This is a genomic window from Aquimarina besae (assembly GCF_042434905.1).
Classification (GTDB): Bacteria; Bacteroidota; Bacteroidia; order Flavobacteriales; family Flavobacteriaceae; genus Aquimarina.
This window is the reverse complement of the sequence record NZ_CP170199.1, coordinates 925,243-1,040,585: the sequence shown is the minus strand read 5'-3', so window position 1 is coordinate 1,040,585 and position 115,343 is coordinate 925,243. Positions and strand designations below refer to the sequence as shown.

Below are 115,343 nucleotides of genomic sequence, written 5' to 3'. Positions count from 1 at the left end.
CTTAACTTAAAAAATTCAATATAACTATCGGGGTTTTCTACTACTCCTCGATCCGATATTAAATGAATATTGATGCTTTTATTTTTAGCTTTTTCTGAAAAATCTTGTAAAATCTCTATAATATCATTATCCAAATATCTAGTGTTTCTAACATCTAAGGTTAGATCTGTATTCTCCGGTAACCTATCTAATTCTTTTAGAATTGCACCTTTGTTGAAAAAAGTAACCTCTTCTGCCAAGGTCATTTTAATTTTATGAGTTCCATTGCTTTTATCTTCTATATGTAAGAAGTGTGAATTTTGATAACTCTTATATAATATAATTACAATTCCTACGGCTAATCCCATTCCTATACCGATTAGTAGATCAGTAAATACTATACCTAATATTGTTACTATAAAGGGTACAAACTGTTTCCATCCTGCTGACCACATTGCTTTAAATGTTGAAGGCTTAGCTAATTTATATCCTACTATAAATAATATCGCAGCCAACACTGACAATGGTATCATATTTAATAATCCTGGAATCAGAATAACCGATGTAAGTAGAAAAAATCCGTGAACAATGGCAGACATCTTACTCTTTCCTCCTGATTGGATATTGGCAGAACTACGCACAATCACTTGTGTTATAGGTAGACCTCCAATTAATCCAGATATCATATTACCTGTTCCTTGCGCCAATAATTCTCGATTCGTTGGTGTTACTCTTTTTTCCGGATCGAGTTTATCTGTTGCCTCAACACACAATAATGTTTCTAAAGAGGCGACCAAGGCGATGGTAAATCCAGTAACCCAAATATCTGAACGCGTGATTACAGCAAAATTTGGAAAAGCAAACTGACTTAAAAAGCTTTCAAAATTATCAGGCACCGGTACAGAAACTAAATGCTCAGACGTTATACCCATAGAGCTGTCTTTGGTAAATACATAAAAAAGTATTCCTACTACTACTGCTACTAATGGGCCTTGAACTAATTGAAAAAATTTCCCTTTTTTAGATAAAACATTACTCCATAAAATTAAGATCCCCAAACCAATAAGTGCAACTATTGCAGCACCAATATTGAAGCTCCCGCTGAGCAGTGCATTTACAGTTTTTAGCAATTCTGTAAATGTATTTTCGCCATCAATTTGAAGAAAAGCAAAATCCCCTTCAGGATTTTCGTCTATACCAAAAAAGTAAGGTATTTGTTTTAGGATTATGATGATTCCGATTCCTGTAAGCATCCCTTTTATAACCGAAGAAGGAAAGTAATATCCTATAATACCTAGTTTTAAAACCCCAAAAATCAATTGGATCAGACCGCCTAACACAACCGCTACTAAGAAGTTTTCATAACTACCTAAAGAAGAAATCGCTGCCAAAACAATAGCAGCCAAACCTGCAGCAGGGCCACTAACACCAATTTGCGATCCACTTAAGGCACCAACAACAATCCCCCCTACAATTCCTGCGATAAGACCAGCGAAAAGCGGAGCTCCACTTGCAAGTGCTATACCCAAACAGAGTGGTAGTGCAACAAAAAACACTACAATACTTGCAGGGAGATCACTTTTTAAATTTTTAAACATATTCATAATTTAAATGATTAAAATACTGCCTAAAAAAAGGCAATTATGGTTAATAAAGATATAGAATCAAAAAATCCTTACCCTCGTGTAGAAATGAAGGCTGGAAAGGTTTATAAAAAATTACAAATATTCCGGAGGAGGTGTATTATAGTCCAGATAGACAGATGAATTTCCATAATTTAATTCTGGAAAGTCCCTTAAAGTCAAAATAGCAATTTTTGTGCTCTTTTCATCTGCATATTGCGAGATCTTATCTTTTTCCTTTAGGTCTTCTTTTTCAGAACTATCTTTTTCTTTAGATTCAGATTTTTCCTCTGTATCATCTATAATATGAACGATAGAATCAATATCACCATTATAAAAATTAAATAATTCCATAGCATAATTCCCTAGATGGAAAAGAAAACCAGAGATAATCAAAATTCTCGCTATATTAATTTTTATAACTGACATAAATTTTTTTTATGGATTGTAAAAATAAACCAAATACTCCTAAAATCTGTTAAATCCACTGTAAAATTAAAACTAAAGATTTCATCTAATAATTGCTTCTATAAATGTGTTGGCTTAAGAGATTATGACATTTTAACTATTAGTCTTTGCTTATACAGTTTCAAAAAATTATTTTTAAAGATCTTGAATAATCAAGCTTCTCATAGGATCCATATTATCGACGCTTTGCGGGGATTTGCACTGGCTGGCGTTTGCTTGGTTCATATGAATGAACAATATATTGCCTCTGCTCCATCGGAAAGTTTGATGGAAGTTACAAATGGAATAATTGACCAAATACTAGGCGGAATTATCGGATTTTTTATCATAGGTAAGTTTTTTGCCTTGTTTTCTATTCTTTTTGGTTTAAGTTTTTTCATACAGATGAATGGCGCTGCAAAAAGGAATGAAGACTTTGGTGTACGGTTTCTCTGGAGAGCTTTTTTACTTTTTATCATTGGTTATATACATCAATTATTTTATAAGGGCGATATTCTTACGATATACGCATTGTTAGCTCCCTTCCTTATTCCTTTTTATCGTATATCGAATAAATGGGTGCTTTTAGTTTCAGGATTATTTCTAATCAGTATTCCAAGATTCATTTCTTATACGATTTTAGGTAATGAAAGTGCTTTTGGGCTTCCACCAGTAATGGACGGAAATAGTATCACCAGTATAAACTATATAACTACTTTAAAAGAAGGGAGCCTTACAGAGGTATTTTCTTTAAACGGCAGCCAGGGAATGCTCCAAAAGATGGACTTTCAAATTGGGTTATTTGGCCGGTTTTATTTAACATTTGGCTATTTTCTGATCGGTTTATGGCTCGGAAAAATTGGTTTATTTCAAAATTTTAAAGAAAAAACTCCTTTAGCCAAAAAGTGGTTAAAACGAGGTATCTTAGGCTTTGTAGTTTCCTTGATATTAACAGCAGGAATATTTGCAATATCGCCAAAACCAATTGACTTTAACAGTTGGTTACACGTTTTGGGAATCAATGCTTACGATTGGCCAAACATAGCTCTAACCACAATTATTCTCTCAGGCTTTGTGCTGTTATATCAAAAAAAACGAGGGTATCGATTCTTTTCTTTTTTTGAATCATATGGTCGAATGGCATTGACCAATTACGTTTTGCAATCAGTTATTGGTACATTTCTATTGTTTGGCTGGGGTTTAGGTTTTTTAGGAAAATTGCAGACCCGGTATCTTATCATCATCGCATTTACAATAATAACATTACAAGCTCTGCTAAGTAAGATATGGTTACAAAAATTCAGATATGGCCCATTGGAATGGCTATGGCGAAGCGCTACAAAAGGTAAAATTCAAACCTTCAGAAAATAATCTATAATTCCTGAAGATCCGTAGCAGGAATCCATCCTATTTTTCCATCTGCTAATTTGATTTTTTTCCAGTCATTTACTGTTTCAGTAACTTTAACTTTGGTTCCTTCGTGTAACTCAAATACCTCTTCACTACGCAAATTAGGTTCGCTTTTTACTGTGGTCTCTTGCGCAAAAATAATAGCATATTGATTGTTTTCTATAAAATTAAATTGCTTAAACGCAAAGAAAACTGCAAATAGACCTAAAATAAAAGATATCCAGGCGCCCAGAAAAAACAAACGTTTCTTGGACGATATGCTTGCAGCATAGTACAGCATAAATAACACCACAAAAAGTATCACAAAGAGTATAGAAATCCACGCCCATACGTCAAAACTAAACATATTAGTAAAACCATTGATAGTTCTGGATATCAGTCCTTCTGGAATTACGTCGATTACGTCGATGGTCGCATTATTAGCAAAAGCAAGATTATTCTTGATATCCTCATCGTTGGGAGCTAATTCTAAAGCCTTCTCGTAATAATAAATGCTTGGCCCTATATTACTAAGCTTATAATTGGCATTACCCAGATTATAATATAATTCTGCAGATTCTTGACCTTGTGCCAAAATAGATTTGTACGCGTCAATCGCCTTTTGGTACTCTTCTTGATTATATAACTCATTAGCTTGATCAAACACCTGATCGTTTTGAGCCAGACTCGCCATGCTCATCAGAAAAAAAACAATTATCGCTAAATTCTTCACCTTTCTCAAAATTTTATAATTGTTTATCAATAGCTGCTATTACCCTTGATGCTTTATCGTAATCCTGCTGCATAGCAGTGGTTGATGATGGAGTATATCTTGCAAATTCGCAGCTTTCTAACAATGCAATAAATTCAATAGACGTAGTATCTTGCACTTCTCTTTCTTTTAGTAAACGTTGAATACGATCTTTACTCATCTCACTAGTCTGTATATGCAATTTTGCTTTTAGATAGTTGTGTAACGCTCGTTCCATGGCAATATAAAACTCTTTCTGGTTTCCTAAATTCTTTTTTGCATCAGACAAATATTTCCTTGCTAATTTATCTGCTTTACGAACTCTATTACCACTCACATCACTTAATCGTTCATCTCTCTTTTTACCAAAAAATAAAAACAAAGGTATTGCCAACAAAGGAGCTGTAAGAGCTACCCAATAGCCAGTAGATTTAAAAAAATGTGTTTTTTCTACAGATTGTAAGTTCGCATCAAGTTTTAAAAATCTAAACTGACTTCCTGTTTGTGTCACTATTTTTTTGGTAGTTCCTGTTGATTCTGAGTTCACAACAATACTACCACTATCCGGACCATTCTTTACGTCAATCACAATCTCATCCGATGTAATTGTTTTATATGATTCTGTTTTAAGATCAAAATACGAAAAAGAAATTGGAGGAATCGGATAGGTGCCTTTATACTGAGGTACCAAGGTGTACGAATCTGAGATGTTACCAGCCATACCGGTAAGATTAGTCCTTACTTTTTCATTATGCTCTGGTTCGTATTGCTCTAACCCATTAGGAACACTTAGTTTTGGCAGGTCAAAAAGCTTAAGATTTCCATTACCCGAAACCAAGACTTTTGCTTCTAAAGATTCTGTTGCATCGAGTGTAGTTCTGCTAGGAGTGACTTTAAAGTCAAAAGATCCGACTGCTCCTGTGAAATCCACAGGTTTTCCCTGCTCCGGAAGCGGTTTTACGTCAATAGTCCTAGTACCCGCTGCAACCGTTTTATTTACTGTGGAATATAATCTTCCACCAAATATATCCCTACGGTTTGTAGGAACATCTACTGCAATGGATAAGGTTAGTGGTTCTATCTCTAGCTTACCTGTTTTCTGCGGATACAAAACGGTCTTACCACAAACCACATAGTTATAAGGTTCTCCTTTATACTCTCCTCTTTCTACCTTAAGCTGACCTATTTTAATAGACTGGCTCCAAAAATCACTGTACTTTGGGTTATCTATTTCTCTTAAGTTACTAATTTGTATACTTGGGCTTACATACAGCTTATAAACTACCGTGATTGCTTCATTAAGGTATGGATTTGTTTTAGATACTTCTGCAATTAGATGAAGGTTTTCACTAGCAACATAATCCGCATTATTACCATCCTTTGGTTTATCTACAGCTGCTGTAACCTCTACTTTTACTGGTAATGTCTTATAGATCTGCCCATCTATTTCTATAGTTGCCTGGCCAATGGTGAAATTTCCTCTCTTAGTTGGAGAAAGGAAATAACTAAACGTTTTAGCATACGATCTTTTACCATTAATCCAAGAATTACTAATGGATTGATTAGGGCCTCCTACTACCGTAAATCCTTTAAAACTTGGTTGTGTAAAGTTATCTCCGTCTTTATTCATCTCGAAATCGACACGTAACCGTTCATTTACACCTAGCTTTTTCTTGCTTACTTTAGCTTCAAATTTGACCTGGGCAAAACCTAGCTGTATTATCGCTAAAAAAAGTGTAAGAAAAATTAATTTAATCTTCATTTGTCTACCAATCTTTTTCAGTTTTTGTTTTAGCTCCCTGAGCTTTTTTAGCATTTATCTTATCCTGAACTTTCTTTTCTTCGTTATTCATTGCCTCTAACAAACTTTTTACTTGCTGAGGAGATAACTGTCCCTGAACCTGTTGCGGCTGTTTTTTTCTTCTTCAGGTTTTCCGTCACCTTCTTTCTTATCTTCCTTTTTATCGTCTCCATCATTTTTTGGATCTCGTTCTTCATCTTTCTTATCTTTCCCTTCTTCATCCTTTTTCTCGTCTCCTTCGTTTCCTTTTTTCTCTTTGTTGTCTTCTCCTTCTTTCTTGTCCTCTTTATTCTCGCCTTCTTTATTATCCTTATTCTCCTGATCTTTATTTTCGTCTTTGTTCTGGTCTTTATTATCCTTATCGCCTCCTTTATCTTCGTTTTGTTGCTTTTCTAATAATTGCTTGGCTAAGGCGAGATTATATCTGGTTTCATCATCTTTAGGATTGTTTCGCAATGCATTTTTATAAGCTTCTACTGCTTCCTTATATTTTTTTTGTTCCATAAAGGTATTTCCTTGATTATGAAATGCCTTGTGTTTTTCTGCTTTTGAAGAAGCTGTTTTCACTGCTTCACTATAGCGCTGGTTTGCTTCATCATACTTTTGGGTATTGTAATAAGCATTGGCCAAATTATATTTAGCCGTAGCATCTACGGGATTTTTAGAGATCGCTTTTCTGTACTCTCCTTCTGCCTGTGGAAAATTACCATCAGTTACCAATACCTCATTTCCTGTTGCTATATATTGATTAGCCTCAGCAATAATTTCTGCTCTATCTTCCTCTTCCTGAGAAAACATAGTCCCAAATTGGAAACAAAACAATACGATTAATAACTTGTTCATAATATCTTTCATTTTTGAACTATTAAGGCATTTCAATGAGCTTAGCGTGACAGCCGTTTGTGGCTATATCCTATTCCTCGTTGAAAAGATTTAATTTTTTAACCCAAGATGTTTTTCTTTCTAAAAGAAAAATATCTAAAAACAGTAATAATAATCCAGCTCCCAAAAACCATTGAAATTGATCTTTGAAATCTGCAAATTGCTTGGCTTCAAACTCTTTTTTATCCATGCCTTGTAATAGTTCGGTAACATTTTCTACTACTGCACTCGTACTTGTACCATCAATGTATGTGCCATTTGCCTGATTGGCAATTTCCTGCAAAATTGTCGTATTTAACTTAGTAATTACGGTCTCGCCCTGACTATTTTTCTTATAACTCTGTACAATACCATTGCGTTTGATAGGGATGGGTGCTCCTTTTGTACTACCCACTCCAATTGTAAAAATTTTAATTCCCTCCTCTGCAGCAGCCTCTGCCATTGATGCTACGTTGCCTTCATGATCCTCTCCATCACTTATAATGATCAAAACCCTATTCGTTTGTTCCTCATCATCGTAATAGGTCTTGGCCAATTCTATTGCTTCATTGATCGCTGTTCCTTGTGAGGAGAGCATATCTGTATTCATTGATTGTAAAAACATTTTAGCCGAGCCATAATCAGTGGTAATGGGCAATTGTGGAAATGCACTCGCTGCATAAGCAATTATACCAACCCGATCACTCGCTAAATTATTAATGATCTGTGTGACTAATTGTTTAGATTTCTCAAGTCTGTTGGGTGCAATATCCTCTGCCAGCATACTTTTAGATACATCGATAGCAAATACAACATCAACCCCTTCTCTTTTTACAGTTTCTAGTTTAGTACCAACTTTAGGATTTACTAGGGCGATAATAAAACAGGCTAAAGCTAAGCTGATCACAATGACCTTTAATACAGACTTAAAAACAGATTGATTGGGACTCAATTTTTTCAACAAATCTTTGTCTGCAAACTTTTTCTGGGTCGTTTTTTTCCATATCAAAACACCTAAAAACAACAGTATTAATATTGGTACTACCAATAACAACCAGAAATATATTTTCTCTTCTAGTAAGTACATTTTTACTACTTTATCTTTCTTACTTCTTAATTTTTAATGCAAAAGCATTTACCATTTCTTTTGCATCTAAGGATAATTTATTGTCGATTACTACTGGTACATGAATATCACCAAGATAATCCATCCCTAAATAAGCTGCACTTCTTGAAAAAGGAAGATGAAACTCTTCTACTCGATTAGCATCATTGCTACAGCTTATCATCGCCATTTCCTTTCCTCTAAGCATTCGACCAACATCCTTCTCTTTATATAAATAATCAGAAAATCGATCTAAAAACACTTTCATTATCCCGCTCATTGTATACCAATATACTGGTGTCGCTAACACTACTGTTTGATAGTTCTGCGCCATATTTTTAAAAATCACCTCAAAATCATCTTCATATTTGAACTCATAATCAAAATAATGAATCTCTCTTTGGTTAAGATCCACAAGATCGAACCCTGTCATCTCCTTTAGATATGAAACTACCGTATTTGTATCCCCATTACTTCTAGAGCTTCCTTGAATTATGATTCCTTTCTTCAATGTTCTCTCCGTTTAACAAAAACAGTCGTTATAATTACACCTATTCCGGCACCAACAGCAATTCCTGATAAAAAATCAGAAAAGTCTGCTTCAAAAGCATACTGCATCAATATTCCTACAGCTACAAGTAAGATTCCTATTGTAATGTTTCTTTTCAAACCTTTATATTTTAATATTACACAAAACTTCTAAAAACCGTGTGCCTTAGAAGGAATTCTATCAACAGTAATAATCCAGCTAATAAGACCAGAGGTCTAAACTTTTCTTCATAGTTATAAAACTTAAACTCTTCTACATCCGTTTTTTCTAGTTTATCTATTTCTTCGTATATCTGTTCTAACTTTTTATTGTCGGTCGCTCTAAAGTATTTTCCTTTGGTAACTTTTGCTATTTCTTTTAATAATTCCTCATCGATTTCGACTCTAACATTTCCATATTGAAATGTACCGTTAGGTCTTATGGCAACGGGAGATAAAGCCATTCCGTTCGTTCCTATACCAATCGTATAGGTTTTAATACCATATTCTACCGCTAATTCTGATGCAATTTTAGGATCTATAAAACCTGCATTATTAGAACCATCGGTAAGTAAAATAATCACCTTACTTTTTGCTTTGCTATCCTTCAGTCTATTCACTGATGTGGCAAGTCCCATTCCAATAGCCGTTCCGTTTTCCAGCAAATTATCATAAACTGTTTCTTTTAAAGCACTAAGAACAATAGCTTTATCGCTTGTTATAGGTGTTTTCGTAAAACTCTCTCCCGCATACATTACCAAACCAATTCTGTCATTAGGTCTTCCCTGGATAAACTCTGCCGCTACTTCTTTTAAGGCTTCTAAACGATTAGGTCGTAAATCTCTGGCTAACATACTGGCAGAGACATCAATCGCCATTACAATATCGATTCCTCTTGTTGTTTTAGTTTTTGTCGACACATCTACCGTTCTGGGTCGCGCCATAGCAGTAATAATTAATGCTAATGCCAGCAGTCTTAATAAAAAAATTATAGGTCTAAGCTTGGCCAACCAACTACCAGATAGTTTAAAGCCTTTAATACTAGAAATCTTAAGTTCTGCCTGTTGCTTATTTCGTTTCCATATATACCAGGCAATCGCGACTGGCAATATTAAAAACAACCAAAAAAACTGTGGATTCTCAAATGTGAAATTTTCAAACATAGCTATTTGGCATTTTTAAGTTCAACCGAGTTAATAATGCGCTGGGCAACATCCTTAGCATACCTGTCTTCTTGATTGTACACTACCATAATCTGCTGAAATCCTCCATTTTCTGCGAAATTCAGCATCAAATAATCACTTTTTTGGTCTTTTTTACTCACAGGATTTGTTACTTCAAGACTTCCAAAGACTTTTACCCCTTTTGCTCCTCCTAAAGTTTCATATTCTTCATCTTTGACAGTAATATTTTTAGCACCTTGTAATTCAAAATTACCAACAACACCTTCCACAATTTTGTTAAGGTCTACTTCAGTTTGTTGGTTATATTGTATCGTAGAAACGGTGATATAAAAGTTTCCTACTAAGCTTCCGTAAACAAAGGTTTCATTACCTTTAAGTATTTGCTTTTGCTCTTCTGTCAGCTGAAAATTGTTCCTGATTAACACTTTTGGTGTCGAAACAGTTACTGGTGGAGAACCATAGGTACTACTGATCCATTCTGTTTCTGCTAATTCTTTTGTTGGATGTCCTAAGAGCGAATCTTTCACAACATCGTATCCTTTTATGAGAATAAATATGGTAAGTGTTAAAGTGATTGCGGCAACACCTGCAATACTTCCGAAAATTATTTTTCTTCTTAGCTTTTTCTCGGCTGCAGCTTTTCTATATTCTTCATCTGCCAACAGCTCTTCTTCTGTTGGTTCCGGAATCGCATTTTTGGTTTCATTAATGACACGTTCAATCACATTTCTATCTGCTTTTGCCGTGAGAATATCAGGTTTGGATTTTGCAAACTTAGCCATATCTGCTGTTTTTAATACGGCTTTAAGCTCTTCAATAGTTTGCTTATCAAGATTAAGTGCACCTGTTTTTATCTCTTCATCGAGACGCGCGATCAATTCATCGGTTGTACTCTCCATCGCGTGATCATATACCTCTTCGTCGATATACTTACGTGCGGTATCACTTAATTGCGAATAATACTCTTTGTGAGAATCCTGTTCTAACAAATGTGAAGCATCAATTCTTTGCAACGCTAAAATTGCTCTTTCATAAGGCGGTAACTCTTTTTCTTTCGCTTCTTTTCTTTTCTTTCTTCTAAAAAGTAAAAAAATAATTAACCCAATAATAGCAAGTGGAATTAAAACCCACCAAACATATTTTTTCCAATTAGAAAAAGATGCATCAACATCTACCAAAGGTTTAATTTCAAACATCTTCTGCTTAGTAGTGTCTACAAGTACATCACGAATTTCAACTTTTAACGAATCTGTAAAAAACACTTGATCACCGATCATCACTTTTTGCCTCGGAATGGTATAGTATCCCGAATCAAATTGTGTAAGCGCATATTCTTTTATTAGATTAAATCGACTACCGTTCTTAGTGGTATCGGTCTTATAAGATTCGATTACCTCTAGTGGTGAAAAGGTTTGCCCTTCAGGAAAAACAACAATTTGAGTAGAATCTGCTTCTACCAGCATTTTGTATCTGATTTCTTCCCCTATCTGAACGGAAGTTGAATCAATATTTGCTGAGACCTGGGCAGATATATTACCAGATAAAATCAGTATAAAGGACATTATTAACATCCTCCTAACCCTCTTCAAAGAGGGTGCAACGTATCTTTTGTTTATAATTGGTAATTTATAATTCTTCATTCCTAATTCTTACCTATCCTCTTCGTTTAAAGTATCCTAATAATTTTTTTACGTAACTTTCATCCACACGACTACTCAGAGATCCTGCTCCGCTTCGGGTAAAGCTATCTCTAAAGTAATCTACTCTTTCTTGATAGTATTTGGCATAATTATTTCTCATCCTTTTTGACCCCGTATTTACCATCAACAGTTCTCCTGTTTCTTCATCTTCCATCTGCACCATTCCCAAATTCGGAATTTCTTCTTCTCGTTGATCATAAACCCTAATACCAGTAACATCGTGCTTTCCGCCTACAATCTTCAGTGTTTGCTGATAATCATCGGTTATAAAGTCAGAAAGTATAAACACGATTGCTTTTTTCTTCATCACATTAGACAAAAATTTAAGAGCCTCTGTAATATTGGTTTTTTTACTCTTAGGTTCATGTTCTAACAGTTCTCTGATAATTCTAAGCACGTGAGATCTTCCTTTTTTTGGAGGAATAAATAATTCAATCTCATCGGTAAACAAGATCAATCCAATTTTATCATTATTCTGAGTTGCCGAAAAAGCTAAGGTTGCGGCAATCTCTGTGATAATTTCTTTTTTAAATTGCTGTTTAGTTCCAAACAACTGTGATCCTGAAACGTCTACCATCAACATCATAGTCAATTCACGTTCTTCTTCAAAAACTTTGATATATGGTTCGTTATAACGAGCGGTTACATTCCAATCAATATTACGTACATCATCTCCAAACTGATATTGACGTACCTCGCTAAAGGTCATACCACGTCCTTTAAAAGTTGAGTGGTATTCTCCACCAAATATGTGGTCACTCAAGCGCCTGGTCTTGATCTCAATTTTTCGAACTTTTTTTAGTAACTCTTTGGTATCCATTATACTGATTTACGATTGACGATTTAATAATTGACGATTAAGAATTACAGAAATCCAAAATCGTAATTCGAAAATCCAAAATCTCTATGGTACTTCAATCTCGTTTACAATCTTATTTATGATATCTTCTGAAGTTACATTTTCAGCTTCGGCTTCATAAGTAATTCCGATACGATGACGTAATACATCATGTACTACAGCACGAACATCTTCTGGAATCACATATCCTCTCCTTTTTATAAACGCAAAACATTTAGCGGCGGTAGCCATGTTAATACTTCCCCTTGGAGAAGCACCAAAACTGATTAACGGTTTTAACTCTTCCAGTCCATATTTTTCAGGGAAACGAGTCGCAAAAATGATGTCTAGAATATATTTTTCAATCTTTTCGTCCATATACACTTCTCTTACCGCTTTCTGAGCAGTAAGAATCTGTTCTACAGAAACAACAGGATTTACTTTTTCGAAAGAACCTTTTAGATTTGCACGAACGATTAGTTGTTCTTCTTCCAATTTTGGATAATCAATTACCGTTTTTAGCATAAAACGGTCTACCTGTGCTTCTGGTAAAGGATATGTTCCTTCTTGTTCTACAGGATTCTGTGTTGCCATTACTAAAAACGGTTTGTCTAGAACAAAAGTTTCATCGCCAATCGTTACCTGCTTTTCCTGCATGGCTTCTAACAGGGCACTCTGAACCTTTGCGGGCGCTCGGTTGATCTCATCCGCCAGTACGAAATTGGCGAAAATAGGCCCTTTTTTGATCGAGAAATCATTCTCTTTCATATTAAAGATCAACGTCCCTACAACATCTGCAGGTAATAAATCCGGCGTAAACTGAATACGACTAAAACTTCCGTGTACAGCTTTTGCTAGGGTGTTTATCGCCAACGTTTTTGCCAATCCAGGTACACCTTCCAGTAAAATATGCCCTTGTCCAAGCAATCCAATTAATAATCGTTCTACCATATGTTTCTGGCCTACGATTACTTTATTCATTTCTAAAGTAAGTAAATCCACAAATGCAGATTCTTTCTGTATCTTCTCATTGATTGAAGCAATATCAATAGAACTATTTTCTTCCATCTATTTTCTTTTTTAATGCCGTGAATTTAACATTCATGTTTCAGCATTGCAAATTGTTAAAATATTTTTCTTTTTGTTGTTAATTATAGGTTAAATGTATCCTCTAAAAATACGCTTACGCCCAAATTTTACAGTATATTTAGATCTTTTTACTGATAAAAACGGACGTAACGATTTTCATCGGCTTTTGCGATGATGTTCATAAAAGACGAAAGTCTTTTCATTATGTTGCAAAAACGTTAGTCTGAAAGAAAAAAATCTAAAATTTCTAGATAATGAAAACAGCTTTAATTACCGGGGCAACAAGTGGAATTGGAAAATCGACTGCTTATGAATTTGCTAAACAAGGTATAAACCTTATCCTTTGTGGAAGAAGACAAGATCGTCTAAGCAAATTACAAAATGAACTCAATAAAACTGTCAAAGTTCATACACTATGTTATGACGTTCGGGATAAAGAAAGTGTTTTTAAAAATATAGATAGCCTTCCGCAAGAATTTAGTGCTATTGACATATTGGTTAATAATGCCGGTAACGCACACGGTCTTGATCCCATTCAGACAGGAAGTCTAGAGGATTGGGACGCTATGTTGGACATTAATGTAAAAGGATTGTTATATGTGTCAAAAGCAGTAATTCCTAAAATGATTTCTCAAAAATCGGGTCATATCATCAATATCGGCTCTATTGCCGGAAAAGAAGTATACCCTAACGGAAATGTGTATTGTGCCAGTAAACATGCTGTTGATGCTATCAATAAAGCAATGCAGATAGATCTCAATCAATATGGAATACGCGTTGGCGCAATCCATCCCGGATTAGTCGAAACCGAGTTTAGCAATGTGCGATTTAAAGGCGATGAAAAAAGAGCTGATAGTGTTTACCAGGGTTTTGATCCATTACGACCAGAAGATATTGCAGACATCATCACTTTTGTAGTAACGCGACCTTACCCCGTAAATATTGCTGATCTTGTAGTATTTCCTACTGCTCAGGCCAACAGTACTATTGTAAACAAAAGTTTATAATTTCTTTATTCTTAACACATTGCATACCCAATAAATTTACCTAAGTTTATATGGGAAAAGAATGCATTGCTATTTGTAAAAGGAATGATTAATAAACGGCTTTTAATAAAAAATCTTTTAGCACATAATGACGAGAACAGTTTTTATGACAAAAAGCGTAAGCTTAATATTGGCGAAAAAGAAGGAAAAGCAAAGTTTCTAAAGCATATCTGCGCACTGTCTAATTCTAACCCAAAAAATAATTCATACATCGTTATTGGAGTCGAAGATGAAGATAATGAGATTATAGGCGTTGATTTTTTTGATGACAGCAAAATCCAAAATTTGGTAAATGCCTATCTTTCTAATCCGCCCATAGTATCCTATGAGAATATTCCTTTTCCTCATTTACCTAGTGATAAAGTAGTAGGATTGGTTTCCATACGGTCTCAGGAAGGAAAATTATGTTCTCTTCGTAAGAATATATGGAAATATTACGGTGGTACCGTTTTTTTTAGAGATGGTAGTATTAGTATGCCAAAAGTGTTTGATATTGAAATCAAAGATGTAAATTCTGAAATTGTAGAATCTATAGAAAGTCATGCCCAAAACAATATTGAATTGACTTTAGATGGAGTTTTTGATTTTATGAATTCCAGAAAAGACTATAATCCGAATTACAAAGTTTTTAAAGAGTATTTTGTGGTCTGTTGGTCAGCAAAAGAGAAAAAAGTAAAAGATAAAAAATTTTACTCCAGAGTAGATATCGCGTTGATCAATGAACAGGTAAAACTATTCTATTCTCAATTTGATGAAGTTAGTATTTCTATTACTGAGGAAGAATTTAAAATTATAGAATATGTGCAATTAGGTTTACAGGACACCTATGATTATTACCCTTTAGAAGAAGTCACTATTAAGTTTAAGAACAATGTAAGTTACGATATTGAAAATAAGCTGCTATTTGAACCTCCACAATTTGACCGAAAAACTTTGTATCATTTATATAATAGTAATAATGCATTGATAGAAAAACTAAAGAAAAAAATGTCGCTTACAAAAAACGATCAAAAAGATCTGTTAAATCTACCTATAACATATCTTTTATGTTATTTCAATGATTTTAGCGAAGCAAAAGATAAGTTAGAAGAAGCTAAACCCTACTTGCAAAGTTATCCGGATGATAAAGTATATTCACTATACAAAGAAAGTATACGTATTCTGAGAAAAATAAGATACAGCTAAATGATCAACCAAACATTATTAACAGACAGCTATTAAATGAGTATGAAGAGAACTCTTGTTATTGGAGATATGCACGGAGCCTTAAAAGCTCTGAAACAATTAATTAAGAAAGCACAAATAACTACAAAGGACACGATCATTTTTTTGGGTGATTATGTCGATGGCTGGAGTGATAGCGCTGCACTGGTGTCTTTTCTGATCGAATTAAAAGAAACTCATCACTGTATCTTCATCCGTGGTAATCATGATGAACTCTGTTATACCTGGTTAACCGAAAAAAAACACAATCCAGAATGGATAATACACGGAGGACAGGCAACCATTGATTCTTATAATAAATTATCAAAAGAAGAGATTAAAGATCATCTTACCTTTTATGAGAATCTTACCAATTACTACATCGATGATCATAACCGTTTATTCTTACACGCCGGTTTTACCAATCTCCATGGACCTCATCGAGAGTATTTCAGTAAACTATTTTATTGGGATCGAACCTTATGGGAAACTGCGCTTTCTATAAACCCTGAACTCAAGAAAACAGATCTTACCTACCCCAAACGATTGTTACTTTTTGACGAAATCTATATTGGTCATACACCGGTTACCAGAATTCATAAAACAATCCCGGTGAATGCCACTTGTATTTGGAATATTGATACCGGAGCAGCCTTTAAAGGACCTCTGACAGCTCTGGATATAGCCACTAAAGAATTTTGGCAAAGTGATCCGGTTTACGAGTTATATCCCGACGAAAATGGAAGAAATTAATAGTTAAAAATCGCCCTGTTGGGCGATTTTTTTTGAGATATGTTTACCTGATCTTAAAATTATTCACTAATGATAAATCATAAAACTTAACAAAATGAAAACCTCAAGAATTTTATTAATGTTTCTACTTGTGATGAATATTGCTTGTGATACCGATGATGATATAATAAAAGATGATACTTCAGAAATCTCTCTATCCTTTGATCTAAAAACTTCTGAAGATCAAATGGGAGAATTTGCAGAAAACACAATGGTTGTGTTTAACGGAAAAGTATGGTCTGTGGGAGGTGATAACTCTTATACCCCTGACAATGCCTATGGAAATGATGTTTGGTCTAGTGATAATGGTATTAACTGGCAGTCTGTAACTAGTAATATTTTCGAATCGAGATATAGTCATACGCTCACGGTATTTCAAAATGAAATGTGGCTTATTGGAGGAAGAAATAACTCCGATGTTCCCCTATCAGATATATGGAGATCTGATGATGGTACTACTTGGACTAACGTAACAATGACTGCTCCCTTTGGAAATATGTTTTCACATACTACAACGGTCTTTAATAACAAAATGTACGTAATAGGTCCATCCATGACGAGATCCAGTATGATAGTATGGTCTACAACAGATGGAATTACTTGGGTAGAAGAAAATGCGAATGCTTTTCCGGTGAGAGGTAATCACGAAACAGTCGTTTTTAACGATGCTCTCTATGTTGTTGGAGGTAGAGATGAAACAAACCGGTTCAATGAAATTTGGACAAGTACGGATGGAATCAACTGGTCCTTAATCAACACTTCTTCACCTATTTTTAGTGCGAGAGATTTATATACTGCCACTGTTTTTAATAATAAAGTATGGATCATAAACGGTAAATCTGATACCTCTAGAGTATTACAAGATATCTGGTGTTCTTCTGATATGATTAATTGGACCAAATATAACAGTACTATTCCTTTTCAAAGTTCACATTCTCATTCCAGCCTGGTATACAGAGATCAAATTTGGCTATTTGGAGGTTATGTATCAGCAGGCACCTCTGGAGAAATTTGGACAATCGATGAAGATTAAATCCTAATAAAAATATAAATATGAATAAGCTCATTTTAATTATCGCAGTTTTTGTAATTGGTTCTGTTAATGCCCAAAACAATTGTAGTCCTTATTATCCTTCAAAAGAGGGAACGACAATGACGATGCATCACTTCAATCATAAAAACAAACTAACCTCTAAAACAAGCTATGAGGTTTTAGATGTCAATTCTTCGGGATCAGAATCCAAGATTACGATGAACATGTATCTTAGCGATGCTAAAAAACAAAAAGCCATTACAGAGGCAACTTTTACGATTACATGTGATGGAGGAACAACTTCACTTGACCCAGAGTCTATCATATCGCCAAAGTTATTTAATCAATATAAGGATATGGAATACAGTATTGAAGGAAAAGGTATAGATATTCCTAATTCTCTGTCAGTAGGTCAACAATTACAAGATGGCCAAGTATCTATGTCTGTTGATGCTGGTGTAATGAGTATAGATATGACTGTAGATCTTAAAGATCGCAAAGTAATTTCAAAAGAAACTATAACTACTCCAGCAGGGTCGTTTGACTGTTACCTAATTACTTACACCAATGAAACCAGTATGAGCATGGGGATGAAGCAAACCTTTTATGTAAAACAATGGATTACGAAAGGTATTGGTCTAGTGCAACAAGAAACTACAAAAACGAATGGAAAATTAATGAGTAAATCTATTTTAGCTAGATTGCAATAAAAGCCTTTGTAAACTTTTTATTAAAGAGAATTCATTTTAAATGGTTCTCTTTAATAAATCTAGCTATTTTGTTTTTACACGGACACTACTTCGTCCTCATCCAAGAGTTCTTCTTGTCGTAGTCTTAACAAAATTTGAGCGACAGCAACGGTATCTTTTTCGCAGTAAATGACAATACGATCTATGTCTTTTTCTTCATAATATACTTGTCGTACCTGACTCCCATCGATATCATCTTTTGGAGAAGGGATTCCTAATATATTGGTAAGCAATTTTAATGATGTATAGTGTTTATAGTCTCCGAATTTCCATAAATCCAAGGTGTCTAAATGTGGGACCTCCCACGGTTTTTTACCGAAAAGATTAAGTTTAAATGGCAGACTGATATTGTGGATAATCATTCTCCTGGCTATATAAGGAAAATCAAATTCTTTACCGTTATGAGCGCATAATAAATGATGTGGTTGGTTAAAATGAGTTTCTAACAGGTTTTTAAAATCTATCAACAGTTGTTTCTCTTCCCCAAAAAAAGAAGTAGTTCTAAAAGATCTTGTTTCTCCTTTAAACGTGAAATATCCCACAGATATACACACAATTTTTCCAAATTCTGCCCAGATACCAGCTCGATCATAAAACTCCTCCGGAGAAAATTCTTCTTTGCGCTGATATTTCGTTTTATCAGCCCATAGATATTTCATTTCATCCGTGAGGTTATCAAAATTCTCCTGCTCCGGGACTGTTTCTATATCCAAAAACAGGATATGTTCTAAATTAATTTTATGAAGCATTCTCTAACATTTTATAAGCTTCTTCGATATACACAAAGAAATCTTCACTAAACGAACCTTGTGGCCCTCCTCTATGATGTCCTAAACGTACAATAATCACATCATCCTCTGGAATACTAATTACGTATTGCCCTAAAATACCTCTCATTACAAAAATCTTTTTATCCAAATGATCGGATAACCAAAACCCATATCCGTACATGTCATCATTCTCAAAACGTTTTTGGGTAGCAAGTTTCGTAAATTCTTCTGGTAATATCTGCTTTCCGGCAAATTTTCCACCGTTTTTAAATAGTACTCCAAAACGAGCGAAGTCTCTTGCGTTACTAGCGATACAACAATAAGACTTTTCCATCCCATTTTCGTCACTATCTACCTGCCATAAAGCATCTTGCTCCATTCCCATTGGTTTCCAGAAACTCTCACTAAGATATTTTGACAATGTTTTACCGGTTGCTTTTTCAATTACCATTCCTAATAATTGTGTGTTTCCACTTAAATATCTAAACTCTTTTCCGGGTTGATCCACAAAATCTAATCCCTTCATTACTTCTCTCAGATCAGGATCATAATAGGCTCTTGCTGTAATTGAAAACGGACTGGTGTAGTGTTCTGTCCAGTTTAATCCCGATGCCATAGATGAGAGATCCCCAACTGTTACTTTAGCAGCTAACCCAGTAGAAAAGGTAGGTAAAAAATCTCCAATAGGTTGGTCAAGACTTTTAATATATCCATCCATAATAGCTTTCCCTAATAAAGCCGTAGTGATACTTTTTGCCATAGAAAAAGAATTCGTTTTGGATTCAGTTCCATAACCCTCAGCATAGTTTTCGTACCAAATACTATCATTCTTGATAATCAAAAATGCCACGGTTCCCATAGCTTCGTTAACAGTATTTAGTCTTTCTGTTGGAGCGGCTGTGTTATAATCTTCGTGTAAATTCCATGGAATCGGATTATTCCCTTTTTCTATTGTATGATTATCAAAATATGTATAGTCATCGATGTATGCAGTCGTGTGTCCAGTCATATAAACAACACGCACACCCTTTAGGATATAATCGTAATCAAAAATGTATAATAGAATCACACAAAGTAAAATGAGAACAACAAGGCCTTTCAGAATTTTTTTGATAATTTTCATATACTCTTTTAGAAATTTACCGCTCTAAGGTATGAAAATAAATTTTCGTGAATATCTATCTCCTAAAACAAAGATTGTTGTTTAGAAGGACTTTCGTGATCAAGCAACCATTTTTTACGCCATAACCCTCCGGCATATCCTGTAAGAGAACCATCGCTGCCGATAACGCGATGACAAGGAACTACTATCCACAATGGATTTTTTCCGTTAGCTGACGCCGCAGCACGTATACATTTTGGGTCTCCTAATTGCTTAGCAATATCGAGATAGGTTACTGTTTTGCCGAATGGGATTTTAGAAAGTTCATTCCATACTTTTTTCTGAAAATCTGTACCGGATGGATTTAGCTTAATACTGAAATCAGTACGATCGCCTTTAAAATAGTCTTGTAACTGAATTACTGCTTCTTTTAGCGTATCTGGCATCTCATTTGAAGGTGCTTTTTCAGAATCTTCCGTGATGGAAATTGTTGTAATACCGTTTTCATCTCCAGTAATTGATGCTATGCCCAATGGAGTTTGTATGAAAACAGTTGCTATCATTCTTCAGATTTATCATTAAGAATACCCAGGCGTCTCGCTCTGGCTTCCCAATTTTTTCTAGCTAGGATTTGCATATCAGTTTCGGTATCGCTTTCGTCAACAATTTCTAAACCTAATAGAGTTTCTATCACATCTTCCATGGTAACCAATCCGCTTACAGATCCATATTCGTCTACCACCAAAGCAATATGGTTTTTGGTTTGAATTAATTCATTGAATAAATCTGGAATAGGAAGATTTCTCGTAGTAAAAATAATCGGTCTTTTTATTTCACCCAGCAGCTTATGACCATTTTGATTAGCCATTTCTTTAAATATCTCATCTTTTAATACCTGACCGGTAATATTATCTGCTTTATCTTTATACACAGGTATTCTTGAAAAACGAAGGTTTTGGTTTTCATTAAAAAATTCCTCTACCGTTGTATCTTCGGATGCTAGCTTTAAAACCGTCCTTGGTGTCATTACATCTTTGGTAAATATCTCTTTAAACGTAAGCAAGTTTCTGATTACTTTGGATTCTGATTCTTCAAAAACACCTTCTTCTTCTGCAATATCAGCCATAGCTGTAAAGTCTTCTCTGCTCAAGACAGATCCATGATGACCTTTACCTCCAATTAGTTTTGTGGTCAATTGCAACAGCCATAATATTCCAGTCCATTTTAGTGGCCAGATCAAAACATTTAATGCTTTTGACGTAAAATTAGCTAGCTGTTTCCAGTAAGTTGCTCCAATAGTTTTAGGTATGATTTCTGAAGCTACCAATATTAAAATAGTCATTACAGAAGATACCACACCTACCATTAAATCCTCGGTCATTTCCATTCCGAAGATTTTGCGGGTTTCTGATCCGTACATTTCTGCATAAGCAACTTTTGCCTGTACACCAACCAAAATTGCTCCAACCGTATGCGCTATCGTATTAAGAGTAAGAATTGCTATTAAAGGGCGATCCACATCTTTCTTTAGTTTTTCGATTACATCAGCATATGCCTTTCCTTCCTTTTTCTTTACATTGATGAATGTAGGAGTGATACTAAGCAGTACTGCTTCAAGAATTGAACATAAAAACGAAAAGAAAATAGATACGACTCCGTATACAATTAGTAGTGCCATGGTAGATTATTGAAATGCTAAAATAAAAATTCTTTTTCTACACCATACCATAATTAGTAAAATAGATGTAAATATCAATACCCAAAATTACACTATAAAATAACAGTAATGGACTAATATTTAATATCATTTTGAAAAATTTCGAGTCATTATATTTTAAAAATCCCTGAATTAAAATCTTGAACCCCAACCCTAGACCAATATAAAAGAATACTCTTGAACTGAAATGAAGATGCGGAAATAATAGGTATTTACCAAAGAATAAAACTATTAAACTTATAGTAATCGGAACTGTAGCGTGTGAAAGAATAGCAAATACATCGGAATAAGTTGCTGTGCCTCTTAGCCAACCATTAATCTTGTGTAAAATCAAACTAAATATAGTAGCAATAAAAAGAACAAAACAAATTACAAATAACATATGCAAAAATGGATGAACTATTTTATTATCTAAACTGAAGTTCTTGAAATAGATGATTTGTCCATAAAACAAGAAAAGGAATATACTTTTAATATTGAGTTCTAATGATGTCTGATTATCTAAATATTCTAATACGCTTCTAGTTTGGAATAATATCCTAAAAACTGACTTCATAAATCCAATATTATCACCAACCCACGTACTTGGGTGGTTTGATCTCATTAAGATTTAGATAAACAATAAGCTGTCCTCGATGGTGTGTTACATGATCCTGAAGCAGGTTTAAAATCTGAAGTTTTGATTTTGGCCCTGCAAAAAAATCTACTTCAACAGTTAATGACTCTTCTGGTGTATTCTTTACACAATCATATACTTCTTCGAAAGATTTTTCGAGTAATTTAATCACTTCAATTTTAGAATCAGGAGCCTCTTCTGCAAGCTTCTTTCTGTCAAATTCTTCATCAGAAAAGTATGTAGTACTCAACCATAGCATGTTTCCGCAGATATGGAGCAATTGACTCCTAAAGTCCATCTTTTTTTCTGTCGGAGTATAGGTGTATTTATTTGCAGGCATTGACCTAGCGATTTCTAACAGATACTCTTTAGAGTTATTCCATTTTTCTAAAAATGCTGATTTAGGAGTGCTTTGTTGAGCCATTAATATGCTTGAAAATAGAATGAAAAAGATGAAAATTGGTTTCATTACTTAGCCGTCACTTCATTCATATATAAGGCAATAGCCTCTAATTCTTTGTCTGTAAATTTCTTTAGACGAGCAAAATTTGTTTTCATCACTGCATAATTTTCCGGATCAACAATGGGGTCTTTTTTTTGCCTTAGAAAACCAACGACATCACCATTTTGCTCTTTATAGATTTTCATAATTTCTGTGACACTTGGACCTACTGATTTTTTATCTATTCTATGACATGAATAGCAATTCCCCTTCCCTTTAAACAACTCTTTTCCTAGTTCATATTCTGGTGAGTTTGTTTTTTTCTTTGATCCAATAACAATTTTTTCTTTTTCGGGCTTTTTTTCAGAATTACAGCTTGATATTATAAAAGTAGTACTAATTAATAGTAAGAGTATTTTTTTCATTTGTGTGAATTTATGCGTTAAATAAATTATCAATATCTTTTTTAAATCTTTCTAACAAGTCTTTAGAAAAGCTACTAATTACCTTTTCTTCTTTAGCCCCAATACCATCGGTTGCTTCGGCTATTTTTGTCAAAGCATAGATCATAAAATCATATTCTTCATCCGGTCCGTTATCAGAAAAGACTTCGATAACTCTTTTATATAAAGTTTCGATATCATTGTCATTCTCATTTTCATAATCAAAAGACCATTTTATTTCTTGTCCTTTAGGATGTGCTTTCAGGATTTCTTCGAGCGTATTTACTTCTTCTTTTTGTATGACACCGTCACTCATAGCGATCACATATAATAATTCTCCAAAAGTCTGATACAATCGATCCCTGCTTACCATGTCATTTTCAATTTAAAATTATCCTAAAAGTTTCACTACATCCTTTGCAAAATAACTTGCTATGATATGTGCTCCTGCTCGTTTAAAAGCCATCAACTGTTCCATCATAATTGCATTGTGATCGAGCCAGCCTTTTTCTGCCGCTGCTTTTAGCATTGCATATTCACCACTTACCTGATATACTGCCACTGGTACATCTACTGCATCACGCACGTCACGAACAATATCCAAATATGCCAATCCCGGTTTTACCATTACAATATCTGCTCCTTCTTCTATATCCATCAAGGTTTCTTTGACCGCCTCATCACGGTTGGCAAAATCCATCTGATAAGTCTTTTTATCTCCAAAACCAGGTGCAGAATCCAGTGCATCCCTAAAAGGTCCATAAAATGCAGATGCATACTTAGCACTATAACTCATAATGCCTGTGTTTTTAAAATTTTCTTCTTCTAATAGCTCTCTGATGGCTAAAATTCTACCGTCCATCATATCACTTGGTGCTACAAAATCTGCTCCTGCCTGGGCGTGTGATAACGACATTTTTGCCAATACCTCACAAGTAGAATCATTAACTATATAGCCATCCTGTACAATACCATCGTGACCGTAAGAAGAATAAGGGTCTAGTGCTACATCCGTCATCACCAACATTTCTGGCGCTACTTCTTTTACTGTTTTAATGGCACGTTGCATCAATCCATCCGGATTGAGAGCCTCTGTTCCTTTATTGTCCTTCAGGTTATTGGGTACTTTCACAAAAAGCAATACCGCTTTAAGTCCCATTACCCATAATTCTTTTACTTCATTTTTTAGTAAATCAAGGCTATACCTATAATATCCAGGCATAGAAGCTATCTCCTGCTTTACATTATTACCTTCTACCACAAAAAGCGGCACTAAAAAATCATTAGGGGTGATTGTATGTTCTCTAACTAAAGATCGGATCGACTCTGTGGTTCGTAACCTTCTATTTCTGCGAAGTTGATGCATTAATTTGCTAGTAATTTTATAAGAATCGTAAATATACCAACTTATAACGTAATTTGTATAGGATCAATTTCACAAAATGAAGTCTCGCTTAAGAATATGAGCTTATCATCATATTTATTCTGTTTGATTGTTACAAAATTTAATAGCTTCACCATCAACTATCATTACTCCCAACTTTTCCACATCTTTATTGTAACAATTCTTTTCCCTTGCCGTCTTCTTCATATAGAAATTTAATAAGGCAGGCAACTATTATAGCTCTATGAACGTCTATATAATAGAAGACTAACATTTAAAACAGGACCTATCGGGATCATTCATCAACCTTTCCTCTTCGGGAAGATCAAAAACAAAATCATCACACATGGATTTCAAAAAACTTACACTTACTACTTTCGCTTTCTTATCAGGTCTTTTACTATCTGCGCAAACCATAACTTCTACCGTTGTAGATAAAAAAACAAACGAACCTATTCCATACGCTACTATTCAATATGCAGAAAATGGAGGGGTTATTACAAATGAAGAAGGAAAGTTCAGTTTTATTCTACCTAAAAGCATAACGCCAACAGATTCTATTTATATTTCTTCTTTGGGATATGAGAAATTGGGTGTTCCCTTAAGCATCGTAATGGACAGTATTTTATACATTACGCCTAAGACGGTAGAGCTAAGTAGTGTATTTATATCTAATAAAAATCTTACCATTGATGAAATCATGGATCAAGTAAAAGAAAATATCACTAAAAACTACAGTACCGCCTTATCCCATAAAAAACTATTCATCAGGGAATCTGATTTTAGTAACATTAGCAAGATCAACGTAAAACTAAAGAAATCAACGATTGAAGAGTTTGACAAGGAGTTCATCGATAGTGTGATTTCTATTATACCCCGAAAATCATCATATTACACAGAAACACTTTGTGATCTGTATGGAAATTTTGATAAACAGAAACTGGACATCATTAAAGGTGCAGAACTATATGACAAAAGTAACGATGGTTCTATGAATTCTTTATCAGAACGATTAGAAAACATCCTGAAAAAAAATGTAAAACAGAACTCATACCTTAAGATTAAGTCGGGTTGGATTCCTGGGTTCAAAATACAGGTTGATTCTATTATACAAAACAATCCTGAGGCAGCAGAGGTCAAAAAAGAAATGGAAGATCAAGATAAAAACAAAGAAAACTACTTTTATAAGTACCGTAAATATGCCTTACAAGACTTATTATCTAGTATGTTCTTTCAGGAAGATTCTAAACTCAATTTTATTGATAAATCAGGTCGGTATGAATTTGAGCTTTCAGATTATACTACTATGGACGACAGTAGTGTCTACATCATTAATTTTAAACCAAAAAGAAGAGCCGATTTTAAAGGTACTATATATGTTAACACTCAGGATTTTGCCATAATGAGAGTTGATTATGAAAATGTGAAGAATCTTCAAAATTTCGGTTTACTGGGTATTAGTTTTCACGACACAATGTATAAAGGCAAAACCATCTTTACCAAAGGTAGTGATGGTAAATACAGTGTGCGTTATATAGAAAAAACAAGAGGAAATGTTTTTGGAATAGATCGCCCACTAAAAATCATCGAAAAAAATAAGTTTGTAAAAGGAAGACGCAAGCAAAATGAGCTCTCTTTAGGCCTTGATATAGGAGCTGGAGAAATCAGCAAATATGAAGTAATAGTTTTTGATTCTCAACCGATCACAGAAAGTGAGTATGAGAACAGTAAAGAAAATAAAGCTATCGAACCACAATATTTATCCAAATACGATCCAGAATTCTGGAAAGGATATAACATTATAGAACCTAATACAGCGATAAGACAATTTACTGCTGTTGAAGGGGAGTCTTAGGTATTGTATCCACTTAAGTTTATATATAAATCTCTAGAAATATATTAACTAGTTTCCTCTCCCCATAGGAGAGGATTAAGGTGGTGGTTTTTAATTGTAAAAACACCTAGTCATATAAAGTTATTCATACTTTTCGCCAATCTTTTAGATTCCGGTCTACGCCAAAATGACAATATATTACGTTTTTGATGCTGTCATTCCAGTGTAGACTGGAATCCATTTCAAATGTTAATTTTCTCAACTTTTATTGTGACCATCAAAAGAATTCAAAATAGACACTGTTATAAATCGGTGATTCGCTCGTTTCATTTTTAAGAATATATTACCATAATTGTATCTTTTTTCGTTGTAACTATGTAATAGGTATACAAAAGCTATTTTTTTATCTGTAATTTTACGATCTATTGATTCCTAAAACAATGAATAAAATTATATTACTGACCCTTAGTATATGGGTGATTTCTTTTTCTCTAAGTGCTCAAAAAATTAGTTCCAGAGTGGTTGACAAAAAAACGAATCAACCTATACCTTATGCAACCATACAAATAGGAGAAAATCAAGGTGTTGTAACCAATGAAGAAGGAAGTTTTAGTATCACGCTAGACGAGATACAAACCAAAATAGATTCGATATATATTTCTTCTATGGGCTATGAGAAAGTAGGAGTATCGGTACAAAATATTACTGATAGTATTATCTATATTCAACCAAAGGCTATAGAACTGAAAAGCGTTTTTATCTCCAATAAAAATCTAGATATTGATGATATTATAGATAATGTAGATGATAAAATGGAAGACAATTATAGATCAGATCTTACTAAAAGTAGATTGTTCTTCAGAGAAACCAATCGAAATTATATCAGGAAGATGGACATTGAGTTTAAGAAATCTACTATCGAAGAGATTGATGAAAAATTGATAGATAGTATCTCTAAGGTTATTCCGAAGAATTCAGTCTTTTATGCAGAAGCACTATGTGATTTTTATGGAAATACAGAAAAACAAAAACTAAATATTATAAAAGGTGCTAGATTATATGACAAAAATAATAATGGTTCTATAGAAGGAGTCTTCAAAAAAATGAGTAAAATCTTCAAGGATAATGTAAAGCCTAATTCATATTTAAAAATAAGATCTGGTCTGTTTAGTCAAAAGGTACAAGTTGATTCTATTCTCAGATCTAATCAAGATGCTCAAGATATTGCAGATGGTATCGAAAATCCAAAAGAAAATTTCTTTTTTAAGTCTCGAAAAATGAATCTGAAGAACCTTTTTAACGAAATTCTATACCAATCGGATACCAAACTTAATGTGATCAAAAATTCAGGCAGATATGATTTTGAACGTATAGATTATACCATACTGGATGATGTTGGAGTATATGTGATCAAATTTATACCCAAAAGAAGAGGAGATTTTAAAGGTACATTGTATGTAAACACCGAAGACTTTGCGATAATACGTATAGATTATCAAAATGTAAAACGTTTGCGCAGTTTCAACCTGCTGGGGGTTAGTTTTGAAGAAAACGGATATAGTGGTACTACCATTTTTGAAAAGGGTACAGATGGTAAATATGGGGTGAAGTTTATCGAAAAAGTTACCGAAAACAAATTCGGTGTAGACAGGCCTTTAAGTATCATAGAGAAAAATAAATATGTTGAGGGCAGAAATAAACAAAACCAGTTGTCACTTAAACTGGATGTGATAAGCTCTGCCAAAAACAAATACGAAGTCATTGTTTTTGATACTAAAAACATCACCGAGGCAGAATATAATAGCAGCGTAGAAAATAAAAATGTACAATCCACTTATTTATCCAAATACAATCCTGATTTCTGGAAGGGTTATAATATTATAGAACCAAATACCGCAATCAAACAATTTAAGGCCATTGAGGAGGATCTAGACGAAGAGTAAGTTGTTTTCTCTACAACCTTCGTTAATGATGATAACTCTTAGAAAAGCCATAAAACAAGATGCCTTAAGACTCTCTATTCTTTATCAACAGGTATATATAAAAACATATGCCACAGAAGGAATTACTCACGAATTTGCCAATTTTGTCTATAATAAATTTTCTGTAGAAGCTATTGAAAAAACCATAGAAGAGCACGACGCTGTTATCGTGGCCTGCTACAAAGATAATCCCGTGGGAGTGGCGGAAATTGTATACAATAGCCAATGCCCCATACGAAATGTTACGGCCCCTGAACTTGGTAAATTGTATGTGTTGGATTGGTTTTTTGGAAAAGGAATCGGCTATGGATTGCTTAATGAGGTGGAGAAAGAGTTAATAGATAAAGGATATAAAGAACTATGGCTTTGGGTATATATTAAAAATAAAAGAGCCATTTCTTTTTGTGAGAAACAAAAATTTGAGTGTATTGGCAATGCTTTTTTTCAAATGGAGGTGAACAGCTATGAAAACCATGTGATGCTAAAAACATTATAAATACACCTATAACAGATGATCATTCTATCAGTTTCAAGGTTTTTAGCAAGACTTCAAAATAAAAATCTTCCTGCTCCGGGACAATAGTCGTTTTATAAGCCGTATTCTTAATGACATAATAAGAAGAGGATGTTTTATCCAGATCCTTTTGATGCACAAAAACGATCTTTCGAATAAAATTGTTAATGAGCACCACCTCGTCATAGGTAATCGTACGTCTTATTGTGGGTTGATCACTTTTATATACCAGATAATCTTCTCTAAAACTGATTGATTTTGTTGTTGTTCCCACCTGATGAAACTCAAAAGTAAAATCCTTTGAAGCAAATATTTTATTAATGTTCTCTATAGTAGGTTCTACAGTGCGGGTACAGCTCGCTACACCAATACAAACTAAAAATATTAAAATCCTCTTCATTACTTTACTGTATAAACTTAATATAATAATCTGAATGCGATTAACAGCAGGTCATAGCATAAAAGTTTCAACTCGAGTGTTTTTCACTCTAAAATGTTGAAAATCATATCGAAAATGTTTTTTTGGTATTGAAATACTTGTTTTCGAAACAAAATTCTTAATAGAATTTTGCTCAAACTAACATGTTTAAATTAACCGAACTCTGTTTTTAGGAATACAAAAAAGGTACTGGTTATAAACCAATACCTTTTACATTTTTATAAGAAAACCCAATTAACCTAATTGGTATTATTATATTATTTAGCAGCTAATCTCTTAATAGAATTTTCGAAATCTACATTCTCAAGATTACTGATAAGCAGTCCAATACCACCCGTTCTAGAAGCTACAATATACTCTGCCTGATATTTTTTCTCCATTTTATATCCTTTCAGATATTTTAACTTCACAATTTTAGAAGTTGGAGTAAAGAAAAATCTTCCGTGTATTCTTTTATAGCGAACCTCTTGGCTTAGTGCTTCGTCTTTAAGCTGTCTGCTTAACGCTTCCACTACTGTCGCTGCTCTGTGCTCATCTAATTGATAATAATCGGTTGCATATATAAAGACATAGTTTTCTACGTTTCTTTCATCAACAAACAACTGAAAATCAACATTTTTATCTTCAATTTTCTTCAATTCTTCTAACGCAATCTTTTTAAACTTCGGACTGTCTGTTAGCGAATCTAATCTTACTTTAAATTCTTCAGGGCTTGTCTTTTCATATCCTTTCGTAAGCATAATTGTATTTTTACGAAATTCGATAGTATTCTTTGAAAAGCTGGAGAATTTAGATTTCTGTTTTCCTTCTGTGGTGAAATATTGACATCCACTCAAAAGGATTACAGTTAACAATAGTAGAATTTTTTTCATAGGGTTCTGGGTGTTAATTGGTTAAAAATTTTCTCAATAAGCCCCATAAGTGTGCGCAAGGTAGTAAAAAAAAACATACAACCAACACTTTATCCTAATTTTTGCGCTTTTTAACGATTGTTAATGATCGTTTTACCGTTTTCGAAATACTTTTTGGTAGGATTACACCCACTCAATAGGATCCTTCAATATTTGCAGTAAGCGTGCTTCTTGGGTGCCTGCCTCAGGATGATGATCGTATCGCCATTGTACTTGAGGAGGTAAACTCATCAATATACTCTCAATTCTTCCATTTGTCTTTAATCCAAATAGCGTTCCTTTATCGTGTACCAAATTGAATTCTACATATCTTCCTCGTCGAATTTCTTGCCAATCCTTTTGCACCTTTGTGTAGCTGAGATTTTTTCTTCTTTCTACTATGGGTATATAAGCTTGTAAGAAACTATCGCCCACTTCGGTTACAAAATCATACCAGTTTTGCATAGTCATTGTATCAGATTTCTTACAATAATCAAAAAACAGACCTCCCACTCCACGGCCTTCGCCTCGATGCGCATTATAGAAATATTCATCACACTTTTTCTTATATAAAGGATAAAAACCCTCGTTGTGTTTATCACAAGCTGTTTTACACACCTGATGAAAGTGTTCAGCATCTTCATCGAACAAATAATACGGAGTAAGGTCTTGTCCTCCACCAAACCAGCTATCTACAATAGCACCATAACTGTCATACATCTCAAAATATCTCCAATTTGCGTGAACCGTTGGAACCATTGGATTTTTTGGGTGTAATACCAAAGACAATCCGCAAGCAAAAAAATCTACATCACCAACCTTAAAATAGCTCTGCATTGCTTTGGGTAGTTTTCCATGAACTCCTGAGATATTCACACCGCCTTTTGCAAAAACAGCTCCATTTTCTATCACTCGTGTGCGACCACCCCCGCCTTCGGAACGTTCCCAAATATCTTCTTTGAATTTTGCAAGACCATCAACCGCCTCCAGACCAGACGTAATTGTATCTTGTAAATCTAGTATATATTGGTAAAATTTTTCTTTCATGCTTATATGTTTTCCTTAAAGGTTTCCAAAACCCCATTGGAGTCTTTTACTGCAATTAATCCTTCTTTATTCAATATCTTAACGCTCTCTGTGGATGCGGCTACTACAGAAATTGGCAGTACTATTATAAATCCTATAATAGGAATCAACAGCATTAACATAAATACAATACCGTTGCCTATTGCTGTTCCACGATGTTTCCGAACAAATTGAATACTTTCTTTATACTTAAAATGTCGTTCCATGGTGTAATCCATATTACCGAAACCTATGTAATATGCTTGTATCGCAAAAATCAATATGGTTGCAAAAATTCCTATTACAGGAATTAAACTAAAAATTAGTAAAGGGATAATGAACAATAATTCTCGAAACAGGTTTCTTACATTGATACGAATACCGCGCATCAATTGTTCTCTAAAAGAAGTGTTACGGTGTTGATGCCCACGATGCTGATCTCCCAAAATATATGCCTCTACCTTTTCTGAAACCGGACTCATAAATGGGGCTGACAATGCCATAACAATATGTTTATACAACACTAATCCTAATGCAAGTATTAATAGAATACCAAAACCCTTACTAATAACAGCAAATGTTTCTGATCCCCAATCCCAAACCCAGGCCTTGGCAATAAAACCTCCTAGTGGATCCGATAAAAACCAGGCTGCTGTCATAAAAAGAATTCCAGTTAGAAAACTGATCAGAATTGGGATCGAAAAGTATTTCCACAATCCTAGTTTAGAGATTAAAGCGAAACCCCCAAAATATGCTTTGATACCATTAATGATGTTTTTGATCATAATCTTATGAATTGGTTAACTCCTTATAAGTAGTATTTTTAAGAAATTCGTTTCAAAATTAATATCAATGTACTAAAAATTTTCATCTGAAAGATATACCAAATCGTTGCAAAAACTGTCTATTTCTTCTATATCACTTACCAATTTAGCAATCTTTGTTTTTTCTTTTAGAAAAGAAATAGTCTCTTCTTCAGAAGCTGCTTTTAATTTTTTGAAATATTCTCTTCCCAACCTATTATTGTGTAAATCCATGGCTTCTTCTATAGCTTTATTAGGGGCTAATTTTTCGTGTAAATCAGTAATTTTTTGAGCCCAAACAATAGATTTATCTTCATCTTTAGATTGTAACAAGGTCTTTTGGCAAATCAATATGTTCCATAACGCATGCCTAAACGCATTCGCTTTTCCGTGATGATGATGTAAATTTCCATACAAAGCATCACAAATAATCATCGTTTTTTTGGTAGCTCTTAACGTAGGAATAATAAAAAATGGTTTTTGGATAGCTACTCCTGATATTTTAAAAAGCTGCCAGAAATCAAACCTTCTTATCAGGTCTCGGATTTTCATCGTTACACCTTATATTCCTTTACGGCATCCACAAAGGCTCTGGCATTTTCTACAGGAATGTTAGGTAAAATTCCGTGTCCCAAATTAGCGATATACCGATCTTTACCGAACTCATCAATCATTTGTTTTACCATCTTTTTGATATCCGATGGAGGCGACAGCAGTCTAGACGGATCAAAATTACCTTGTAATGTAATATTTCCTCCCGTAAGATATCTGGCGTTTCTAGCAGAACAAGTCCAATCTACTCCTAAAGCTGCTGCACCAGAATTTGCCATTTCATTAAGTGCAAACCAACATCCCTTACCAAAAACAATTACTTCTGTCTCGTCTTTTAGTGCGTCTACAATCTGTTGGATATACTTCCACGAAAACTCTTGATAATCTACTGGAGAAAGCATACCGCCCCAACTATCAAATACCTGAACCGCATTGACTCCTGTAGCTACTTTTTTCTTTAGATAAGCAATTGTGGTATCCGTAATTTTTTGCAATAACTGATGAGCGGCTTCTGGCTGTGTAAAACAAAAACCTTTTGCTTTATCAAAATTCTTAGACCCTTGTCCTTGAACAGCATAGCACAATATCGTCCACGGTGATCCGGCAAAACCAATAAGCGGAACTCTGTTATCTAGTTTTTCCTTTGTCATCTTAATTGCATCCATCACATATCCTAATTCTTCATCGATATCCGGAACAATAACCTGATCTATATCTGCTTGTGATCGAATTGGGTTTGGTAACCAGGGACCAATACCATCCTTCATTTGCACTTCTATATTCATCGCTTGTGGAATTACCAAAATGTCGCTGAATAATATAGCTGCATCCGGACCAATAATATCGATGGGCTGAACGGTAATTTCTGAAGCTAATTCTGGTGTTCTGCATCGAGTAAAGAAATCATACTTTTTCTTTAACGCCATAAATTCTGGCAAATATCTCCCAGCCTGACGCATCATCCATACTGGTGGACGATCAACCGTTTCTCCTTTTAATGCTCTTAGAAATAAATCGTTTTGTATCATATTTGTTTATCAAAGTATTTTACCGCTTGAACAATTACATTCTCTACGGTTGGTTTATTAGCAACAATGATATTGTTGGTATGTTTTTTAGCTTCAGAAGCCGTAGTATTCCCTATACAAAAGGCTATACTTTCTCCTATTATATTATCAGATATATAGCTCTGAACCCCAGATGGACTGAAAAAGAATATTCCGTTAAAGGTACGATCAAATTTCTTAGGCTTCTGATGTGTTTTATACACTACAACCTCTTTGAATTGAACATTATTTTCTTTTAAAATTGAAGGTAATTCATCTCTTCTGATGTTTCCACAAAAAAAGAAAAATTGTTCATTCTTATAGTTTTTTAAGATGATTTTACCTAAATCTGAAGCATTTTGAGCAGTTTCTATGACTTTTAGCCCATTTTCTTCTAAAAGCTTTTTTGTATTCTCGCCGACACAAAAGGAATTCTGAATTCTGAATTCTGAATTCTGAATCGCCTTTGCAGCATTCTTACTGGTAAAAATTGCATTCTCTATGTTTTGACCAAAATGGATAGGAAGTAATTCGATATCAATTGCATTATAATCTACAAATCCAATTCCTGAATGTAGTAGCAGCTCTTTTTGTGTTGTAGAGAGTTTTTTGGTGGATAATATGCTAACATTAGAGTTCAATTATTTCAAATCTGCTTTAATCTTCTTCATTAATTCTTTACCTCCATTATTTAATATCTCTTGCGCACAGCGTATACCAAAATTCTTCTTATCGTCTAGTTTAATGGTTTTGAATACCTCGATTTTATCTTTCCCATCTAAACTGAATAGAACTCCTTTAAAATGAATTTGATCTTTTATAATTTCTGCCAACGCTCCTATTGGTGCTGTACAACCTCCTTCTAATTCTCTAAGAAATTCTCTTTCTATGTGTACACATACTTCGGATGCTTCGTGATTAAGATGCGAAAGTGCTTCAATGCAAAACTCGTCTTTTTCTTTAGCAACTACGAGCATAGCTCCTTGTGCAGGAGCCGGAACCATCCAATCAAGATCCAAATATTCTTTGGGTTTTAGGTTGATACGTTCTAATCCTGCTGCTGCAAAAATAGCTCCATTCCAGTCGCTATCTTTTAGCTTTTGCATTCGGGTGTTTACATTTCCTCTTAGGTCAACTACCCGGTGGTTAGGATATTTATGTAGCCATTGTGCTTGTCTTCTTAGACTTCCTGTCGCTATGGTTCCTTTTTTGTCCAAAAAATCCACTCCTTTATGTAAGAGTATATCTTTTGTGTTAGCTCGTTCTAAAATTGCTGCTTCAACAATACCTTTCGGCAATGCCGTAGGAACATCTTTCATAGAATGAACAGCAATATCAATGTCGTTATTGATCATTGCAATGTCTAAAGTCTTCGTGAAAATCCCAGTGATTCCTAATTCATATAGTGGTTTGTCCAGCACAATATCTCCGGTAGATTTTACAGGAACCAAAGTTGTTTTGTATCCAAGTATTTCTAACTTATTCTGTACGGTATGAGCCTGCCAAAGTGCTAATTGACTATCCCGGGTACCAATGCGAATGGTTTTGCTTTCCACTATTTATCTTCGATTTGGAATACTTTCTGAATCAATTCAATACTTTCCTCAGATACTGTATTTTCATCCTTTAAATGATTCGCGAAGTGGTTTGTGATTTTTTGAATAATACGATCACTGATAATTGTGGCTTGTTCCTCATTAAAATCAGTTATTTTTTTTCGCTGTAGATTAATTTCAGCATCCTTTAAAGAAATCAGCTTATTTTTTAAAGCTTTAATGGTCGGTGCAAATTTCCTGGTCTCCATCCAGCTATCAAACTCTGATCGCACCTCATCAATTATGGCTTCTGCTTTAGGTATATGCACTCTGCGGCGCTGCAAGGTGTTATCTGTTATTTTAGATAAATCATCCATATGTACCAAAGTTACATTTGGTAATTCTGTAACATTCGTATCTACATTTTTTGGAATAGATAAATCTAAAATGAGTAGAGGCTTATCGCAATTAATGATTTCTTTAGTGATTGTCGGTTTTTGAGCACCGGTAGCTACTATTAGTACGTCAGAATGATTTACTTCATCCTGTAGCTCATCAAAACCTTTAACTACAAGGTTAAATTTTCCAGCTACCTTTTCTGCTTTGTCCCTTGTTCTGTTGATTAAGACAATGTGATCATTCTTCGTGTGCTTTACAAGATTCTCACAAGTATTTCTACCGATTTTTCCTGTTCCAAACAGAAGTATATTTTTATCTGACACATAAGGAACTCTAGCTAATATGTATTGTACCGCTGCAAAACTAACTGATGTAGCACCGCTGGAAATATCTGTTTCGTTTTTAATTCTTTTACTTGCCTGGATTACAGCGTTAGTTAATCTTTCTAGAAACGGATTGATCATTCGTACCTTCTTAGATGCCCTAAACCCAGCTTTTATTTGTCCAATGATTTCAAAATCCCCTAAAATTTGACTATCCAATCCTGTACCCACTTTGAACAAATGGGCAACTGCTTTACTATTTTTGTGTACATATGCTACTTTTTCAAATTCTTCGACAGTACCATGAGTATGCTCACATAATAGTTTAATAAGTTGAAAAGGATGTTGTGCAAAACCATAGAGTTCTGTACGGTTACAGGTTGACATAACCAAAAGTCCTTCTATCCCTTCTTTTTTAGCTTGTTTAAGGATTGCCATTTTCGCCTCTTCATTTATACTAAAATGACCACGTATTTCGGCGTCAGCCTTTTTATAGCTGAGACCAATTGTGTAAAAATTTGTTCCTTTCTTACGTAGGTGAGGCTCCATTGGGTTATTTTCAATTTTTCCGTAGCAAAAATATCCTACAACAGCTTTAAAAAATAACGCTAGGAGTTTTTAAAGTATCGAAAAGCGTTATTTATACCTTGAATTATGCAAAAACGGGTAAAAACACCTATTTTTGTATGTGTCCCAAAGATTACGATTTTATTAATTTAGATTTATTCTAAATAAATGCATTTAGAAACATGGAAATACAACTGAAAAATAACGCTCCAGGAATTTTAGAAGAAACTATTATAGAAGATGGTTTTTATATTCTGAAGTTCCAGAACGGAACTAATGATAATCAGCGAATTATAAGAGATATTAATAGTAGTTATATTCAATTTCATTTTTGTGTAAAAGGAAACTTGAAATTTAACTTCAATAATGGAAGTTACGCAATACCATTACCAGAAAAAAAATCTCTCTTACTGTACAATCCACAAAGAGATCTTCCTATGAACCTGGAAATGGAAAAAGATTCGTGGTTAGTTTCTCTTTTAATCTCAATAAAAAAATTTCACTCTCTGTTTTCTAAAGAAGCAGACTACATTCCTTTTCTTGGAGAAGGCAATCGAGATAAAAAATATTACACCGATGCAGACATCTCTCCATCAATGACTGTAGTTCTCAACCAAATTTTGAGTTATAATCTTCATAAATCGATTAAGCTATTATATTTTAGGGCAAAAGCTTATGAATTGCTAAGTCTATATTTCAACAAACCAGAGGATGCAGATATAGACCAATGTCCATTTTTGGTGGATGAAGAAAATGTACTTAAAATCAAAAGAGCCAAGGAGATTATCATCTCCAGGATGTCAGAACCTCCTACACTTCAAGAATTATCAAAAGAAATTGGATTACCTCTTAGCAAACTAAAAGATGGTTTTAAACAAATTTACGGAGAGCCTGTATATGCCTTTTTGTTTGATTATAAAATGGAAGTTGCCCGTCAATTACTTGCTGCCGGAAGTCATAATGTTAATGAGGTTGGTTTAAAAGTAGGATATAGTACAGCTAGCCATTTTATAGCTGCTTTCAAAAAGAAATTTGGTACAACGCCAAAAAAATACGTGATGAATCTAAGTTAATTACAACTAATCAAGAGTTTCCTTTACAGGAATTCCTTCTCCTTTTTGTAAAGAAACAATAGAGTCATACATCCCTCTATTATCTTCATCAGCATCTGCCAAGACAGATACAAACTCAAAATGCTCTAATAATTCTAAAATAAAAGGCAACTTGTCATTTTGGACATCTACAATAATACGTTTCATTTTCATGCTTTTTTGATTACCTAAAAATAAAAAAATAATGATTGTAAATCCCTAGTTTATCATATTTTAACTCGAATCACTTGTATGTTACCATTACTTGTTAACAAAACACTACTCGCTTGTTCTATCTCAAACTCGATTACTATACTCAATTCTATAATCTAGAAGTCTTATTATAATTTTATGATCTATCCATGGAATTGTTTGTATTTTTACTTTTCGAAATAGACAAAATATGAGTAAGGGTGCGCTTCTTGTTAACTTAGGATCTCCTGATAGTACAGATCCTAAAGACGTAAAGAAATATCTTGGAGAATTTTTAATGGATCCTCGAGTAATCGATGTTCCATTATGGGCCAGAACACTTTTGGTCAAAGGAATCATCTTAAATACAAGACCAAAGAAATCCGCTGCAGCATATAAAAAAATATGGTGGGATGAAGGTTCTCCACTCATTGTCCTATCCGAAAGATTACAGAAAAAAGTTTCAGAACGAACCTCTGTTCCGGTTGGTTTAGCAATGCGTTATGGATCTATGAGTATTAAGAAAGGACTGCAGGAATTAGATGAAAAAGGAGTAAATGAGGTACTTATAATTCCGCTGTACCCACAATTTGCTATGGCCACCACAGAAACTATTTTAGTACTTGCCGAAGAATTACGAAAAGAACATTTTCCTCATATGCAATTTACAGATATTCCTGCTTTTTACGATAAACAGGAATATATAGAAGTATTATCTAAAAGCATTCACGAAAAAATTAAGGATTTAGACTATGAGCATCTGCTATTCAGTTATCACGGAGTACCTGAGCGACACATAAGAAAGAGTGACATTAGTAATGGAAACTGTAAAATGGACGGAAAATGTTGCTTTAAAAAAGGTTCTATACAGCATGAATTCTGTTATCGTCATCAATGTGAAATGACAACGCTACAAGTAGCTAAAAAATTGGGGCTCAAAAATGGAACCTATTCTACCTCATTTCAATCCAGATTAGGATTTGATCCCTGGCTTCAACCCTATACTGATAGGACTATTGAAAGAATGGGGAAAGAAGGAATCAAAAAAATGGCTATAGTTACTCCTGCATTTGTTTCTGATTGTCTGGAAACACTCGAAGAAATTGCAATGGAAGGAGAAGAAATTTTTCACGAAGTTGGAGGAAAAGAATTTACCACAATTCCTTGTCTTAATGATCGGGATGATTGGGCAAATGTATTAGGAAACTGGGTAAATGAGTGGGTAGAAGCTAAAACTCCTGTTGAATCTGAATAATATTCCGTGAGCTTGATTAAAGAGAAAAATAAATTATAGCTCAAATTAAAACATCACTAACCCTAGAACCAAATTCAATCATGAAAAGAATTCACGTATCATCAATTCTTGGTATATTTCTTTTATGTTCTTTCTTTTATTCGTGTGAAAATGAAGAAGTCGTAGATCTAAATACAGATGCATCTATACATTCAAAAAACGTATTAAACGCTTCTATTGGTATAATAGGTGATGTTACCAATATATCCACTAATACCTCAGGAGGGACTTTATTAATGGGTGGTAGTACCGATGTGGATGCCGCGATGCTTTGGATGCTTCAAAAATCCGGAGGAGGTGATATCGTTGTTCTTAGGTCAACAGGAACCGATGCTTACAATCAATATCTATTTGATCTTTACGCAGTTAATTCTGTAGAAACATTGCTTATAGACTCCAAGGAAAAAGCTAATTCACCATTAACCGAAGCTACCATACGAAACGCAGAAGCAGTTTTTATCGCAGGAGGAGATCAATATAATTATGTGAGCTTTTGGAAAGATACTAAAGTTGAAAATGCCTTAAATTATCTTAGAAATATCAAAAAAGTGGTCATCGGTGGAACCAGTGCAGGATGCGCTATACAGGGTGGTATCTATTTTGATGCTGAAAATGGGACCATTCGATCAGAAGATGCTTTACGAAATCCCTACCATAGAAATTTGACCCTGCAAAAACATAATTTTATTGATAACCCCTACTTAAAAAATGTAATCACCGACACCCATTATGATGATCCAGATAGAAGAGGTCGTCATATTACTTTTTTAGCACGGATTCATCAGGATTGGGGAATACGCGGAAAAGGAATAGGAGTCGATGAACGCACAGCTGTCTGTATTGATGAAACTGGAAAAGCTAGAGTTTTTGGAGAAGGGTATGCTTTTTTTCTGAATCAGTATTTTTATGGACCTGAACGATGTTTACCCAGACGATCGTTGGATTGGTATAGAGATCAACGCGCAGTTGAAGTATATAAAGCAAGTGGTACCAGCAATGGTAGTCACTATTTTATGTTGGATCGATGGACCACAGGTTCTGGCGGTTCTTGGCAATATTACTACATAGATCGAGGAAGATTACGAATTTCGTATTAACAAACAAAAAGGTAAATGGCAAAAGTTAGTTCTGACGATTTGGGCACACAACCCATTGGAAAACTTCTTATTCAGCAAGCAGTTCCTGCCTCGATAGGAATATTGGTCATGTCTTTGAACATGATTGTTGATACGATTTTTTTAGGTCGTTGGATAGGACCCCTAGCTATCTCTGCCATTACTGTAGTGATCCCTGTCACCTTTTTTATCGGAGCTATAGGTTTGGCTGTTGGTATAGGAGGAAGCTCTGTATTATCCAGAGCTTTAGGATCTGGCGATCGTGATAAAGCGTTAAGGGTTTTTGGTAATCAGACAACGTTAACTTTTCTAACCTCTGGATTTTTAGCCTTGATGGGTTTGGTTTTCCAGGACTACCTTATTGGCTTTTTTGGTGCTGATGATTCTTTCAAAGAGTATGCTTTAACATATTACCGCATTGTTCTCTATGGTATTGTGATGTTATCCATGTGTATGATGGGTAATAATGTAATACGTGCAGAAGGAAAACCAACTTTTGCAATGGTCGCAATGATACTGCCCGCAATCGGCAATATCTTCATGGATTATTTATTGATAAATGTTTTAGGCTATGGTATGGAAGGAGCCGCTTGGGCTACTTTTATTAGTTATGCTATTTGTTTTGGATTTATCGTTTGGTTTTTCTTTGTTAAAAGTGAATTACGTTTAAATCTTGAATGTTTTAGACTCAAAGCTAAAATAGTCAAAGAAATTAGTGAATTAAGTTTTGTTACTTTGGCTAGACAAGGCACTATTGCCGTTCTTACAGTTCTACTAAATAATGTTCTAATCAGACATGGGGACGCTTTGGATGTGGCAGCCTATGGTATTATAAGTAGAATGCTCATGTTTGCACTTTTTCCTGTAATCGGAATAAATCAAGGATTTATGCCGATCGCTGGATATAACTACGGCGCAGAAAAATACCAAAGAGTAAGAGAAGCTATTAATACTTCTATTAAATACGGAGGGTTACTTGCAATTATGATTTTTTCAATAATTATGATTTTCCCAGAAAGTTTTGTTTCTCTTTTTGTAAGTAGTAAAGAATCTCTAGATCAAGAAACTTTGGCTAATAACGCAGAAATATTAAAAAGAACTCCCGATGCACTTAGACTGGTATTTCTAGCAACTCCTGTCATAATTGTGCAACTTATCGGATCGGCGTATTTTCAATCTATAGGAAAAGCAGTGCCTGCATTGTTATTAAGCCTGACCAAGCAAGGGTTTTTCTTGATACCTCTCATTCTTATTTTACCTCCATTTCTTGGAGTTTTAGGTGTTTGGATCGCATTTCCTATTGCAGATGTACTCTCTACAATCCTTACGGGATACTATCTTAATAGAGAAGTGAGAAAAACGCTTGTTATACCAAAAACCGGATAATTACAAATTATCCAAAGACAACTTGATACAACTACTAAAACCAACTTGGTTAAATTTACGTGAAAATCTTTTTCAATAGATATTTATTCCAGATTTTAGTACACCGTCATATGGACACCTAACATTTTTTAATGTTAAGTCGTAAAAAATAAACTCAATTAGATGTACTCGAAAATTATTAAACTCACACTTGTTGCCCTTCTTATGGTCGGCAATTTCTCATCAGCGCATGCGCAAACTTATAACGAAGAACTTTACGATGCACTCGAATATCGCCTAATTGGTCCTTTTAGAGGTGGTCGCAGTGCCGCCGTGACAGGAGTACCAGGAAAACCTAATCTATTTTATTTTGGAGCTACAGGTGGCGGTGTTTGGAAAACTACCGATGGAGGTCGTACTTGGGAAAACATATCAGATGGATTCTTTGGTGGATCCGTTGGTTCTATTTCAGTTTCTAAAAGTGATCCCAATGTAATTTATGTAGGTGGTGGAGAAAAAACGTTACGTGGTAATGTCTCTTCGGGATATGGAGTTTGGAAAAGTGTAGATGCTGGAAAAACCTGGATACAATCCGGTTTGCCAAAAAGCAGGCATATTCCCAGAATTGCGATTGACCCTACCAATCCGGATATTGTGTATGCCGGGGTTTTAGGAAACATTTATAAACCAACTCAGAATAGAGGTGTCTATAAAAGTAAAGATGGAGGAAAAACTTGGAATATGGTATTATTTGCCAATCAAAATGCAGGTGCAGTTGATCTTACTTTGGATCCGAACAACCCAAGAATCCTATATGCTTCTACCTGGAATGCCAGAAGAACACCTTACAGTTTAAGTTCTGGGGGAGATGGTTCTGCTCTATGGAAAAGTACTGACAGTGGGAAAACCTGGAAAGAAATCTCAAAAAATAAAGGTTTCGCTAAAGATACTTTAGGAATCATAGGAGTAACTGTTTCTCCTGTAAACAGTGAAAGAGTATGGGCAATTGTAGAAAATAAAGAAAATGGTGGTGTTTATAGAAGTGATGATGGCGGTGAAACCTGGAATCTTTTAAATAGTGATAGAAGTCTGCGTCAACGCGCTTGGTACTATACAAGAATCTATGCCGACCCCAAAGATAAAGATGTGGTGTATGTAGTTAACGTATCCTATCATAAAAGTAAAGATGGAGGAAAAAACTTCAGCAGTTTCAGAGCTCCGCACGGAGACCATCACGATCTCTGGATAGCGCCAGAAAATCCAAATCGTATGATCATTGGAGATGACGGCGGTGCCCAAATTACGTATGACGGTGGCGAAACCTGGAGTACCTATCACAATCAACCAACTTCTCAGTTCTACCGTGTTACTACTGATAACAGTTTCCCTTACAGAATTTATGCAGCTCAACAGGACAATTCGACAATAAGAATCAATCACCGCAGTACAGGGTGGTCTATTTCTGAGGATGATTGGGAATCTACTGCCGGGGGAGAATCAGCGCATATAGCTATTGATCCTAAAGATAATGACATTGTATACGGAGGTAGTTATGATGGTTTCCTTACCAGAATCAATCATAAAACGGAAACGGTAAGATCTATTAGTGTTTGGCCAGATAATCCAATGGGACATGGTGCCGAGGATATGAAATATCGTTTTCAATGGAATTTCCCGATTATGTTCTCTAAACATAATCCAAATAGACTTTATACGTTCTCAAATCAGGTACATGTTACTGAAAATGAAGGTCAAAGTTGGGAAGTTATAAGTCCGGATCTTACTAGAAATGATCCAAGCAAGCTAAAATCTTCCGGGGGGCCTATTACTCAAGATAATACTTCGGTAGAATACTATTGTACCATTTTTGCCGCTGCTGAAAGTCCTCTTAAGGAAGGGGTGCTGTGGGTTGGAAGTGACGACGGACTCGTTCATATCAGTAAAGATGGTGGGCAAAACTGGAGTAATGTAACCCCAAAAGGGATACCCGAATGGACCATGATCAATAGTATCGAACCTAGCAGTTTTGATGAAGGAACGTGCTACATTGCCGGAACCAGATATAAATCTGGAGATTTTGCTCCATATTTATATAAAACCACTAACTATGGTCAATCGTGGACAAAAATCACAACCGGCATAGATAACGAGCACTTCACGCGTGTGCTCCGAGCAGATCCCAAAAGAAAAGGCTTATTGTATGCGGGTACCGAAACAGGAATGTATATTTCTTTTAATGATGGCGTTAACTGGAAACCTTTTCAGTTAAACCTTCCCATCGTTCCTATTACAGATCTAGCAATAAAAGATAATAATTTGATAGTAGCAACCCAAGGAAGAAGTCTTTGGATTATTGACGATTTGACCGTATTACACCAGCTTAATAACAGTGCAAAAACACAGGAAAACATTTTATTTCAGCCAAAGGACACTTACAGAATGAGAGGTGGGAGCCTAAAAGACTCTAAAACTGAAGGAACCAATCACCCAAGTGGAGTAATGACGTATTTCTATTTAAAAAACTTTGAAAAAGAAAAAGATACGGTGTCTTTAACCTATTTCAATACTAAGGGCGACACCATTAAATCTTTTAGTTCTGCTGCGAAAGAAAAAAAAGACCAACTAGTTGATCTAAAAAAAGGAGCAAATCAATTTAATTGGAATATGCGAGGTGATGGGGCAGAAAAACTAAAAGGAATGATCTTGTGGTGGGCAAATCTTGATGGCCCAAAAGCTGTTCCAGGTACTTATAAAGTAAATCTTAATGTAAATGGAAAAGAAGTATCTCAACAACCATTTAAGATTCTGGCAGATCCAAGAGCAGAAGCAACTATACAACAAATGCAGCAACAATTTGATTTTATAACCAGTGTAAACCAAACAGTAGATAAAGCACATCAATCAATCAAAAAAATTAGAAAAATTAACACGCAGCTCAAATCATTTGCTACACAATATAAAAATGACGAAAAAACAAAAGACTTAGTGGCTAAAGCTAAAGATTTACAAAAGCAGTTTGGTGAAATCGAGAAAGCATTGTACCAAACCAAAAATCGTAGTGGTCAGGATCCTTTAAATTTCCCTATTAAGTTGACCAACAAACTTGGACACCTCAATTCGTTGGTAGGAATGGGAGATTTTGGACCAACAGCACAGGACATTGCAGTAAAAGATGAATTAACAAAACAGATCAATGATCAACTGAAGGCTTTTGATAAATTAATTTCAGAAGAAATAAAAAGCTTTAATACAGAATTCAATACCTTGCAACTTAATTATCTGTTTGTTGAAGAATAAATGCAAGAATACTATAACTATATAAAAGCCCTACATCTCATCTTTGTAATTACTTGGTTTGCAGGGCTCTTTTATATCCCAAGATTATTTATCTATCAAATCGAAGCCTTTCAGAAACCCTCTCCTGATAAAGAAATATTAGGGGATCAATTAAAACTGATGGCTAAACGCCTTTGGTTTATCATCACCTGGCCTTCGGCTGTTCTGGCTACATTATTTGCAGTTTGGTTATTAATCCTAAGACCGGGAATATTGCACAATGGATGGATGCACGTAAAATTGGGGTTTGTTTTATTACTTTTCATCTATCATTTAAAAAGTCACCAAATTTTTAAACAGCTTCAGGTAGGTATTATAAAGTGGACATCTAATCAAATGAGACTGTGGAACGAAGGAGCCACTATCATTCTTTTTGCTGTTATTTTTTTAGTTATCGTAAGAGACGCAGTTAACTGGATTTATGGAGTAATCGGAATTTTATCGCTAGCCATTCTGTTAATGTTTGGTATAAAATTTTACAAAAGAGTTAGGGATAAAAACCCAAATGCCTAGGATTACTAAATTTTTAAAATTTGAGTTTTTTTCCAAAAACATATACCAGTAAGAACAATCGGTCTGTTACAATAAGGCAAGCCCTTTTTGCTGACGCTGATCAATTATTAAACCTTAAACTAGCGTATTTAAAAAACACAGAAAGTCTACCCCTATTTGCTGATGAGTACCCCAATGATGTTTGTCAAGAAAGAGATATGATCGAAAGATATCAATCTGAAAAAAATAGTATAATTCTTGTGGCTATTTCAGAAAATGCTATGATAGGAAACATTGATCTTACAGGTAGTTGGAGAAAAAAAATGCAACATACTGCCGTTATAGGTATGGGTGTCGATCTAAAATGGCAAAATCAAGGTATTGGAACCTTTTTGTTGCAAAGCGCAGTGGACTGGGCTCAAAAAAATAAAATATTAAAAACAATTTGGTTAGAAGTATATGCAAATAATAATCCGGGCATTGAATTATATAAAAAATTGAAATTTAAGCAATCTGGAGTTGTGCCTAATTTTTTTAAAGAAAAAGGAACTTATATTGATAAAATCATGATGTACAGAGAAGTATATTGAGATTGTAAATCAACCATAGGATGGCATTTTGCTGCATTTGTAGGGATCCTTTTGATATTACTAATTCTGCATTCATAATTAGTTCGTATCTTCGTGTAATTTTTTAAACGAGATACCGATATTATCTTATGATCAAATCCATGACAGGTTTTGGGAAATCAATCCTTCAACTTCCTACCAAAAAAATAACTATTGAGGTAAAATCCCTAAATAGTAAAAACTTAGATCTTAACGCCAGAATTCCCTCTCAATACCGCGAAAAAGAGCTGGAAATGAGAAAAACGATTGCCAAAGCGTTAGAAAGAGGTAAAGTTGATTTTAGTTTATATGTAGAAGTTACCGCAGAGGAAAACTCAACTAAAATCAATGAGGATATCGTTAAAGATTATATCAAGCAACTAGAATCTATCTATAACTCTGAAGATAAATTAGAAATGATGAAAATGGCTGTTCGTATGCCTGATGCATTAAAAACTGAACGTGCCGAGGTGGACGAAAAAGAATTTGAAGCCATAAAAGGCGGTTTGAAGGAAGCCCTGGAAGCTATTGAAAGCTATAGATTGGATGAAGGAAAAGCGCTAGAAAAGGATTTCGTTACTCGCATTGAAAACATCGGTGACTTACTAGAAAAAGTTATTGCAATTGATCCAGAGCGTATCGAACTAGTAAGAGAAAGATTGCATAAGGCTGTTTCTGAATTAAAAGAACAAGTGGACGAAAACCGATTTGAACAAGAATTGGTGTATTATCTTGAGAAATTTGATATCACAGAAGAAAAAGTCAGATTAGCCAATCATCTTGAATACTTTACAACCACTCTAAATTCTAAAGACTCTAATGGAAAAAAATTGGGTTTTATAACTCAGGAAATTGGTCGTGAGATCAACACCATAGGGAGTAAATCCAATTATGCTTCTATGCAACAACTGGTAGTACAAATGAAGGATGAATTAGAGAAAATAAAAGAACAATTATTGAATATTCTGTAATACTGATATACGTCTTTACCCAATCTTGGTAAAATTTATATAGATGAAACAAGGAAAACTTATCGTGCTGTCTGCGCCATCAGGAAGTGGAAAAACTACTTTAGTTAAATATTTATTACATAAAGAAGAGTTAAACTTAGATTTCTCTATTTCCGCTGCTTCCAGAGAACCTCGCGGAGGAGAAGTACACGGAAAAGATTATTATTTTCTTTCACTAAGGGAGTTTAAGGACAAAATTAAAGCTGACGAGTTCCTGGAATGGGAAGAAGTATACCGAGATAACTTTTATGGAACATTAAAAACAGAAGTACAACGTATCTGGGATAAAGGAAAACATGTGATTTTTGATATCGATGTAGTTGGTGGTCTAGATATCAAAAGAATTTATCCGGATCGCACATTGGCTATTTTTATAAAACCCCCGAGTATTGAAGAATTGAAAATTCGTTTAAAAAAGCGCAAAACAGAATCAGAAGATAAAATCAATATGCGAGTAGCCAAGGCCTCTACAGAAATGGCTACTGCGCCTCAGTTTGATGCTATTGTAACCAATGACGATTTAGAAAAAGCAAAAATAGAGGTGTATCAATTGGTTAAGAAGTTTCTATTAGGTTAATTACATTTTCATAATAAGATTACCGGTTTTCCGAGAATCGAAAAACAAGTTTTATCCATGAAAAAGATAGGCTTATATTTTGGTACGTTTAATCCTATTCATATAGGTCATTTGGCTATTGCTAATCATATGGCAGAATATTCTGATCTCGATGAAATCTGGATGGTAGTTACGCCGCACAATCCATTTAAAAAGAAAAACTCTTTACTGGATAATAACCATCGATTAGAAATGGTATATCGTGCTACAGAATCATACCCAAAACTAAAGCCCAGCGACATCGAGTTTAAGCTACAGCAACCAAATTATACGGTGAATACCTTAGTTCATCTACAGGAAAAATATCCTGATTATGAGTTTCATCTAATTATGGGCGAGGACAATCTGAAAAGCTTCCATAAATGGAAAAACTACGAAGTAATATTAGAAAACCATCACATCTATGTATATCCCCGTATCTCTGAAGGGAAAACAGATCATCAATTTAAAGATCATCTGAAAATTCATAAAGTTGCTGCACCGATTATGGAAATCTCTTCCACTTTTATCCGAAAAGCTATTCTGATAGGTAAAAATATCAGACCCTTATTGCCGAAAGAAGTATGGGAATATATTGATGAAATGAATTTTTATAGGTAGAAGAAATAGATTTATGATAAGATCTATAATGTCAGTCTGAGCTTGTCGAAGACTATTTTAAAACTTCGACAAGCTCAGTTTGAAAAAGAAATATTTATCTTCCAGGAAAATCAGCCTTTCTTTTTTCTAAAAATGCTGTAGTTCCTTCTTTAAAATCGTCAGTTCCGAAACAATTTCCGAATTCTTTTATTTCAGTTTTAAAACCATTGACACCGTCTTCATAAGCAGCATTTACTGCATTGATAGCTGCTCCAATCGCTACAGAAGAATTTCTCATAATTTTACTCGCAATTTTTTCTGCTAGAGGTAATAACTCTTCTTGTGGAACCACGTGATTTACCAATCCATAATTTAACGCTTGATTGGCATCAATCATTCCAGCCGTCATTATCATTTCCATAGCTCTGCCTTTACCTACTAACTGAGGTAAACGTTGGGTACCACCATATCCTGGGATCACACCCAAGGATACTTCTGGTAATCCCATTTTAGCATTATCACTCGCAATTCTAAAATGTGCTGCCATCGCTAATTCTAATCCTCCACCAAGCGCAAAACCATTTACCGCGGCAATAACCGGCGTAGATAGGTTAGCTACAAAATCAAAAAGCAGTTCCTGCCCTTTTGCTGCCAATTGACCTCCTTGATCAACCGAAAAATTAGCAAATTCGCTTATATCCGCGCCAGCTACAAAAGCTTTTTCTCCGCTTCCGGTAATGATAATAACCTTAGTCTTGATATCCTTGTTAGCAGTATCAAAAGCATCGTGAAGTTCCTGAATTGTTTCTTTGTTAAGTGCGTTTAATTTTGAGGGTCGATTGATGGTAATAGTTGTGATACCATTTTGATGAGATGTGAGAATATTAGTATGCATTATGTCTGTTGTTTGTTTATTATTTTATGTCCCTTTCAAAGTACAAGTAGAAATACATCCCCATCCCAAAATCTTCTACGTCGGTAGACACCAATCTCCATCCATCTTTTGCATAGAGATCCAGTTTTTCCTGAATGTCCTTTGATGAAGATTTTAAAATATGTTCTTTATCAAAAGTAATTTTCGAATAATAAATCAAAGATTCTAATTTATACTCTTTCATATGTTAATGATATTTATTGTTCTTTCGGGAATTTCACCTTAAAAACGGTTCCTTTCCCCTCTTGGGATGTAAAGGTAATACTTCCGTCATAGGTTTCCACAATATTTTTAACCATTCCCAAACCTAATCCCATGCCGCTACTCTTGGTGGTAAATTTTGGCTCAAAAACCTTCTTTTTGTTTTCTTCATTAATTCCTATTCCATTATCAGCAACTGTGATCACCACATTATCCTTTTCTGTAAAAACATTCACCATAATTTTAGGAGTCTGATCTTCTGGGATCGCCTGGATAGCATTTTTTACCAAATTGGTTACTACACGTATTAACTGCGTTCTATCAAATTTTGCTATAATCTCTTCCTTTTCAGATGGAAAAATAATATAATCTTCATTAAAAATATCAAGTGCTAATCTCACAACCTTTACTACGTCTAGGGTTTCCCTTTTCTGCGCCGGCATCTGTGCAAAATTAGAAAATGCCGATGCAATAGAACTCATAGTGTCTATTTGCTGAATTAAGGTGTCACTATATTCCTTTACTTTCTGACCAATATTTGGATCGCTGGGATCAAATTTGCGCTGGAAACTTTGAACCGTTAATCTCATCGGCGTCAATGGATTCTTAATCTCGTGGGCTACCTGTTTTGCCATTTCTCTCCATGCAGCTTCTCGCTCACTTTTTGCAAGCATTGCGGCACTTTCTTCTAACTCATCAATCATACTATTATAAGCGCTGACGAGTGAGTAAATTTCATCACTAGAGTCTCCTATTCGAATTCTTTTATTTCGTTTATCTAAACGGGTTTGATCAATCGTATCTGAAATTGTCTTAAGAGATCGGGTAATATATTTTGAAAGAAAATATGCAAGGACTATTGCAATGAGTAACATCAAAAGGTAAACCTGACCAAGCCTTTTTAAAGACTCCCACAGTTCTCTAGAAAAGAAATTATCATCTTCTAGATAGGGTAAATTAAGTATCGCTAATGGTTTTGACTTATCATCTTTGATGTATGTGTAAGAAGACAAAAAGTGTTCTCCGTTTTTCTCAGACACCCCTAAATACCTTTTTTCGTAACCACTGTCCAAAGTATCTATTATATGCTGATTCAACTGCATATCAGTTGTGTCATTTACAAAGGTTTCTTCTGACTTAATTAATAATTTACCTGATAAGTTATAAATATTGATGGGTAATGAATGTTCGTGAGATATCTGATTAATTCTTTTTTTCTCTCTAAATATCAACGCAACATTTTCTTCGGTTACTGGATAAGTAGTGCTTCTCAACGCATTATTAATTGCTATTTTTATACGCTCTTCCTTTCTTTCCAACCGCTCACGATGATAGTCTTCTGCCTCCTCTTTGTATTGATATACCGTAATGGCTGCAACTAAGACAGAAGCCAACAAAACTAATACGGTCATAGAAATAAAAATCCTTGTTCTAAGAGAGAGTTTAGTAAGCTTCATAGTATTCTTTGAAACGTAAATATAACAAATATCACACCAAAATTGTTTTAAATAGAAACCCTGATCAGCACTCAACGACATTCTTTTTCTTTGAGTGGAATTGCTCAAATTTACTTAGCTTTGAATCTATGGATAACAGCTCATTACTTTCTGTAAAAAACCTCAATGTTTCTTTTATTTCTGAAAAAAAAGAAACAAAAGTATTATACGATATTTCGTTTGATATTTATCCAAACGAAATTATAGGTGTTGTCGGTGAATCAGGAAGCGGTAAATCTGTTACTTCTCTTGCTGTGATGGGTTTACTTCCTGCTAACTCTGCAAGGGTTTCGGGTCAAATTCTATATAAAAACCGTTCTCTACTCAATTTAGAAGATAAAATACTTAGGTCAATTCGCGGCAATGAGATTGCTATGATTTTTCAAGAACCTATGAGTTCTTTAAACCCTTCTATGAAATGCGGAAAGCAAGTAGCAGAGATTCTATTACAACATACCAGCCTGTCTAAACCTGAAGCAAAAGCAGAAGTTTTATCATTATTTGAAAAAGTAAAACTCCCTGATGGAATCAGGGCTTATAATTCTTATCCTCATCAGTTAAGTGGTGGTCAAAAACAACGTATTATGATTGCCATGGCTATAGCTTGCAAACCAAAACTACTGATCGCAGATGAGCCTACAACTGCCTTAGATGTAACCGTACAAAAAGAAATCATTGGGCTTTTAAAAGAACTTCAGAAAGAATACAAAATGAGTATTCTTTTCATTTCTCATGACTTATCGCTAGTGTCTGAAATTGCTGATAAAGTTCTGGTAGTGTATCAAGGTAAAATGATGGAATATGGTACTGCCGAGCAAGTCTTTCACACTCCTCAAAATGACTATACCAAAGCATTGATTCACGCCCGACCTTCCTTAAAGGTAAGATTCAAAACATTACCAACTATTAAGGATTACCTGGGGGATCAGGAAAAAGAAAGACCCATTATTTCTAAAACACAACGTGAACAAAAGCATAAAAAACTGTATAGTAAATCTCCTTTATTGGAAGTTAAAAATGTAGAAAAGATATTTTTTTCTAAAGTAGGGATATTTGGTAAAAAAGAATTTAAGGCAGTAGATGGTGTAAGTTTTAAGCTCTACGAGGGCGAAACTCTAGGACTTGTTGGTGAATCGGGATGTGGTAAATCTACCCTAGGTAATACTATTTTACAGTTAGACAAAGCAAACAGTGGAGAGATCTTATATAAAGGAAAGGATATTACAAGAATCTCTTCTTCAGAAATAAGAAATTTAAGAAAAGAAATTCAACTCATTTTTCAGGATCCTTTTGCGTCTCTTAATCCCCGTTTAACAATTGGTAAGGCTATTATGGAACCTATGAAAGCCCATAAGTTATACATTAATGACGCAGAGCGAAAGGAAAAAACCATTGATCTATTAAAAAGAGTTGGATTAGATCCAGCTTTCTTTAATAGATATCCCCACGAATTCAGCGGTGGACAGCGACAACGCATCGGAATTGCAAGAACAATCGCATTACAGCCTAAATTAATCATCTGTGATGAATCTGTAAGTGCATTGGATATATCAGTACAGGCACAAGTATTAAATTTACTCAATGAACTTAAGGAGAAATTTGGTTTTACCTATATTTTTATCTCTCATGATCTGGCAGTTGTAAAATATATGTCGGATCAATTATTGGTCATGAATCAAGGTAAAATTGAAGAATACGGAGATGCCGATATGATTTACGAAAATCCAAAGAAAGAATACACAAAAAAATTAATCAATGCCATTCCAAAAGGTCTATAATATATAGCATTAAGATAATAGGCCACCTCTTAAAATCATACTGATTTTAAATTGTAAGTGTTTACTTTTCCCCATTCATCAGCACTAAAGTTTTAAAACCATAAAACTTAACGTGATGAAAACAGTAATTGTTACAAAATTTAAAAAAACACTTTTTGCATTGATAGCACTATTTTGCATATCGTGTGAAACTGATATCCCAGAAACAGATACTAATGCTCCTACTTTTACTTTTAATATCTCGGGAGATGGCTTTAATCAAACATTTGACCAAGACGATGATTTTTCCAGTTTTCAACTAAACTTACGCTCAGATACAGAGTATAGCTTTATTTATTCGGGTGGTGACGCTGGTGGCGTTAAAAGAATATCATGGCAATATCCTCACGATTATATAGAATTTTCTACAGATATACCAAGTCCTTGGGAAAGTAGCACCCTAACATTTCTCTCAAGTCTGATTTACTGGAATGGTGATGCAACAAATCCTACAACTGGAAATATTTTGGCGGGTAAACTTATTACCAATGGAGATGGTGTAAGCATTTCTTTTTCTTTTCTCGTTAGAGATTTTGGAGGATTGGATGGAGTATCGAATACTACAGAAAGAACATTGAATATTTATATCAACGAACAAAACACAGAAGTCATCGGTCTCTGATATCATCATTATATGACTTTAAAAAACCTATCTGGATTCTTCAGATAGGTTTTTTTAAACCTAAATGTTTACCTATTCCAAAAAGATAACACTAATCATAAACTTTAAAACTTAAAATGATGAAAACAACAATGAAATTTTTAACGTATGTAATGATGGCTTTTGCCCTAGTATTCACAACTGCTTCTTGTGATGGAGAAGACGGAATGGACGGTGCAGAAGGGCCACAAGGACCCGCTGGACAAGATGGAAATGCCAATGTAATCGTAAGAACTGTAGATAATGTAGTCTGGACAGAGGCAAGTTATCTTGGCAGAACAGCAAATCAATTTGTTATTACGGATAACGATATTACACAAGATGTATTAGATAATTCTTTGATTCTAGTCTATTTTCAATTGTTTGGAGATGATATATGGTATCCAATGACGTACAGTTTTCCGTACGCAAGTGGAGATTCAGAGATGATTACATTTACATATAGTCTTAATACATTATCCATATATGCCTTATCAACATCAGGGCCTCTAAACTCCGCGATATCCCAATTGAAATATGTGATTATCGAAGGAACGCAAACAAGCGCTGCAGATTTTAACAGCTTTGAAGAATTACAATCATATTACAATCTAGACTAATAAAATCAACTTATTTCAAATACAAATCAAACCTATCTTCAGCTTAAAGATAGGTTTTTTCGTATTTGATGTTTACCTAACATATTCAAGCTGCACTAATAGGAAACATTAAAACGTAAAAAATGAAAACGACAATGAAATTTTTAAGCTATTTTTTAATAGCATTTGCTATGGTATTAACTTCTAGTTCTTGTGATGGAGAAGACGGAATGGATGGTGCAGAAGGGCCACAGGGTATCGCTGGTCAAGATGGAGCTGACGGACAGGACGGCGCTGATGGACAAGATGGTCAAGATGGGGAAGATGGAAACGCAGAGGTAATCTACAGTGATTGGATCCCTGCTGATTTTCAAGGATCCTCAACTTCCGTAAAATTTATGGGGATTGATTTTCCTTCTGAGTTACCAAGTGCAGCATCTATAAGAGATACGCACGTCATCCTAGTCTATTATTCAGGATTCGGGGATGGAAACACGTATCAATTACCTGTTTTAAATTTTAGAGGTGCTCAATTTACATTTGGATATGGTAGTGGTAGTGCTGCTGCTTCAGACATAAATATAACCGCACGTGCCTTGAGCGGAGATCTTACTGAATTTCAGATTGATCCTACAAGAGGGGCTAAATTTAGATATGTGATAATACCTCCAAATATTCTCGTGGGGCGTTCTTTTGTAGACTTTTCTGACTATGAAGCTGTGATCGAAGCTTACGGAATTAAAGACTAAACAAGTTCTTCCATCTCATCTAAACCTTCAGGATTATTCCCTGAAGGTTTTTTTGAATCTCTTGTTATTTTTATCTTCAATTTCGTAGCTTTAGAACGCAAATTTTAAATTTACACACCGATGGGAATTTTCGATGAAATAAAGAAAAAGCTTAGTAACGAATTTATTGACATTGTAGAATGGTTAGACAATACACAGGATACCATTGTACATAGATTTGAAAGATATCAAAATGAAATAAAAAATGGTGCTCAACTGATCGTACGAGAAGGACAAACAGCTGTTTTTGTAAACGAAGGACAGTTAGCCGATGTTTTTAAACCGGGTACCTATACCTTAAACACACAGAATTTACCAATTTTAACAACATTAAAAGGCTGGAAATATGGTTTTAATAGCCCGTTTAAAGCTGAAGTGTACTTTGTAAATACCCGTCTGTTTACAGATGAAAAATGGGGAACAAAAAACCCGATTACTCTTAATGATGACCGTTTCGGATTGGTAGAGATCAGAGCTTTTGGAACCTATGCTTTTAAAATTAGTGATCCTGGAAAATTTATTGTTGATATTGTTGGAACAGATGCCAATTTTACCAATTATGAAATTAATGAACATCTAAAAAGTCTAATTTCCACAAGATTTACAGATACCGTAGGAGAAGCTAACTTTCCGATAGAATTATATGCCGCCAATACCACCGAATTGTCTGAAACTTGTAAGGAAGTTATGCAACCAGAATTTAACTCTGTGGGTATTTCTTTAGAAAAATTCTTTATTGAGAATGTTTCTATGCCAGAAGATCTTAAGAAAGAGATTTTTGAATACAGTAGAATTGACAAACTTGACCTTGACAAATTAACAAAGTTTAAAACCGCTAAAGCTATTGAAGCTGCTGCTGCCAATGAAGGTGGAACAGCTGGTGCCGGAATGGGAATGGGAATGGGATTTGTTCTCGCTCAGCAAATGGGGGGAATGATGAACCCGATGGCCTCGCAGCAACAAATGCAACCTCAGCAAACTACTCCGGTTGCTCCTCCTCCAATGCCTATTCAAGTTCAATATTTCTATGCTCTTAACGGACAACAGGCAGGACCTGTATCTTTTGAGCAATTAAAAACGTTGTTTGCCAATCGAACCGTGAACAAAGATTCTTTGGTTTGGAAACAAGGTATGTCCAACTGGACTGCGATTAAAGACGTTGAAGAATTAAAATCTTTCTTAGGAGGTAGTACACCTCCACCATTGCCCGGAGCGTAATAACGTATAATTATACTTTGAAAAATACCATCATCCTAATCTTCTCTCCCAAGAGAGAAGGTGCATTTATTAGTATAAAAAATTAGTAAATTCCTACATGGAAGAAGAAAAAAAAGCATTTTCTGAACAAAAAAAATCATGTGTTAATTGTGGTGCCGAGCTAACTTACAAACCAGGTACTACAGAAATTAAATGTGACTATTGCGGGCACGAAGAAGCTATTATACAAAATGAAGATGGTTTTCAGGAATTAGAACTAAAGCCTTATCTCGAAGAAATGGGTTCCCTTTCTCATTCTGAAGAGATCATGATGCTTCATTGTAAAAACTGTGGCGCAAACCAACACATAGAGGAAAATTATAAATCCCTACATTGTGTATACTGCACCATGCCTTTGATTATAGAAGATGCCTATAAGGAAGATTGGATTTTACCGGGAGCTGTATTGCCATTTCAGTTTGATCAAAAAAAATCCCATCAGATATTTTCGAAATGGGTTAAAGGATTATGGTTTGCTCCAAACAACTTGAAAAAAGCTGCTTTAGACCCTCAACATACCAAAGGTCTATATCTTCCTTACTGGACATTTGACGCACAATTATATGCTACCTATACCGGACAAAGAGGAGATTATTATTATGTAAGTGTTCCCTACACCACAACAGTGAATGGAAAGACTGTACAACGGACAAGACAAGAACGTAGAACACGATGGACTCCGGCAAGTGGTAGTGTTAGTGGTTTTGTGGACGATACACTAATCAAGGCCTCTCATCAACGTAAAAATCCAATACCCACTAAAATTGCGCATTGGAATCTTCAGGATTTGGAACCCTTTAACACTGGCTATCTTGCAGGATTTGTAACCGAAAAATATACAATACCTCTCAAAGATGGTCATTTGTCTTCTACCCAAGAAGCAGAAAGAATTGCACGTTCCTGGGCACGCCACGATATAGGAGGTGACACACAACGAGTACATTCCATAAATATGAGTTTATCTGAAGAAACATTTAAACACATTTTACTTCCTGTCTACATTAGTGCATACCAATATAGTGGTAAGAAATATAATTTCTTCGTTAATGGACAAACGGGTAAAATATCTGGAAAAAGGCCCTATTCTTTCTGGAAAATATTCTTTTTTGTCCTCTTAATTATTGCAGTAATTGCCTTGATTATTTGGGTAGCCGATACATATGGGAACCAGCAATAGCAACTTAATTTAAAGATTTAAAACTGACGATTTCAAATACCGTTTGGCTAAAATCAGTACAAGGTCTTTCTTTTACAACAATAAATATTTCTTTATCTAAATTTGTTTTTAAAGAAGAAAGACTTTTAGAGGTACTTTGTCTTAATACCAGAATAACTTCTTGACCGGTAGAAAGCATATTCACGATTCCAGAACCCGAACCTATAACCTGTTTTACCTTCACATTCACACTTTTGGAACCAGAAATGTTACAAATTGCTTTGTTCTCAGAAACGTCCAGTAAGACAGCATTTAGATGTACTGTATTCGGTGAGATTTGGTTATTGTTAACGACCTTTAGTTTGGTAGGGTCATTATTATTAGAATCTCCGAACTTTGGTTTTTCTATTGGCGTCCTATTGGGATCATTTTGCTCTTTTTCCTGGGCAATACCGTTATTCGATTTGCAGGAAAATAAAATGATCACCAACCCTAGATATATTGCTTTATTCATGGTCTTAAAATAAAAAAAGGAGTTAATTAAATCAACTCCTTTTTTGATAATTCTTAATATTTAAGATTACTTTTTAAGTAATTTAACTACTGTATTTGTGCTTAAACCTGAGATTTTTGCGTAATAAATTCCAGAAGATAAGCGAGAAGCATTCCAAGTGATGTTTGCACTAGAATTAACATCAGAAATTGTATGTACTAAATTTCCGGTACTATTAAATATATCAATTGTTACCTTTTGATTCGATTTAGCCATAGCGTCTCCAAGATTGAAAAAGAATTCATTATTTGATGGATTCGGATATACCGAAACATCTTTAGTTAAATTCAAAGTAGTCAATGGAGCTGCAACTTCAGGACTATCAGGTTCTATATCAGAACTTATAATATCACCAAAAATCTGGAAAGTTTGATCCAATGGCGTTCTTGAAAATACAACTGATGCTGTTGACCAATCTGTTGCTCCCAATCCAAAGATGTTTGCTGCATCTCTAAACTGAGACTCTTCTCCTATAACGTTATCTTGTGAAGCCCAGAACCACTGATTTGTACCAGGATTAAAAGCAAGATTTACATAAATCGATATCCAGTAATTTCCACTTTCAAGAGTTACTATTTCTGGCAGCACGATATTTAGATTAGAATCATTTAGTTCTGAGATTGGAGTAATACTTCCACTGTTATAAATCTCGTCTCCTGGCAACCCAGCATTATCTTCATAAATTGCAATGGTTACATTATCAAAAGATGGCGTTCCTCTGCTACCTCCAAAAGCTAATATTCTATCTATATTCCAGGTATTACCAGCAGGAACAGTAAAATCATCTGCAGACTGAGCCAATCCTCCAAAATCTAAGAAATTTTGAGAAGGCAATGTAGATACTTGGGCATTTATTTGCTCATAGATAGAAGGTTCGGATACGGTTACCGTAAAGCCTTCAGAAACCTGCTCTTCACCAGAAGAAGCAATCAATCCAATGGAAACAACACCAATACTATTTGGAGTATAAGATAATGTTAAAGTGTTCCCGGATAATTCAGCTGTTACCAGTTCTGGATTAGAATTAGTTACCTCAATATCAATTGGAAGTCCTTGAGACTGAACAAATAAACCAGTAATATCGATTACTGTATCATCGCTATTTTCATCTACTTCAAAATCTTCCAATAAGAATGCTGTCGTTAAAGAAGCTTCTGGTACAGGATTTGCATTTATTGGAAAACGTGCACTAAATAGGCCACTTCCGTGAGCCGCTACAGCTATAAATCCATCTTTTCTTGTTACAACCTCATCGGTTACAGCATTACCTATAGCAAAATTCTCTTTTCTCCAAACTGTATTTGTTCCGTTTAATCTTCTTGTAGAATATAAACCGGTACTTGTAGCAGCAAATATTCTTTGTAATCTTGGGCCAGCAACTCCTATACTACCTCCTAAGAAAGCTGTACTTCTTACAGAAGGTCCATTACCAGTTCCATCAAGATTTTCTTCTAAATTACCACTTATATCGGTCCACGTCTCACCTCCATCTTCGGTTAAGAATAAGCTTGGAATCCCATAATTGGAAAAGGTAACGATTACTCTGTCTGCATTAGATGGGTCAATATTGATATCGTTTACAAAACCTGTTGGCAAGCCTTTACCCGAAGTCAACTCCACTGCCGGCTGATTATCAATATTAGCATTATCCATTCTAAAAACTAGCCCTGAATTAGTTCCGTAGTACAACCTGTTTGCAACGGGAAATCTTGAAACTTCTAAAGCAGTAATTGAGGATCCGTCTGGAGTTGATGTAGTTGAAACATTTACCCAGTTTTCTGTTGCATTTGTATTAGTGAATAGTGGCAATCCATCAAGGTCATTATTTCTCCAAATCGAGCTTCCTGCCGGCATATACATGATATTATCATTATTTGGGTCAAGAATGAATGGATTGATAAAAGAAAACCCAGTAGCACCTGCAGGCTCCACAGCAGAAAAAGACACAAAGTTACCCTCTTCATCAAAATTGAATCTAAAAACATTACCTCGTTGAGAAGAAACATATCGAGTTCTTCCGTTATCTGCTATAGCACTATATGCTCCATCTCCTCCAAAATCTTCTTCCCAAATAGCATCAGAATCTGTAGAGTTGGTAAACCAGGTACCGTTATCCTGAAATCCTGCAACCAAGTCATCTGTGTTAGGCTCAGGATCAAAGGCTACGTGATAAGGTTGTGTGGTGATGTAACCATTATTTAAAGAAGTCCAACTTACAGGTTCAACGCCATCATTCGTTGCCGTGATATCTTCTGTTACAAAAACTCCTCCGTCATTACCCGACAATGCCTTATTTGGGTTTGAAGGGAAAAATAATAAAGCGTGCTGATCAGGATGTTGATTTGTATAAAGACTCACGTTATTTAAAGGAGAATATCCAGCAATCCAGCTTTCTTGTCCTGCAGGAGTAGTAAATCCAGTATTAGATCTATAAATGTTTGTTCCTCCTACAAATACCAAGTTACTATCCGTTGGATGAACCTTTACAATCATATTGTACTCACCTTGTAAATTTAAGTTTCCAACGCGACCACCAATTCCAAATGGTAAATTTACGCTTAAATCTGTCCAGGTTCCTGAAGCTGCATCATATCTGTTTAGTAATGCAGGAATTCCTCCACTGTTATTTTGGGTAAGGAAGTACACAGTGTTTTCATTAGAAGGATCAATTCCCATCACTGTTCTTCCATAAACAGGTACAAACCCTTCTGGTGTAATGTTAGTCCAGGTATCTCCATCAGAAGAAGTAAAAAATCCTGCTGTAGGATCTGTATCAGAATCTATAGTTGCATAAATTTGACCTGTTGATGAAATTACTACTTCTGCCTTACTATCAAACCCTCCTGATAATACTTCTGTAAATGAGTTTCCACCATCCTGAGATCTTTGAATACCTGTTATAGTTCCCAAATAAATATCACCGTTTCTAGGATCAATTGCTATCGAATTAATTAAATCAAATGGTTCATTAGTATTGAAAATTCCAACATTTGGGTTTGCAGTAGCCTCCAGTAATCGAAATGTACGTCCACCATCACGTGACTTATACACTCCGCTTCCTTGATAAAAAGCTCCTCCTGCACTTGCAGAGTTACCCCATCGCTCTCCAGACACATAGTACCAAGTTCGACTATGTCTTGGTCTTGGATCTTGCGCAATAGCTGTGATGCTTGGACTTTGAGAAGATCTTGTTACTTTTCTCCAGGTTTCTCCTCCGTTTTCTGTTCTCCATAATCCTCCAGAAACTCCTCCGGCCAAAATTATGTTTTCATTTCCACTATCAATTGCCAATGCACGAGTTCGTCCTCCCACATTGAATGGTCCCCTATTTTTCCAAAAGGAAAATCTTCCTGACTTTGAAGCTATTTGTAGGGATTTTTGTGAATCATCACTAGTACTAATCTTACTTGTGTACTGGAGTTCTGCCTTTCTAATTCCGCTTGGAATTTTTCCTGTGTTAGGGTCTTTTAACCTCATAAGCTCATAAGCGGCTCTTTCTTGAGCATTATCTGCTTGACGCTGCAAAGGAGTCTTGGTATTTGTAGATCCTTTCTTGCTATCAAACATCTTGGTTTGCTTGTAAAGCTGATGACCTTTTACGGGCTGTTGTTGAGCACTTGTATGCAACTGTTGGGTCTGAGCAGTTGCTGTATACGTTGTTAGAATAACTGCGAATGCGCTAACGCCTCGGACGAGGCTTCGTAAAGTTGTATTCATATTGAGTTAATTTTGTGTGAACATCAAAACTAACGTATTGAATGCAAAACATTTGTTAAAATATTATCAAAATATTATACTATTTTACTAATTAGGTTGCAATATGAACTCTCTGCTCTCTGTAATCACATGACAAATATCTTTATCAACCATTATGGGAGTATTTGAAACAAATGTTTCATATCCATCTCCACTTACCGTAATAGTGTAGGAACCCGTTCTTTCGAAAGCGCCGATAAACGTATTTGTATCCACAAAATTCGTTAATGTTTCGGTGTACTGATCATCTGTGGCTACTACGGTTATACCTGTGGTTAAAAACATATCACTATTGATTGCATCTCTAATAGTAATTTCCAATCCAGGTCTTGCTTCTTCGGTGCAAAAAATAGGGTCAGATGTATTCTGTTCCTCCAAATTACAGGCAGAACAAATCACTAGTAATATTAAAACTAATTTCTTCATGCTCTTTTTCATATTTACTATAAAGATGCAGTAACAGTCTTCTGGTTGCGTCTTCTTTTTTTTACGAAGATATATATTCTCAATAAATCTTCATTTTTTAAGTGAACAAATATGACGATCAGTCTTTATGTCATAAAAAATCCTGTAAAGCGAGCTCCACAGGATTACATTAAATCGTGTAAAATCATCAACATATTAAAAGACAATTAGACATAATGAGATTTTGTTATAAATCAAACTTAATACCCTGAGCCAAAGGCAACTCAGTAGTATAGTTAATTGTATTGGTTTGTCTTCGCATATACACTTTCCAAGCGTCAGAACCTGATTCTCTTCCGCCACCAGTTTCTTTTTCTCCTCCAAAGGCTCCCCCTATCTCTGCACCCGAAGTTCCAATATTTACATTAGCGATCCCACAATCAGATCCTGCGTGAGATAAAAACCTCTCTGCTTCGCGAAGATTATTAGTCATTATCGCAGAAGATAATCCTTGCGCAACTCCATTCTGAATTTCGATAGCATTTTCTACATCTCCACTATATTTCAGTAAATACAATACAGGTGCAAAAGTTTCGTGCTGTACAATCTCAAATGAATTATCTGCTTCGGCAATTGCTGGTTTCACATAACAACCACTTTCATATCCTTCTCCAGAAAGCACTCCGCCGTCAACCACGATGTTTCCTCCTTCTTCAACAACTTTTTCCAAAGCGTTTTGATATCCTTTTACGGCATCTTTATCAATTAAAGGACCTACATGATTATTTTCATTTAATGGATTTCCTATTCGCAACTGCTGATAAGCATCCACCACAGCACTTTTTACTTTATCATAAATTGATTCATGAATAATCAATCTTCTGGTAGAAGTACATCGTTGTCCAGCGGTTCCTACCGCTCCAAAAACAGCACCTATTACGGTCATTTTAATATCTGCATCCGGTGTTACAATGATCGCATTATTTCCTCCTAATTCCAATAATGATTTACCAAGACGTTGTCCAACAGTAGCACCAACGATTTTACCCATTCTGGTAGATCCAGTTGCAGAAATTAATGGAATACGCTTGTCGGTAGTCATCATCTCTCCTACTTTATAATCTCCATTAATCAAACAAGAAATCCCTTCTGGCAGGCTATTGTCTTTTAATACTTTTGCTATAATATTTTGACAAGCAACACCACAAAGAGGAGTTTTTTCACTTGGTTTCCATACGCATACATCTCCACAGATCCAGGCCAAAGCTGTATTCCATGCCCAAACGGCCACAGGAAAGTTAAATGCAGAAATAATTCCTACAATACCAAGTGGATGATACTGTTCGTACATTCTATGTCCTGGTCGCTCTGAATGCATGGTCAATCCGTGTAATTGTCTTGATAATCCAACTGCAAAATCACAGATATCAATCATTTCCTGTACCTCTCCTAATCCTTCTTGATAAGACTTACCCATTTCATAAGAAACCAGTTTCCCTAAAGGTTCTTTTAAGGCTCTAAGTTCTTCTCCAAACTGGCGTACAATTTCACCTCGTAGCGGTGCCGGTGTCAATTTCCAAGTTTTAAATGCTGATTGTGCGGTCTTAATTACTTTTTCATAATCATCGGAAGTTGTGGTGGTCACTTTTCCGATTAAGTTGCCATCTACAGGAGAGTATGATGAAATTTCTTCTCCATTCGAAAACCAATCAGAACCTGTAGAAGTTCCTTTATTTAGATCAGAAACACCCAATTGCTTTAATGCTTCTTCTATTCCAAAATCTGTTGCTATTGCTGCCATTCTATTTGAATTATTTTTTAAGATTGTAAAGATACTGCGTTTTGCAGATATATTAAATTTTGATCGTTTATAATATCGATATTAAACAATTTCTCAAAAAAATACTTTTAAAAAAATCAATCTTCTATTAAAATTTGATCAAATGAACTAAATTGACTCTTTATTCTTTGGTAATAAATCGTTCATCTACCGGCATTTTTGTACCGCAATTGCTACAAGTTCTCAAAACTTCGCTTCCATAAAAGTTTTTGAAATGCTTAAGGAAATCCTTCTCAATATCCCGAAGTTTAAAATATACTTCGTGGAGTTTTGCGTTGCAGTTATCACAAAACCATAATAATCCATCTTCTGCTTCTAAATCAACCCGCTTTCTTTCGATCACTAATCCAATAGATCCTTTGTGGCGTACTGGAGAATGAGGAACTTTTCCTGGATGTAAATACATATCGCCAGGACCTAATTTCATTGTCTTTTTTTCACCACCTTCTTGTACGTGAACTTCTATCTCACCTTCTAATTGATAAAATAGCTCTTCTGTTTCGTTATAGTGATAATCTTTTCTCGCATTGGGTCCTGCAACAATCATTACAATGTAATCACCGGATTCTTTGTATAAATTTTTATTTCCTACTGGTGGTTTTAATATATCTCTATTCTCCTCAATCCACTTATTGAGGTTGAAAGGTTTGCTAATCGCCATATTCTATTTTTTTGAAACATAAAATTAATCAAATGTGTAGACATCTTAATTATAACTAAAGGATTCTTACTTAAAAAATAAAAGCGAACCAAAGTTCGCTTTCTGATACTTTAACAACCTGTATCTTCATATTCTAAACTTCCATCGGTCGGACAAGGGTCCGAACAGGACTGAGTAATTATGATTTGATAAGGAAGGTTTCCCGGTCTAAAAACACAAGCACAACAATCACCAAAAAGAGGGAATACTCCGCCGTGAATTGTTTTTTGTTGCTGTTTGCTTAGCATTTTACTTTTGTCAATGTTTAAAATTTTCTTAAGCATACTATTTAAATTGATTTGTTATGGTATTAAAGATAAAAAAAACCATATGATCTTTTGTCATTATTGGTCTAAAACACGACCTTAATTTTATCAATTTAAGGTCTTATTATCAAATATTTATAGTTTTTATAAAAAATACATGAAAGGGAATTTTCTCCAAAATAAAACATTAATAATCTCACAAAAAACTTTTGACATCCCGAAACAAGTTCTGGATTAGTTCGACGTACTTACTTTACTTGGTTTACTCATAAATTAAGAGTCTCACTAAAAAGAAATCGCCCAGACAAGATTTCTCTTGTAGAGCGATTTCCAACTAAATAACCAACCAAAAAAATTTATACCGTCTAGTGCGACTTTTTTATTTTGTAAGCTTCATAAAATCAGCTTTCTTTAATCTTTTCTTTTCATTCTGCAACGGTTTTCCATCTTTAGAATTTTTAAACTGCAAGTATCCTCTACCAACAAATTCATAAATAGTTCCTGATGCAGGATGCAATAATTCTATTGTACTATCATTAATAACGGTCAACTCGAAATATTCATTGCCCAAATAATCGTAATCAAGTGTTAAATTTTTCATATAGAAATTATTAGGTACATCATCTACTGCATAATATCCGGTATAATCGTAGTATATATCATTGATATTGGACACATTAACATCTTCTGAACTTCTGAAGTTATCCCCTGATCCATAATATAAAAACTGCAAATAATTTTCATTATCAAACTCATTGAGAGCTCCAAATTCACTAGTGTATACTTTTTCCCAGGTTATATATTCATGTAAAAAGTAATGAATGTTATCATAGAATACTTTGTCATAATCAAAAGTGTTTCTTTGGTATCCTATCAGATAATAGCTCGTATTAGTTACTCCGTCATATAGTCTTATTTCATTATTACCATATTGAGTTACACCTAAACTATAGGTGCCATCTAGATCATGACTTATATCTACTTCCATATTAAAAGTATTGTAATACCCAACATCTAATCCGAAACCATTACCATTGCTGCCTATTCCTACCAAGTTGTTATTGGCAAAAAAAGTTCCATTTTTGAAGGAAACTGTGAAAGCTTTTTGTAGAAAAGGGATTTCTCCGTTACCCTGAGTACGCTCTATATCCACATACCATATTTCGTAGGTATTTAATAAATCATCCAACCTAATTGAAGGTTCTTCAATAAATACATCTTCTTCTAGAACCACTTCTGCGACACACGAAGTCAAAAGCATTGAACCTAAAATGATAACCGAAAGTAATTTTAAAGTCTTCATAAACTATGTGTTTTCAAATTCAACTAACAAAGACCAAAACACGTGCCAAAAACATATTTAATTGATTACCAGTAGTTTATTTTGAGTCGTATTTTGCTTATTTTTGAACTCACAATCATTTTACATGGATAAAGAATTAAAATTTGCTGTAATCGGTGGTGGTAGCTGGGCGACCGCTATCGTAAAAATGCTTACTGAGAACCTACATGAGGTGGGCTGGTATATGCGAAGTGTTTATGCATTAGAACACCTCAAAAGACAACAACATAATCCTAACTATTTAAGTTCTGTAGAATTTAAATTGGATCAGCTTAAACTCACCAATGATATTAACGAAATTGTTGCGTATGCAGATTATTTGATTTTTGCAATTCCGTCGGCATTTTTACACTCCGAATTAGCAAAACTCACAGAATCCTTAGAAAATAAGGTAATATTTTCTGCCATTAAAGGAATCGTTCCGGAAACGGGATTAATCGTCGGAGAACACTTTCACGATGTGTATAATATTCCTTTTAATAATATTGGAGTAATTACAGGTCCTTGTCACGCAGAAGAAGTTGCACTTGAGCGATTATCTTATTTGACCATTGCTTCAAATGATGAAACCAAGGCTCAAATCATGGCCGACAAACTAAGCAGTGAATACATTAAATGTAAGGTTAGTGATGATATTATAGGAACTGAATACGCGGCAGTATTAAAAAACATCTATTCTGTTGCCGCAGGAATTGCACACGGACTAGGATATGGAGATAATTTTCAGAGTGTTTTGATGAGTAATGCTATTCGTGAAATGAAACGTTTTATTAAAAAAGTACATAAAATGAAACGCAACATTAATGACTCTGCTTATCTTGGGGATTTATTAGTTACCGGATATTCTATTTTTTCTCGTAATCGTATGTTCGGAAATATGATTGGTAAAGGATATACGGTAAAGAGTGCACAGATGGAAATGAATATGGTTGCAGAAGGATATTATGCCGCCAAATCTGCATACGAACTGGATGCAAACAAAAAGACTCGTACACCCATTATTGATGCCGTGTATGATATTTTATATGAAAACAAAAATCCCAAAAAGGTATTTAAGAAACTTGCAGATAAATTGGATTAAGAGAGCTAGCTTTTTTGATTTTAAAAACTAATTGAATTTCAAAAACTATAGAAATGGACAACAAAGAACTCATTGAAAAATTTTATACAGGTCTAAGTGAACAAAACTCGGACAAAATGATTTCTTGTTATCATGAAGATATTGTTTTTGAAGATCCTGCTTTTGGGAAATTAAAGGGTGAAAGAGCTAAGAAAATGTGGCAGATGCTTTGCAAAAATGGTAAAGATTTTAAAGTAGAATTCTCCCAAGTAGCAGCAAATGACAACAAAGGGTCTGCACACTGGGAAGCTTGGTATACATTTAGTCAAACCGGAAGATCTGTTCATAATAGTATTGATGCAGAATTTGAATTCAAAGATGGTAAAATCATTAAACACATCGATGTTTTTGATCTACGTCGATGGGCATCACAAGCAATGGGCTGGAAAGGGAAATTATTAGGAGGCACCAACTTCTTTAAGAAAAAACTGAAACAACAGACCAATAAAATGTTAGATAGATTTTAAGTATAAAATAATTAGAGGAAGATGGGAGAATTGGTTGAAGATTTTTATACCGCTTTAAGTAACCACGATACCACCAAATTGGTTGCTTTATACCATGAGGGAATTATTTTTAAAGATCCTGTATTTGGAGAGTTACAAGGAGACTTAGTAACAAAAATGTGGTATTGGCTCTTAGAAAATGGTCCGGATATGGAAGTGAAATTTTCTGATATAAAAGCCGATGAAAATACGGCATCAGTATACTGGGAAGCTAGATATACGTTTGGAGAGAGAAAGCGTCCTGTATTAAATAAAGTAAAGGCCAAGTTTGAGTTTAAGGATGGTAAAATCTTTAGACACGAAGATGACTTCAGTCTAAAAAGATGGGCTTCTCAAGCAATGGGTTGGAAAGGGAAAATGATTGGTGGCACTACCTACTTTAGAAAAAAAATACAGTTTAGATCCAAAAGATTATTAGAAAAATATACGATCCCGTTGATTCATGATACTAAACAAGATATTTTAGAAACTCCATTGGTTTCTGCGCAATGGCTTTCAAAAAATTTGGATGCACCAGACATTATGGTTTTGGATACTACCATAAAAAAAGCAGTAAATAATGCTCAGTCTGAAGATGAAAGTAAATGTATTAAAAACGCTCGTTTCTTTGATATTAAAGGGATGTTCTCTGATAAAGAAACGAACATTCCAAATATGCTTGCATCTCCCGAAGTCTTTGAAGAAGGTTGTAGAAAATTGGGTATTAGCAATCATCATAGAATCGTTGTGTATGATCGTTTAGGCATATACTCAAGTCCCCGCGTTTGGTGGATGTTTAAAACTATGGGGTACGATAATGTTGCGGTTTTGGATGGAGGATTACCTGCCTGGGAAAAGATGGGCCTTCCTACCGAACCCATTGATATAAAAAAGACCTATCCTTACGGTACCTTTTTCGCTCATTACCGAAAAGAGTTCGTAATTACATCTGAAGATGTTCTGGTAGAGATGAATAATGAAAATACGCTTATACTTGATGCCAGGTCTGATGGAAGATTTAAAGCTGTGGAACCAGAACCCAGAAATGACTTAAAAGGCGGTCATATTCCAAATTCAAAAAGTTTATACTACGCAAGAGTTTTAAAAGATGGAAAAATGCTACCATCAGAAGATTTGAAAGAAATTTTTAACGATTTAAATATTGGTAATAAAAAGCTGATATTTACTTGCGGATCCGGCATTACAGCTTGCATTATTTTACTCGCCGCAGAGCTTGTTGGATATACTAACGGAGCTGTTTATGATGGATCCTGGAGCGAATGGGGACAATTGGATGACGTTCCTATTGAATGCTAATATTTTATAATTAATCACAACCTTTTTTATGCGATACTCACTATTGTTTTTACTTCTTCTAGGGTTCTCTAAAACCTCTTTTAGCCAAACTGAAAAATTTGATTTACAGGATTTTTACAAAGAAAATCCAAGGTTAGACGCAACCGTAGATTCCATCTTTAATTCGCTAACAGAAAAGCAGCGGGTCGCACAGATGATCATTAGTTGTACAGGAGAATTGGGTAAACCAGAAGCTACAGTAAAAAAACTAGCAGAGGAGAATATCATAGGTGGAGTAGTTTTTCTAAAAGGAAGTAAAAAGAAACACAAAATGACTATTGATGAATTAAACACAATCTCATCAAAAAATAAAACCATTCCTCTAATCTTTAGTATGGATGCAGAACCTAGCTTATTTGCAAGTAGAATTAAAGGAGCCAAAAACGTAGGTAAGACTATAGATATTAAAACTGAAGCACAAACTGATTCTGTGGTAGCTATCATTAACAAGGAACTTAAAGAAATTGGTATTCATCATAACTTTGCACCTGTTTTGGACATCAGTCCTAACAACGAAGCCATCAAATCCAGAAGTTATGGAAGCGATAAAGATTCTGTAATTCATCTGGCAAACCAATTTATAAAACACACACAAAAAGGAGGAATTATCGCTACCGCCAAACACTTTCCGGGTAATGGATTGGTAAAAGGAGACACTCATAAACAGAGTGTATATATAGACGGAGCGCTTCAGGAAGTTGATAATTATATTCCGATTATTGAGCAAGGTGTGCTATCGATAATGATCGCTCATATTACGGTATTAAATAATGAAACGTTTGGTACAAATGGTTTGCCATCTAGCTGTTCACGTAGGATCGTCACTGATTTATTAAAAGATGGGATGTGTTTTGATGGTATTGTAGTTTCTGACGCTTTAAATATTATGAAAGCAGTAACTATTTTAGATAATGCTCCTTTGCTAGCCTCAAAAGCAGGCTGTGATATGATCTTAATGCCGCAAGATGAAAAGAAAACTTTGGACTCCATTTTAGCAGAGATGAAAATAAATTCTGCATATCGAGAACAAGTAACAACATCAGTTAAAAAAATTTTACGGTTAAAGGTTTGTGCTGGTGTCATTTAATCGATTTTCAAAATATCAATATTCATATATCAATCAAAATGATCAAATCAATTATCATACTATTTCTTTCTTTATTCTCTAGTATTCTTGTTCAAGGTCAGAATACTTTTTTTACTCTTGATCCTACGCTAACTCCCAATGGAGAAATCATTATATTCAGTTATGATGGTGATTTATGGAAAGTAAGTGCTACAGGAGGCAACGCTACCAGATTAACAGCCATGCAAGGAGAAGAAACCCGCCCCTCGATTTCTCCAGATGGAAAATGGGTTGCATTTAGTGCATCCCAATATGGAAATAAAGATATTTATATAATGCCTCTGTCCGGAGGAAAAGTTACACAACTTACTTTTCACGATTCAGCGGACACGATGGAGAGCTGGTCCTGGGATTCCAAAAAAATATACTTTACCTCTTCCAGAGAAAACAGCATTAGTGCTTACGAAATATCAGTTTTCGGAGGTACACCTAAACGATTATTTAATCATTACTTTAATAGAGTTCATAACGTGGTAGAAGATCCTACCACAAATGAGTTTTATTTTAATGAAAGCTTTGAAAGTTTAGGCTTGGTACATAGAAAAGGCTACAAAGGTGATTACAATCCGGACATTAAATCCTACAATACAATAACTAAAAATTATACGCAACACACTTCGTATCGCGGTATGGATTTATGGCCAATGTTTGATAAAAATGGCACTCTTTATTTTGTTTCTGATCAAATTAATGGAAAATTCAACTTGTATACTTTACAAAAAAATCAAAAATTACATCTTACACAATTTGAAAGTTCTATAAAAAGACCACAAGTCAGCGCGAATGGTAAAAAAATAACATTTACCAAAGACTATGAACTATATCTCTATGATGTAGCATCCGGTAGTGCTATAAAAGTTGACATACAACTCTTTGATAATAATACCTTGGAAAAAACTCAGGATTTTAAGGTTGCTGGGAAGATTACAAATTTTGATGTATCCCCGGATAACAAAAAAATAGCCTTTGTATCCAGAGGTGTTTTATTTGTATCGGATATCAAAGGAAAGTTTATTCAACAAATCTCTGTTAATAATGCTAAAGAACGTGTGGTAGAAGTCAAATGGCTGGATGATAACAAAACATTACTTTTTAATCAAACTGTAAAAGGATATTTAAACTTATTTACAATTTCTGCAGATGGAAAAGGAAAAAAGAAACAGATTACCAATGACACGAGAAACAATATTAACCTTGAAATAAACCCTAAACATACCCAAGCAGTTTACATCAGTGGTAGAGATGAAATGAGAATTTTGGATTTAGTTTCGCTAAAAAGCGAAATAGTTGTGAAAGACGAATTTTGGGCTTTATATGCTCCACAACCAAGATATTCTCCTGACGGAAAGTATATTGTCTTCAACGCCATTCGAAATTTTGAAAATGATATTTTTACCTGTCATATAGCAACAAAAAAGGTTACTAATCTAACCAAAACCGGTGTAACTGAAAATAGTCCATTATGGTCATCAGACGGAAAGTATATTTATTTTAGTTCAAACCCTACAAAACCCAGCTATCCTTATGGGCTAAGAGAAGCGAGTATATATCGAATGGCTCTTGACAAGTATGAAAAGCCCTTTAAATCAAATAAGTTTTATGCACTCTTTGAAGCAGATAGTAAAACCGAGGATAAGAAAGATGCCAAAGAGGAAGTGGCTGAAACTGACGTAAAGGATTTAGATATAAGTATTAATGAAACTGGTTTGATGGATCGAATTGAGCGCATCAGCCCTGAATATGGTTATCAGGGTGGAACAGATCTTATAAGCAAAGATGATACTTCATACATTCTTTACATCTCAACACACGACAAAGGAAAACGTCAATTATGGAAAACCATTATCGAACCTTTTGAGAAAAATAAAACAGAAAAAGTAACGGATATCAAAGGCTATAATTATCAGATAGTTTCAACAAAAGATAAAAACTATATCTTGATTAATGGCGACATTCATACGTTAGATATAAAGAACAATAAAACTGATAAAATCGATATTAATTACACTTTCCGCAAAGCGTTGGTTAATGAATTCGAGCAGATGTTTTACGAGGCCTGGGCAAACTTTGGAGAAAACTTTTACGATGGAGATTTCCATGGTAAAGACTGGGAAAAATTAAAAGATGCGTATGCTAAGTACTTGCCTTTTATTAATAATCGTTTCGAGTTAAGGTTGCTGTTTAATGACATGCTTGGTGAATTAAACACATCCCACGTAAGATTTAGTTCCAGTGGTGATGAAGAAAAACAGTTTTATAAAACACAAAGCTTATCTACAGGAATTTTATTTTCGTCGGAAGATTCTTTTTTAGTAGAGCGAGTTGTATCGGATGGGCCTGCAGACGTAAAAAACAAAGATATCTTAAAAGGAGACCGTCTTATTGCAGTAAATGGAAACCAAATTGATCCAAAGAACAATCGAGAGTTTTACTTTGCACAACCTTCATTAGATGCCGAAGTTAAGCTCACCTTTTCACGAAACGGAAAAGAGTTTTCAACAAACCTGCATCCTATCTCTTCAAGAAACAATAGGAACCTTTTATACGATGAATGGGTAGATGCAAATCAGTCTTATGTAAATCAAAAAGGTAACAACAGAATCGCCTATGTTCATATGAAAAACATGGTTGGCAGCGAACTTACAAACTTTAAAAAAGAAATGGTTTCTGAGGGATACAAAAGAGACGCGCTTATTTTAGACTTGCGTTTTAACACAGGTGGTAACGTACACGATGAAGTATTGCAGTTTCTTTCTCAAAAACCCTATTTACAATGGAAATATCGTGATGGAAAGTTAACCTCACAGCCAAATTTTACGCCAGGAGCCAAACCTATCGTATTATTAATCAATGAGCAAACCTTAAGTGATGCAGAAATGACTGCGGCTGGTTTCAAAGAACTTGGCCTTGGAAAAATAATTGGTACCGAAACCTATAGATGGATTATTTTCACTTCAAGTAAACGTTTAGTAGATGGGTCTTCTTATCGACTACCTTCTTGGGGATGCTACACATTAGATGGTAAAAACTTAGAAAAAACAGGTGTTTCGCCAGATATCTATGTAAAAGAGACTTTTAAAGATCGGTTGGATCAACGTCAGCCTCAACTTGATAAAGCTATTTCCGAAATTTTGAAACAATTAAATGGTAATTAATGAATTGCTTAAATTATGAAACCAACTTTGATGGTAATTTTTGTCTTGAATGTGAGCAAAGAAGCTATATAATAACATATTACGTTAAAGCAAATTCTTAACTTTAGCTTAAAAATGATCAAGAACGCATATTCAATACTACTCTTGCTCTTCATTGTTGTCTTCGCCTGCGCCTCTGATGATAATCTTGTTCTGGAAAATGAAGAAGAACAAATGGAAGAGACCAAAACCTTTTCCTTTTTAGCCTTAGGCGATTCATATACCATTGGTCAAGGAGTGACTGAAGCGGAAAGTTGGCCTTTTCAATTAAAAGATGCTTTCGCCTCTCCAACAAAAAAAATTGAAGAGTTAACGCTAATTGCAAAAACAGGATGGACTACCGGTAATTTAATCGAAGCTATCGAAGAAACAAATCCTGAAAATCACGATTTGGTTTCATTACTTATTGGTGTTAATAATCAGTATCAAAGAGGAAATTTTATAACCTTTCAATCAGAGTTTGATTTTCTTTTGAATAAAGCGATCTCTTTGGCAAATGATAAAAAAGACCAAGTCATTGTTGTTTCTATACCCGATTATGGGGTTACGCCTTTTGGATCCTCAAACAGCGAAGTGATTGCTACAGAAATTGACAATTATAATGCCTACATAAAACAAAAATGCACTGAACTACAAGTGGTATTTATTAACGTCACTACTATTTCTAGAGATCTAGGTGATTCTGAAGGAGCCTTAGCTACTGATAATCTGCATCCCAGTGCGTATCAATATAGTTTATGGGTGGAGAAGATATTAGCTGTTGCAAGAGAAATTTTAAACTAATCAAACCGCCTCAAATAATTTACCTGGTAAAGGTCTGACAACTCCTTTTAATTCTAAGTTCAATAACATAGAGGCTGTTTTAAAAGTAGGAATTTCACATTGTAAGGCAATTACATCCAGCAATTCTTTTCCGTTTTTGTTGAGAAAGCTGTAAATTTTCTTTTCATCACCTTCTAACTCCACAAATAACTGTTTCTGTACGGCTGGTGTTGAGCTTTCTTCCAGTTCCCAGTTTAACATGTAGATGAGATCTGCTGCATTGGTTAGCATATGAGCTCTTTGTGTTTTAATCAACATATTGCAACCAGCGCTCCAGGGGTCACCCGCTCTTCCTGGTACGGCAAAAACTTCACGATTATACGAATTGGCAATTTCTGCGGTAACCAAAGAACCTCCTTTATCGGCACTTTCTATAACTATGGTAGCTTCACTGAGTCCGGCAATGATACGATTTCTGCCCAAAAAATTTTTCCGGTCAAAGGTATCTGTACTCCAGAAATCTGTAAAGAATCCTCCATTTTCTTCAATTTCTGACATGTACTTTTTATGGGCTTTGGGATAAATTTGATTCAATCCGTGAGCCAAACATCCAACTGTTTGCAAATTATGTTTTACTGCTGCCCTTTGCGCAGTGATATCCACTCCATACGCAAAACCTGAAACAATCACAGGATTTAATGGAACGATAGTTTCAATCAGTTCTTCACAGAATCTTATTCCGTAACTTGTTACTTTTCTGGTACCTACGATGCTTACTAATTTTCTATTTTTTAGGTCTATATTTCCTTTACTAAATAAAACTACCGGACCATCTATACAATGTCTTAATTTTTCAGGATACTCTGATTCATCATAGGCCATATACTGTATATCATTATCCAATATAAAATTAAGTTCGCTCTCGGCAGCTTTCTGATGTTTGCTTTGATGGATTTCTTTGACCTTTACCGTTCCAATACCATCAATTTTTAACAAGTTTGCTGGTTTTTCTTTTAAAACTGCCTCAGCCGATCCCACCTCTCTTATTAATTTTTTAATAGAGCTATCACCCAAATTAGGGGCTTTTTTTAAAGTTAATAACGCAATTAATTTTTCTGTGTTCATTTAATCTGCTATAAGTCAGCACAAGAAACGAAAAAAATCAAAACTGTTAATAAAATCAAGGGTTTTAGTTACTATTAAAACCAAAAATTTTTACCTTTGAAATACAAATAAAAAAATAGCATTTAAGTAGGGGGCGATGAATAATACAGCAAAATATATCACTGAATTATTATACAGGTATGAATGTGTAATCTTACCAGGATTCGGCGCATTCTTGACTAAGCGTCAGCCCGCAATGATTCAGGAATCTACACACGCTTTTTTTCCTCCTCAGAAATCGATTGCTTTTAATAGTCAATTACAAAATAATGATGGGTTATTAGCCAACTATATCGCTACCGCTGAACATATATCTTATACTGATGCAGTTGCTAAAATTCAACGCTATGTTTTATCATTAAATAATAAAATGGCCTCAGGAAAAAGGATAGAATTAGATGGGATCGGATCTTTCTATACCTCTATTGAGGATACTTTACAATTTGAACCTTCACAGGAAGTGAATTATCTAACTGAAGCATTTGGTCTAAATTCCTTCATATCTCCTTCTATTATACGAACAGAAGAAAAACCTGCTGAAAAGGTAGTATCAGCAAAGGTAACTCGTGAAACTTACAAAGAAGAGGTGCAGGCAATTGAAGAAACCACTCCGATCGCATTCACGCCGGAAAGAAGACGTGAGCGTCCATATTTGAAATATGCAGCAATCATTGTTTTAGGTCTTGGTGTTATAGGATCCATTGGATTAAATCAGTTTAATCAAGCAGTTGATTTAGAAAATGATCGCATTTCTATTAATGCTGATAAAGAAATTGAAAACAAAATTCAGGAAGCTACTTTTGAAATAACCAGCCCTCTGCCAGCTATCAATTTGAATATCATCAAAGCTGAAGAAGATATCATTACAGCTTCTAAAACAGATCTTACTGCTTCATTTTCAGGAAAATACCACGTGGTTGCAGGGGCCTTCAGAATTAAAAAGAATGCTGCAAAAAAAGTACGCAAGCTAAAAGCTAAGGGATTTGATGCTCGCGTTATCGGAGTAAACAAATATGGTTTGCATCAGGTCGTTTATAACAGTTATGACAACAGAGTTGAGGCATTAAAAGCATTACGAAACATAAAGAATCAACAAGATCGTCGTGCCTGGTTATTGGTTCAAGAACTTTAAATCATATTTTTCTATTTCTTTCAAAATATTTTTCTCAATTAGTGTTCAATAATGATTAGGTTTCGACACTGATTTATTGTTCGAGCATACATTCTTTATTATTTTTTATAAAAACATTACACATTCGGTAATTGATTAAAAATAGCTGTATATCAGTTTTATGTGATCCTATAGTCATTAGTTTATCTTACCTGATTATCTTTGCCAAAAATTACCAAAATTTATGGAAGCGAGATATCCTTCGGAATCGAGAACTATACTAACCGACCTTGTTTTACCTGGAGAAACCAATCCGCTTAATAATTTATTCGGAGGTGAATTGCTGGCACGCATGGATCGTGCTGCTGGTATTGCTGCCGGAAGACATTCGCGCAGAATAGTTGTAACAGCCTCGGTAAATCATGTCGCGTTTAGTAAAGCAATTCCACTAGGAAGTGTTGTAACCGTAGAAGCAAAGGTTTCTCGTGCATTTAAGTCGTCTATGGAGGTTGTTATAGATGTTTGGATAGAAGATCGTCAAAGTGGCGATAAAACCAAAGCAAATGAAGCGATATATACATTTGTAGCAGTAAATGAAAGTGGAGCACCTGTATCTATTCCACAGATTAAACCAGAAACTGAATTAGAACAGCAACGTTATGATGCTGCTTTAAGACGTAAACAATTGAGTTTGGTGCTAGCCGGTAAAATGAAACCGAACGATGCTACCGAATTAAAGGCTCTGTTTACTTAACTATAACAGCCCCGCTCCTAGCGCAACAGAAATGAGGATCAACATAATCGCTACTACAATCTGAAGAAACTTTAAGGTGACCTTTTTTAGCAACTTATTTCCTAAAAACGCTCCCACGATAGCGGATAGTGTTGCACAAATCACTAGCGGAAGATTATCACTGATACCAGATTCGGAAATATTCGTTGCATACACACCGAGCCTTGTAAAGTCAACAAACGTAGAAACCACCACAGCAGTACCGATAAAAGCTTCTTTAGAAAGTCCTGCTTTGATCAAAAAAGCGGTGCGCAAAGCTCCCTGATTACCAGAAAGCCCTCCAAAAAAACCGCTTAATGCTCCTCCAAGTGGAAGTTTCTCTTTGCCGAATTTTAGTTTTGTGAAATATGGAATCAAATCCATACTGGCAAAAATTATTAATAAAATTGAAATGATGAATTTTACCGGGAATACTTCAAAGTTTTTGTCAAACAAACTATATCTAAAAAGTGGTTTAATATCTGAAATATGAATAAGTACCCACGCGCCAGCAAAAGCTGCTATCACTGCCGGAATCCCAAACCGTAACAGCACCGATTTATCTGCCTTTCTTCCTACCAAAAGCAGTTTAAAAACATTATTGAAAAAATGCACCACGCCAGTTAAAGCTATTGCAATTTCTACAGGAAAGAAAATCATGAGTACCGGTGTTAGGATCGTTCCTAAACCAAAACCTGAAAAAAAAGTGAGTATGGAAACAAAAAATGCTACAATCGAAACTATTACTATCTCCATTATTTGCTACATCTTATAAATCCAGGTTTGTGGATTCATTTTTTTTGTGTCCTTAAAAATTAAAAATTTCATAATCGCACGACCCGTTGCCGGATTAACACGCACTTCACCAATATTTTGCTTTGTAGAAACTTTTTGACCTTCTTTTACAGAAATATTTTCCAGATTATAATATACAGTGATATAATTACCATGACGCACGTGCACCAATCTACCTGCGTTTTTCAGTTTTTGTATCGCCATAACTTCTCCTTCAAAGATCGCTCTGGCTTTTTCACCAGGCCTTGTTTCCAGTTCTACTCCACTACTATTTATCTGAATATTAGGTAATGTTGGGTGTGGTTGTCTACCATATTTTTTAGTAATTCTTCCGGTGCCTACCGGCCAGGGAAACTTTCCTTTATTAGCAGTAAAACTGTCAGCTAATTTTTTGTCTTCTGGTGTCAACGCAAATGTGGTTGCCGATCCTTTCTTAGAAGCTTTCTTACCCGCTTTTTTGTTTGCTTTTGCAATAGCTTCACGAATTAGCTTCTCTATAGCTTTATCGATGGCACTTGCCTGCTCTTGTTTTTTCTTTATCTCTTTTTTGTAGGTACCTTCCTTTTTTCGAATAGAAGCCATTAAGCTTTGTTGCTGTTTTTTTTCTTCTTTTAACCTTTCCTGTGCCTCTCTATTCTCTGCTACCAGTCGCTCTTTATTTTTTTTACGCTGTAATAAGTCTTTATTAAGGGTTTGAAGTTCTTCTGTACGCTTTTGTATCTGATCCGCTTGTTCTTTACGATGCTCATTATATTGCTTCATATACTGAAGCCTCTTATATGCCTGCGTAAAATCGGATGAAGATAAAAGAAACATGATTTTGCTTTGTTGCGATTTGCTTTTGTACGATTTAACGACCATTCTGGCATAATCCTCTTTCAACGCTTTGAGTTCATCTCGATACGACTCCATTCTCTTGAGATTGGCATTTATCTCTCGTGTTAACAGATTTGCTTGCTGGTTCGTGACTTTAATAAGATTTTGTCGTGTATTTATCTGAGAATTCAACGTTTCTACTTCATCAAGTACAGAACGTTGTTTGAGCTTAGTGTCTGCCAACAAAGATTTCATTTGCTCAATCTGTTCTTTAAGACGTTGTCGTTGTTCTTCCAGTTGTTGTTGTCTGGTACTTTGAGAAAATGATGAAATGCTCATTAGTAGCATTCCTAAAATGATATATTTAAATTTTTGTAGCTTCATTCTATAGTTACTTGCTCGTATCCTGATGGTATTTTAAACGGAAAACTAACACTTGCATTGTAATCAACACTTCTATAATCAATCATAATGGTAGTTCTTGCGATTCCCTCTGATGCCAGAATATTAATTTCTTTAGGAAAATCTTGATCTCCAACTTTTTGATACTTACCGTAACTTATAAGTAAATTTCTGTTTTCTAAAGGTTGTTTTAGTTGCTGAGAAAATATTTTAAAACTACCCGGGTTTACTATGAATAGCCGTTCGAATAAAGCCAATTCTTTTTTAGGACGTAATCTATATTTTTGATTTTCTAGAGATGCACTATATTTTTCTTCCCTAAGATCAAACAAAGCTTGCCCTAGAAGAAGTTGCTGTACTTTTTCAAAATCCAAGTCCGTTCCCAACCACTCGCTTAATAATTTAAAGTCACCTTCAAAATATGTGTTATTGATTTTTTCGTAATAGCTTACTTTTTCGGGTGTAATAAGTGCTTTGGCCAGGGTAATCCCTAATAATTTAGCACTTACCCATATTTTTTTGTCTTTTTCCAGTCGCAAGGTGACATTTGGGCTAAAAGATTGTTTGCCATCATCATATCTAACTTTAACTTTAGCATTTATGGTAGTAAAGTTAAATGCGTTTTTATAATGGTTGGCTACTATTTTCTCTGTTTTTAGCTTTTTTACGGTAGCTCCTGAAATTGCTTTAGTCCCTTTACAAGATTGTAGTATAATTAGCGAAAAACATAACAGATAAAATACTCTATTCATTATCCTTTATGATTTTTTTTTAAGCTGAACGGATCTTTCTTTGTATTCTGAAGCTTTCAGTTGATTTCCCATCTTTAGATATGCCTCTCCGATTTGATTATAAAAATCGGATTCCATTTTAGAATCATCAATAATATAATCCATTCCGATACTCAAAATATCAATCGCCTCTTCATACTTGTTAAGGTTCATTAAGGAAACACCGTTTACCAAATATAAAATGGGCTGTGAGGGGTACATTTCTATCGCGAGCTCACTTCCTTCTTTAGCTTTTTCAAATCGCTTTAAATCGAGTTGTAGTAACAACATCTTTCTTAGAACAGCGAAATTACTTGCACTATCCTTCAATCCTCTTTCATAGTAATTAAGTGCAATTTCTTTCTTATCCTTTTCGTAGAAGTAATTCCCTATTTCTGTAAATATTTTACTACTTCCTGAATCTTCAGAAAATAATTTTGTTACTTCTATAAGTTTTGTTTCATAGCCAGGGTTTTTATCTACAAATATCAAAAAGTCGTTAATTACTTTATATTTGGATTCTGCGTCAATCTTATCGCTACTTACCACAATTTTCATCGAATTAACGGCTTCTTCTGTATTATTATTATCCAGATAAAACTTGTACAATGCTAAATGTGCTAACTGCGATTTTGGTTTCTGTTCCAGAAGTAACTGTGCCGTTCCGAAAGCTTTCTCTACTTGATTATCCTGACTGTATAAATAAATAAGATTTAAGTAGTTTTGCTCTTCTTTGGGATTTTCTGCTATTTTTTCTTCTAATATGGTAATCTGAGAATTAGGATTACTAATTTTTAATGCTATTTTTTTTCTTAATTTATCACGGTAAGAATCTGTACCAAGCTCATCGATAAGCTCATCAACTACTCTTAGCGCATCATCGTATCTTTCTTCTAAAAAGTATAAATTGGCCAACTGCTCTTTGTACATACTATCATAAACAGCTAGTTTCTCTACAACATTGATAGATTCTGTATACTTTCTTTGTTTAAAATATACTTCAAACAGTGATTCGAGCACGTATCTATCGTTTGGCTTTTCTTCTAAAACCTTTTTAAAATTGCTTGCTGCCTGATCATAGTTTTTTAGATCCAAATAGTTTTTACCTAGTTCATAATATAACGCAATAGGTTTTGGATTGGCTTCAATACATCGTTCTAAAGCACTAATAGCCCTGTCATAATTAGTAATCGCTCTTTGCTTTAATGCTTCAAAAAAACTTTCTCTAAATACATCCGACACATCTCCAAGATCATCCAAAATCTCTACTTTTTTAAGAGATTCGGGTTCTTGAGAAAAAGCAATATTTGCCCCTCCTCCAAGAAAGATCATAGAAATAATAAGATGTCGCCAAAATTTAATCATCTGAATTTTTAATACACTGATCATTAATTATTCCAAAGTAGAATAGTCACCGATACTAACTGTCGTATATTTTTCGTCATAATGTACGTGATTACCAATCATCGCATTGTCTAAGTTAGCATTTTTTATGACAGTTTGCTTCTGTATCAAACTATTTTTAACATTGCTATCCAATATCGTACAGCCATCTCCTATAGAAACATTAGGACCAACAGATCCATTCTTTATGGTTACTCCTTTTCCGATATAACAGGGTGGAATTATGGTAGCATTTTCTAATGAAACATCGTCACTTATCAACTTTTCTCCGTCAGTTTCTAAAAATCCTAACATTCTAGTATTAGTTTCTACGGTTACATTTTTGTTTCCGCAATCCATCCATTCTTCAACCTGACCGGTAACAAACACTTTACCATCGGCCATCATCCTTTTGATACCATCGTTAATCTGGTATTCTCCCCCATTGATAATATTATTGTCGAGTACGTGTTGGAGCTCATTTTTTAATACAGCAATATCTTTAAAATAATAAATCCCAATCACTGCAAGATCTGAGACAAATTCTTTTGGCTTTTCAACCAATTCTACAATCTCATTATTATCATTTAGCTTAACCACTCCATATGCTTCAGGTTTATCAACTTGTTTAACCCAGATTACAGAGTCAGCTTCTTTATCTAAATTAAAATCAGCTCTTATCAATGTGTCTGCATAGGCTACTACAGCAGGTCCGGATAACGAATCCTTTGCACACATAATCGCATGACCTGTTCCTAAAGGTTGATCTTGTCTGTAGATAGAAGCTTTGGCCCCAAGTTCTTCAGCGAGTGTAGTTAAACTTTCTACGACATCATCTCCAAAAAAAGCAGGGTCGCCCAACACAAACGCTATTTCTTCTACAGGTTCTCCCAAAACTTTTGCTATATCAGAAACTAATCGATGAACAATTGGTTTTCCTGCTACCGGAATTAATGGTTTAGGCACTGTGAGCGTGTGAGGTCTTAAACGAGAGCCTCTTCCTGCCATGGGTACGATGATTTTCATTCTTTATTTTCTTTTTTGATTGGTTGATTATTTTACTCCAGTGCTACCAAAGCCACCTGCTCCTCTAACGGTTTCAGAAAGTTCTGACACCTCATTCCATTCTGCTCTTTCGTGCTTTGCAATGACTAACTGTGCTACTCTTTCTCCATTTTCTATTTCAAAATCTTCATTGGACAGATTGACTAAAATCACTCCTATCTCTCCTCTATAATCAGCGTCTATAGTTCCTGGCGCATTTAGAACAGTAATGCCTTTTTTTGCTGCCAAGCCACTTCTAGGGCGAACTTGCGCCTCAAAACCTACCGGTAATTCTATAAACAATCCTGTTTTGACTATGGTTCTTTCTAAAGGTTTAAGCGTAATAGATTCATTTAGATTAGCTCTCAAATCCATTCCGGCAGAAGCAATAGTCTCATAATGTGGTAACTCGTGTGATGATTTGTTAATGATATTTATCTGCATACTATTTTATATAAATCACTGTTATCCCTCTATTCGGTCAATCCGCTAGAGAAGACAGAAGATTATCTTTTTAATATTTCTTTTAATTCTTTTTTTTCTGAAGCGTACAAAATTACTAAAAACACCAGTAATAAAGGGATAGAAATCATATAATTACTGTCAAATATGTAAAACGAAATAATAGAAAAACTTATCGAAAGAGTCAAATACATTCCTATCTTTTTTAAGTCGTAAGGAATCGGATAATATTTTCTTCCAAAATACCACGATACTATCATCATTGTCCCATATGCTGCAAAGGTGGCTATTGCAGAACCTACATATGTATATTCTGGAATCAATAGAAAATTAAGCATCAAAGTGATTATTGCTCCAAAAACCGATATATAAGCTCCAAATTTAGTTCTGTCTGTTACCTTATACCAAACTGAAAGGTTATGATAAATCCCTAAGCAAAAATTGGCTAGTAAAATGAAAGGAACAATTTTTACGGCCTCCCAGTACGATGTATCTCTTAAAAAAGCAATTTTCAAAACGTGAACAAACACAATCACGAACAAAAAGATAAAAGAACCTAAAATCACAAAGTACTTAGTAATCCTAGCATAGGTTTCTGGTGCATTTTTATTCCCGGCATAATTAAAGAAAAATGGTTCTATCCCTAATCTAAAAGCGGTAGCAAATAATGTCATAAACAATGCTAATTTGTAACATGCAGAATACACACCCACCATATGTTCGGCTACGTTTTCGGGCAATAATTTATCCAATAGTATTCTATCGAAAGTCTCGTTAATAGAATATGCTATACCCGCTACCAAAATCGGCATGGCGTATTTCATCATCTTTTTCCATAATACTCGATCAAAACGATACTTAATCTTAGTGTAGAAAGGTAATAATACCAGCAATGCAAATCCGCTAGCAATTAGATTAGAAATAAAAATGTAGCTGATCTCATAATCATCCTTACAGATCCAATCTAATGCCGTGAAATGAAACGAAAGTTGTTTTAAATAGAGCAAAAAGAAAACATTAAGCCCAAAATTGATAGCAACATTCGCTATTTTGATTACTGCATATCTTATAGGATGCTCTTTTGCTCTTAACCACGAAAACGGAATAATTACTAAAGCATCTAAGAGTAATATCCAAATTACCAGATTTATATACTCCAACTTAATATCGGTCCAAACTGATATTTGCTCTTTTAGTAATAGAGCAATAGCTACAAATATCAAAGATGATATTGCTATCGATATAGCACAAGTACTCACAACTTTTTCTTTATCGGATTCTTTATTAAAGAACCTGAAAAAAGCAGTTTCCATACCGTATGCTAACAACACATTGAATAACACAAAATATGAGAAGATAATGGAAACCTTACCATACTCTTCTGTTGGTAATTGATCTGTATATAAGGGAACTAAAAGAAATGACAACATGCGCGGCAGCACTGTTGCCATTCCGTATATAAACGTTTGTTTAAAAAGTTTTTGAAAAATTCCCAACTGTTATGCTATTGTGGCCTTAAAAATACAATTTTTATTGCCTTGGCTGCATTGGATATGCTTTCAATTCTTTTTCTGGTAATGTATCAAGTTTGAAATATCCTTGTTTACCATTCTTAGTGTACGCAATGATACATTCATTATTTTCTAATTCGAATGGTATTTTTTCTTCAATTTCAGGAACTTTATTATTGTATTCTTCCTTTGGGTCATCACTCATCACAATATCCTTTTCAACCGTTGCAGGATCTTTGTAACGTCCTACATAAACCGACTCTTTCGATTTACGTTGCAGATCGACTTTTTTACCTTTGAAATAGGCTGTTTCTAACTGCACATCAGAATTAGGATCAACAGGAAAATATACCATAAACCCTGAACCTCCTCCTCTTACTCCGGAAACCCAATTCTGAAAATAAGGATCATTTAATTGTACCGGTGCTGTTTTATCAATCTTTTGACTTGTTGCACATTGCGTAAAAGAGGCAAGTAAAGCAACTAAACCTATCTTAGTAAGAAGCTGTCTAATTTTTATTGTTCTGTTTCCCATTTTTCTTTCATGCGTTCTCGCATTTTTGTTTTCCATTTTTTAATATCTCTTGTGTTAAAAACAAAATTCATTCCAAGGTTAAATGCCACTCCCGAAAACAATTTAGTATCGTTACCATTAGTTATGTTTAATCCATACATATATGGCACACCAAATTCTAATTCCAGACATTTAGCAAATCTATAATTAATTCCGGCACCGGCAGTTAGTAACAATAATCCTCCGCTATTATCTTCGATAGCGATATCGGCCGGATCATTTGCTTCATATCGTATGGCTCCAATACCCACTCCTGATTCTAAATAGAAACTAAATTTACCGCTATTAATTGCGTGCTTTCTAAAAGAAGGTATAAATCCATAGGCCTGAACCTCTGCATCCCTACCACTTTCTTGTTCTATGTCTTGCGGAAACATAACAAATGCAGCAGTATTGATTGCAAATCTGTCTGAAACATAAAAAGATAAGCTTGGTTTGGCAACTATACCACTATAGCCATTGCCTAAGTCCATAAGAGGGACACCGGCAATTCCCATTTTAATATCTCCTGCTTCGTGTAAATTTTCTGATTCTTGCGCTTGTATTGTAGCTCCAAAAGATGCAATCATAAGGATCGCGAAAAGTCTAATTGTTTTCATTTTTCTTTTTTACGCTAAAGATAGAAAACGAAAATGCGCTTTATCATAAAAAAAACAAAAAACCTCATACTCGGTAAAGAATGAGGTTAAGCAGTATTGTTAGAACTAATTGAATTTTTGAATTCAGATGTTCTATATTTTTTTTAAGAATGTTATTTGATTTTTGAATTTAGATGTTCTATATTCTTTGGCACCAAATCAACAGACATAGCATTATAATCATGATAAATTATCTCACCTGTATATCCGTCTATAACTTCCACAAACTTTTCCTTAGCCGCACTAGTAGACATTAGATAGTAAAAAGTTTCTTTATCATTTAATATTTTATTCTGTAAACTCTTTCTATCAATATATTGATATTTCCAAGGGTAGTTTTCAAAAAGCTTATCAGCATCTTTTCTATCAACAAGCTTTAACTTTCTTGGATGTAATCTCATTTTTATTTCTTCGGGAACATAAAGGATTTTCTCCTTTAAATCCGATAGTCTTTTTAGGTTCTCATATTTACCATAGAATCCGCGCTTTTCATTATTTAAAAGCAACCTATTAATTTCTGTTAATTGGTTTTTAAGGTAACCTAATCCATAGTTAAATCCGAGATAGACTTTAGCTATATTTTTAGTTTTCTTCTTTCCTTCTTTAATATGGTATTTATAACTATAATAACTCCTATTAAAAGTACCAGTAGAAAACCAATTATTAGTGTCACTAGGATTACTTACTGAAGAGTTTGAATTTAACGTGCTAGTACTAAAACCTAATGAAAATACAGAATACTTAGTGTTTCTATCATAGTCTTTATACTCCTCATTAGATATGACCTTAAAATCATTAAAAGTCCAAACCTCCGAAATTACTTTCTCTAAAGAATCCTTTTCATAAATGTCAAGTACAAAAAGAGTAGTTCTGTTTTTTAGGTTTTCATGTTCTTCTTTTTCGAAATCCCAAGTAGATACTTGAGCAAACAAAGAATTACTTATTAAGTATATATAAACTAACATTAAACCATTTCTCATAACACAAAATTATTTAAATCTCTTTAATATACTATAAAAAGTTATTGTAATCACATACAATAACTTTTTATATATCAAACTAATATTCTTAACCATTCAATGCTTCTGCACCACCAACGATCTCTAAGATCTCATTCGTAATAGAAGCCTGTCTAGCTTTGTTATATTGTAATTTTAAAGAATCTCTTAATTCTGTAGCGTTATCAGTTGCTTTATGCATTGCGGTCATACGAGCACCGTGTTCTGAAGCAAAAGAATCACGAATTGCCTTGTATAATTGTGTCTTGAGTGATTTAGGAATCAATTGTTCTACAATTTCTTCTTTCGATGGCTCAAAAATGTAATCCAAATTAGCATTTCCTTCACCCTTTATTGGTTGAATTGGTAAAAACTGTTCTGTAGTTACCATTTGCGTAGCTGCGTTCTTAAACTTGTTATACACAATTACTACTTTATCGTAAGAACCACTGGTAAATAACTCCATCAATTGCTCAGCGATTTCTGCAACATTCGCAAAAGTTAAGTCATCAAATACTTCACTTTTATTGGCAACAACAGTATGTGTTTTAGAAACAATATCATTTACTTTTTTACCGATGGTAAAAAAGTCAACTTGCTTACCTGCATACACGTTATTGTATAACTCTCTTGAAGCTTTTACAATATTAGAATTAAAAGCACCTGCCAAACCACGATTAGAAGCAATTGCTACTACTAAAACTTTGTTTACTTCACGTTGCTCAGAAAATGAACTTGCACTATCTCCTTCCAAAGATGCACTTAGGCTCTGTAACAATTCCGTAAGTTTATCCGCGTAAGGACGCATTGCAGTGATCGCCATCTGAGCCTTATTCAACTTTGCAGCCGATACCATTTTCATGGCACTGGTAATTTGCATCGTTGAAGACACAGAAGTAATTCTACTACGTAATTCTTTTAAATTTGCCATTTCTTATAATTATGAATTCTGAATTCAGAATTATGAATTTTTAATTATACTTACCAGAAGCTTTATTAGTTCTTCACATTTTTTGTTTAAATCATTCGGAATCTCCATTGTGGTTTCCTCAATGACATCTAGCCAAAAAGATGTTTCGTCCGCTTCTTTTAAAGCTATTCCTAATTTGTTTTTGAAATCCTTGGTGCTTACTCCTCTTTGTGATTCTCTTACATTAGCTCCAATACTAGTGCCACTCCTTATAAGCTGACTAGCAATTTCATATTCATTCTTCTTTTTTAATTCCTTACAAAAATTTACAATATCACAACTGAAATAAAAACTTTTATCTACAATTACATTGTTTCTTTTTTTGTAAGCCATACCTAATTCATAATTCTGAATTTAGAATTCTGAATTATTTATATTTTGCTGAAATCTCTTTACAAGCTGAAAGTAATACGTCTGTTACTTCATCTGTTAGTTTTCCAGCCTTCAAAGTGTCTAATGTATCTCTATGCTTCGCATTAAGGTACTCAATATAGTCACTTTCGAACTCTTTTATTTTATTTACAGGAACGTCTCTTAATAAGTTCTTAGATCCAGCATAGATAATCGCAATCTGATCTTCTACGGTATATGGATCATTCTGAGCTTGCTTTAAGATCTCTACATTACGCTTACCTTTTTCGATTACGTTTAGCGTCGCTGCATCAAGATCAGATCCAAACTTAGCAAATGCTTCTAATTCACGGAACTGTGCCTGATCCAGTTTTAATGTACCTGCTACTTTCTTCATTGATTTAATCTGAGCAGATCCTCCTACACGAGATACAGAGATACCTACGTTAATTGCCGGACGAACACCAGAGTTAAATAAATCTGAAGTTAAGAATATCTGACCATCAGTAATCGAAATTACATTTGTTGGGATATAAGCGGATACGTCACCTGCTTGAGTTTCGATAATTGGCAAAGCTGTAAGTGATCCACCTCCTTTTACTTTATCTTTTAAAGAATCCGGAAGGTCATTCATATCTTTTGCAATACTATCATCTGCAATTACTTTTGCAGCACGCTCTAATAATCTAGAGTGAAGATAGAATACATCTCCAGGATATGCTTCACGTCCTGGTGGACGACGTAATAATAATGATACCTCACGATATGCTACCGCCTGCTTTGATAAATCATCATAGATAATTAATGCAGGACGACCTGTATCACGAAAATACTCACCAATTGCAGCACCTGCAAACGGAGCATATACCTGCATTGGAGCAGGATCAGAAGCATTAGCCGCAACAATAGTCGTATATGCAAGTGCTCCTTTGTCTTCTAATACTTTAGCGATATTTGCAACTGTAGATGCTTTCTGTCCAATCGCAACATAGATACAGTAAACTGGCTCACCAGCATCATAAAACTCTTTTTGATTCAGGATTGTATCGATACATACTGTTGTTTTACCAGTCTGACGGTCACCGATTACCAACTCACGCTGTCCTCTTCCGATTGGCACCATTGCATCGATAGACTTGATTCCTGTTTGTAATGGTTCATTTACCGGCTGACGGAAAACTACACCTGGAGCTTTACGCTCTAATGGCATTTCGAAAGTTTCACCTTCGATCGCACCTTTACCATCGATAGGGGTACCTAAAGTATCCACTACACGACCAACGATTCCTTCTCCAACATTGATAGAAGCAATTCTTTGTGTACGTTTTACAGTCACACCTTCTTTTACTTCTGTTGAAGAACCTAAAAGTACTACCCCAACATTATCTTCTTCGAGATTCAGTACGATTCCTTCTAGTCCAGATTCGAATTCTACTAATTCTCCATATTGAGCGTTAGACAATCCGTATACTCTGGCGATACCATCACCAATCTGTAATACTGTACCTACTTCTTCTAGCGAAGCCGTAGCTTCAAATCCAGATAATTGTTGTTTTAATATTGCTGATACTTCAGCAGGATTCACTTCTGCCATTTTATAATAGTTTGTAAAAATGAGTATAACTACTCATTCTCTTATTATTAAATTTATATTATTGAAGTAATTTATTAATTACTCAACTCTCTTTTTAAACTTGTTAGCTTATTAGCTATGCTTGCATTATACTGCAAATCTCCTACTCTAAGAATAAATCCACCGATAATACTTTCATCAATCACATTTTCTATGGTAGCCTCATTACCTGTCAATTCTTTGACCTTAGCCAGTACCAAAGTACTCAAAGCTTTGTCTAAAGGAACTGCTGTAGTGACGGTTGCTAACTGAGTATTATTTAACTGATCAAATAAAACAATATATTGCTTAGCAACATCCTCTAAAAGATTTATTCTTTTATTTTCGATGAGTATATCAAAAAGTTTCTTTGTAAGATCTCCAGTGTTTTTGAAAACCTCACGCAATGAAGCAAGCTTTACTTCGCTTTTGATCAAAGGACTGTTTAATACCATTCTAAGATCAGAACTACCCTCTATCGTAGCGATAATGTCTTGCATATCTTTCTGAACATCTTCTGTGGCATTTTTATCTTGAGCTAAACTCAAAACCGCCTTTGCATAACGTATTGCTGCTCTACTCATTTTATGATTAGTTTAAAGTAACATCTCCTAACATAGACTTAACCAACTCTAGTTGCTTGTCTTTATCAGCTAACTCTTTTCTTACTACTTTTTCTGCAATCTCTACAGAAAGTCCCGCAACCTGACTTTTAAGATCAGCAATCGCTGCTTTCTTTTCACTCTCGATTGTGGCTTGAGCTTGTGCTACAATTTTATCAGCCTCTGTCTGTGCTTCAGCTTTTGCTTCTGCTATCATATTCTCTTTAAGCTGTCTTGCTTCTTTAAGCATTCCATCTCTTTCTGCACGAGCTTCATTTAGGATACGCTCATTATCAGCCTGAAGATTTTGCATTTCTTTTCTAGCTGCCTCTGCAGATTCTAATGCATTTTTGATGCCTTCCTCACGATTATTAACCGCTTCAAGAATAGGTTTCCAAGCAAATTTTCTTAATAATAACAGTAATCCTACAAATAAAATTACCTGCCAAAAAAACAGACCGAATGAAAAATCATTTATTAACTTCTCCATAATTGATTATGTTGCTTTCTTTAATGTTTAATTTTAAAACTTAGTAATAGCTGCAACCAACCGTTACAGCTATTACTTGTAAATTACGCTGCGAATAATGCAGCAAATCCAATACCTTCAATAAGTGCTGCTGCAATAAGCATAGCAGTTTGGATCTTTCCTGAAGCTTCTGGTTGACGAGCAATAGCTTCCATTGCCTGTCCACCGATTCTACCAATACCTAAACCAGCACCGATAACAATCAAACCAGCTCCTACATAATTTAAACCTTCCATAGTAAAGAATTAAAAAAAATTAAACAATTATAATTATCGTTAATGATGTGCCTCTTCATTAGCCATACCGAAATACAGCGCAGACAACATCGTAAATATATATGCTTGTAATGCAGCTACCAATAACTCCAATATCGATAACGCAAATGCTAAACCAAAAGATAAGGGACTTCCAATCCAATTCTTAAATAAGAACATCATTCCTATAATACTCATAATCACTACGTGACCTGCAGTCATGTTTGCGTATAAACGGATCATTAGTGAGAATGGTTTGATAAAAACACCCAACAATTCAATCGGTGCTAACACTATTTTCATAAACGTTGGCACACCTGGCATCCAAAAAATATGTCCCCAGTAGTTCTTGTTAGCTGAAATATTTGTTATTAAAAATGTTAATAATGCTAAACCAAACGTTACTGAAATATTTCCGGTTACATTAGGTGCTAATGGAGTCATCCCTAATAAATTTAATAACCAAATAAAGAAAAATGTGGTTAGCAAAAAGCTCATATATTTACCATAGTGCTTTTTTCCTATATTAGGAATCGCGATCTCATCTCTTACAAACACCACTAAAGGCTCTAAGAAACGGCCTAATCCCGTTGGGATACCGTTGTTCTTTTTATATGATTTAGCCAAACCTCTAAACATGAAAAACATGAGTATCGCTATAAATATCATACTCACTACGTTTTTGGTAATTGAAAAATCTAAAGGTTTTGGGTTTGTTGGATGCTGGTCTTCATCGTAATTGATAGTTCCTTCCGCATCCGTTTTATATATTTTGGAATGATATAACTTGTAATAATTTCCGTCAACCTCTGCAACGGTTTCTCCGTGATGAAATTTTGAAGAAGAGAACACCTTTAATCCATCATCCCATAAAATGACAGGAAGTGGAAAACCAACGTGTGTTCCTTTTTCACCATCGGACCAAAGTGTAAAATCATGTGAATCTAAAAGGTGATGATCTTTATACTCGTCTATCTCCTTAGGAGTGTTAACCTTTCCTCCTTTTTCTACTTTTTCAGTATCTTTTGCAACCAGATTCAAAGAAGTGAGAATCAAGGCCAAAGTCATAAAAATTCTAACTACACTAATTTTTTGCATTCTAGGTCAGATTTCGGTTCCTAAATTTCGGTGCAAATGTACATAATTAAGTTAGATTCTTAAACTATTTTACGTAAATAAGTTTAATATAATTATGAAATAAATAAACTATTGATTATCAGTTATTTAATATTGTTTAAGATTTTAGCGACATAATAAACTTCTAATACCAAACTAATCACGTAAGGAGTAAAAAAGTCTAGAAAAACGCTTTTATCCATCTCGATGTCACTTAGCTTTGTGATAGCGACAAAAACACCAAGCTTGATAAAACTACCCGCCAAAAAAATAAATCCTATCTGATCTTTAAATTTCTTACTGATTACCGCAATCATAGTAACTAACAATAAGGTGTAAGATGCGTTAAAAATATAAGAGAGACTAACTATGGCATCATTACTATGAAAAGAAAAAAAATCTATCGCCCATTTATGAATTATATAAATTCCTAACAATACGATTAGAAAAAACGCTAGAAAACGAAATAAGTTTTTGATCATGAATAATTAACGAGATAACAAGTGCTAAGTAGATTATTTTTTAGGGTTATTTATTCGATCTAATTGTTTTAGGACCAAGTATAATGAGGAAGCCACACCAAAAAGAACCAGCCCCATCGTAAACCAATTCTTTTCTAGCGCATAGTATGCATCCAGCTTTTTACCTGCATAGGCACAGACAAATATGATACCTCCCATTTCGAAGGCTATTCCGGTTAGTGCCAGGTACTTTCTAAGCTGATTTCCCTTGCCCTTGTTGTCCTTGTTTTTGTCCATCTTGCTTACCTCCAAGAGATTTTACCCCGCCCTTCATAATACAAGATGCGTTAAACGTTGCTCCCGGCTCTACAGCTAATTTCCCAACAGATACTTCTCCTTCTATATGTGCCGTTGGTTTTAGAGATAAAGTTCCAGAAATTTGTAAGTTCCCTGAAAATTTTCCTTCAAAATCGGCATCAGAACATTCTAAAGTTCCTTGTATATAACCAGATTTTCCGACCACGACTTTCCCTGTAGTCTTAAAAGTGCCTTCTATAGTGCCTTCTACTCTAAAACCGCCTTCTGAGATAATATCTCCGACAATTTTAGTTCCTTCTGAAATTTTGTTTTGGTTTCTGGAAAAATCTGTTAATGCTTGATCTTTTCCTTTTTTGTTGTCTGAAAACATAATTACGGGGGGATTAAAATTATTATTCTGATTTAGGTTGTAAATACATATCCAGATTCTTATGAATCTGAATAATTCTATAATTAGGTGAAGCGACTATAAAATAATCTTTATTTACCTTGTCATAGTACTTCTTTTTTCTATTCCATTTTGTAAGATCTACTCCTCGAGTATCTTCTATTTTACCAAGAATTAAAAGTTCGGCCAAGCCTTCGGCTCCCAACTTATCTCTTTTGGTATGTACTACTACAAACTGTTGATCTTTTGTATAAATATCCAAGGAAACCTTCATTTTTTCGTATCTCAGATCTTTTATGATTGCTTCTAGCCTTTCCTTCAATTCTTGAGCTTGGTTATCACCAAACCTTGAGAATACATATACTAGTTTGTGATTTTTCTCTTGCTCCAAACCTTCTATAAAATCACTATTCTGGATTTGAGGAATCGTGGTTTGATAGATCAATTGTGCTTTTTTACCTTCTGGACTTTGCGGATAATTTAAAGACACATAATTTAATGCCTGTTTATAAGCTTCGTACCCTTGATAACGTCCAATCGCCTGAGCCTTTAATAATTCGAATTTCGGCACAAAGTCTTCACCGCCAAATTTAGTAATCAATTCATCACTTTCTTTAATAACAGACGCATACCTCTGGTCTTTGAAGTCTTTATACAATCTATTATACATAGATTCCGGACTATTTTTATCGTCCTTTAATTCCTCATTAGGGTTTTGCAAGATTTTAGCATATCGAGAATCTCCATGGTTATTAATAATATCCTGCTTCAATTCGTTTGATTTCGTAACCTCCCCTTGTAATTGATATATTTTATAGAGATTGTATTTTGAAGGAACAATTAATCGTTGTTCTGGATTACTTTTTAAAAGCTCTTCAAACTTATCGACAGCTAATCCATACTCCTGAAACTTTTCTTTATAGATAACCCCCAATTGATAATAAGCAAAGTTTCTGTCTGTCTGTAAACTATCTAAAACCACCTGGTCAGTAGGAAGTTGTGCAATATATGTTTGTGGATCAAATATAGGATCTGTCTCAATAGAATACTCATCAGTTTCTGTCTGATCTGTATTAGATACAGCTGTAGGATTCGTCATGCTTGAAATCCTCCAGTTATCTTGTAATTCTCTATTCCCATAAATTCTTTTGAACGTTGTTTTACCATATGCTACTGTCGTGGGATTATAGAAGTAGAATGTTCCTCCTTCATTAGAATTTGGACCACCAACGTTGGCTAAACTTGTTTTAGACCTACTGAACCGTTGTTCGGTAGGGAGCTCTCCTTTTATTCTGGCAATCTCTGCTGCCTCTTCTGCTGCTATGGCTTCAGCTTTAATCTTCTCTGTATATTCTGAATAGTAAGCTTGTCTTTCTTGTGGACTCATTGCTACCACATTAAGAATACTATCGTTGGTTTTTGCGATACCCTCATACAAAATGACATCATCCAGATTAACTCTTTTCTTTTTAAGGACACGATATTTTTTGGAATCTACAACCATTCGCTCCAATGTACTATCATAATACGCACCTGCAATCGCGTATTCCTGATTATCAAATCTAATGTCCCCCAGCGCTTTATAATTCAGTGATTCTAAATACTTGTCTTCTGAGTTAGTTCTCAACGATTTATTATAAAATTCTACTGCCAAATCAATAGAGTCTAATGTATTAAAATACACCGCCTTTTGATTATAAATTTTATCCAGATAAGGTCTATTCTCTCTATCTTCTTCTAAATCTGTAAGTAATTCTAAAAACTCCTGCTTATTCCCGTTCTCGTAATCAAAATTCCGTGCTTTTGCCATATATGCGTTTAACATATAACGTCTGGGGGTTTTTCTGTTTAATTCGATAACCTGATCAAAAGCGTAATTTGCACTATCCTTATATCCAAGTTGATTAAGTAATTGGCCTTTGATGTACAAATACCTTCCCTTTTCCTCATTATTTTTAGAATGTATAGCAGCTTTACTAATGTATGTGACCGCAGAATCTTTTTGTTCCAAGTTGATATAGGCCTGGGCAATCATAGCTACTGCATCCGAATAATCCTGAGCTTCCATATATTCTTCTTCTACCATCTTCATTAAATCTTCGACAGCTTTTTCATTATTATCTAATCGAAGATTCGCTTTAGCTCTCCACACCTTAGCGTGATTGATATTGTTACTGGTAGGATATTTATACAAAATATAATTAAATGCTTCTAACGCCGGAATAAATCGTTGTTCGTTATATCTGGCTTTTCCTAAAAGCAAAAATGCTTCATCGATTTTGGGGTTTCGTTCCCGGCCATCGATAAGCATACTGTGTTTTTGGATTGCCTTTGCTGCTTTTTCTTCAGCTTTATCAAAGTTTTGATTTAAAACCTCTTCTGGTAGTCTAACATCTTCACTTACAATCAATCTTTCTACCGGAAGCAGTTCCCAAAAATTGTCCTTATACGTTTGAACGATTTCTTGCTTTCCTTTGTCGAAGGCTACCCTTCCGTTATAGAGTGTATTGTTCTTAGTTGTTACGTCATGCCAAGCTCTGTTTGTCCATTTATCTTTTTTACGTGAACAACTAAACCCAATTGCTATCAGGAGAAGTATGGCAATGATTTGTGATAATTTTTTGTTCAAAATCCGAATAATTTATACGCTGATAACTTAAAAACTTACGTTTTAGTGCATCAAAACGGCACAAAAATATTGTGTGAAATGTAAAAATACATTTCTTTCGGCAAAAAACAGGTTATTAACAGTTTTTTCTCATTAGATCGTTTATTTTATGACACTTCCCAAAGTTGTTAACAATTTAGCTTTCAAAACGAAGAACTATTTTTCAATTCATCTTGCCCTTTAGTACCTTACACAAAAAATCACCGAATACAGTGTATTATAGCTGTATAGTTTTGTGGATCTTCGCAATTCAATGTTGATACACTAATCATTATGAGAGTCTTAGAAATTTCTGTCGCAGATATCGAAATCATAAGGAATTTTTTGGATTCTAATAAACGATTAGAAGCAATAAAATTCCTTCTGGACACCTATGACCTGTCACTTCACGATGCTAATAAGGTCGTTCAAAAAATAATTACTAATCCAGAGTTAACGCGTATTACACTTGAACCGGAATCAAATTTTCAAAGAGAAATCAAAAACTCATTACAAGCCAAAACCTCTAAAGTTTCTAAAATTATGTATTATCTGATGACTTTTATTGGACTTTGTTTATTGGTAGGAGGAATATTTAATCTAATCACAACATTAAACTCACTGTCAAACTCTGAAAAAATTATTGCTACCATCATTCGATATGATTCATATTCTTCTGTAACCGATAATAATCAAGGGAAAATCTCTCAAACCATGTATACCCCTGTAATGCAGTTTAACTTTAAAAACAAGATTTATGTGCGTAAAACAAAAACCTCTTCATCTTCTAAGGACTTTGTCATTAACGAACAAGTTTCGATTAACATACACAAAGATTTCCCGGCAATCAATGAAGTTTATTTAGATGATTTCATAGAAAAATATGGGCTTGCATTAGCCCTTTTGTTGTTTGGCATTTTCATCACTGGAGCAGGATTTATTGTAAAAAATCTTTAACTCCTGTTGGTTACTTATTAAAATGCTCTTCAAGCTCTCTTAATGTTTCTGTAGATGTTGCAAGATCTTTTACTACCTCTCCCTTATCCAATACTACAATACGTTGACAAACTTCTGTAACATGTATCAAATCGTGACTAGAAACTAGTACGGTAACATTGGGATCTGCCGCAAGTTCTTTAATAATTTTTTTAAGTCTGATTTGAGTGGTAGGATCCAAATTTGCAAATGGTTCGTCAAGGATGATTACTTCGGGATTACCTATTAATGCAGCAACGATACCTGCCTTCTTTTGGTTTCCTTTTGAGAGGTCTCTTAAGTACTTTTTCTGTCCTAAAATTTCTCCGTGAAAAAAGTCTTCAAACCTAGCCAGCAAAGCATCTACATCTTCTTTATTCTGACCACGAAGTTCTCCGATAAAATAAAAATACTCTTCAGCCGTAAGATATCCGATCAAAAATGTTTCATCAATAAATGCGGACGTAATAGATTTCCATTCTTCGCTTTCATTCACCTTGATACCACTATTTATTATATGACCTGTCGTTGGTCTAATTAAGTCTAATAAAGCGCTGAACAATGTAGTTTTACCAGCTCCATTGTTTCCAACCAACCCAAAACTATCTCCTTTAGGTATTTCTAAATGCTCTATATTTAGCACGGTATTACCCGCATAAGTCTTTGTGATGTTATGTATTCCTATCATCTTCTTTATTTTTTTTGTTTATAAGCCCAGATCGTTGCGTATTTCTCTGTTCTGTAAATTTTTTCGATTTTATCAAATACCATATTTCTAAATGCAAAACCAGCAATTCCTGCTACGGCTACTAAGAAATAACCGGCATAAGGACTATATGCATAATGTCCTACTGCATATAACACCATTGGTAAAGCAAGTTTTGGTAAAGACAACATCATTGTCTTTATATTAAATGATTGCTTATCTCCAAAAGCCTTTTTGTTACTGGTAAGATCTATTGGAGTTTTTACATAAGCTCCCGCCCATAATACCACGTGCGAGTTCATGCCCATATTGTAAATCGCTCCAACCACTACCGCTAGATATGCTTCCCATCCGAAATATAAATATCCCGAAGCCAGTATTGTAGAAATAAAAGTTGCTATCACCATCAACCACCATTTAGAAGACAAATATTCTCTGTATCTGATGTTTTGACTCATCATTAGTGGATAATACGAACTATCCCAGCTAGGAACGAATTGTCCAAAACTTAGTAAGAAGCCACCCGAAACAAAAATCCCTGCAAAAATTTTCCATACAGGACCTTCATAGGCTTCTACTGCTCCGGTAAAGAATAACAATCCGTAAAAAAGAAACAACGTGCTTACAATCACCGTAGACCTTGCTCTTTTATTTCTTTTGATAAGCTTTATATCATTTTTGAGAAAAGTTGCAGTTTTACCAAAACGATCCAACCATTCGAGATTTTCTGTTTTTACAGTTTTAGATTTAGTGGCTAATCCTGCATCCAGATACAAATCCTTTACGAAAGATTTAAATGCAACAATATAGAGCGCAATCGCAGCAACTACCGGAATAGTCACTAAAAATTTCGAATCATACAATCCCTGAAAAAATGGCGCTGTGTATTGACTAACATCAAAATATCCAAAATAGTGTAATCCACCTAAAATTAACATTATTCCAGCTACTGCATAGATAAGGTTGTCTTTATTGTTTAGTAATATATTCAAGAAATTATTGGCGTAAATCAAAGCAATTAGACCAAGGTTCCAAAGTAGTACGTTTAGCACCGGAGCATTTCCATCGATTATAAGTAATATTGAAAATGGCACAAAGAAAAAAGCGTGTATGACATTAAAGAAAGACAACATGGTTTTTCCTAAAGCAAAGGAAACGATCTTGCTTTTGCTAAAAGGTAAAATCAATAATGGTTTAATATTGATCACCGGCATTTTTTGTAATGCATATCTAAAAATAAGGTCAAATGCCCACCAGTATATCAAAAATCTACTAACCACCTCTAATGGATCGAGACATAGTTCTTTATTAATATATTTATAAACTCCCCAGCCACCTAAAGTCATCATCCCAATAAAATAAAGGGCTAAAAATCCCATAAAGATTTTCATCCAAACTCCTGATGATGCCGAAGCTGATCGCCAAAAGGATTTCCACTGTAAGGATATAAAGTGTTTAAACATAGTTATGATAGTTTTGAAAAGAAGTAAGAACAACTTCCTACACTATTTAGTAATCAAAAAGTAGATTTTGTTACAAATTATTTTTTTTAAGCCTTCAATTATAGTCGTTTAATCTTCTCCAAAGTAGTTTACTTTGCTATTTTTGCAAAAAAATATTTGATTCCTTACGAATCAGGAGAAATCACAATTTTATCTGAAAACCTTAAAAATTAAAGCGTTCAGTCTAAAGTTTATCACATTGCTATGTCAGATTTTCATACACTTACTATAAAAAACATTACAAGAGAAACCCCCAAAGCAGTTTCTATAGAATTTGATGTTCCGTCAGAATTAAAAAAAGACTATGCGTTCATTGCCGGTCAATATATAACCATTAAAACCGAAGTTGGCGGCAAAGAAATAAGAAGGGCCTACTCTATCTGCAGCTCTGTGGGTAGTGGATCACTTCGTGTAGCGGTCAAAGAGGTAGAAGGAGGAACTTTTTCTGCAATAGCAAACAATAAACTAAAAGTAGGTGATACTTTGGATATTCATACTCCGGAAGGAAACTTTCTATTGAAAGCCAATCCAACAGCATCAAATACGTATGCCGCATTTGCAGCGGGAAGCGGTATTACCCCTGTGATGAGTATGATCAAAACTGTGCTGGAGGAAGAGCCAAATAGTACATTTGTTTTAGTATACGGAAATCAAACTCCCACAGAAACCATATTTTTTAAAGAGCTTCTCGAATTACAGGCACAACATCCTGAAAGATTATTTATAGAGTTTTTCTATAGCCGAAGTAAGGAAGATGGCGCTCGTTTTGGAAGAATAGAAAAATCTACCATCAACTATATCACAAAAAATAAATTTAAGGACACCGCTTTTGAAGCTTTTTACCTATGTGGGCCAGAAGAAATGATCAATACGGTTACGAATGTTTTGACTGAAAATGGCACTTCTAAAGAAAAAATACATTTTGAGCTTTTTACCAGTAGTACAGAAGCCACCGAAATCGATGCCGATTTAGAAGGAAAAACTACTATTTCTATCCTCGTGGATGATGAAGAATTCAAATTTGTGATGGATCAGAAAAAAACAATTCTTGATGCTGCTTTAGAAGAGGATATTGATGCTCCGTATTCTTGTCAAGGTGGGGTTTGTAGTTCGTGTATCTGCAAGATTACCGAAGGTACGGCTGTCATGGAAAAAAATAGCATCCTTACAGATGGAGAACTTGCTGAAGGTTTGGTACTTGCTTGTCAGGCGCATCCTACCTCATCTGTAATTAGGGTAGATTTTGATGATGTTTAGTAGTTAGTAAATTAGAAAAACTAATACTCTTTTCAAAAATAGATTTCAGCCTCTATTAAAAAAATCCTTAAAGAAAAACTTTACAACACTTAAATATTCAGTAAATTATAGAGTTTTGGAAATTCATTTTCTAACCTCTTGTCATCCATTTTTCCATCATAATTATTATCTCCGTATTCAAGTCCGGCGTATATTAGAAATTCTAAATCCTTTACTTGGTCTTCGCATAGGTTAGACATTAATTCTACAAAATAATCCTCTCCTAATCTATATATGATTTGAGTAATTATATATCCTAAATCATAGCATCCTGCTCCGCCTCCACACCAAAAATCTTTTAAATCAAGAATAGCATTTTCTTCTTTATTTAAAGAGTTTAATATTAACTCTTTAAGCTCTCTATTCTCCTTAAGGGTCTGGTGAACAAGCAATGTGTGTCCAATAACTACGCCATTTACCGTATCTTCTTTACATCCCAATAATATCAGCGTTAGAAACGTAAATAAACACTTAATTTTGACTTGCATTATTAAAAATTCTGACTATAATTACAGTTTATTTATAGCTTCGATCACAGTCTCTGGTTTAATCGTATACATCACCTTTTCGTATCCGGCAGGTACTTTATTTCCATAGATTGATGTAGGAATTTGTTCATATTTTGCCAGATTTGGTAAAATTGCTCGTTCCATAGGTTGTCCAAAAGGCATAAATCCAGCAAACGGATGAGTAACTCCCCAAAGTGTGATAGTGGGCACTCCATACATAGCAGCCAGATGCGCATTACCACTATCCATCGACAACATAGCATCGAGATTGCCAATAAGTTTCAATTCGTCTTCAAAAGATAGCTTACCTGCGACATTGATTACATTTTTATATTTACTATCAATATTATTGAGCAGATCTATTTCTTTTTTGCCCCCTCCAAAAAGAAATATTTCATAAATGTCATTACTATCAAGCCTCTCGATAACCTCAACCATTAATTCTAAGGGATATACTTTACTTTGATACTGAGCAAAAGGTGCAATTCCTAACCATTTCTTGGTAGAGTTCTTGGTTATTTTTAAAATTTCAGGAGTTAATGTTACTTTTTCAGGAAATGAATGACTCTTTAAGTTAATTGGATATCCTAGTTCCGTAAAAACGTCTGCATATCTTTGATGGGTAGTTTTTAATTGTTTGAATTCTTTGTTTCCTGGTCGCGTTAATGCTTTTTTCTCTAACCTCCCTTTGTCTATTTGTACGACTTTGATTCTGCGAAACCCGAAAAGCCTCTTCAATATATTAGATCGTAACACATTATGAAGATCTGCAACAGCTGTTATTCCAAGTGCTCTTAATTCTTTAGAAAGTTTTGATAACCCAAAAATTCCTTTATGCTTACCATCTACATCTGCGTAGTAAACTTCCAGATTTTCAATATCGTAAAAAATAGGTTCAAAAAACTTTCTGGTCAATACCGTTATTTTAACATTGGGATATGTTGCTCTAAAAGTACGTAATACCGGTACAGTCATCGCTACATCACCCATTGCTGATAAACGAATCACCAATATATGAGCATCAAAGCCCTTTTTAAGGGCTTTGTTATTTTTTATTATGTTCTCGTCTTTACTCAAAAAAATTATTTCTCTCCTCGTAAAACCGGATTCAATTCATCATCATTATACATCTTCATCTGTTTATAGACTTTCATGTATTTATCTCCATTTTCGATATCCTTTAATAGCGTATCTATCGCAGTAGAAAGGTCAACCTGTTGCTCTAGTAATACATTGTATTTCTTTTGGCAAGCGGCTTTATGGGTGTCAGATGCTCCATCCCTCACGGTTTCTTCGTGCATATGATATACCTTCAAGGCTAATATTGACAGTCTGTCTATTCCCCATGCAGGACTTTCAGTATTTATCGTAGCATTTTCTTTAGGAATCACATCCTTATATTTCTCTAAAAAGTAACTATCTATATACTCTACCATATCCGTTCGATCTTGATTAGAAGCATCAATCTTTCTTTTTAACTCTAAAGCAGCTACAGGATCAATTTCAGGATCTCTAATGATATCTTCATAATGCCATTGTACGGTATCAATCCAGCATTTACGATATAATAAATGTTCAATCTGTTGTGATTTACTATCATATGGATTAGTAAACTCCTGATCTACACGATCAATTATATGATACCTGTCTATAACTTCTTTAAAAATCTTGTTCGCTTTATCTGTAAACATTGTTTCTATTTTTCTAAGATGTGTAAATATTCTGTTGTTGTCGTTGCTTTATGGTTCCTATTTTCGGTTTTATCAGCTTTAAATCTTTGATAAGCTATTGTGGCCAGATCATACTTTCCATACCGCTGCATAATTTTTCTTATTTCCTCTTCTGTCATTAATCCCTCATTATTATAACTGAGAAAAACATAATTGAATTTTGAGTTTTTAATCAGCTCTTCAAATACGATTAATACCTCTCCTTTTTTACAATAATTTGATCTTTTATAAGGTCGTAAACCTGTTTTACCCGCTGGTACAAAGGTATCATATTTTGCGATAGTATTTAGCACGTGATAATTTGCTCCATACTGCCTGGCATTATATGGTGGGTCAAGGTATAAAATATCTCCTTCTATTTCTTTAATTAAGGCATTACTATCTCTATTGTGTACTTTATGTTTGTTTCTGGTAATGTCAAAATTTGCCGGAACAATATTTAATTCCTTTTGTGCTGTTTTTTTTAATTTTTTAAGATATGCTCCGTATACCGAAGCTGTATTAGCAACTTTATCTGCACTTTCTAACAAAGATGTCAGTAAAAAAAAGTATAAATCCTCATTAATCTGTTTTGATATTTTCCATTTCTCTATCTGCATTCTAACCGCGTCTATTTTACATCCATTTGGATTACTGAAATACTGACGATCAGAGCCTCCTAAACAATAATTTCTATAGACAAAGCCTTTTTTTCCTTCTAGTTGGTTTAATTCTGTAATGTAATCTGAAACGTCAATAAATGTATGGTTTCCAATATAGTTTCGATTTAACACATAACTATAATACTCTAAATCATTGGATATTACTTGGTTAACAGAATTCTTAAAACTTCTCCCTACTATACCTGTTCCTGCAAAAAGATCACAAAACACTTTGTTTTTTAATGAACCCTTGACAGTTGCTTCTACGGTAGTTTTAATGAAATCAGAAAGCTTATATTTTGATCCTATGTAGTTCATTTATATATGAGATAGCTTTATTTAACAGCCCAGATCAGACCAGCTTTGGTAACTTTATAGGGTTGTAGTTGCAATCTAAATAATTTTGAATCATCAAATGTAGCAACATATGCCGAAATTACATCTTTGAGCCAAGAAATTTGTGCTTTTAATTTCCAATGCTCTCCGTCACTAGCATGAACAATAACAAACATTCTGTTCTCCAAATGTTTTCTTTGTTGCTGACTTTGATTGCTGTACAGCCAATGAATAAGCTCTTTGGGGTTTTTTTGAGCATACGCTAGAGAGTTTTTAAAACCCTTAGGAAATATGCTGGTTTTATGATCGAATTTCTCTCCAAATAAAGAAAAATCTACTAATCTGTTCTTCTTATTTTTAGCAGGAATAACCCCATTTAAATTTGCAAATATCAGCTCTATTGCCAATGAGCTCCAATAGTTATACCATCTATTAATGGCATAGTAAAAAAACTCTTTTCTATCAACTTTAAACTTCTCAATAGCCTCTGTAATTTTGGGTATCAAATCCTTCCATTCTATGGTTGAATATATGAAGTTACTATAACCATCCCACACATCATTCTGTTTTCTGTACCAGATATACTTATATGATAATCGATGCTGAAGCTCTGTTTCTATGGTAGATAAATAAGGTATGATCAAAACAACAAAGTCATAAATGGAAGTAAGAGAAATATCCAAAGATTAATTTCTTGTAGTAATTTACCTTGGTCCATTTCTACATAGGTAGTTCCTATTATTGCCAATGGGCCAGCTATAAAAATCATTTCTGCAGTATTTTTATCTGGTACTATAATGACCAAGGCAATTGCAATTAAAAGTTGCAAAATAACTAGATTTAAAACTGGTTTTGCCTTTGTGGGTTTTCTTTTAAACTTTAACAAGTATATGGTAAAAAAGAACAGCGTACAGATTACTAAAACCCCAATTGAAAAAACACTAGCTTTACTTGAATATCCATCGAAAGAAAATGAAACCGGCTTGACATAGTCGGTAATCGCAAAAAATGAATCATAGAAGAGTAAGGTAAAGCAGTTGGAAAGCACGTAGACTGCGGTTAACCCAACTATGGGAATAATCCAGTTCCTGTAGTTTTTAGGTTCAAAATATAATATCCCTATAAAAACGATCGTAATAAAGCCAATACTCCAAAAATATGCTAAAGATGCAAGTCCAATGCATAAAGAAGCGTCTAAAATATTAGACTTAACATACTTTCCATTCCTTAAGCTTAATACACTTCTTATTCCTAAAATAACAAATAGGTTTGACAATAAAATATTTGTATTGACAAGTGAATTAGGAATTACAGCAGTGATAAATGCAAATAGTAGTATCGTATTAGTGCTTTTCTGAGTAAGATCATTTTTTTGGGTGGACCAATTCAATATAAGCATTGCTAGAATGTAAGCTATTAAGCCTACTAAGAACAAAAAAATAGTATGATAATCTAGACTAAAACCATTTTTGTAATGTGCTATTGTAAAAAGCACAAACATATATAACGCAATGATTATAAAATTAATTGGTTTTGATTTACTAAAAAAGCTTGATAACACTAGGATTTTTTATATTTTTGCATCAAACAATATATTATTGTTTTCAAATATAATATAACTTATTTATAAAAAGTTTTACTTAGTTTTTTATAAAGAAAATGAAAATCATATTATGAAAGATTTTTTTGAAGCTATTCAATCTCTATTTGTCGACGTTCTTTTTGCTCCATTGGATAGTCTTAGGGCTTTAGAGTTAGAAAGTTGGACAGCCGCTAACGTTGTTAATTGGTTATTTATGCTCATTGGTTTTGTGGCTTTTTTCTACTGGATGAAGGAGTTGAAGAAATTTAACGACAACAAAGAAGAGGATAGAGATCCAAAAGCGCATTCTTTTTTAGATTAAATAATTTAGAAATATTTACCATCAAAAAAGCTCATTGGAAATTCTAATGAGCTTTTTTGATCTCTACAGATTTTTCTTATAAATCAAATCCTAAATCCTTTCGATAATACATCTTATCAAAATGTAATTTTTCAATATTTTTATAAGACTTTTTTAGTGCTTCTCTAAAATCATCATCAAAGGAAGTTATTGCGATAACTCGCCCACCATTAGTAACTATTTTGTTTTTCTCCAACTTGGTTCCTGCGTGAAAAACTATGGAGTCTGAAATTTGATCAATTCCTGTAATTTCCTTTCCTTTTTCATACGCTTCAGGATACCCTCCAGAAACTGTCATTACTGTAATAGCAGTTCTTGTGTCAATTTCAATATTGATTTGATCTAAGGTTTGATTGGATACATGTTTAAATAATGATACCAAATCAGTTTTTACTCTTGGTAAAACGGCTTCTGTTTCGGGGTCTCCCATTCGTACATTATATTCTATCACCTTTGGATCATCTCCAACCTTGATCAATCCAATAAATATAAAACCTTTATAATCTATACCTTCTTTTGCTAGACCAAGAACTGTGGGTTTAATAATTTGCTCTTCAATCTTATGCATAAAAGCTTTGTCTGCAAAAGGGACTGGAGAGATCGCACCCATTCCTCCCGTGTTAAGACCCGTATCTCCTTCTCCGATACGTTTGTAATCTTTTGCAGTAGGTAATGTTATGTAATTTTTACCATCGGTCAGTACAAATACACTTAACTCTATTCCGTCCAGAAATTCTTCAATCACCACTTTTTCACTAGCCGTTCCGAACTTTTTATTTGTCAACATGTTTTCCAGCTCAGCTCTAGCCTCTTCAATATCTTGGATAATAAGAACTCCTTTACCTGCCGCAAGACCATCTGCTTTTAGTACGTATGGTGGTTTTAATGTTTCCAGAAACTCTTTTCCTTCGTTCACCGTGTTTGCTGTAAAGCTCTGGTATGCTGCTGTCGGTATATTATGCCTGAACATGAATTCTTTAGCATATTCTTTACTCCCTTCTAATCTTGCTCCTTCTTGTGATGGGCCAATAACCGATACCTTTCCCAGATCGTCATCTTTTGCGAAGAAATCAGTGATTCCATTTACTAACGGATCCTCTGGGCCAACAACAACCATTTCTATTTGCTCCTTTAATACAAATGTTTTAATGGCTTCAAAATCAGTTACTGAGATCGGCACATTACGAGCAATCTTTGCTGTTCCAGCATTTCCGGGTGCTACGAACAATTTGTCGCACAAACTACTTTGAGCAATTTTATAAGCAAATGTATGTTCTCTTCCTCCTGATCCTAATACTAAAATATTCATTTTTTTAAATGGTTGTTTTATCGCTAATTATTAAGCATTCAAAAGTAATTCTTTACCTTTTTTCATACTAATATTTTTGATGTGTATTTTATTAATTTTGATGTCAATAATAATATTAAACATTACGTATAATCCTACTACTTAAAATACTCCTCTTTTTGAGTAATAACGGAATAACAACAGAGAAAAATACAATTCCGTTAAATCTTACCAGCATGGATTCAAATACTAGTGAAATAAAGAGTATTATAAAAACCGAAAATTCATTTCGACTTCTTTTCATACGAATGGCCAACACCATAAAAATACTTATCAAGGTTCCAAATCCTAGAATTCCTGTTTGAAGAAAGGTTTGGAGGAATTGATTATGAGCATTGTATTGATTTTCGAAATTATACCTGTATCCTAATTCCTTATATTTTTTGACCAAAACATCATTAGCATCTCCAATCCCGTATCCAAATAAAGGCGCTTCTTCAATTAATTCAAAACTAGCACTCCATGACAACAATCTTGCTTTCTCCGAAGTAGAATTTACGTGTTCTATGGTGCTTCCAAAATCTTTCACTTTAGAATAAAAATCAAAAACGCGTGGGTTATTTAGAAAAACTACAAGTCCCAAAAGAAACATTATATACATAATGTGTTTTCTGCTTTGATCTTTTATACTAAATATTAAAAGTAAGGACATGATCATTAAAATTAGATAAGCAGCTATAGAAGCAAGAAGAAATAAATATAGGAACAGAATGACAACGATAAAAGTTCGGAGCGCTGTATCTAATCTTTTTTTTAGATAATAACTTAACACTAATAAAATATAAAGTGAAAGATAACTGGGGTTGATTAGTTTTGAAAATTCGTCTCCTATGAAGTAATTCCAGCCACTCATCAGTGCGTCGATAAAAATGGTCAGATTGTTTATTGAAATTTCAAATGTAAACTCACCTTTAATTATTATGACCACGTTGTACATAGCCATTGAAAAGTTTATAAAAAATGAAACTATCAATCCTAGAAGCAGGAAATCAAACAGTTTTCTAACGGTAGATGCATCTTCTTTAACAAAAAGAAAAATTAACGGAAATACTAATAAGGATAGAGATCGTTGTATCAGATTAAATCCATCCAAAATATTATCTGTATATACTAAACTAATTGACGTTATCACAAAGTATAATGGAAACAACAAAACAATTTTATTGTCCATATCAAATTTCTTCCCAGATTTGAAGATGTTGATTAACCCAAGAGCGATAGAAACTATAAAAAAAGGAGTTGGAAGATTAATTCCTAATGGCAATAAAAGAAATGCTATATAGAGGCTGTTCCAGAAAATGGTTAATACCAGATCATCATGTTTATAAAACATTTCTGAAAGTTCATATATTTTTTTACTTAATCTCACCGATTTGGAAGTTGAACCTAATCACTAATAGGCTTTTTCCTGTCCTTTTATTAAGTTAATGATTGTGTCCAGTATAATTTTTAAATCCAATAACAACGACCAGTTTTCTATGTAGAAAATATCATATTTAATTCGATTTATAATATCCTCATCATTCTCTACTTCACCTCTATACCCTTTGATCTGGGCCATTCCTGTGATACCAGGCTTAACTGAATGTCGAAACACAAAATTATATTTATCTATTCTTTTTGCATACTCCTTGGTATATGAAATCATATGAGGTCTAGGCCCCACTACAGACATATCTCCAAAAAAGACATTAAAAAATTGAGGTAATTCATCAATGCTTGTTCTTCTCATAAAACGCCCAATTTTAGTAACTCGATGGTCTTCTTTTTTAACCTGGACAAGATCAGAAAAGTCCTCATCTCTCATTGATCTAAATTTATAGCAAACAAACTCTTTATAATTTATTCCATTTCGCCTGTGGCTATAAATTAACGGACCTTTAGATTCTAATTTTATGATAACGTATAACAGAGGTATCAACCAAGAAAGTATAAACACAATTACAAATAAAGAAAAAACTATATCAAAAGCTCTCTTTATGGCTCTATTGGTTGCACTATTTAGGGAAACTTCGGGAATTGACAGTACCGGAAGGTATTCATAGTAATCCGTTTGCAATCGCTTAGAAAATATCCGTTGTGTGTCAGGTATAAATTTAAGCACACTATAATTCTTATCAGCGTACTTTACATATTCATTCACTATTTCGTCAGAAATTTCATCGATTGAACAATATATTTCGTCAACTTCTTGTTTTTGCAAAAAATCAAAACTATCCTCTATTTTGTCAGTAAGTTTGTCTGAAAACACCTTCAATACATGATACCCTAAATCTTTTCTTTTCTCAAAAAAAGTTTTCAGTTGCTGTGCACTTTTGTTATTTCCTATAATAATTACTTTTCTATTATTACCTCCTAGATATGAACGGTATCTTTTAAGCGCATAATAAGAAATAATTTTTACAACACCGATTGAAAAAATCGCGACCGAAATAAAAGAAAAGATATCTTTTATAGAAAAGAAGCTTATTTTAAGTACTCCAAAGTATGCAAACAAAAGTATTAAAATCAGTAGCCCTTGTTTTATTAAAAGAGAAATAATAGTGATTATTCTGGTAAACCTATATACCTCATAAAAATTTAGTAAGTAAGCAGAGATATACCATACGAATGATAAAAACACATACAGTTGATTGTTGGCTATATCACTTAGAAAATAAAAAGAAGAAGTCAATAAAATGAGCAGATCAATTACAATCAGTATTGGTCTAATTAAATATGAGTATCCTCCTCTTTTGTGGTGCATTTAATATCAAGAATAAGATGAAAAATCCTTGTGTTCACTTCTATACAACTCTTCTTCAGATAAGCCTTTGAAGTACTCTAAAGTACGTTTCATTCCCTCTGACCTATCAATTTTTGGCTCCCATCCTAAAATTTCTTTAGCTCTTGTAATATCCGGTTGCCTTTGTAAAGGATCATTAACCGGAAGTGGCTGATAGATTACCTTTTGATCCGTTCCTGTTAGCTTTATAATCTCCTCTGCAAAATCTCTAATAGTAATCTCATTAGGGTTTCCAATATTTACCGGATACACGTACTCACTAAATAACAATCTATAGATTCCTTCAATTAAGTCATCTACATAGCAAAAGGATCGTGTCTGTAAACCATCCCCGAACACTGTAAGATCTTCTCCTCTTAAGGCTTGCCCTATAAAAGCAGGTACTACCCTTCCATCGTTTAATCGCATTCTTGGTCCATACGTATTAAAAATACGAACAATCCTAGTTTCTACTTTGTGATAGGTATGATATGCCATAGTGATTGATTCCTGAAAACGTTTTGCCTCATCATAAACCCCTCGAGGACCAATAGTATTAACGTTTCCATAATAATCCTCTGTTTGTGGATGAACCAAAGGATCTCCATATACCTCACTTGTCGAAGCTATTAATATTCTTGCACTTTTTTCCTTAGCTAATCCCAAAAGATTATGGGTTCCTAGAGATCCAACCTTAAGCGTTTGAATAGGAATTTTGAGATAGTCTATCGGACTTGCAGGAGACGCAAAATGTAATATATAATCCAATTCTCCCGGAACATAAACAAATTTTGAAACGTCGTGATTGTAGAATTCAAAATTCTTCAACTTAAAAAGATGCTCTATATTTTTCAGATCTCCAGTGATAAGATTGTCCATACCGATAACCTGATACCCTTCTTTGATAAATCGATCACAAAGATGTGAGCCTAAAAAACCTGCCGCTCCTGTAATTAGAATTTTCTTCATTTTATAATATTATATCTCTTCTTCCTATAGAAAAATACGTGAGTCCCTCTTTGGCAATATCCTCAAGATCATATAAATTCCTCCCATCAAAAATAACGGGATTTACAAGATCATTCTTGATTCTTTTAAAATCCGGGGTTCTGAAAATACTCCACTCTGTACATATAATTAAAGCATCTGCACCCTCCAATGCCTCATACATCGATTCGCAAAACGTAATGCTATCTCCATATCTTCTCTCAACATTATCCATCGCCTCGGGATCAAAAGCTTTAACTTTAGCTTCTTTGCTCAACAAAAGATCAATAACATCCAACGCAGGGGCTTCTCTGATATCGTCCGTCTCTGGTTTAAATGCAAGTCCCCAAATCGCAAAGGTCTTACCCTTTAGATCATTCTTAAAATAATTCTCTATCTTAGGAATTAAAGCAACCTTTTGACGTTGATTTACCTCAATTACTGATTCTAAAATCTTAAAGTCATAATCATCCTCTTTTCCAGACTTATGTAAAGCCTTTACGTCTTTTGGAAAACAAGAACCTCCATAACCAATCCCCGGAAATAAAAAACGCTTCCCTATCCTGGAATCCGTCCCCATACCTATCCGCACTTTATCCACATCTGCACCAACCCTTTCACAGTAATTAGCAATTTCATTCATAAACGTAATCTTGGTAGCTAAAAATGAATTCGCAGCATACTTAGTCAATTCTGCGGATTTCTCATCCATAACAATAATTGGATTACCTGATCTAACATAAGGCTTATATAATTTCTCCATAAGCTCTATGGCTCTCTCTGAAGACGAACCTACAACAATACGTTCAGGTTTTAGAAAATCATCCACTGCAAAACCCTCTCTTAAAAACTCAGGATTAGAAACGACATCAAAATCACACGTGGCGTGTAGGGATATCGCTGCCTTAACCTTTTCAGCAGTCCCCACAGGAACTGTACTCTTATCTACAATAACCTTATAATCCGAAATCAGCTTACCTATTTCATCAGAAACTCCCAAAACATATGAAAGATCTGCCGACCCATCCTCATCTTCTGGTGTTGGTAATGCTAAAAAGATAATTTCTCCGTGACTTATGCCCTCTTTAAGTGAGGTAGTAAACTGTAATCTATTAGCTTTAATATTTCGATCAAATAGTACATCCAAATGCGGCTCATAAATCGGAACTTCTCCATCACGCATCTTTTGTACTTTTTGCTCATCTATATCAACACAAATAACTTCATTGCCAGTCTCCGCTAAACAAGTACCCGTTACCAAACCTACATAACCCGTACCTATTACTGATATTTTCATGTATCTCTATATTATTTTGTTATCGGTTAGCAGAAGGCGCCGATAATAATCTCTGTTTATATTGAGCAGATATAACTAGGATTCCTTCTGTGCGTAATAAATAAAAATCAAAAATCGGGTTTTCTTACGATTTATCAAGGTTTTTTGGGCAAAATAATATGATTAGGCACTCTTGCTAGATTAGCTAATACGCTTTTTCTTCTCCTTGGGTTATATTAAAAATAGTTTTAATTATTATTTTAATATCTAATATCAAAGACCAATTTTCAACATAAAAAACATCATATCTTACCCTATTTTGCATATCAGAATCTTTTTCGATATTTCCTCTGTGACCACTTACCTGAGCCAGTCCGGTAATTCCTGGTTTCACATTGTGTCTTATCATAAACCTGTTAATTTTGTCTTTGTAATCGTCTGTATGACTCATTAATAGCGGTCTTGGCCCAACCACAGACATCTCGCCAAACAAAACATTAAAAAATTGAGGAAGTTCATCAATACTGGTCCTTCTTATAAATCGCCCTATTTTAGTGGTTCTAGTATCATTTTTAGATGCCTGAATTTGATCAGATTCTTTATTGGGGTTCATTGAACGAAACTTATAGCACAAAAACTTATTGAAATCAGCCCCGTATCTATATTGCCTGAAAAAAACGGGGCCCTTACTCTCTAATTTTATTAATAGCGCCAGTATTGGTGTTATCCAAGAAAGTACTAAACAAATAACTATGAGTGAAAAAACAACATCAAAAACCCTTTTGATTCCTCCTTTAATTGGATCATCCAGCGGTATTTTGCGTAATGAAATAATAGGAGATAGATCGTAGTAATCTAATTGAAGGTTTTTGGAAAACAGCTCTTTGTCATCAGCAATAAATTTTAAAATCTTCATATTGGTTTCACAAAAATCAATGAACCTTTTTATTTGATCATTGCTCAATTCTTTAACAGAACAATACACTTCATTAATATTTCTTTCCAAAATAAAATCAAAACTATCTTCTATAGTTCCTTTTTTATCTGATATTTCTTTATCACTAAAAAACCCTTCAAACCTGTATCCATACTCGGGAGAATTCTGAAAAAACTGTTCTAACTTTATTGTTGATTTATTTACTCCAATAATTACAACGTATTTATTATTACTCCCTGTTATAATCCTGTATTTTTTTAAAATTTCAAATAGTAAAATTCTCCAAAAACTAATGATTAGAAGCAGGAGGATAAAAAATTGAATAATATTTTGGGTAGGAATATACTTCTCAATAATATAATAATAAGCAAAAACCAGGAGTACCAATAAAATTGTCTGTGTAAAAAATAATGAAATAATCTTTACGATCTTTGTAAAACGATATACTGCGTATACAGAAACGAGCACAGAAAGTATCATCCAAAATGATAAAACAACGCTAATATCAATTATATCTTTTGAAAGAAAAAAATAAGATAATGAAGAGACTATCAATAAATCTATTAAGTAAACTAACGGTCTTATGTATTTAGAATGTCTTCCTGTATGCATATTATTTAAGAATTATTTTCTCTTTTCCATTGAGAATATAATTGCTGTACTGTTTCTTTAATTTCTCTTTCAAACCTTTCTTTACTAAAAGATTTAGAATGTTCTCTTATTACTTCTCTATTAAATAGATCTTCATTTTTTTCAAAAAATTGTATACCTTCCAAAAGCGATTCTATAGTTTGTTCTTTATAAAAAACACCTGTTGGATTTTGTACCTTGTTTTCTGAAATAAAAATTCCTTTTATCGTTTCTAAAATTCCTCCTTTGGCATAAGCAATTACTGGTACCCCACAAGCCTGCGCCTCTACTGGAGCAATTCCAAAATCTTCTTCAGCAGCAAAAATAAACGCTTTTGCTTTTTTTAGAATTTCGCTCTTTCCTCTGGTGTCAAGATACCCTTTCAATTCAATATTATCAGAACAGAGTTTTTTGATCTTTTTATAGTCCGGTCCATCTCCTATCACTATTAATTTGGTTTTAATTTTTGTGAATGCTTCTACAATTAAATCTACCTTTTTATAGGGAACCATGGATGAGCAAGTAACATAATAATCAGAAGTTTCTTCTGAGATTTCAAAAGCATTAGTATCCACTGGAGGATAAATCACCTTTGCTTCTTTATTATAAATCTTCTTAATTCTTCCTGCCACATATTTTGAATTTGCAATATAATAATCCGGCCTATGGGCAGTAGCTACATCCCAGAGTCTAAGCCGATGAAGAAAATATTTAGCAATTAAACCTTTTATTCCTTTCTGAAACCCACTTTCTTTTAAATATTGTTGGTATAAATCCCAAGCGTACCTCACAGGAGAATGCATATAGGTAATATGTAGTTGATCCTGTCGTGTCAACACTCCTTTTGCAACACAAGAAGAGGAAGATATAATCAATTCATAATCCCCCAAATCAAACTGTTCTACAGCAAAAGGAAAAAAAGGTAAGTATAAACGATATTTTGTTTTACCAAAAGGAAGTTTCTCTATAAAAGAAGTGGTTGTTTTTTTACCCTTAAAAATTTTTTTACACTCTTTATCATTCAAGGTGTTCACCAACGTATAGTGATCAAAATCACTCCAAATATTGGTGAAACTTTCTACACATCTTTCTCCTCCTCTGTATTGCGTATACCAGTCGTGTATAAGTGCTTTATTAATATTATCTATCATGTATGAATTAAGGGCTAACAATATTCGATAACAAAAAAAATTAGAAACTGTTGTACGTTAAACTTCTAACTTTGTTGTGTTATATATTCTAAAGGTATAAAAGTAACCCTTTTTAATAATTTATTATTAAGTTTCGATACGTTAAATACTCAGGAAATAAATCAAAATTTACCATGAACCAAATGATTCATAACCCTAATTTTCTTTATTTCTCGCAAAAAATAAAATTGTATTAAAAAAACTAAAAAAAATAATCCCATCATGCCTATACAGGATGTTCTCAAAAGTAAAACAAAGCAAGATTAATATCAAAAAGCCAAAATGAAGTTTTATACATCTGAAAGACCATTTAGTTAAAATAACAAGTGAGATAACATATAATAAAAATCCTATCAATCCTGAAGATAATATAACCTGAAGATACTGACTATGCGAATTAAACTGAAACCTCTTAAATAGATCTGTCTGACTAAACTCCCTATCATAACATTCTTGCATTTTTTGATTTACACTACCTACACCATAACCAAAAAAAGGTTTCTCAACAATATTTTTTAGTGAGCAATAGTAGATGACACTTCTTATATTTTCATTAGAAATAAGTGGATTTGTATTCTCATATTTACCCGGTGGTATGGCATTTTCGTAATTACTTAGTTCTTCCACTTTAGAATAAATTTGATACCCAAATAGGATAAAACCTGAAATTCCAGCTATCAAGAAACCTATTGAAATAAACTTTAAGGGGACTTTTAGTGAAAAGGAAAACAGCAATATTGATGATACAACAGTTGCAAAAAATGGCATCCTTGCACCAATAATGTATAGCCAATAATAAAAGCATATAAAGAACAGTACTCCTATCATTTTCATCCAGATTTTTATAAAAAATT

115 protein-coding genes (2 of these 115 only partly in view) are annotated in these 115,343 nt (G+C 34.3%); 36 read left to right on the top strand and 79 right to left on the bottom strand.

The window, feature by feature from the left end:
* Together ACE94K_RS04535 and ACE94K_RS04530 are read right to left on the bottom strand one after the other, a co-directional pair.
* Window positions 1–1,577, bottom strand: partial view of a SulP family inorganic anion transporter gene (locus ACE94K_RS04535; RefSeq protein WP_378184222.1) — the 5' portion only. Its footprint begins 19 nt before the window's first position; 1,577 of the gene's 1,596 nt are visible here — the first part of the coding sequence; its start codon is at window positions 1,575–1,577; its stop codon lies beyond the left edge, outside the window.
* A 120-nt stretch (window positions 1,578–1,697) separates the two neighbouring features.
* Window positions 1,698–2,030: a hypothetical protein gene (locus ACE94K_RS04530; protein ID WP_378180548.1), complete on the bottom strand. Its 333-nt coding sequence runs from the start codon at window positions 2,028–2,030 to the stop codon at window positions 1,698–1,700.
* A 183-nt stretch (window positions 2,031–2,213) separates the two neighbouring features.
* On the opposite strand from ACE94K_RS04530, the gene ACE94K_RS04525 reads away from it, so the two are divergent.
* Window positions 2,214–3,419, top strand: coding sequence for a DUF418 domain-containing protein (locus tag ACE94K_RS04525; RefSeq protein ID WP_378180546.1), 1,206 nt, complete (start codon window positions 2,214–2,216; stop codon window positions 3,417–3,419).
* 1 nt (window position 3,420) lies between these two features.
* Here ACE94K_RS04525 and ACE94K_RS04520 read toward each other — a convergent pair whose 3' ends face one another.
* The 10 genes from ACE94K_RS04520 to ACE94K_RS04475 all read right to left on the bottom strand — a co-directional run bounded on the left by ACE94K_RS04520 (window position 3,421) and on the right by ACE94K_RS04475 (window position 13,273).
* Window positions 3,421–4,170, bottom strand: coding sequence for an SH3 domain-containing protein (locus tag ACE94K_RS04520; RefSeq protein ID WP_378180543.1), 750 nt, complete (start codon window positions 4,168–4,170; stop codon window positions 3,421–3,423).
* A gap of 13 nt (window positions 4,171–4,183) precedes the next feature.
* Entirely contained in the window at window positions 4,184–5,950 is a 1,767-nt protein-coding gene (locus ACE94K_RS04515) for a BatD family protein (protein WP_378180540.1), read from the bottom strand.
* Between the two features lie 108 nt (window positions 5,951–6,058).
* Entirely contained in the window at window positions 6,059–6,832 is a 774-nt protein-coding gene (locus ACE94K_RS04510; RefSeq protein WP_378180537.1) for a tetratricopeptide repeat protein, read from the bottom strand.
* 70 nt (window positions 6,833–6,902) lie between these two features.
* The gene (locus ACE94K_RS04505; protein ID WP_378180534.1) at window positions 6,903–7,937 is read right to left on the bottom strand and encodes a VWA domain-containing protein; all 1,035 of its coding nucleotides are present in this window, start codon (window positions 7,935–7,937) and stop codon (window positions 6,903–6,905) included.
* 19 nt (window positions 7,938–7,956) lie between these two features.
* Window positions 7,957–8,466, bottom strand: coding sequence for a flavodoxin family protein (locus ACE94K_RS04500; RefSeq protein ID WP_378180531.1), 510 nt, complete (start codon window positions 8,464–8,466; stop codon window positions 7,957–7,959).
* Window positions 8,463–8,624 (bottom strand): hypothetical protein, encoded by a 162-nt coding sequence (locus ACE94K_RS04495; protein WP_378180528.1) that lies wholly within the window; start codon window positions 8,622–8,624, stop codon window positions 8,463–8,465. Before ACE94K_RS04495 ends, ACE94K_RS04500 begins: the two co-directional genes overlap by 4 nt.
* Before the next feature lie 17 nt (window positions 8,625–8,641).
* Window positions 8,642–9,646 (bottom strand): VWA domain-containing protein, encoded by a 1,005-nt coding sequence (locus tag ACE94K_RS04490; protein WP_378180526.1) that lies wholly within the window; start codon window positions 9,644–9,646, stop codon window positions 8,642–8,644.
* 2 nt (window positions 9,647–9,648) lie between these two features.
* Window positions 9,649–11,229 carry a DUF4381 domain-containing protein gene (locus tag ACE94K_RS04485; protein WP_378180522.1) on the bottom strand — a complete coding sequence of 527 codons (1,581 nt, stop codon included), beginning with the start codon at window positions 11,227–11,229 and terminating at the stop codon, window positions 9,649–9,651.
* Window positions 11,230–11,320: 91 nt separating this feature from the next.
* Window positions 11,321–12,187, bottom strand: coding sequence for a DUF58 domain-containing protein (locus ACE94K_RS04480; protein ID WP_378180521.1), 867 nt, complete (start codon window positions 12,185–12,187; stop codon window positions 11,321–11,323).
* Between the two features lie 84 nt (window positions 12,188–12,271).
* On the bottom strand, window positions 12,272–13,273 hold the full coding sequence (locus ACE94K_RS04475; RefSeq protein WP_378180518.1) for an AAA family ATPase: 1,002 nt from the start codon (window positions 13,271–13,273) through the stop codon (window positions 12,272–12,274).
* A gap of 275 nt (window positions 13,274–13,548) precedes the next feature.
* Here ACE94K_RS04475 and ACE94K_RS04470 point away from each other — a divergent pair, with 275 nt between their 5' ends.
* The 5 genes from ACE94K_RS04470 (at window position 13,549) to ACE94K_RS04450 (ending at window position 18,078) form a co-directional block, all read left to right on the top strand.
* On the top strand, window positions 13,549–14,301 hold the full coding sequence (locus tag ACE94K_RS04470; RefSeq protein WP_378180515.1) for an SDR family NAD(P)-dependent oxidoreductase: 753 nt from the start codon (window positions 13,549–13,551) through the stop codon (window positions 14,299–14,301).
* Window positions 14,302–14,385: 84 nt separating this feature from the next.
* On the top strand, window positions 14,386–15,525 hold the full coding sequence (locus ACE94K_RS04465; protein ID WP_378180512.1) for an ATP-binding protein: 1,140 nt from the start codon (window positions 14,386–14,388) through the stop codon (window positions 15,523–15,525).
* 42 nt (window positions 15,526–15,567) lie between these two features.
* On the top strand, window positions 15,568–16,296 hold the full coding sequence (locus ACE94K_RS04460; protein ID WP_378180509.1) for a metallophosphoesterase: 729 nt from the start codon (window positions 15,568–15,570) through the stop codon (window positions 16,294–16,296).
* Between the two features lie 94 nt (window positions 16,297–16,390).
* Complete coding sequence (locus ACE94K_RS04455) at window positions 16,391–17,368, top strand: kelch repeat-containing protein (protein WP_378180506.1); 978 nt, start codon at window positions 16,391–16,393, stop codon at window positions 17,366–17,368.
* A 20-nt stretch (window positions 17,369–17,388) separates the two neighbouring features.
* Window positions 17,389–18,078 (top strand): hypothetical protein, encoded by a 690-nt coding sequence (locus ACE94K_RS04450; protein WP_378180503.1) that lies wholly within the window; start codon window positions 17,389–17,391, stop codon window positions 18,076–18,078.
* 74 nt (window positions 18,079–18,152) lie between these two features.
* Here ACE94K_RS04450 and ACE94K_RS04445 read toward each other — a convergent pair whose 3' ends face one another.
* The 9 genes from ACE94K_RS04445 to hemB form a co-directional block, all read right to left on the bottom strand.
* Entirely contained in the window at window positions 18,153–18,866 is a 714-nt protein-coding gene (locus ACE94K_RS04445; protein WP_378180500.1) for a 3'-5' exonuclease, read from the bottom strand.
* Window positions 18,856–20,010, bottom strand: coding sequence for a serine hydrolase domain-containing protein (locus ACE94K_RS04440; protein WP_378180497.1), 1,155 nt, complete (start codon window positions 20,008–20,010; stop codon window positions 18,856–18,858). The genes ACE94K_RS04445 and ACE94K_RS04440 overlap by 11 nt, the downstream gene beginning before the upstream one ends.
* 62 nt (window positions 20,011–20,072) lie before the next feature.
* On the bottom strand, window positions 20,073–20,549 hold the full coding sequence (locus tag ACE94K_RS04435; protein ID WP_378184220.1) for a methylated-DNA--[protein]-cysteine S-methyltransferase: 477 nt from the start codon (window positions 20,547–20,549) through the stop codon (window positions 20,073–20,075).
* Entirely contained in the window at window positions 20,549–21,667 is a 1,119-nt protein-coding gene (locus tag ACE94K_RS04430) for a CNNM domain-containing protein (protein ID WP_378180494.1), read from the bottom strand. The genes ACE94K_RS04435 and ACE94K_RS04430 overlap by 1 nt, the downstream gene beginning before the upstream one ends.
* 37 nt (window positions 21,668–21,704) lie before the next feature.
* Window positions 21,705–22,310: a hypothetical protein gene (locus ACE94K_RS04425; RefSeq protein WP_378180491.1), complete on the bottom strand. Its 606-nt coding sequence runs from the start codon at window positions 22,308–22,310 to the stop codon at window positions 21,705–21,707.
* Entirely contained in the window at window positions 22,276–22,746 is a 471-nt protein-coding gene (locus ACE94K_RS04420; protein ID WP_378180488.1) for a DinB family protein, read from the bottom strand. The genes ACE94K_RS04425 and ACE94K_RS04420 overlap by 35 nt, the downstream gene beginning before the upstream one ends.
* A gap of 44 nt (window positions 22,747–22,790) precedes the next feature.
* Window positions 22,791–23,189 carry a c-type cytochrome gene (locus ACE94K_RS04415; protein ID WP_378180485.1) on the bottom strand — a complete coding sequence of 133 codons (399 nt, stop codon included), beginning with the start codon at window positions 23,187–23,189 and terminating at the stop codon, window positions 22,791–22,793.
* A 10-nt stretch (window positions 23,190–23,199) separates the two neighbouring features.
* Window positions 23,200–23,580: a TerB family tellurite resistance protein gene (locus ACE94K_RS04410; RefSeq protein WP_378180482.1), complete on the bottom strand. Its 381-nt coding sequence runs from the start codon at window positions 23,578–23,580 to the stop codon at window positions 23,200–23,202.
* Window positions 23,581–23,598: 18 nt separating this feature from the next.
* A complete protein-coding gene (hemB, locus tag ACE94K_RS04405) occupies window positions 23,599–24,573 on the bottom strand; it encodes a porphobilinogen synthase (RefSeq protein ID WP_378180479.1) in 975 nt (324 codons plus the stop codon).
* A 364-nt stretch (window positions 24,574–24,937) separates the two neighbouring features.
* Here hemB and ACE94K_RS04400 point away from each other — a divergent pair, with 364 nt between their 5' ends.
* The 3 genes from ACE94K_RS04400 to ACE94K_RS04390 all read left to right on the top strand — a co-directional run bounded on the left by ACE94K_RS04400 (window position 24,938) and on the right by ACE94K_RS04390 (window position 28,903).
* Window positions 24,938–26,446: a carboxypeptidase-like regulatory domain-containing protein gene (locus tag ACE94K_RS04400; protein ID WP_378180476.1), complete on the top strand. Its 1,509-nt coding sequence runs from the start codon at window positions 24,938–24,940 to the stop codon at window positions 26,444–26,446.
* A 419-nt stretch (window positions 26,447–26,865) separates the two neighbouring features.
* Window positions 26,866–28,368, top strand: a complete 1,503-nt coding sequence (locus ACE94K_RS04395) for a carboxypeptidase-like regulatory domain-containing protein (RefSeq protein ID WP_378180473.1) — start codon at window positions 26,866–26,868, stop codon at window positions 28,366–28,368.
* Window positions 28,369–28,393: 25 nt separating this feature from the next.
* Window positions 28,394–28,903 carry a GNAT family N-acetyltransferase gene (locus ACE94K_RS04390; RefSeq protein WP_378180471.1) on the top strand — a complete coding sequence of 170 codons (510 nt, stop codon included), beginning with the start codon at window positions 28,394–28,396 and terminating at the stop codon, window positions 28,901–28,903.
* A gap of 19 nt (window positions 28,904–28,922) precedes the next feature.
* Here the strand turns inward: ACE94K_RS04390 and ACE94K_RS04385 are convergent, their stop codons facing one another.
* From ACE94K_RS04385 to hemA, 9 genes are all read right to left on the bottom strand, one after another.
* A complete protein-coding gene (locus ACE94K_RS04385) occupies window positions 28,923–29,321 on the bottom strand; it encodes a hypothetical protein (protein ID WP_378180468.1) in 399 nt (132 codons plus the stop codon).
* A 296-nt stretch (window positions 29,322–29,617) separates the two neighbouring features.
* Window positions 29,618–30,232, bottom strand: coding sequence for a hypothetical protein (locus ACE94K_RS04380; protein WP_378180465.1), 615 nt, complete (start codon window positions 30,230–30,232; stop codon window positions 29,618–29,620).
* Between the two features lie 162 nt (window positions 30,233–30,394).
* A complete protein-coding gene (hemF, locus tag ACE94K_RS04375) occupies window positions 30,395–31,297 on the bottom strand; it encodes an oxygen-dependent coproporphyrinogen oxidase (RefSeq protein WP_378180462.1) in 903 nt (300 codons plus the stop codon).
* Window positions 31,298–31,299: 2 nt separating this feature from the next.
* Complete coding sequence (locus ACE94K_RS04370) at window positions 31,300–32,100, bottom strand: EI24 domain-containing protein (protein WP_378180458.1); 801 nt, start codon at window positions 32,098–32,100, stop codon at window positions 31,300–31,302.
* 72 nt (window positions 32,101–32,172) lie between these two features.
* Window positions 32,173–32,670 carry a DUF6973 domain-containing protein gene (locus ACE94K_RS04365; protein ID WP_378180455.1) on the bottom strand — a complete coding sequence of 166 codons (498 nt, stop codon included), beginning with the start codon at window positions 32,668–32,670 and terminating at the stop codon, window positions 32,173–32,175.
* A gap of 2 nt (window positions 32,671–32,672) precedes the next feature.
* Window positions 32,673–33,698 (bottom strand): uroporphyrinogen decarboxylase, encoded by a 1,026-nt coding sequence (gene hemE / locus ACE94K_RS04360; RefSeq protein WP_378180452.1) that lies wholly within the window; start codon window positions 33,696–33,698, stop codon window positions 32,673–32,675.
* Complete coding sequence (locus ACE94K_RS04355; RefSeq protein WP_378180449.1) at window positions 33,695–34,357, bottom strand: uroporphyrinogen-III synthase; 663 nt, start codon at window positions 34,355–34,357, stop codon at window positions 33,695–33,697. The genes hemE and ACE94K_RS04355 overlap by 4 nt, the downstream gene beginning before the upstream one ends.
* Window positions 34,358–35,272 carry a hydroxymethylbilane synthase gene (gene hemC / locus ACE94K_RS04350; RefSeq protein ID WP_378180446.1) on the bottom strand — a complete coding sequence of 305 codons (915 nt, stop codon included), beginning with the start codon at window positions 35,270–35,272 and terminating at the stop codon, window positions 34,358–34,360.
* Window positions 35,272–36,522 carry a glutamyl-tRNA reductase gene (gene hemA / locus ACE94K_RS04345; protein ID WP_378180443.1) on the bottom strand — a complete coding sequence of 417 codons (1,251 nt, stop codon included), beginning with the start codon at window positions 36,520–36,522 and terminating at the stop codon, window positions 35,272–35,274. Before hemA ends, hemC begins: the two co-directional genes overlap by 1 nt.
* A gap of 200 nt (window positions 36,523–36,722) precedes the next feature.
* Between hemA and ACE94K_RS04340 the strand changes: the two genes are divergently transcribed.
* Complete coding sequence (locus tag ACE94K_RS04340; RefSeq protein ID WP_378180440.1) at window positions 36,723–37,613, top strand: helix-turn-helix transcriptional regulator; 891 nt, start codon at window positions 36,723–36,725, stop codon at window positions 37,611–37,613.
* A 6-nt stretch (window positions 37,614–37,619) separates the two neighbouring features.
* Here ACE94K_RS04340 and ACE94K_RS04335 read toward each other — a convergent pair whose 3' ends face one another.
* On the bottom strand, window positions 37,620–37,799 hold the full coding sequence (locus tag ACE94K_RS04335) for a hypothetical protein (RefSeq protein WP_378180436.1): 180 nt from the start codon (window positions 37,797–37,799) through the stop codon (window positions 37,620–37,622).
* Between the two features lie 235 nt (window positions 37,800–38,034).
* Between ACE94K_RS04335 and hemH the strand changes: the two genes are divergently transcribed.
* The 9 genes from hemH (at window position 38,035) to nadD (ending at window position 48,259) form a co-directional block, all read left to right on the top strand.
* Window positions 38,035–39,078, top strand: a complete 1,044-nt coding sequence (gene hemH / locus ACE94K_RS04330) for a ferrochelatase (protein ID WP_378180433.1) — start codon at window positions 38,035–38,037, stop codon at window positions 39,076–39,078.
* A gap of 80 nt (window positions 39,079–39,158) precedes the next feature.
* Window positions 39,159–40,214, top strand: a complete 1,056-nt coding sequence (locus tag ACE94K_RS04325; RefSeq protein WP_378180430.1) for a cyanophycinase — start codon at window positions 39,159–39,161, stop codon at window positions 40,212–40,214.
* 15 nt (window positions 40,215–40,229) lie between these two features.
* On the top strand, window positions 40,230–41,618 hold the full coding sequence (locus ACE94K_RS04320; protein ID WP_378180427.1) for an MATE family efflux transporter: 1,389 nt from the start codon (window positions 40,230–40,232) through the stop codon (window positions 41,616–41,618).
* Between the two features lie 204 nt (window positions 41,619–41,822).
* Window positions 41,823–44,894, top strand: coding sequence for a glycosyl hydrolase (locus tag ACE94K_RS04315; protein WP_378184218.1), 3,072 nt, complete (start codon window positions 41,823–41,825; stop codon window positions 44,892–44,894).
* The gene (locus ACE94K_RS04310; RefSeq protein ID WP_378180424.1) at window positions 44,895–45,446 is read left to right on the top strand and encodes a CopD family protein; all 552 of its coding nucleotides are present in this window, start codon (window positions 44,895–44,897) and stop codon (window positions 45,444–45,446) included.
* Window positions 45,447–45,466: 20 nt separating this feature from the next.
* Window positions 45,467–46,015, top strand: a complete 549-nt coding sequence (locus tag ACE94K_RS04305; RefSeq protein ID WP_378180421.1) for a GNAT family N-acetyltransferase — start codon at window positions 45,467–45,469, stop codon at window positions 46,013–46,015.
* 128 nt (window positions 46,016–46,143) lie between these two features.
* Window positions 46,144–47,004 (top strand): YicC/YloC family endoribonuclease, encoded by an 861-nt coding sequence (locus tag ACE94K_RS04300; protein WP_378180418.1) that lies wholly within the window; start codon window positions 46,144–46,146, stop codon window positions 47,002–47,004.
* Window positions 47,005–47,047: 43 nt separating this feature from the next.
* Complete coding sequence (gmk, locus tag ACE94K_RS04295; RefSeq protein WP_378180415.1) at window positions 47,048–47,620, top strand: guanylate kinase; 573 nt, start codon at window positions 47,048–47,050, stop codon at window positions 47,618–47,620.
* A gap of 57 nt (window positions 47,621–47,677) precedes the next feature.
* Window positions 47,678–48,259, top strand: coding sequence for a nicotinate (nicotinamide) nucleotide adenylyltransferase (nadD, locus tag ACE94K_RS04290; RefSeq protein WP_378180412.1), 582 nt, complete (start codon window positions 47,678–47,680; stop codon window positions 48,257–48,259).
* A gap of 94 nt (window positions 48,260–48,353) precedes the next feature.
* Here nadD and ACE94K_RS04285 read toward each other — a convergent pair whose 3' ends face one another.
* Genes ACE94K_RS04285 through ACE94K_RS04275 form a run of 3 tightly spaced genes read right to left on the bottom strand, consistent with a single transcriptional unit; the run spans window position 48,354 to window position 50,830 of the window.
* Window positions 48,354–49,136 carry an enoyl-CoA hydratase/isomerase family protein gene (locus ACE94K_RS04285; protein ID WP_378184216.1) on the bottom strand — a complete coding sequence of 261 codons (783 nt, stop codon included), beginning with the start codon at window positions 49,134–49,136 and terminating at the stop codon, window positions 48,354–48,356.
* Window positions 49,137–49,152: 16 nt separating this feature from the next.
* Complete coding sequence (locus ACE94K_RS04280; protein WP_378180409.1) at window positions 49,153–49,356, bottom strand: DUF4177 domain-containing protein; 204 nt, start codon at window positions 49,354–49,356, stop codon at window positions 49,153–49,155.
* A gap of 13 nt (window positions 49,357–49,369) precedes the next feature.
* Entirely contained in the window at window positions 49,370–50,830 is a 1,461-nt protein-coding gene (locus ACE94K_RS04275; protein WP_378180406.1) for a PAS domain-containing sensor histidine kinase, read from the bottom strand.
* Window positions 50,831–50,958: 128 nt separating this feature from the next.
* On the opposite strand from ACE94K_RS04275, the gene ACE94K_RS04270 reads away from it, so the two are divergent.
* From ACE94K_RS04270 to ACE94K_RS04245, 6 genes are all read left to right on the top strand, one after another.
* Window positions 50,959–52,647, top strand: coding sequence for an ABC transporter ATP-binding protein (locus tag ACE94K_RS04270; RefSeq protein WP_378180403.1), 1,689 nt, complete (start codon window positions 50,959–50,961; stop codon window positions 52,645–52,647).
* Window positions 52,648–52,762: 115 nt separating this feature from the next.
* Entirely contained in the window at window positions 52,763–53,308 is a 546-nt protein-coding gene (locus ACE94K_RS04265) for a hypothetical protein (protein ID WP_378180401.1), read from the top strand.
* 131 nt (window positions 53,309–53,439) lie between these two features.
* Window positions 53,440–53,946, top strand: a complete 507-nt coding sequence (locus ACE94K_RS04260; RefSeq protein WP_378180399.1) for a hypothetical protein — start codon at window positions 53,440–53,442, stop codon at window positions 53,944–53,946.
* A 122-nt stretch (window positions 53,947–54,068) separates the two neighbouring features.
* A complete protein-coding gene (locus tag ACE94K_RS04255; protein WP_378180397.1) occupies window positions 54,069–54,674 on the top strand; it encodes a hypothetical protein in 606 nt (201 codons plus the stop codon).
* A gap of 120 nt (window positions 54,675–54,794) precedes the next feature.
* On the top strand, window positions 54,795–55,931 hold the full coding sequence (locus ACE94K_RS04250; RefSeq protein WP_378180395.1) for an SPFH domain-containing protein: 1,137 nt from the start codon (window positions 54,795–54,797) through the stop codon (window positions 55,929–55,931).
* Between the two features lie 97 nt (window positions 55,932–56,028).
* Window positions 56,029–57,147, top strand: a complete 1,119-nt coding sequence (locus ACE94K_RS04245; RefSeq protein WP_378180393.1) for a DNA helicase PriA — start codon at window positions 56,029–56,031, stop codon at window positions 57,145–57,147.
* Between the two features lie 4 nt (window positions 57,148–57,151).
* Here the strand turns inward: ACE94K_RS04245 and ACE94K_RS04240 are convergent, their stop codons facing one another.
* The 7 genes from ACE94K_RS04240 to ACE94K_RS04210 form a co-directional block, all read right to left on the bottom strand.
* Window positions 57,152–57,640: a hypothetical protein gene (locus ACE94K_RS04240; RefSeq protein WP_378180391.1), complete on the bottom strand. Its 489-nt coding sequence runs from the start codon at window positions 57,638–57,640 to the stop codon at window positions 57,152–57,154.
* Window positions 57,641–57,706: 66 nt separating this feature from the next.
* Window positions 57,707–61,396, bottom strand: a complete 3,690-nt coding sequence (locus ACE94K_RS04235; protein ID WP_378180389.1) for a T9SS type A sorting domain-containing protein — start codon at window positions 61,394–61,396, stop codon at window positions 57,707–57,709.
* 87 nt (window positions 61,397–61,483) lie between these two features.
* Entirely contained in the window at window positions 61,484–61,861 is a 378-nt protein-coding gene (locus tag ACE94K_RS04230) for a hypothetical protein (RefSeq protein ID WP_378180387.1), read from the bottom strand.
* Between the two features lie 226 nt (window positions 61,862–62,087).
* A complete protein-coding gene (locus tag ACE94K_RS04225; protein ID WP_378180385.1) occupies window positions 62,088–63,641 on the bottom strand; it encodes an aldehyde dehydrogenase family protein in 1,554 nt (517 codons plus the stop codon).
* Window positions 63,642–63,801: 160 nt separating this feature from the next.
* On the bottom strand, window positions 63,802–64,341 hold the full coding sequence (locus ACE94K_RS04220; protein WP_378180383.1) for a 3-hydroxyanthranilate 3,4-dioxygenase: 540 nt from the start codon (window positions 64,339–64,341) through the stop codon (window positions 63,802–63,804).
* Window positions 64,342–64,451: 110 nt separating this feature from the next.
* Entirely contained in the window at window positions 64,452–64,664 is a 213-nt protein-coding gene (locus ACE94K_RS04215; protein ID WP_378180381.1) for a hypothetical protein, read from the bottom strand.
* A 361-nt stretch (window positions 64,665–65,025) separates the two neighbouring features.
* Window positions 65,026–65,949 (bottom strand): nicotinic acid mononucleotide adenyltransferase, encoded by a 924-nt coding sequence (locus ACE94K_RS04210; RefSeq protein WP_378180379.1) that lies wholly within the window; start codon window positions 65,947–65,949, stop codon window positions 65,026–65,028.
* A 124-nt stretch (window positions 65,950–66,073) separates the two neighbouring features.
* On the opposite strand from ACE94K_RS04210, the gene ACE94K_RS04205 reads away from it, so the two are divergent.
* From ACE94K_RS04205 to ACE94K_RS04180, 6 genes are all read left to right on the top strand, one after another.
* A complete protein-coding gene (locus tag ACE94K_RS04205) occupies window positions 66,074–67,069 on the top strand; it encodes an NAD(P)H-dependent glycerol-3-phosphate dehydrogenase (protein WP_378180377.1) in 996 nt (331 codons plus the stop codon).
* A 53-nt stretch (window positions 67,070–67,122) separates the two neighbouring features.
* Complete coding sequence (locus ACE94K_RS04200) at window positions 67,123–67,575, top strand: nuclear transport factor 2 family protein (RefSeq protein ID WP_378180376.1); 453 nt, start codon at window positions 67,123–67,125, stop codon at window positions 67,573–67,575.
* Window positions 67,576–67,596: 21 nt separating this feature from the next.
* The gene (locus tag ACE94K_RS04195) at window positions 67,597–68,910 is read left to right on the top strand and encodes a rhodanese-like domain-containing protein (protein ID WP_378180374.1); all 1,314 of its coding nucleotides are present in this window, start codon (window positions 67,597–67,599) and stop codon (window positions 68,908–68,910) included.
* 28 nt (window positions 68,911–68,938) lie between these two features.
* Window positions 68,939–70,036, top strand: a complete 1,098-nt coding sequence (locus ACE94K_RS04190; protein ID WP_378180372.1) for a glycoside hydrolase family 3 N-terminal domain-containing protein — start codon at window positions 68,939–68,941, stop codon at window positions 70,034–70,036.
* A 38-nt stretch (window positions 70,037–70,074) separates the two neighbouring features.
* Window positions 70,075–73,230, top strand: coding sequence for a S41 family peptidase (locus ACE94K_RS04185; RefSeq protein ID WP_378180370.1), 3,156 nt, complete (start codon window positions 70,075–70,077; stop codon window positions 73,228–73,230).
* A gap of 114 nt (window positions 73,231–73,344) precedes the next feature.
* Window positions 73,345–74,052: an SGNH/GDSL hydrolase family protein gene (locus ACE94K_RS04180; RefSeq protein ID WP_378180368.1), complete on the top strand. Its 708-nt coding sequence runs from the start codon at window positions 73,345–73,347 to the stop codon at window positions 74,050–74,052.
* Here ACE94K_RS04180 and dprA read toward each other — a convergent pair whose 3' ends face one another.
* Window positions 74,053–75,156 carry a DNA-processing protein DprA gene (gene dprA / locus ACE94K_RS04175; protein ID WP_378180366.1) on the bottom strand — a complete coding sequence of 368 codons (1,104 nt, stop codon included), beginning with the start codon at window positions 75,154–75,156 and terminating at the stop codon, window positions 74,053–74,055.
* A gap of 136 nt (window positions 75,157–75,292) precedes the next feature.
* Here dprA and ACE94K_RS04170 point away from each other — a divergent pair, with 136 nt between their 5' ends.
* The gene (locus tag ACE94K_RS04170; protein ID WP_378180364.1) at window positions 75,293–76,327 is read left to right on the top strand and encodes an SPOR domain-containing protein; all 1,035 of its coding nucleotides are present in this window, start codon (window positions 75,293–75,295) and stop codon (window positions 76,325–76,327) included.
* Between the two features lie 223 nt (window positions 76,328–76,550).
* Complete coding sequence (locus ACE94K_RS04165) at window positions 76,551–77,060, top strand: acyl-CoA thioesterase (RefSeq protein ID WP_378180362.1); 510 nt, start codon at window positions 76,551–76,553, stop codon at window positions 77,058–77,060.
* On the opposite strand, the gene ACE94K_RS04160 is transcribed toward ACE94K_RS04165, so the two are convergent.
* From ACE94K_RS04160 to ACE94K_RS04060, 21 genes are all read right to left on the bottom strand, one after another.
* A complete protein-coding gene (locus ACE94K_RS04160; protein ID WP_378180360.1) occupies window positions 77,061–77,834 on the bottom strand; it encodes a sulfite exporter TauE/SafE family protein in 774 nt (257 codons plus the stop codon). It abuts the gene before it with no gap.
* Between the two features lie 6 nt (window positions 77,835–77,840).
* Window positions 77,841–79,073, bottom strand: a complete 1,233-nt coding sequence (locus ACE94K_RS04155; RefSeq protein WP_378180358.1) for a murein hydrolase activator EnvC family protein — start codon at window positions 79,071–79,073, stop codon at window positions 77,841–77,843.
* On the bottom strand, window positions 79,070–79,843 hold the full coding sequence (locus ACE94K_RS04150) for a DUF4292 domain-containing protein (RefSeq protein WP_378180356.1): 774 nt from the start codon (window positions 79,841–79,843) through the stop codon (window positions 79,070–79,072). The genes ACE94K_RS04155 and ACE94K_RS04150 overlap by 4 nt, the downstream gene beginning before the upstream one ends.
* Window positions 79,844–79,849: 6 nt before the next feature.
* Window positions 79,850–81,226, bottom strand: coding sequence for a tetratricopeptide repeat protein (locus tag ACE94K_RS04145; protein ID WP_378180354.1), 1,377 nt, complete (start codon window positions 81,224–81,226; stop codon window positions 79,850–79,852).
* Between the two features lie 27 nt (window positions 81,227–81,253).
* The gene (locus ACE94K_RS04140; protein WP_378180352.1) at window positions 81,254–82,270 is read right to left on the bottom strand and encodes a sugar phosphate nucleotidyltransferase; all 1,017 of its coding nucleotides are present in this window, start codon (window positions 82,268–82,270) and stop codon (window positions 81,254–81,256) included.
* A gap of 27 nt (window positions 82,271–82,297) precedes the next feature.
* Window positions 82,298–82,732 (bottom strand): dUTP diphosphatase, encoded by a 435-nt coding sequence (dut, locus tag ACE94K_RS04135; RefSeq protein WP_378180350.1) that lies wholly within the window; start codon window positions 82,730–82,732, stop codon window positions 82,298–82,300.
* A gap of 62 nt (window positions 82,733–82,794) precedes the next feature.
* Window positions 82,795–84,246: an oligosaccharide flippase family protein gene (locus ACE94K_RS04130; RefSeq protein WP_378180348.1), complete on the bottom strand. Its 1,452-nt coding sequence runs from the start codon at window positions 84,244–84,246 to the stop codon at window positions 82,795–82,797.
* A 34-nt stretch (window positions 84,247–84,280) separates the two neighbouring features.
* Window positions 84,281–84,796: a hypothetical protein gene (locus ACE94K_RS04125; protein ID WP_378180345.1), complete on the bottom strand. Its 516-nt coding sequence runs from the start codon at window positions 84,794–84,796 to the stop codon at window positions 84,281–84,283.
* Window positions 84,778–85,434 carry a hypothetical protein gene (locus ACE94K_RS04120; protein WP_378180342.1) on the bottom strand — a complete coding sequence of 219 codons (657 nt, stop codon included), beginning with the start codon at window positions 85,432–85,434 and terminating at the stop codon, window positions 84,778–84,780. The genes ACE94K_RS04125 and ACE94K_RS04120 overlap by 19 nt, the downstream gene beginning before the upstream one ends.
* 152 nt (window positions 85,435–85,586) lie before the next feature.
* Window positions 85,587–86,453, bottom strand: coding sequence for a hypothetical protein (locus tag ACE94K_RS04115; RefSeq protein WP_378180339.1), 867 nt, complete (start codon window positions 86,451–86,453; stop codon window positions 85,587–85,589).
* Between the two features lie 88 nt (window positions 86,454–86,541).
* A complete protein-coding gene (atpG, locus tag ACE94K_RS04110) occupies window positions 86,542–87,402 on the bottom strand; it encodes an ATP synthase F1 subunit gamma (RefSeq protein ID WP_378180336.1) in 861 nt (286 codons plus the stop codon).
* 30 nt (window positions 87,403–87,432) lie between these two features.
* A complete protein-coding gene (locus ACE94K_RS04105; RefSeq protein ID WP_378180333.1) occupies window positions 87,433–87,774 on the bottom strand; it encodes a four helix bundle protein in 342 nt (113 codons plus the stop codon).
* Between the two features lie 34 nt (window positions 87,775–87,808).
* A complete protein-coding gene (atpA, locus tag ACE94K_RS04100) occupies window positions 87,809–89,386 on the bottom strand; it encodes a F0F1 ATP synthase subunit alpha (protein ID WP_378180330.1) in 1,578 nt (525 codons plus the stop codon).
* Between the two features lie 74 nt (window positions 89,387–89,460).
* Window positions 89,461–89,988: an ATP synthase F1 subunit delta gene (atpH, locus tag ACE94K_RS04095; RefSeq protein WP_378180327.1), complete on the bottom strand. Its 528-nt coding sequence runs from the start codon at window positions 89,986–89,988 to the stop codon at window positions 89,461–89,463.
* Between the two features lie 7 nt (window positions 89,989–89,995).
* The gene (locus ACE94K_RS04090; RefSeq protein WP_378180324.1) at window positions 89,996–90,496 is read right to left on the bottom strand and encodes a F0F1 ATP synthase subunit B; all 501 of its coding nucleotides are present in this window, start codon (window positions 90,494–90,496) and stop codon (window positions 89,996–89,998) included.
* Window positions 90,497–90,579: 83 nt separating this feature from the next.
* A complete protein-coding gene (gene atpE / locus ACE94K_RS04085; RefSeq protein ID WP_027394417.1) occupies window positions 90,580–90,771 on the bottom strand; it encodes an ATP synthase F0 subunit C in 192 nt (63 codons plus the stop codon).
* A 39-nt stretch (window positions 90,772–90,810) separates the two neighbouring features.
* A complete protein-coding gene (gene atpB / locus ACE94K_RS04080; protein ID WP_378180320.1) occupies window positions 90,811–91,887 on the bottom strand; it encodes a F0F1 ATP synthase subunit A in 1,077 nt (358 codons plus the stop codon).
* Between the two features lie 122 nt (window positions 91,888–92,009).
* Window positions 92,010–92,387, bottom strand: coding sequence for a DUF6168 family protein (locus ACE94K_RS04075; protein WP_378180317.1), 378 nt, complete (start codon window positions 92,385–92,387; stop codon window positions 92,010–92,012).
* Window positions 92,388–92,420: 33 nt separating this feature from the next.
* Window positions 92,421–92,663, bottom strand: a complete 243-nt coding sequence (locus tag ACE94K_RS04070) for an AtpZ/AtpI family protein (protein ID WP_378180314.1) — start codon at window positions 92,661–92,663, stop codon at window positions 92,421–92,423.
* Window positions 92,620–93,054 (bottom strand): polymer-forming cytoskeletal protein, encoded by a 435-nt coding sequence (locus ACE94K_RS04065; RefSeq protein WP_378180311.1) that lies wholly within the window; start codon window positions 93,052–93,054, stop codon window positions 92,620–92,622. The genes ACE94K_RS04070 and ACE94K_RS04065 overlap by 44 nt, the downstream gene beginning before the upstream one ends.
* A 22-nt stretch (window positions 93,055–93,076) precedes the next feature.
* A complete protein-coding gene (locus ACE94K_RS04060) occupies window positions 93,077–95,701 on the bottom strand; it encodes a hypothetical protein (RefSeq protein ID WP_378180308.1) in 2,625 nt (874 codons plus the stop codon).
* A 312-nt stretch (window positions 95,702–96,013) separates the two neighbouring features.
* Here ACE94K_RS04060 and ACE94K_RS04055 point away from each other — a divergent pair, with 312 nt between their 5' ends.
* A complete protein-coding gene (locus ACE94K_RS04055; protein ID WP_378180306.1) occupies window positions 96,014–96,676 on the top strand; it encodes a hypothetical protein in 663 nt (220 codons plus the stop codon).
* 10 nt (window positions 96,677–96,686) lie between these two features.
* Here the strand turns inward: ACE94K_RS04055 and ACE94K_RS04050 are convergent, their stop codons facing one another.
* Together ACE94K_RS04050 and ACE94K_RS04045 are read right to left on the bottom strand one after the other, a co-directional pair.
* Window positions 96,687–97,382 (bottom strand): ABC transporter ATP-binding protein, encoded by a 696-nt coding sequence (locus ACE94K_RS04050; protein ID WP_378180303.1) that lies wholly within the window; start codon window positions 97,380–97,382, stop codon window positions 96,687–96,689.
* A gap of 5 nt (window positions 97,383–97,387) precedes the next feature.
* Window positions 97,388–98,863, bottom strand: a complete 1,476-nt coding sequence (locus ACE94K_RS04045; protein WP_378180300.1) for a DUF5687 family protein — start codon at window positions 98,861–98,863, stop codon at window positions 97,388–97,390.
* Window positions 98,864–99,106: 243 nt separating this feature from the next.
* Between ACE94K_RS04045 and ACE94K_RS04040 the strand changes: the two genes are divergently transcribed.
* Window positions 99,107–100,159: a 2Fe-2S iron-sulfur cluster-binding protein gene (locus ACE94K_RS04040; protein ID WP_378180297.1), complete on the top strand. Its 1,053-nt coding sequence runs from the start codon at window positions 99,107–99,109 to the stop codon at window positions 100,157–100,159.
* A gap of 89 nt (window positions 100,160–100,248) precedes the next feature.
* Here ACE94K_RS04040 and ACE94K_RS04035 read toward each other — a convergent pair whose 3' ends face one another.
* The 6 genes from ACE94K_RS04035 to ACE94K_RS04010 form a co-directional block, all read right to left on the bottom strand.
* Window positions 100,249–100,638 carry a hypothetical protein gene (locus tag ACE94K_RS04035; protein WP_378180294.1) on the bottom strand — a complete coding sequence of 130 codons (390 nt, stop codon included), beginning with the start codon at window positions 100,636–100,638 and terminating at the stop codon, window positions 100,249–100,251.
* Window positions 100,639–100,707: 69 nt separating this feature from the next.
* Window positions 100,708–101,784, bottom strand: coding sequence for a glycosyltransferase family 9 protein (locus ACE94K_RS04030; RefSeq protein WP_378180291.1), 1,077 nt, complete (start codon window positions 101,782–101,784; stop codon window positions 100,708–100,710).
* Between the two features lie 5 nt (window positions 101,785–101,789).
* A complete protein-coding gene (locus ACE94K_RS04025; protein WP_378180288.1) occupies window positions 101,790–102,398 on the bottom strand; it encodes a DUF4254 domain-containing protein in 609 nt (202 codons plus the stop codon).
* 5 nt (window positions 102,399–102,403) lie between these two features.
* Entirely contained in the window at window positions 102,404–103,396 is a 993-nt protein-coding gene (locus ACE94K_RS04020) for a DNA adenine methylase (RefSeq protein ID WP_378180285.1), read from the bottom strand.
* Between the two features lie 17 nt (window positions 103,397–103,413).
* Complete coding sequence (locus tag ACE94K_RS04015) at window positions 103,414–104,097, bottom strand: hypothetical protein (RefSeq protein ID WP_378180282.1); 684 nt, start codon at window positions 104,095–104,097, stop codon at window positions 103,414–103,416.
* Window positions 104,055–104,915 carry a DUF6427 family protein gene (locus ACE94K_RS04010; RefSeq protein ID WP_378184214.1) on the bottom strand — a complete coding sequence of 287 codons (861 nt, stop codon included), beginning with the start codon at window positions 104,913–104,915 and terminating at the stop codon, window positions 104,055–104,057. Before ACE94K_RS04010 ends, ACE94K_RS04015 begins: the two co-directional genes overlap by 43 nt.
* 172 nt (window positions 104,916–105,087) lie before the next feature.
* Between ACE94K_RS04010 and ACE94K_RS04005 the strand changes: the two genes are divergently transcribed.
* On the top strand, window positions 105,088–105,318 hold the full coding sequence (locus ACE94K_RS04005) for a uracil phosphoribosyltransferase (protein WP_378180280.1): 231 nt from the start codon (window positions 105,088–105,090) through the stop codon (window positions 105,316–105,318).
* Between the two features lie 76 nt (window positions 105,319–105,394).
* On the opposite strand, the gene purD is transcribed toward ACE94K_RS04005, so the two are convergent.
* From purD to ACE94K_RS03965, 8 genes are all read right to left on the bottom strand, one after another.
* The gene (purD, locus tag ACE94K_RS04000; RefSeq protein WP_378180278.1) at window positions 105,395–106,666 is read right to left on the bottom strand and encodes a phosphoribosylamine--glycine ligase; all 1,272 of its coding nucleotides are present in this window, start codon (window positions 106,664–106,666) and stop codon (window positions 105,395–105,397) included.
* Between the two features lie 115 nt (window positions 106,667–106,781).
* On the bottom strand, window positions 106,782–108,038 hold the full coding sequence (locus tag ACE94K_RS03995) for an O-antigen ligase family protein (protein ID WP_378180276.1): 1,257 nt from the start codon (window positions 108,036–108,038) through the stop codon (window positions 106,782–106,784).
* Between the two features lie 60 nt (window positions 108,039–108,098).
* Window positions 108,099–109,451: an exopolysaccharide biosynthesis polyprenyl glycosylphosphotransferase gene (locus ACE94K_RS03990; protein ID WP_378180274.1), complete on the bottom strand. Its 1,353-nt coding sequence runs from the start codon at window positions 109,449–109,451 to the stop codon at window positions 108,099–108,101.
* 6 nt (window positions 109,452–109,457) lie between these two features.
* A complete protein-coding gene (locus ACE94K_RS03985) occupies window positions 109,458–110,438 on the bottom strand; it encodes a UDP-glucuronic acid decarboxylase family protein (RefSeq protein WP_378180272.1) in 981 nt (326 codons plus the stop codon).
* 1 nt (window position 110,439) lies between these two features.
* A complete protein-coding gene (locus ACE94K_RS03980) occupies window positions 110,440–111,753 on the bottom strand; it encodes a UDP-glucose dehydrogenase family protein (RefSeq protein ID WP_378180270.1) in 1,314 nt (437 codons plus the stop codon).
* A 184-nt stretch (window positions 111,754–111,937) separates the two neighbouring features.
* Window positions 111,938–113,281 carry an undecaprenyl-phosphate glucose phosphotransferase gene (locus ACE94K_RS03975; protein WP_378180268.1) on the bottom strand — a complete coding sequence of 448 codons (1,344 nt, stop codon included), beginning with the start codon at window positions 113,279–113,281 and terminating at the stop codon, window positions 111,938–111,940.
* Between the two features lie 5 nt (window positions 113,282–113,286).
* Complete coding sequence (locus ACE94K_RS03970; RefSeq protein WP_378180266.1) at window positions 113,287–114,450, bottom strand: glycosyltransferase family 4 protein; 1,164 nt, start codon at window positions 114,448–114,450, stop codon at window positions 113,287–113,289.
* 195 nt (window positions 114,451–114,645) lie between these two features.
* Window positions 114,646–115,343: the 3' portion of an O-antigen ligase family protein gene (locus ACE94K_RS03965; protein WP_378180264.1), read on the bottom strand. The gene runs 547 nt beyond the window's last position; 698 of the gene's 1,245 nt are visible here — the last part of the coding sequence; the start codon falls outside the window, past its right edge; its stop codon occupies window positions 114,646–114,648.

Excerpts from the sequence above, each read along its gene's own strand:
- ACE94K_RS04530 (WP_378180548.1), bottom strand. The coding sequence starts at position 2,030 with ATGTCAGTTATAAAAATTAATATAGCGAGAATTTTGATTATCTCTGGT.
- ACE94K_RS04515 (WP_378180540.1), bottom strand. The coding sequence starts at position 5,950 with ATGAAGATTAAATTAATTTTTCTTACACTTTTTTTAGCGATAATACAG.
- ACE94K_RS04510 (WP_378180537.1), bottom strand. The coding sequence starts at position 6,832 with ATGAACAAGTTATTAATCGTATTGTTTTGTTTCCAATTTGGGACTATG.
- ACE94K_RS04505 (WP_378180534.1), bottom strand. The coding sequence starts at position 7,937 with ATGTACTTACTAGAAGAGAAAATATATTTCTGGTTGTTATTGGTAGTA.
- ACE94K_RS04490 (WP_378180526.1), bottom strand. The coding sequence starts at position 9,646 with ATGTTTGAAAATTTCACATTTGAGAATCCACAGTTTTTTTGGTTGTTT.
- ACE94K_RS04485 (WP_378180522.1), bottom strand. The coding sequence starts at position 11,229 with ATGTCCTTTATACTGATTTTATCTGGTAATATATCTGCCCAGGTCTCA.
- ACE94K_RS04480 (WP_378180521.1), bottom strand. The coding sequence starts at position 12,187 with ATGGATACCAAAGAGTTACTAAAAAAAGTTCGAAAAATTGAGATCAAG.
- ACE94K_RS04475 (WP_378180518.1), bottom strand. The coding sequence starts at position 13,273 with ATGGAAGAAAATAGTTCTATTGATATTGCTTCAATCAATGAGAAGATA.
- ACE94K_RS04470 (WP_378180515.1), top strand. The coding sequence starts at position 13,549 with ATGAAAACAGCTTTAATTACCGGGGCAACAAGTGGAATTGGAAAATCG.
- ACE94K_RS04465 (WP_378180512.1), top strand. The coding sequence starts at position 14,386 with ATGATTAATAAACGGCTTTTAATAAAAAATCTTTTAGCACATAATGAC.
- ACE94K_RS04460 (WP_378180509.1), top strand. The coding sequence starts at position 15,568 with ATGAAGAGAACTCTTGTTATTGGAGATATGCACGGAGCCTTAAAAGCT.
- ACE94K_RS04455 (WP_378180506.1), top strand. The coding sequence starts at position 16,391 with ATGAAAACCTCAAGAATTTTATTAATGTTTCTACTTGTGATGAATATT.
- ACE94K_RS04450 (WP_378180503.1), top strand. The coding sequence starts at position 17,389 with ATGAATAAGCTCATTTTAATTATCGCAGTTTTTGTAATTGGTTCTGTT.
- ACE94K_RS04445 (WP_378180500.1), bottom strand. The coding sequence starts at position 18,866 with ATGCTTCATAAAATTAATTTAGAACATATCCTGTTTTTGGATATAGAA.
- ACE94K_RS04440 (WP_378180497.1), bottom strand. The coding sequence starts at position 20,010 with ATGAAAATTATCAAAAAAATTCTGAAAGGCCTTGTTGTTCTCATTTTA.
- ACE94K_RS04430 (WP_378180494.1), bottom strand. The coding sequence starts at position 21,667 with ATGGCACTACTAATTGTATACGGAGTCGTATCTATTTTCTTTTCGTTT.
- ACE94K_RS04425 (WP_378180491.1), bottom strand. The coding sequence starts at position 22,310 with ATGAGATCAAACCACCCAAGTACGTGGGTTGGTGATAATATTGGATTT.
- ACE94K_RS04420 (WP_378180488.1), bottom strand. The coding sequence starts at position 22,746 with ATGGCTCAACAAAGCACTCCTAAATCAGCATTTTTAGAAAAATGGAAT.
- ACE94K_RS04415 (WP_378180485.1), bottom strand. The coding sequence starts at position 23,189 with ATGAAAAAAATACTCTTACTATTAATTAGTACTACTTTTATAATATCA.
- ACE94K_RS04410 (WP_378180482.1), bottom strand. The coding sequence starts at position 23,580 with ATGGTAAGCAGGGATCGATTGTATCAGACTTTTGGAGAATTATTATAT.
- hemB (WP_378180479.1), bottom strand. The coding sequence starts at position 24,573 with ATGCATCAACTTCGCAGAAATAGAAGGTTACGAACCACAGAGTCGATC.
- ACE94K_RS04400 (WP_378180476.1), top strand. The coding sequence starts at position 24,938 with ATGGATTTCAAAAAACTTACACTTACTACTTTCGCTTTCTTATCAGGT.
- ACE94K_RS04395 (WP_378180473.1), top strand. The coding sequence starts at position 26,866 with ATGAATAAAATTATATTACTGACCCTTAGTATATGGGTGATTTCTTTT.
- ACE94K_RS04390 (WP_378180471.1), top strand. The coding sequence starts at position 28,394 with ATGATGATAACTCTTAGAAAAGCCATAAAACAAGATGCCTTAAGACTC.
- ACE94K_RS04385 (WP_378180468.1), bottom strand. The coding sequence starts at position 29,321 with ATGAAGAGGATTTTAATATTTTTAGTTTGTATTGGTGTAGCGAGCTGT.
- ACE94K_RS04380 (WP_378180465.1), bottom strand. The coding sequence starts at position 30,232 with ATGAAAAAAATTCTACTATTGTTAACTGTAATCCTTTTGAGTGGATGT.
- hemF (WP_378180462.1), bottom strand. The coding sequence starts at position 31,297 with ATGAAAGAAAAATTTTACCAATATATACTAGATTTACAAGATACAATT.
- ACE94K_RS04370 (WP_378180458.1), bottom strand. The coding sequence starts at position 32,100 with ATGATCAAAAACATCATTAATGGTATCAAAGCATATTTTGGGGGTTTC.
- ACE94K_RS04365 (WP_378180455.1), bottom strand. The coding sequence starts at position 32,670 with ATGAAAATCCGAGACCTGATAAGAAGGTTTGATTTCTGGCAGCTTTTT.
- hemE (WP_378180452.1), bottom strand. The coding sequence starts at position 33,698 with ATGATACAAAACGATTTATTTCTAAGAGCATTAAAAGGAGAAACGGTT.
- hemA (WP_378180443.1), bottom strand. The coding sequence starts at position 36,522 with ATGGAGCCTCACCTACGTAAGAAAGGAACAAATTTTTACACAATTGGT.
- ACE94K_RS04340 (WP_378180440.1), top strand. The coding sequence starts at position 36,723 with ATGGAAATACAACTGAAAAATAACGCTCCAGGAATTTTAGAAGAAACT.
- ACE94K_RS04335 (WP_378180436.1), bottom strand. The coding sequence starts at position 37,799 with ATGAAACGTATTATTGTAGATGTCCAAAATGACAAGTTGCCTTTTATT.
- hemH (WP_378180433.1), top strand. The coding sequence starts at position 38,035 with ATGAGTAAGGGTGCGCTTCTTGTTAACTTAGGATCTCCTGATAGTACA.
- ACE94K_RS04325 (WP_378180430.1), top strand. The coding sequence starts at position 39,159 with ATGAAAAGAATTCACGTATCATCAATTCTTGGTATATTTCTTTTATGT.
- ACE94K_RS04320 (WP_378180427.1), top strand. The coding sequence starts at position 40,230 with ATGGCAAAAGTTAGTTCTGACGATTTGGGCACACAACCCATTGGAAAA.
- ACE94K_RS04315 (WP_378184218.1), top strand. The coding sequence starts at position 41,823 with ATGGTCGGCAATTTCTCATCAGCGCATGCGCAAACTTATAACGAAGAA.
- ACE94K_RS04310 (WP_378180424.1), top strand. The coding sequence starts at position 44,895 with ATGCAAGAATACTATAACTATATAAAAGCCCTACATCTCATCTTTGTA.
- ACE94K_RS04300 (WP_378180418.1), top strand. The coding sequence starts at position 46,144 with ATGATCAAATCCATGACAGGTTTTGGGAAATCAATCCTTCAACTTCCT.
- gmk (WP_378180415.1), top strand. The coding sequence starts at position 47,048 with ATGAAACAAGGAAAACTTATCGTGCTGTCTGCGCCATCAGGAAGTGGA.
- nadD (WP_378180412.1), top strand. The coding sequence starts at position 47,678 with ATGAAAAAGATAGGCTTATATTTTGGTACGTTTAATCCTATTCATATA.
- ACE94K_RS04280 (WP_378180409.1), bottom strand. The coding sequence starts at position 49,356 with ATGAAAGAGTATAAATTAGAATCTTTGATTTATTATTCGAAAATTACT.
- ACE94K_RS04275 (WP_378180406.1), bottom strand. The coding sequence starts at position 50,830 with ATGAAGCTTACTAAACTCTCTCTTAGAACAAGGATTTTTATTTCTATG.
- ACE94K_RS04270 (WP_378180403.1), top strand. The coding sequence starts at position 50,959 with ATGGATAACAGCTCATTACTTTCTGTAAAAAACCTCAATGTTTCTTTT.
- ACE94K_RS04265 (WP_378180401.1), top strand. The coding sequence starts at position 52,763 with ATGAAAACAGTAATTGTTACAAAATTTAAAAAAACACTTTTTGCATTG.
- ACE94K_RS04260 (WP_378180399.1), top strand. The coding sequence starts at position 53,440 with ATGAAATTTTTAACGTATGTAATGATGGCTTTTGCCCTAGTATTCACA.
- ACE94K_RS04255 (WP_378180397.1), top strand. The coding sequence starts at position 54,069 with ATGAAAACGACAATGAAATTTTTAAGCTATTTTTTAATAGCATTTGCT.
- ACE94K_RS04250 (WP_378180395.1), top strand. The coding sequence starts at position 54,795 with ATGGGAATTTTCGATGAAATAAAGAAAAAGCTTAGTAACGAATTTATT.
- ACE94K_RS04245 (WP_378180393.1), top strand. The coding sequence starts at position 56,029 with ATGGAAGAAGAAAAAAAAGCATTTTCTGAACAAAAAAAATCATGTGTT.
- ACE94K_RS04240 (WP_378180391.1), bottom strand. The coding sequence starts at position 57,640 with ATGAATAAAGCAATATATCTAGGGTTGGTGATCATTTTATTTTCCTGC.
- ACE94K_RS04235 (WP_378180389.1), bottom strand. The coding sequence starts at position 61,396 with ATGAATACAACTTTACGAAGCCTCGTCCGAGGCGTTAGCGCATTCGCA.
- ACE94K_RS04230 (WP_378180387.1), bottom strand. The coding sequence starts at position 61,861 with ATGAAGAAATTAGTTTTAATATTACTAGTGATTTGTTCTGCCTGTAAT.
- ACE94K_RS04225 (WP_378180385.1), bottom strand. The coding sequence starts at position 63,641 with ATGGCAGCAATAGCAACAGATTTTGGAATAGAAGAAGCATTAAAGCAA.
- ACE94K_RS04220 (WP_378180383.1), bottom strand. The coding sequence starts at position 64,341 with ATGGCGATTAGCAAACCTTTCAACCTCAATAAGTGGATTGAGGAGAAT.
- ACE94K_RS04215 (WP_378180381.1), bottom strand. The coding sequence starts at position 64,664 with ATGCTTAAGAAAATTTTAAACATTGACAAAAGTAAAATGCTAAGCAAA.
- ACE94K_RS04210 (WP_378180379.1), bottom strand. The coding sequence starts at position 65,949 with ATGAAGACTTTAAAATTACTTTCGGTTATCATTTTAGGTTCAATGCTT.
- ACE94K_RS04205 (WP_378180377.1), top strand. The coding sequence starts at position 66,074 with ATGGATAAAGAATTAAAATTTGCTGTAATCGGTGGTGGTAGCTGGGCG.
- ACE94K_RS04200 (WP_378180376.1), top strand. The coding sequence starts at position 67,123 with ATGGACAACAAAGAACTCATTGAAAAATTTTATACAGGTCTAAGTGAA.
- ACE94K_RS04195 (WP_378180374.1), top strand. The coding sequence starts at position 67,597 with ATGGGAGAATTGGTTGAAGATTTTTATACCGCTTTAAGTAACCACGAT.
- ACE94K_RS04190 (WP_378180372.1), top strand. The coding sequence starts at position 68,939 with ATGCGATACTCACTATTGTTTTTACTTCTTCTAGGGTTCTCTAAAACC.
- ACE94K_RS04185 (WP_378180370.1), top strand. The coding sequence starts at position 70,075 with ATGATCAAATCAATTATCATACTATTTCTTTCTTTATTCTCTAGTATT.
- ACE94K_RS04180 (WP_378180368.1), top strand. The coding sequence starts at position 73,345 with ATGATCAAGAACGCATATTCAATACTACTCTTGCTCTTCATTGTTGTC.
- dprA (WP_378180366.1), bottom strand. The coding sequence starts at position 75,156 with ATGAACACAGAAAAATTAATTGCGTTATTAACTTTAAAAAAAGCCCCT.
- ACE94K_RS04170 (WP_378180364.1), top strand. The coding sequence starts at position 75,293 with ATGAATAATACAGCAAAATATATCACTGAATTATTATACAGGTATGAA.
- ACE94K_RS04165 (WP_378180362.1), top strand. The coding sequence starts at position 76,551 with ATGGAAGCGAGATATCCTTCGGAATCGAGAACTATACTAACCGACCTT.
- ACE94K_RS04160 (WP_378180360.1), bottom strand. The coding sequence starts at position 77,834 with ATGGAGATAGTAATAGTTTCGATTGTAGCATTTTTTGTTTCCATACTC.
- ACE94K_RS04155 (WP_378180358.1), bottom strand. The coding sequence starts at position 79,073 with ATGAAGCTACAAAAATTTAAATATATCATTTTAGGAATGCTACTAATG.
- ACE94K_RS04150 (WP_378180356.1), bottom strand. The coding sequence starts at position 79,843 with ATGAATAGAGTATTTTATCTGTTATGTTTTTCGCTAATTATACTACAA.
- ACE94K_RS04145 (WP_378180354.1), bottom strand. The coding sequence starts at position 81,226 with ATGATTAAATTTTGGCGACATCTTATTATTTCTATGATCTTTCTTGGA.
- ACE94K_RS04140 (WP_378180352.1), bottom strand. The coding sequence starts at position 82,270 with ATGAAAATCATCGTACCCATGGCAGGAAGAGGCTCTCGTTTAAGACCT.
- dut (WP_378180350.1), bottom strand. The coding sequence starts at position 82,732 with ATGCAGATAAATATCATTAACAAATCATCACACGAGTTACCACATTAT.
- ACE94K_RS04125 (WP_378180345.1), bottom strand. The coding sequence starts at position 84,796 with ATGGGAAACAGAACAATAAAAATTAGACAGCTTCTTACTAAGATAGGT.
- ACE94K_RS04120 (WP_378180342.1), bottom strand. The coding sequence starts at position 85,434 with ATGAAAACAATTAGACTTTTCGCGATCCTTATGATTGCATCTTTTGGA.
- ACE94K_RS04115 (WP_378180339.1), bottom strand. The coding sequence starts at position 86,453 with ATGAGAAATGGTTTAATGTTAGTTTATATATACTTAATAAGTAATTCT.
- atpG (WP_378180336.1), bottom strand. The coding sequence starts at position 87,402 with ATGGCAAATTTAAAAGAATTACGTAGTAGAATTACTTCTGTGTCTTCA.
- ACE94K_RS04105 (WP_378180333.1), bottom strand. The coding sequence starts at position 87,774 with ATGGCTTACAAAAAAAGAAACAATGTAATTGTAGATAAAAGTTTTTAT.
- atpA (WP_378180330.1), bottom strand. The coding sequence starts at position 89,386 with ATGGCAGAAGTGAATCCTGCTGAAGTATCAGCAATATTAAAACAACAA.
- atpH (WP_378180327.1), bottom strand. The coding sequence starts at position 89,988 with ATGAGTAGAGCAGCAATACGTTATGCAAAGGCGGTTTTGAGTTTAGCT.
- ACE94K_RS04090 (WP_378180324.1), bottom strand. The coding sequence starts at position 90,496 with ATGGAGAAGTTAATAAATGATTTTTCATTCGGTCTGTTTTTTTGGCAG.
- atpE (WP_027394417.1), bottom strand. The coding sequence starts at position 90,771 with ATGGAAGGTTTAAATTATGTAGGAGCTGGTTTGATTGTTATCGGTGCT.
- atpB (WP_378180320.1), bottom strand. The coding sequence starts at position 91,887 with ATGCAAAAAATTAGTGTAGTTAGAATTTTTATGACTTTGGCCTTGATT.
- ACE94K_RS04075 (WP_378180317.1), bottom strand. The coding sequence starts at position 92,387 with ATGATCAAAAACTTATTTCGTTTTCTAGCGTTTTTTCTAATCGTATTG.
- ACE94K_RS04070 (WP_378180314.1), bottom strand. The coding sequence starts at position 92,663 with ATGGACAAAAACAAGGACAACAAGGGCAAGGGAAATCAGCTTAGAAAG.
- ACE94K_RS04065 (WP_378180311.1), bottom strand. The coding sequence starts at position 93,054 with ATGTTTTCAGACAACAAAAAAGGAAAAGATCAAGCATTAACAGATTTT.
- ACE94K_RS04055 (WP_378180306.1), top strand. The coding sequence starts at position 96,014 with ATGAGAGTCTTAGAAATTTCTGTCGCAGATATCGAAATCATAAGGAAT.
- ACE94K_RS04050 (WP_378180303.1), bottom strand. The coding sequence starts at position 97,382 with ATGATAGGAATACATAACATCACAAAGACTTATGCGGGTAATACCGTG.
- ACE94K_RS04045 (WP_378180300.1), bottom strand. The coding sequence starts at position 98,863 with ATGTTTAAACACTTTATATCCTTACAGTGGAAATCCTTTTGGCGATCA.
- ACE94K_RS04040 (WP_378180297.1), top strand. The coding sequence starts at position 99,107 with ATGTCAGATTTTCATACACTTACTATAAAAAACATTACAAGAGAAACC.
- ACE94K_RS04025 (WP_378180288.1), bottom strand. The coding sequence starts at position 102,398 with ATGTTTACAGATAAAGCGAACAAGATTTTTAAAGAAGTTATAGACAGG.
- ACE94K_RS04020 (WP_378180285.1), bottom strand. The coding sequence starts at position 103,396 with ATGAACTACATAGGATCAAAATATAAGCTTTCTGATTTCATTAAAACT.
- ACE94K_RS04010 (WP_378184214.1), bottom strand. The coding sequence starts at position 104,915 with ATGTTTGTGCTTTTTACAATAGCACATTACAAAAATGGTTTTAGTCTA.
- ACE94K_RS04005 (WP_378180280.1), top strand. The coding sequence starts at position 105,088 with ATGAAAGATTTTTTTGAAGCTATTCAATCTCTATTTGTCGACGTTCTT.
- purD (WP_378180278.1), bottom strand. The coding sequence starts at position 106,666 with ATGAATATTTTAGTATTAGGATCAGGAGGAAGAGAACATACATTTGCT.
- ACE94K_RS03995 (WP_378180276.1), bottom strand. The coding sequence starts at position 108,038 with ATGTTTTATAAACATGATGATCTGGTATTAACCATTTTCTGGAACAGC.
- ACE94K_RS03990 (WP_378180274.1), bottom strand. The coding sequence starts at position 109,451 with ATGCACCACAAAAGAGGAGGATACTCATATTTAATTAGACCAATACTG.
- ACE94K_RS03985 (WP_378180272.1), bottom strand. The coding sequence starts at position 110,438 with ATGAAGAAAATTCTAATTACAGGAGCGGCAGGTTTTTTAGGCTCACAT.
- ACE94K_RS03980 (WP_378180270.1), bottom strand. The coding sequence starts at position 111,753 with ATGAAAATATCAGTAATAGGTACGGGTTATGTAGGTTTGGTAACGGGT.
- ACE94K_RS03975 (WP_378180268.1), bottom strand. The coding sequence starts at position 113,281 with ATGCATACAGGAAGACATTCTAAATACATAAGACCGTTAGTTTACTTA.
- ACE94K_RS03970 (WP_378180266.1), bottom strand. The coding sequence starts at position 114,450 with ATGATAGATAATATTAATAAAGCACTTATACACGACTGGTATACGCAA.